This window comes from Pseudomonas sp. 8209 (assembly GCF_028682105.1).
Taxonomy (GTDB): domain Bacteria; phylum Pseudomonadota; class Gammaproteobacteria; order Pseudomonadales; family Pseudomonadaceae; genus Aquipseudomonas; species Aquipseudomonas palmensis.
Genome location: NZ_JANIAH010000007.1, coordinates 114,181 through 226,558, shown reverse-complemented (window position 1 = coordinate 226,558; position 112,378 = coordinate 114,181). Strand labels below are relative to the sequence as shown.

Sequence of the window (112,378 nt, the reverse complement as noted above, 5' to 3'; positions counted from 1 at the left end):
CTGGTTGAGCGGCTGTATCAATGGGGCGTGCGACGTATCTACGGCTACCCTGGCGATGGCATCAACGGCGTGTTCGGCGCGCTCGACCGGGCCCGGGGCAAGATCGAATTCATCCAGGCGCGGCACGAGGAAATGGCCGCGTTCATGGCCGCAGCCCATGCCAAGTTCACCGGCGAGCTGGGGGTATGCATCGCCACCTCCGGCCCCGGCGCCTCGCACCTGCTCACCGGCCTCTACGATGCGCGCATGGACCACATGCCGGTGCTCGCCATCGTCGGCCAGCAGGCCCGCACCGCGCTGGGCGGCCATTACCAGCAGGAACTGGACCTGTTGTCGATGTTCAAGGACGTGGCCGGCGCCTTCGTGCAGCAGGCCTCCGAACCCTCCCAGGTACGCCACCTGATCGACCGTGCCGTGCGCACGGCGGTGGGCGAGCGCCGCGTCACGGCGGTGATCCTGCCCAACGACCTGCAGGACCTGCCCTATAAAGAACCCGCCCGCGCCCACGGCACCCTGCATTCGGGCGTCGGCTACAGCAAGCCCAGGGTGGTGCCCTACGAGGCCGACCTGCAGCGCGCCGCCGACATCCTCAATGCGGGCAAGAAGGTCGCCGTGCTGGTTGGTGCGGGCGCGCTGAACGCCACCGACGAGGTCATCGCCGTGGCCGAAAAACTCGGCGCCGGCGTGGCCAAGGCGCTGCTGGGCAAGGCCGCCCTGCCCGACGAACTGCCCTGGGTCACCGGCGCCATCGGCCTGCTCGGCACCGAGCCCAGCTACAAGCTGATGCAGGAGTGCGACACCCTGCTGATGATCGGCTCGGGCTTCCCCTACGCCGAGTTTCTGCCCAAGGAGGGCCAGGCCCGCGCGGTGCAGATCGACATCCAGCCCGACATGCTCAGCCTGCGCTACCCGATGGAGGTCAACCTGGTGGGCGATGCGGCCGAAACCCTGAGCGCCCTGCTGCCGCTGCTCGACAGCAAGACCAGCCGCAGCTGGCGCAAGAAGGTCGAAGGCTGGCGCGCCCGCTGGGACAAGACCCTGGAAAAACGCGCACTGGTCAGCGCCAACCCGATCAACCCGCAGCGGGTGGTGCACGAGCTGTCCCCTCGGCTGCCCGACCAGGCCATCATCACCAGCGACTCGGGTTCGTGCGCCAACTGGTACGCCCGCGACCTGAAGATCCGCCGCGGCATGCAGTGCTCGCTGTCCGGCGGCCTGGCCTCGATGGGTGCGGCCGTGCCCTACGCCATCGCGGCCAAGTTCGCCCACCCCGAGCGCCCGGTGATCGCGCTGGTGGGCGACGGCGCCATGCAGATGAACAACATGGCCGAGCTGATCACCGTGGCCAAGTACTGGCGTCAGTGGCAGACCCCGAACTGGATCTGCGCGGTGTTCAACAACGAGGACCTCAACCAGGTCACCTGGGAGCAGCGGGTAATGGAGGGCGACCCCAAGTTCGAGGCGTCGCAGAACATTCCCGACGTGCCCTACCACCTGTTTGCCATCTCCATCGGGCTCAAGGGCATTTTCGTCGAGCGTGAAGATGACGTTGCCGCCGCCTGGGAGCAGGCCCTGGCCAGCGACTGCCCGGTGCTGATCGAGTTCAAGACCGACCCCAACGTGGCGCCCCTGCCGCCGCACATCACCGTGCAACAGGCGAAGAACTTCGCCACCACCCTGCTCAAGGGCGACCCCGACGAAGCCGGCGTGATCACCCAGACCGCCAAGCAGGTGCTCAGCGCGGTGCTGCCCAAGCGCAAGCGCTGATTGCATGCCCACGCCACTTCGCTGAGGCGGCGTGGGCGTGGGCAGTGTGCCTTCATCCAAACTGCATGATCCGGTGGCCGTTTCGGGCAATTTGCAAGCCTGACGCTGCCCATGCGCTGGCGACGCCGTTGATTCAACGAGGTTTTTCCAGCGGTGCAGGCTGGCATCGTTGATGCAACGACTACCGAGGCGAACACGCCACCGTACCCGCCACCGGAGATCACCATGAATGCCATTGAACTGCTCGAAGCCGATCACAAGCGCGTAAAGGCCCTGTTGGCAAAACTGAGCGCATCCACCGAGCGCGGCGTCAAGACGCGCACCCAGCTGCTTGCCGAACTGGAGATGGAAATCACCGTGCACACCGAGATCGAGGAGCAGATCCTCTACCCGGCGTTCAAGCAGGCCGGCGGCAAGGAACAGGACGTGATGTACTACGAGGCCAAGGAAGAGCACCGCACCGTCGACTCCCTGGTGCTGCCCGACCTCAAGACCACCGACCCGTCGACCCCGGAGTTCACCGGCCGCGTGAAGGTGGTGAAGGAGCTGCTCGAACACCATATCGAGGAAGAAGAGTCCGAGATGTTCCCGCAGGCCCGCAAGCTGCTGAAAAAGGCCGAACTCGAGGCCCTTGGCGAACAGATGCAGGCGTTCAAGGCCAACTACATGAAGGCCCTCAAGAATACCACCAGCCACTGACCCCTTCCCCAGGCCCGCCGCCGGGCGGGCCCGTCCCACCTTTGGTCGTGCCCTTGGCAGTCACCTGTCACTTGCCTTGAACTCTGCCGCCACGTCCATCGTCATCCGCCTGAGAGTCCGTAAAACAGTGCTTGGCAATCAGCGCAGTGTGCCCGGCGTTTATCCGAACGTAAGGGAGAACCACAATGAACGGGACTGATCAGTCGGCCCACGGCGACGCCTCGCAGTCGCCCCAGGGCACCCCGCAGGAACACCTGCACACCCTGGCCGAAGACGCCGGGGCATTGCTCGACGACGCCAGGGAACACGGCGCCAGACAGTACGAGCAGTATCGCGACCTGGCCGCCGAACAACTCGACTCGCTGGTCGAAGGCGCCCAGTCGGCAGCCTCGGCCCTTGAAGGCAAGGATTCCCTCGGGCTGGCCCAGTACATGGCGCAACTGGCCAGCGGGCTGGGCAATTTTGCCGACCAGGTCCGCGACAACAGCATCGAGGACCTGGTGCACAAGGGCGCGCAACTGGCCCGCGACAACCCCACGCTGTTCCTGGCCGGCAGCGTCGCCATCGGCTTTGGCCTGTCGCGCTTTCTGCGCGCCAGCAGCAGCCACCCGACCGCGTCGGGCACCCCCACGCAGGCCTACGGCGCCAGCGCGCCCTACCAGAGCTCGGTACCGCCGCTGCGCGACAACCCCGTGCCCGCCGACCCGCTGGGCCGCACCCTGGCCGATGGCCCCAACACCCAGGACAGCTTCAAGGGAGGTGTGTGATGGAACGCGACCCACTCGATACCCTGCCCCCCGCGCCACCGGGCGAGCACGACAACACCAGCATCGGCAGCCTGCTGCGCCAGCTCACCCGTGAAGTGCCCGAGCTGTTCACCAAGGAGCTGGCACTGGCCAAGGCCGAACTGCAACGCAGCCTGACCACCCTCAAGGCCGGTACAGCCGCCGTGGCCGGCGGCGCCATGGTGCTGCTGGCGGGCCTGATCATCCTGCTGATGGCGGCGGTGTACGGCCTGGCCTACGTGGTCGCGCCCTGGCTGGCGGCGCTGATCGTGGGCGCGGTGACCCTGGTCATCGGCTTCATGATGCTGCAGGCCGGCAAGAAGCAGTTCGACCCGTCCAACCTCACCCCTGACCGCACCCTGCATGCCCTGCAACAGGACAAGGACGCACTGAAGAGGAAAGTCTCATGAGCACCTCATTCGAAGCCGAATCGCACAAGAGCCCGGAAACCCTGGAGCAGGAGATCGACGCCAAACGCGCCAGCATCAGCCACCTGGTGGACTCGCTGGAACACCGCCTCACCCCCGGCCAGTTGATCGACCAGGGCATGGCGTACTTCAAGGGCAACGGCGGCGAGTTCTTCCAGAACCTGGGCACCACCCTGAAGCACAACCCGGTGCCCACCGTGCTCACCGGCGTGGGCCTGGCGTGGCTGGCGCTGAACCAGAACCGCCCCTTCTCACCCGGCTCGCCGACCTTTGGCGGCAGCGGCCTGGCCGACACGCTGGGCGACGCTGCCAGCGGCATCAAGGGCGCCATGGCCCAGGCCGGCGAGCACCTGCACCACGCCTCGGACGTGGCCCACGACAAGGCGCGCGACGCCGGCGACAGCCTGGGCAGCTCGGCCGACAAGGTGCGCCAGGCCGCGCACCACGCCAGCGACCGGGTGCAGGCCCAGGCCGCGCAGCTCAAGGGCCAGTTCGACCACCTGCTCAAGGACCAGCCGCTGGTGCTGGCCGCGATCGGCATCGCCCTCGGCGCGGCCCTGGGCGCGGCATTGCCCGGCACGCGCAAGGAGGACGAACTGATGGGCGAAACCCGCGATGCCCTGGCCGACAAGGTGACCCGCACCGGCAAGGCGCTGTACGCCGACGCCACCCAGGCCGTGCACAACGCCGACGCCAGCGCGCCGGCAGCTGCCGCGCAGGCCCCCCGCGAGGGGCCTGCCGACCTGTCCGACGGGCTGGGCTTCAGGCCCTGAGTGTCGCCCCGGCGCCCTGCGCGCCGGGGCGCGCCCCTCTGTGTTGCACCTACCTACGCGAAGCTGGAGAGACCATGAGAGCACTCACCTACCACGGCGCCCACGACGTCAGGGTCGATACCGTTACCGACCCCATTCTGGAAGAACCCGACGACCTGATCCTGCGGGTGACCGCCACCGCCATCTGCGGCTCGGACCTGCACCTGTACCGCGGCAAGATCCCGGCGGTCGAAGACGGCGATATCTTCGGTCACGAGTTCATGGGCGTGGTCGAGGAAGTCGGCACCGGGGTGACCGCGGTGCAGCCGGGCGATCGCGTGGTGATCCCGTTCGTGATTGCCTGCGGCAGCTGTTTCTTCTGCCAGCAGGACCTGTTCGCCGCGTGCGAGACCACCAATACCGGGCGCGGCGCGATCCTCAACAAGAAGCTCATCCCCTCTGGCGCAGCGCTGTTCGGCTACAGCCACCTGTACGGTGGCGTACCCGGCGGCCAGGCCGAGTACGTGCGCGTACCCAAGGCCAACACCGGTCCGTTCCGCGTGCCGGGCACGCTGAGCGACGAGAAGGTGCTGTTTCTGTCCGACATCCTGCCCACGGCCTTCCAGGCGGTGAAGAACACCGAGATCGGCCAGGGTTCGAGCCTCGCCATCTACGGCGCGGGGCCGGTCGGGCTGCTGTGCGCGGCGGTGGCGCGGATGCTCGGCGCCGAACGCATCTTCATGGTCGACCACCACCCCTACCGGCTGGCCTATGCGCAGCAGGCGTATGGCGTGATCCCGATCAATTTCGACGATGACGACGACCCGGCCGATACCATCATCCGCCAGACCCCGGGCATGCGCGGGGTAGATGGTGTGGTCGATGCGGTGGGCTTCGAGGCCAAGGGCAGCACCACCGAAACCGTGCTGGCCGCGCTCAAGCTCGAGGGCAGCAGCGGCAAGGCCTTGCGCCAGTGCATCGCGGCAGCCCGGCGCGGCGGTGTGGTCAGTGTGCCGGGGGTGTATTCGGGGTTCATCCACGGCTTCCTGTTCGGCGATGCGTTCGACAAGGGCCTGACCTTTCGCATGGGCCAGACCCACGTGCAGCGCTACCTGCCGGAACTGCTGGGCTACATCGAAACCGGCGCGCTCACGCCGGAAACCATCATCACCCACCGCCTGTCGCTGGAGCAGGCGGCCGAGGGCTACAGGATCTTCGACAAGAAGGAGCAGGAGTGCCGCAAGGTCATCCTCACGCCTGGCGACAGCAGCATCGAGTTGCCGATGGCCATCGTCGACGACGGCGTGGTGGCCTGAGCCCGTGACGCTGGCCGGCAGCCTCGCCGGTCAGCGTCGGGCGGGTTCAGTGGTGGGCGTGCAGCGCTTCGATCAGCTGCGCCTTGGTCATGCTCGAGCGCCCCTTGATGTCCTTGCTGCGCGCCTCCTTGAGCAGGCTTTGCTTGGTCTGGCTGGCCAACGAGGTGGTGGAGGTGCGCGCGTGGCCGGCGCGGGTGCTGGCGGCGCGTTTGGCCGAGTCGGAGGCAGCGGCGTGCTTTTCGCCGGCCGGGGTGCTGCGACCTGAGCCGCCCTTTTTCTCGCCCCCGCCAGATTGCTTGTTCACCGTGGCCCAGGCACGCGCCTCGGCCTCGGCTTTGGGCGTGCCTTTTTGCTCGTAGCTTTCTTCGATGTGCTGCGCCTTGCGTTTCTGCTCGGCGGTGTACTTGGCTTTGCTTCCCTGGGGCATGGTGCTCACCCTCGATCCGGTTGAATGCGGGCCCGTGTCACGGGCCATTCAGGGGGTTTGAGGGCGCGCGTGCGCCAGGGTGCGATTGGGTGGATGAATGGCAGAGGAGCGAAGACCACCGGCCTCTTCGCTGGCACGCCAGTGAACGAGCGCGAAGCGCTCGCCACCTGTCCTACTGGGTAGCCCCGGCCATCTGCCCCGCCGGCTCATCCGCCCCGCCGATCGGCGCCTTGAGCAACAGGAAGTACGCCAGCGCCGAGCACAGCGCCACCACCGCACTGATCATGAACGCGGTATTGAACGAGCCCGAATACTGGATGCTGAACCCGGTCACGATCGGCGCCACGGACCCTGCAATGTAGCCGCCAAAGTTCTGGATCGAACCAAACGAGGCCACCCGCGGGCTGTCGACGATGGTGTTGACGATCATCCACGCCGTGGCACTGGCCATGTTGATGCTGAACAGCGCCAGGCACAGCAGTATCACGCACCCGGTCAACCCGCTCACATACGACAGCGGCAAGGTGAACAGCGCCGCCAGCACCAGCCCGGTGATCACGCTGAACTTGCGGCTGGCCAGCACGCTCATGCCACGCCGTACCAGCAGGTCGCAGAACCGCCCCGCCACGATGGTGCCCACCGCGCCGAAACCATAGGCCAGCGATACCACCCACGCGGTGTCGTACAGGTTCAGCCCGTGCTCGCGCTCGAAGTAGCCCGGCAGCCAGGTCAGGTGCAGCCACAGCATGTAGATCACGCCCATGAAGCCCAGCACCGCGCCCCAGGTGCTGCGATGCTTGAACAGGTCGAGCCAGCCGGCAAAATACGACGCCTTGGGCGCCTGCACCGCGTCAGCCCGCGGCGCCGGCTGTTCGCTTGGCAGCGCCTGGCCCTGCGCCGCCAGTTCGGCCAGGTACCTGGCCTTGCTCTTGTAGAACGTCAACCAGCACAGCGCCAGCACGATGCCGATCACGCCGGTGATGATGAACATCCCGCGCCAGCCGAAGTTGACCATGAACAGCGTCAGCAACGGTGGCGCCAGGCACGGCCCCAGGCAGGTCGACGACCACACGATGCCGGTCGGCGTGCCCCGCTCGTTGGCGTCGAACCATTCCGACAGCGCCTTGGCCGCCGAGGGGAACATCGGCGCCTCGCCGATCCCCAGCAGCACCCGCAGGCCCATGAAGCCGCCAAAGCTGTTGACCAGCCCGCACAGCGACTGCGCCACCGACCAGGCCAGCAACGAGGCGCCCAGGGCGATCTTGCTGCCTAGGCGGTCGATGATCAGGCCCAGTGGCAACTGCGCAAAGGCATAGGCCACGGAGAAGGCCGACAGCAGGATGCCCATCTGCGAAGGGCTGATGAGCATGTCGCGCTGGATCGAGGTGTTGGCAATCGACAGCGCGCTGCGGTCCAGGTAGTTGACGATGCCGATCAACAGCAGAAACACGACGGTGATGCGTTGGTACTTCTTCAGTGCGTTCATCTGATGGCCTTTATTATTGTTGTTGCAGCGTCAAACGCCGAGGCGATCCTTCATCCACACGTCATCCCTGGAATACGCACGCCCGCTCAGGGCTGGCGTGCAGTCACTGCCACCTCCAGCAAGCCACGACGGCTCAGGCTTTCGATCAGCGCACGCAGGCCGAATGCCCATTGTGGCGCCTGGTCGCTGGTGGTCACGCGGTTGCATAGGCTGCCCAGCAGCGGGTTGCTGATGGTGACCACATCGCCCAGCTTGTGGGTGAAACCGCTGCCGGGCTGGTCACGGTCCTGCTTGGGCGCGAACAGGGTACCCAGAAACAGCACCAGGCCGTCGGGGTACTGGTGGTTCTCGTTGAGGGTCTGCTGCACCAGGTCGACCGGGTCGCGGCTGATCTGGCGCATCGAGCTGCGCCCCTGCAGCACGAAGCCATCCCGGCCTTCGACGCGCAGGTCGACTTCGGCGGCGCGCACGTCCTCCAGGCTGAAGGTCTCGTCGAACAGGCGCAGCAGCGGGCCGAGGGCGGTCGAGGCGTTGTTGTCCTTGGCCTTGGACAGCAGCAGCGCGCTGCGCCCCTCGAAGTCGCGCAGGTTCACGTCGTTGCCCAGCATGGCGCCGTGGATGGTGCCGTTGCTCGACACCGCCAGCACCACCTCGGGCTCGGGGTTGTTCCAGCTGGACTTGGGGTGCAGGCCGATATCGGCGCCGTGGCCGACCGCCGACAACGGCTGGGCCTTGGTGAACACTTCGGCGTCCGGGCCGATGCCCACTTCCAGGTACTGCGACCACATGCCCTGCTCCACCAGCAGCACGCGCAGTTCTTCGGCCTGGGCCGAGCCGGGCACGATACGCGACAGGTCGGCGCCGATGCGGCTGACCAGGGTGTCGCGAATCGCGTCGGCCTTGGCCGGGTCGCCCTTGGCCTGCTCTTCGACCACACGCTCCAGCAGACTGGCGGCGAAGGTCACGCCGGCGGCCTTGACCGCCTGCAGGTCGATGGGGGCCAGCAACCATGGCAGGCGCGCATCGCGCTGCTGCGGGTCGCTGTTGGCCAGCAGCGCGGGCAGCTCGATCAACGCCTCGCCCAGCGGCAGTGCGCGCAGATAGGCGGCCGGGTCGGGTTGTTCGAGCAGGGCCGAGACGGTGGCCACATGGGCACTGATGTCATGCACCGCGCCGGCCCTGACCAGCACCACGGCCGGGCCCTGCTCGGGCAGCCACACCCGCCCTACCCAGCTGCCGGTGGCGAACACGGCGAGATCGTTGCTCAGTGCGAGAGGCGCGTGCGCCTGGTTCTGGTTGGTCATGTGTGCACTCTTGTTGTGGTGGTCGGTCATTGCGGGAGCGGCGCCAGTTGCAACTGCGCAGCGGTCTGGTTCAGCGCATCGAGCACCGCCGGCGACAGGCCCAGGCCCTCGCGCAACGCCTGCTCGCGCAGTTTCAGCCCGGCCTGGCCCGGCAGGCGCACCGGGCGCTGCGGGTCGAGCGGACGGCTGGCCAGCACCAACTGGCCAAGGAAGCTGCTCTCGGCGGCAAAGGCCTCAAGCCCGCCGAAGAAGCGCGGGTCGATCACCACTGCGGTGGCCGAGGCGCCCCACTGCTGCGGCGCGTCCTTGCGCCCGTGCCCGGCCAGGCCCGAGGTCAGCGCCTCGACCAGCAGGGCCAGGGCAAAGCCCTTGTGCCCGAAGGCCTGCCCGCCCAATGGCAGCAGGCTGCCCTGGGGCGTGGTGAAGAAGTCGCGCGGGTCGTTGCTCGGCGTGCCGTCGTTACTCATCAGCACGGCGTGGGGCAAGGTGGTGCCGGCATCGCGGCACTGGCCCACCAGGCCCAGGGTGACGCTGGACATGCTCACATCCAGCAGGATCGGCTCGCCCTGGGTCGGGATACCCGCGGCAATCGGGTTGGGGGTGTAGATCGGGTCGATGCCGCCCTGGGCGCACACCAGCCCCACCGACGGGTCGGAGGAATACAGCAGGGCCACCAGGCCACGGTCGGTGTAGGGCTTGAGGTAGGCCGCCAGGCAGCCGATGTGCGAGGCACGGCGCACCACCGAGATGCCGATACCCTGCGCCTGGGCACCCTGCGCGGCGCATGCCAGGGCACGCTCCACGCAGTACGGCCCGAGCACGTAGTGGCCGTCGAACAGCGTGGCGATGCCGCTGCCCTGCAGGTGTTCGAGGTCGGCGGCACGTGCCTTGACCTCACCGCGCTGTACGCCACCGACATAGCGGCTGACCAGGTTCAGGCCGTGGGTGCGGTGCCCCAGCAGCTCGCCCTCGAGCAGCACGCGGGTCACCACCCGGGCCACCTCGGCGTCGGCCCCGGCACCCTCGAACAACTGTTCGACGAACCGGGTCAGCGTGGCCGTGTCGTAGCGCCGGGCTTCAGACATCGCTCAGGCCCTGGCGGCTGTACTGGCCATCGACCAGGCGCTGGATACCCAGCGGGTTGGCGTCCTTCAGGGCGTCCGGCAACAACGCGTCGGGCACGTTCTGGTAGCACACCGGGCGCAGGAAACGGTCGATGGCCAGGGTGCCGACCGAGGTGCCGCGGGCATCGGAGGTGGCCGGGTACGGGCCGCCGTGCACCATCGCGTCACACACCTCCACACCGGTGGGGTAGCCGTTGACCAGCACGCGGCCGACCTTGTCTTCGAGCACGCCGAACAGCTGGGCGAAGGCCGGCAGGTCGTCACCGTCGGCCAGCAGCGTGGCGGTGAGCTGGCCCCGCAGGGCGCTGACGGCGCGCAGCAGCTCGGCGTCGTCGGCCACCTGGATCACGATGGTGCAGGGGCCGAACACCTCTTCCTGCAGCAGTTCGTCGTGTTCCAGCAGCAGGCTGACATCGGCGCCGAACAGCTGCGGCTGGGCCTGGTTGCCGGCTTGTGCCTGGCCGCTCAGGTGCTGGATGCCGGGGTGCGCCAGCAGTGCCTGCAGGCCCTTGCCATAGCTGGCCAGGGTGCCGGCGTTGAGCATGGTCTGCGGCGCCTGTTCGGCCAGGTGGCCGCCCAGTTGCTCGATGAAGGTGGTGAAGGCCGGCGAGCGGATGCCCAGCACCAGGCCCGGGTTGGTACAGAACTGGCCACAGCCCTGCACCACCGAGGCGGCCAGTTCCCTGGCCATCTGCGCACCACGGCTGGCCAGTGCCTGCGGCAGCGCCAGTACCGGGTTGATGCTCGACATCTCGGCAAATACCGGGATCGGCTGCGGCCGCGCCGCCGCCATGTCGCAAAGGGCACGGCCACCCTTGAGCGAACCGGTGAAGCCCACGGCCTGGATGCCGGGGTGCTTGACCAGCGCCTCGCCCACACCGCCACCGAAGATCATGTTGAACACGCCGGCCGGCATGCCGGTTTTGTCGGCCGCACGCAGCAGCGCTTCAGCCACGCGCTCGGCAGTGGCCATGTGGCCACTGTGGGCCTTGAACACCACCGGGCAACCGGCTGCCAGCGCTGCGGCGGTGTCGCCGCCAGCGGTGGAGAATGCCAGCGGGAAGTTGCTGGCGCCGAACACCGCCACCGGGCCCACGCCGATGCGGTACTGGCGCAGGTCCGGACGTGGCAGCGGCGTGCGCTCGGGCAGCGCCTGGTCGATGCGCGCACCGTAGAAGTCGCCACGGCGCAGCACCTTGGCGAACAGGCGCATCTGGCCGCTGGTGCGACCGCGCTCCCCCTGGATGCGTGCGCTTGGCAGCGCGGTTTCGCGGCAGGTCAGCGCCACGAAGTCCTCGCCCAGGGCGTCGAGTTCATCGGCAATGGCGTCGAGAAATTCGGCCCGGCGCACGGCCGGCAGGCTGCGAAACAACGGGAAGGCCGCGCTGGCACCGGCAACGGCGCTGTCGACTTCGCTCAGGGTGGCCTGGTGGAAACCGCCCGGCAGGCGTTCGCCGGTGTGGGCGTCGACGCTGTAGACCAGGGTGTCGCCCAGGGCGCTGCGCTGGCCTGCGATGAAGTTGTGTCCGGAAAAGCTCATGTGCATTTCGCCTCTGTAAGGGTGCGGAAAGGTCAATCAGGTCACGGCGCCGATCTGCCACGGCACGAACTCGTTCTGCCCGTAGCCGTGTTGCTCGCTCTTGCTGCGCTGGCCCGATGCGATGCGCAGCATCTGTTCGAAGATGTAGGCGCCGCGTTCTTCAATGCTGGTGGAACCGTCGGCAATGCCGCCGCAGTTCACGTCCATGTCTTCTTCCTGGTGCTCGAACACCCGGTTGTTGGTGGCCAGCTTGATCGACGGCGCCGGGGCGCAGCCGTAGGCCGAACCGCGACCGGTGGTGAAGGCGATCAGGTTGGCGCCGCCGGCGACCTGGCCGGTGGCCGACACCGGGTCGTAGCCGGGGGTGTCCATGAACACCAGCCCCTTGGCGCGCACGGCCTCGGCATACTGGTACACGTCCACCAGGTTGCTGGAGCCGGCCTTGGCCACGGCGCCCAGGGATTTTTCGAGAATGGTGGTGAGGCCACCGGCCTTGTTGCCGGCCGAGGGGTTGTTGTTGAGCTCGGCGTTCATGCGCTGGCAGTAGTCTTCCCACCAGTGGATGCGCGCGATCAGCTTCTCGCCCACTTCGCGGCTGACCGCACGGCGCGTCAGCAGGTGCTCGGCGCCGTAGATTTCAGGGGTTTCGGACAGGATCGCGGTGCCGCCCGCAGCCACCAGGCGGTCTACCGCATTGCCCAGCGCGGGGTTGGCGGTGATGCCCGAATAGCCGTCGGAACCGCCGCATTGCAGGCCCACGATCAGGTGCCGGGCGCTGACCGGCTCGCGGCGCACCTGGTTGGCGTCGGCCAGCAGCGCCTTGACCTGCTCGATACCGGCGGCGATGGTCTTGGAGGTGCCGCCAATGCCCTGGATGGTGAACGCGCGCAACTGGGCGCCGGCGGTCAGCCCCTGGGTCTGCATCAGGCTTTCGATCTGGTTGGTCTCGCAGCCCAGGCCGATGATCAGCACGGCGGCGAAGTTGGGGTGCACGGCATAGCCGCCCAGGGTGCGGCGCAGCAGGCCCAGGGCTTCGCCGCTGGGGTCGACCGCGCAACCGGCACCGTGGCTCAGGGCCACCACGCCATCGACGTTGGGGTAGTCGGCCAGCGCCTCGGGGTGGATATCTCGGCGAAAATGGTCGGCCACGGCACGGGCAACGGTCGCCGAGCAGTTCACCGAGGTCAGGATGCCCACGTAGTTGCGGGTGGCCACTCGCCCGTCGGCACGCACGATGCCTTCGAAGAAGGCTTCCCTGGCCGGCACGCTGTGGGCGTCTTCGCCAAAGGCGTAGTCACGGGCGAAGTCGCCCATCTCCACGTTGTGCACATGCACGTGTTCGCCGGCCTCGATGGGCTGCGAGGCAAAGCCGATGATCTGGCCATAGCGGCGCAGCGCCTCGCCCTGCTCCACGCGCTGGCTGGCCACCTTGTGTCCCGAAGGGATCGACTGGCGCACGGTGACCGCCTCGGCGTCCAGATGCAGGCCCTCGGGCAGCACCTGGCGGGCAATCAGCACGTTGTCCAGCGGGTTGAGGCGGATGACCGCAGGGTCTTCGCTGCTGCGGGTTCTGGCAATCAGGTGCATGGGACCTCTCAGGGCGCTACGGCAAGCTTCTTGTTATGGCATCACGCCCGTCTTGTGCGGGCGAATCTGCACCAACTGTAAGGAGCCGGCCGGCGTATTCCCAATGAGATGATCCGATCACGCGATAACCCTGGGTTATCGAAGTGCGAATTCTTGTTTCATTTATAGATCGTTTTATGACCCTCGGCCTGACGGCGCTGGCGGGCGAAGTCCAGCAGGATATCGGCGAACACCTGCGCCGAGCCGGTCAGCGGCTGGTCCTTGCGGGTGATGATGCCGTACTCCAGCGGTGCCAGGTGCAGCGGGGTCTGCAGCTCGCGAAACTGACCGCTGGCCAGCTGCGCCGCCACCATCGAGCGCGGCAGCATGGCGATCATCGGCCCCGACTGCAGCAGTTGCAGGAACATCGGCATCGAGATGGTATCCACGCTGTCGGCGGGGGTGGCGATGTTGGCAGCGCGAAACGCCCGCTCCAGGCGGTCGCGGATCGGCGTGCCGACCGGGTACAGCACCCACGGCCAGTCGCCCAGGGCCTCCAGCGGCGTGACCTCGAGCTGGTTGAGCGGGTGGCTGCTGTTGACCACCAGGCAGAAGGGCTCGGGCTCCAGTGCCTGAAAGTCGAACAACTGGGCGAAACGCGGTTCGGTGAAGCGCCCGATCATCAGGTCGAGCTTGTTCTGTTCGAGCATCGCCAGCAGGTAGTCGCTGGACTGCTCCACCACTTCTATCGACAGCAGCGGGCTGCGCGCCTTGATCGCGGCAATGGCCTGGGGCAGCACCACCGAGGTGGCGGCGAAGATGCCGCCCACCTTGATGAAGCCGTGGCCGCCCTTGCGCAGGCGATTGACCTGGTCGACGAAGGTGTGCGAGTCGGCCAGCGCGTTCTGCGCATAGCGCACCACGTACTCGCCCAGCTCGGTGGGCGGCATGCTGCGCGGCAGGCGTTCGAACAGGGCAAAGCCGAACTGCTCCTCGAGGTCGCGCAGCATCTTGCTCAGGGCTGGCTGGCTGAGGTTCATGCGCGAGGCGGTGGCGTGCATGTTGCGCGTGCGCGCCAGGGTGTCGATCAGCACCAGGTGCTTGAAGCGCACCCAGTTGCAGAAGCTGGAATGGGTAATGTCCGAGGGCATCGGCTCAGTGCCTCCTGAAGGTGGCGGCGCAGGTCATGTCATTGCGCCCGCAGGTAATGCAGCAGGGTGTTCAGCGCCACCGAGCGTGGGCGCGAACGCAGGGTCAGCAGGCCCAGGTTGACCATGCTGATGGGCAGCTCCACCGGCAGGATGGCGACCATGCCATAGCGCGCATAATGCTCGGCCACGTCGTTGGGCACCACCGCGATCATGTCGGAGGCTTCGAGCATGGCGGTGGTGGCCAGGATCGAGGCGGTCTCGACGATGTCCAGCGACTGCACCATGCCGCCGGCCTGCAGCGCGCTTTCCACGCGCCGGCGCATGGGGCTGCCGAGCGGGTGCAGGATCCAGGTGAGGCTCACCAGGTCGGCCAGTTGCAGCGCCGCAGCGCCGGCCAGCGGGTGCCCTGCCCTGGCGATCACGCGCATCTGCTCGCCGATGTCGAACAGCTCGATGTCCAGGTCCTGGCTGTCACCCTGGTCGGGCAGGCGCCCGAGCACCACGTCGAAGTCGCCGCGCAGCAGCGCCGGCAGCAAGGTGTCGCTGGTGCCCACCTCGATGCTGATGCGCACCTTGGGGTGGTCGCGCTTGTAGGCCAGCACCGCGCCGGTCAGCAGGCGCGGCACCGGGCCCATCACCGTGCCCACCCGCACCAGGCCCATGGCACCGCGGGCCAGTTCGGCGATCTGCGCCTGGGCGTGCTCGAACTCGTGCAGCGCGCCCTGGGCATAGCGGATCATCACCTCGCCATACAGAGTGGGCTGCATGCCCCGGGGCAGGCGCTCGAACAGGCGTACGCCCAGGCGCTCCTCCAACTGCTGCAACAGCAGGCTCGCCGCCGGTTGGGTGGTGTGCATGGCCGCTGCGGCACGGCGCAGGTTGCCGAACTCGCCCAGGGCGTTGAGCAAGGTGATCTGGCGGCTGGAAATTTTCAGCGCGCCGAGGCTGCGTGGCAGCAGCGGATCGGCTTCAGGGCTCGCAGACATATCGAATTCGGTATCCCTGGTTAGGAAACCGCGATTATGCACGTATCGCTCGGCAACCTACAGTCGGGTCTCCAAGTGGTCACCGAGAACAAGAGCCCGCCATGAGCATTCGAATTACCCACCTGAGCGTTCGCGATATCCGTTTCCCTACCTCGCTGTCGCTCGACGGCTCCGACGCGATGAACAGCGCACCGGACTATTCGGCGTCCTACGTGGTGCTGCACACCGACAGCCCCCTGGAAGGCCACGGCCTGACCTTCACCATCGGCCGCGGCAACGAGATCTGCGTGGCCGCGATCCAGTCGCTGGCACCGATGGTGGTGGGCCTGACCCTGGAAGAGATCACCGCCGACATGGGCGCCTTCTGGCACAACTTCACCGTGGGCGACAGCCAGCTGCGCTGGCTGGGCCCGGAAAAAGGCGTGATCCACCTCGCCACCGCCGCCATCATCAATGCCGTGTGGGACCTGTGGGCCAAGCACGAAGAAAAACCGGTGTGGAAGCTGCTGGCCGACATGAGCCCCGAGCAGCTGGTGCGCTGCCTGGACTTCAGCTACGTCACCGACGTGATCACCCCCGAGGAAGCCATCGCCCTGCTGCGCCGCAATGCGCCGGGCAAGGCCGAGCGCGAGGCGCAGATGCTGCGCGAAGGCTACCCGGGCTACACCACCGCACCGGGCTGGCTGGGCTACAGCGAAGAGAAGATGCGCCAGCTGACCCGCGAGGCCGTGGCCGATGGCTGGACCCACGTGAAGCAGAAGATCGGCGCCAACCTGGAAGACGACATTCGCCGCGCCGGTATCCTGCGTGACGAGCTGGGCTGGGAACGCACCCTGATGATGGACGCCAACCAGGTGTGGGGCGTGGACGAATCGATCGAGAACATGCGCCGCCTGGCCGCCTTCGCACCGCTGTGGATCGAGGAGCCGACCAGCCCCGACGACATCCTCGGCCATGCCACCATTCGCCAGCGCATCGCGCCGATCGGCGTGGCCACCGGCGAGCACTGCCACAACCGGGTGATGTTCAAGCAGATGTTCCAGGCCGGTGCGCTGGACTTCTGCCAGCTCGACGCGGCGCGCCTGGGCGGGCTGAACGAGGTGCTGATCGTGCTGCTGATGGCGGCCAAGTACGACGTGCCGGTGTGCCCGCATGGCGGGGGTGTGGGTTTGTGCGAATACGTGCAGAATATCGCGCTGTTCGACTACATCGGCGTTTCGGCCTCGCTGCACAACCGCGTGCTGGAATACGTCGACCACCTGCACGAGCACTTCATCGACCCGGTGGTGATCCGCCGCGGCCGCTACATGCCACCGCTGCGCCCCGGCTACAGCATCGAGATGCACGCCGACACCCTGGAGCGCTACCAGTACCCGAACGGCCCGGTGTGGCTGGACATCGCCCGCACCTGATCGACACCCAAGCCCGCCGCCGCGCCCTGCGCGTCGGCGGGCCGCACCATCAATACCGGGGTTAACAATAATGACAATCCTCAATACCGCGACAGCGGCGGCCGCGCCCGCCGTGCCTGCCGAACAACGCCTGAACAGCCTGCTGCTGCGCAAACTGCTGCCGCTGCTGGTCATCGTCTACGTGATGAGCTTTCTGGACCGCACCAACATTGCCCTGGCCAAGGCCAGCATGGGCATCGACCTGGGGCTGTCGGCCGCTGCCTACGGCCTGGGCGCCGGGCTGTTCTTTCTGACCTACGCGCTGGCCGAGGTGCCGAGCAACCTGATCATGCACCGGGTGGGCGCACGTTTCTGGATCACCCGCATCATGATCACCTGGGGCCTGCTGTCGGCGGGCATGGCGTTCGTGCAGGGCGAGACCTCGTTCTACATCATGCGCCTGCTGCTGGGCGTGGCCGAGGCCGGGCTGTTCCCGGGGGTGATGCTGTACCTGACCTACTGGTTCGACCGCGAACAGCGGGCACGCGCCACCGGTTACTTTTTGCTGGGCGTGTGCCTGGCCAACATCCTCAGCGGGCCGCTGGGCGGTGCGTTGCTGCAGATGGACGGCTTGCTGGGCTGGCATGGCTGGCAGTGGCTGTTCGTGATCGAAGGCCTGCCGGCGGTGGCGCTGGCGTATGTGGTGTGGAAGAAACTGCCTGACGGGCCGGCCTCGGCCAAATGGCTGTCGGAGGCCGACAAGCGCGATATCGAGCAGCGCCTGAGCGCCGAAAAAGCCGCCGCACCGCCACAGACCCGCCTGAGCCAGATGTTTCGCGACAAGCAGATCTGGCTGGCGATCGCGGTGTACTTCGTGCACCAGATCACCATCTACACGGTGATCTTCTTTCTGCCGGGCATCATCGGCACCTATGGCAACCTGTCGCCGTTCCAGATCGGCCTGCTGACCTCGGTACCGTGGATTGCCGCCGCCATTGGCGCCGCGACCTTCCCGCGCCTGGCCACCACCCCCACCCGCTGCCGGATGATCATGTTCTTCGGCTTGCTGACCATGGCGGCGGGGCTGGTGATTGCCTCGTTCTCCAACTCGTTCATCGGGCTGGTGGGCTTTTCGCTGACGGCGCTGATGCTGTTCGTGGTGCAGTCGATCATCTTCGTGTTCCCGTCCAGCCGCCTGAGCGGCAGTGCACTGGCGGCGGGGCTGGCGTTCGTGACCATGTGCGGGCTGTTCGGCGGGTTCGTCGGGCCGTCGGTGATGGGGTTGATCGAGCAGACCACCGGTAGCACGCGCAACGGGCTGTGGGTGATCGCCGGCCTGCTGGTGCTGGCGGCGCTGATCAGCACGCGGTTGCGTCAGGGGCAGGAGGAGAAGGTTAAGGCCTGATCGGGTATCGGTAACGCGCTCATTCGCCGGCAAGGCCGGCTCCTACGGGTTGTGCATCTGCATGTAGGAGCCGGCCTTGCCGGCGAATGGCGTTCATATCATTCCGAATGATAGTTACCTTCGCCCCATTCGATTCGTTGTTAATAGTTACAAATCGCAGAATCCGCCCACTCTCAATACATTGGCGGATCTATCCATGGAACACTCACTCAAACCCTTGCGCTATCCCCTTGCTGCCCTGGCACTGGTGGTGATGAGTGCCTGTGGTCGTACCCCGGAGGCCCCGCAAGCGCCCGGTGCGCCGAAAGTCACGGTGGCCAAGGTGCTGGAGCAGCCCATCAACGAATGGGACGAGTTCACCGGCCGCCTCGAAGCCCCCGAAACCGTCGAAGTACGCCCGCGCGTTTCCGGCCAGATCGACCAGGTAGCCTTCACCGAAGGTGCCCAGGTCAAGAAAGGCGACCTGCTGTTCCAGATCGATCCGCGCCCGTTCCAGGCTCAGGTACGCCAACTTGAAGCCCAACTGCAACAAGCCCGCGCCACCGCCACCCGCAGCCAGACCGAAGCCCAGCGCGGCGAGCGCCTGCGCAGCAGCAATGCGATTTCCGCCGAACTCGCCGAGTCGCGCACCAGTGCCGCCGCCGAAGCCCGCGCCGGGGTGGCCGCGATCCAGGCGCAACTGGACCTGGCCAGGCTGAACCTGAGCTTCACCCGCGTGACCGCGCCCATCAGCGGCCGTGTCAGCCGCGCCGAGTTCACCGCCGGCAACATCGTCACCGCCGATGTCACCGCGCTCACCAGCGTGGTGTCCACCGACAAGGTCTACGCCTACTTCGACGCCGACGAGCGCGTGTACCTCAAGTACACCCAGCTGGCCCGCGACGGCCAGCGCGGCCAGAGCACCCCGGTGTACCTGGGCCTGTCCAACGAAACCGGCAACCCGCACCTGGGCCAGATGAACTTCGTCGACAACCAGGTCAACCCCAAGACCGGCACCATTCGCGGTCGCGCGGTGTTCGACAACAGCGACGGCCAGTTCACCCCCGGGCTGTACGCGCGCCTGAAACTGGTCGGCAGCGCCACCTATTCGGCCGTGCTGATCAACGACGAGGCCGTGGGCACCGACCTGGGCAAGAAGTTCGTGCTGGTGATGGACAAGGACAACAAGGCCGATTACCGCGCCGTGGAGCTGGGCCCCAAACTCGAAGGCCTGCGTATCGTGCGCAGCGGCCTGAGCAAGGAAGACCGCATCGTGGTCAAGGGCCTGCAGCGTGTACGCCCTGGCTCGCCGGTCAGCCCTGAAGAAACCCCGATGGCCAGCGACACCACCCTCGCCGCCCTCGCCCAGCAACGCCAGGCCCTGGAAGCCAGCACCCCGAGCAAGCCGGTCACGGTCAAGCTCGCCAGTGCCGCGGCACCACGCGGTTAAGGGACCAGACCGATGAATTTTTCCCAGTTCTTCATTACCCGGCCGATCTTCGCCGCCGTGCTGTCGCTGCTGATCCTGATCGCCGGCAGCATCTCGCTGTTCCAGCTGCCGATCAGCGAATACCCCGAGGTGGTACCGCCCACCGTGGTGGTGCGCGCCAACTTCCCCGGTGCCAACCCCAAGGTGATCGGCGAAACCGTGGCCGCGCCGCTCGAGCAGGCCATCACCGGTGTCGAGAACATGCTGTACATGTCCTCGCAGTCCACCGCCGACGGCAAGATCACCCTGACCATCACCTTCGCCCTGGGCACCGACCTGGACAACGCGCAGGTGCAGGTGCAGAACCGTGTGACCCGCACCCAGCCCAAGCTGCCCGAGGAAGTCACGCGTATCGGTATCACCGTCGACAAGGCCTCGCCCGACCTGACCATGGTGGTGCACCTGACCTCGCCGGACAACCGCTACGACATGCTCTACCTGTCCAACTACGCGATCCTCAACATCAAGGACGAGCTGGCTCGCCTGGGTGGCGTGGGTGACGTGCAGCTGTTCGGCATGGGCGACTACTCGCTGCGCGTGTGGCTGGACCCGAACAAGACCGCCTCGCGCAACCTGACTGCCAGCGACGTGGTGGCTGCCATTCGCGAGCAGAACCGCCAGGTGGCCGCCGGCCAGCTCGGTTCGCCGCCCGCCCCCGGGGCCACCAGCTTCCAGCTGTCGGTCAACACCCAGGGCCGCCTGGTGAGCGAAGAGGAATTCGAGAACATCATCATCCGCTCTGGCGCCGACGGTGAGATCACCCGCCTCAAGGATATCGCCCGGGTGGAGCTGGGCTCCAGCCAGTACGCACTGCGTTCGCTGCTCAACAATCAGCCGGCGGTGGCGATCCCGATCTTCCAGCGCCCTGGCTCCAACGCCATCGAGATCTCCGACGAAGTACGCGCCAAGATGGCCGAGCTGAAGAAGGACTTCCCCGAGGGCATGGACTACAGCATCGTCTATGACCCCACCGTGTTCGTGCGCGGTTCGATCGAAGCGGTGGTGCACACCCTGTTCGAGGCGCTGATCCTGGTGGTGCTGGTGGTGATCCTGTTCCTGCAGACCTGGCGCGCCTCGATCATCCCGCTGGTGGCGGTACCGGTCTCGCTGATCGGCACCTTTGCGGTGATGCACCTGTTCGGCTTCTCGCTCAACGCGCTGTCGCTGTTCGGGCTGGTGCTGGCCATCGGTATCGTGGTGGACGACGCCATCGTGGTGGTGGAGAACGTGGAGCGCAACATCGAGCTGGGGCTCAACCCGCTGGAGGCGACCAAGCGCGCCATGAGCGAAGTGACCGGGCCGATCATCGCCACCGCGCTGGTGCTGTGCGCGGTGTTCATCCCGGCAGCGTTCATCTCCGGCCTGACCGGGCAGTTCTACAAGCAGTTCGCCTTGACCATCGCGATTTCCACGGTGATCTCGGCGTTCAACTCGCTGACCCTGTCGCCGGCGCTGGCTGCGGTGTTGCTCAAGGGCCATCACGCCCCCAAGGACCGCTTCTCGAAACTGCTCGACCGCCTGCTCGGCGGCTGGCTGTTCAAGCCGTTCAACCGCTTCTTCGAGCGTGCCAGCCATGGCTACGTGGGCACCGTGGGCCGCGTGATCCGCAGCAGCGGCATCGCCCTGTTCGTGTACGCCGGGCTGATGGTGCTGACCTGGATGGGCTTTGCCGCCACCCCGACCGGTTTCGTGCCCGCACAGGACAAGCAGTACCTGGTGGCCTTCGCGCAACTGCCGGATGCGGCCAGCCTTGACCGCACCGAATCGGTCATCAAGAAGATGAGCGAGTTCGCCCTCAAGCAACCGGGTGTGGCCGATTCCATCGCCTTCCCGGGCCTGTCGATCAACGGTTTCACCAACAGCCCCAACAGCGGCATCGTGTTCGTCGCACTCAAGTCGTTCGACCAGCGCAAGGACCCCAGCCAGTCGGCCGCGGCGATTGCCGCCACGTTGAACGCGCAGTACGCCGACATCCAGGAAGCCTACATCGCGATCTTCCCGCCACCGCCGGTTCAGGGGCTGGGTACCATCGGCGGTTTCCGCCTGCAGATCGAAGACCGTGGCAACCTGGGCTACGAGGCGCTGTACAAGGAAACCCAGAACATCATCGCCAAGAGCCACAACGTGCCGGAGCTAGCCGGGCTGTTCACCAGCTACCAGGTGAATGTGCCGCAGGTGGATGCCGCCATCGACCGTGAGAAGGCCAAGACCCACGGTGTGGCGATCAACGATATCTTCGACACCCTGCAGATCTACCTGGGCTCGCTGTATGCCAACGACTTCAACCGCTTTGGCCGTACCTACCAGGTCAACGTGCAGGCCGAGCAGCAGTTCCGCCTGGATGCAGAGCAGATCGGCCAGCTCAAGGTGCGCAACAACCAGGGCGAGATGATCCCGCTGGCGACCTTCATCAAGGTCAGCGACACCTCCGGGCCCGACCGCGTGATGCACTACAACGGCTTCATCACCGCCGAGATCAACGGTGGCGCAGCCCCCGGCTACAGCTCCGGCCAGGCCGAACAGGCCATGGCAAAACTGCTCAAGGAAGAGCTGCCCAACGGCATGACCTTCGAATGGACCGAGCTGACCTATCAGCAGATCCTGGCCGGCAACACCGCGCTGTTCGTGTTCCCGCTGTGCGTGCTGCTGGCGTTCCTGGTACTGGCTGCCCAGTACGAGAGCTGGAGCCTGCCGCTGGCGGTGATCCTGATCGTACCGATGACCCTGCTGTCGGCCATTACCGGGGTGATCCTGTCCGGTGGCGACAACAACATCTTCACCCAGATCGGCCTGATCGTACTGGTGGGGCTGGCGTGCAAGAACGCGATTCTTATCGTCGAGTTCGCCAAGGACAAGCAGGCCGAAGGGCTCGACCCGCTGGCTGCGGTGCTGGAAGCCTGCCGGCTGCGGCTGCGCCCGATCCTGATGACCTCGTTCGCCTTCATCATGGGTGTGGTGCCGCTGGTGTTCTCCTCCGGGGCCGGCGCCGAAATGCGCCATGCCATGGGTGTGGCGGTGTTCTCCGGGATGATCGGGGTGACGATTTTCGGCCTGTTGCTGACCCCGGTGTTCTTTGTGTTGATCCGTCGTTATGTAGAGCGCAGCGAGGCCCGCAAGGCGGCCCGCCAGTTGCAGCTGGAGAACCAGGCATGAACCACTTGAAACTGTGGGCACCGAGCCTGCTGGTACTGGCCCTGGCCGCCTGTGCGGTCGGCCCGGACTACCAGGCCCCGCACACCGACGCCGCGCACCTGGCGGCGGCCGATGCGCAGGAGGCCAAGGCGGCCTTCGACCGCACCCGCTTCGATGCGATCTGGTGGCGTCAGTTCGACGACCCGGTCCTCAACCAGCTGGTGAGCCAGTCGCTGGCCGACAACCGCGAGCTGCGCGTGGCGTTTGCGCGCCTGAAAGCGGCGCGGGCGATTCGTGACGATGTGAGCAACGATGCACTGCCCACCGTCACCAGCCGCGCCAGCAGCGACCTGGGCAAGGGTCAGATACCTGGCCAGACCGACCGCCGGGTCAACAGCGAGCGCTACGACCTGGGCCTGGACATGGCCTGGGAGCTTGACCTGTTCGGCCGCATTCAGCGCCAGCTGGAAGCCAGCGAGGCGCAGGAGGCCGCGGCCCAGGCCGACCTGCAACAATTGCAGGTGAGCCTGATTGCCGAGCTGGTTGATGCTTATGGACAACTGCGCGGTGCGCAGTTGCGCGAGAAGATAGCCCTGGCCAACCTCAAGACCCAGCAGGATTCGCGCGGCATTACCGAAACCCTGCGTGATGCAGGGGTTGGCAACGAACTGGACGTGGTGCGCGCCGATGCGCGCCTGGCGGCGGTAGAGGCCAGCGTGCCGCAGCTGCAGGCCGAGCAGGTGCGTGCGCGCAACCGCATCGCCACCTTGCTGGGGCAGCGGCCGGATGCGTTGAGTGTCGACCTGTCGCCGGCGCAGTTGCCGGCGATTGCCAAGGCCCTGCCGATTGGCGACCCGGGCGAACTGCTCAAGCGTCGCCCGGATGTGCGCAGTGCCGAGCGCCAGCTGGCGGCGGCCACGGCGAATGTTGGGGTGGCCACGGCCGACCTGTTCCCGCGGGTGAGCCTGAGCGGCTTCCTGGGCTTTACCGCAGGGCGTGGTTCGCAGTTGGGGTCGAGTGCGGCGCAGGCGTGGGCACTGGGCCCGAGCATCACCTGGGCGGCGTTCGACCTGGGCAGTGTGCGGGCGCGTCTGCGCGGCGCGAATGCCGAGGCCGAGGGTGCGTTGGCGACCTATGAGCAGCAGGTGCTGCTGGCGTTGGAAGAGTCGGAGAATGCGTTCAGCGATTACGCCAAGCGTCAGCAACGGCTGATGGCGCTGCTGCGCCAGAGCGAGGCGAGCCGCAAGGCCGCGGACCTGGCGTCGATTCGTTACCGTGAAGGTACGGTGGATTACCTGGTGCTGCTGGATGCCGAGCGTGAACGGCTCACTGCCGAGGACGCGCAGGCGTTGGGCGAGGTGGACCTGTATCGCGGGATCGTGGCGATCTACAAGGCACTCGGTGGTGGCTGGCAGACCGACAGCGTGGCTGCGGCGAACTGATTCAGAGCTCCTTTGGTTGGTTAGCACCGACCACTTTGCCCCGCCATTGGCGGGGCTTTTTTTTGTGGCCTGAACGCAGTTTGCCTGTCGCCGTACGGCAAATCGCGGGTCAAGCCCGCTCCCACAACGGCTACGGTGATCCTTGTGGGAGCGGGCTTGACCCGCGATTGGGCATAACTGTCAGTAGTAGGCGTTTTCTTTCTGCGAATGGTCGGTCACGTCACGCACGCCCTTGAGCTCCGGAATGCGTTCGAGCAAGGTGCGCTCGATGCCTTCGCGCAAGGTAACGTCGGCCTGGCCGCAACCCTGGCAACCACCGCCGAACTGCAGCACCGCAATACCGTCCTCGACCACTTCGATCAGGTTGACCTGACCGCCGTGGCTGGCCAGCCCCGGGTTGATCTCGGTTTGCAGGTAGTAGTTGATGCGCTCGTTGATCGGGCTGTCGGCATTGACCATCGGCACCTTGGCGTTCGGCGCCTTGATGGTCAGCTGGCCGCCCATGCGGTCGGTGGCGTAGTCCACCACCGCATCCTCCAGAAACGGGATGCTGACCGCATCCAGGTAGGCGGTGAAGGACTTGAGCCCCACCGCTTCGTCTTCCGGCTTTTCTTCACCTGGCTTGCAGTAGGCAATGCAGGTTTCGGCGTAGTTCGTACCCGGCTGGGTAATGAAAATGCGAATGCCAATGCCTGGGGTATTCTGCTTTTCCAGCAGATCGGCCAGGTAATCGTGCGCGGCGTCGGTAATCGTTATGGCGCTCATGTAAGTTCCTCACAGACTTGTGCGCAGTTTACGCCAACACGGCCGGCGAACAAAGTCCTAGTAATTCTGTCGGGAAAGTGCCACCGGCACCGCCGGGCCCAGGCGCGCCTCGAACCAGCCACTCATGCGCCGGTACAGGCCCTTTTCCAGCCAGCGGTAACTGGCCCACGACGCCCCGCCGATCAGCGGCACGCACAGCGCGAACACCAGGTAGGGGTTGAGCCCCAGACGCTCGCTGGCAAACCAGCCGCCGTACAGCACCAGCACATGGATCAAGTACACCGAATAGGAGCAGTCGCCCAGGGCCTTGAGCACCCGGTTGCCCTTGAAATACGGCTCCAGCGAGATGCACGCCAGCACGATCAGCGCGCTCGGCAGGCCCCAGTGCAGCAGGCGTGACGAGGCATCCAGGCGGTAGATCGCCACCGATGCGGCCGCCAGGGTCAGCAACGGCAGCCACAGCCCCTGGGCAATCCAGCCGCGTCGGTAGAGCACGCCGATGGCTACGCCCAGCAGGAACTCGTAGATGATGTTGTTGCTGTAGAACCGCCCCAGCACGCCCAGGCCGGTGAGCACCTCGCTGACCGCGAACAGCGCCAGCGCCACCAGCCACAGGTGATGGCGCTGGCGCACCAGGAACACCAATGAGAACAGCAGGTAGAAGAACATCTCGTAGTTCAGCGTCCAGCCCACGTTGAGCGTGGGGTACAGGCCGTAGCCGCCGGGGTTTTCCGCCGGAATGAACAGCAGCGACAGCAGCAGGTGCGACAGCTCCAGGGTCTGATGCGGCATCCACTGGCTGGCCACCACCAACAGCAGCGCCATCAGGCCGGTATAGAACCAGTAGGCCGGCACGATGCGCAGCACCCGGTTGAGCAGAAAGCGCCGGGGCGCCATGGGTTTGTCGCGGGTCGAGAGGTAGATCACCAGCCCGCTGATGACGAAGAAGATGTCCACCCCGACCGCACCGCGATCGGCCAGAAACTGCCCTACCGGGCCGCTGGCCTTGAAGTCGAAGAAGATCTGCATGAAGTGGTGACAGACCACCACCCAGGCGGCGAGCGCCCTCAATGCCTGAAGCGAAAACAGCATGTCGATTCCCGTCTCTCGTTACCCCACCCTGGCCCCGCACAAATCGGGACCGCTTGCGGGTGGGACTACGAAAGGCCGGGAAAGATCAGCCCGATCTGCCCGGCGGTTGCTTCAGAGGTTCTCGTAGCGGTTCATGTCGAGCACGCCGGCCTCCACCGGATCGGTCTGCTGGATGTAGCGGCTCAGGTCATGAAAGTACTGCCAGAACTGCGGGTGGCTGCGGCGCACGCCCCAGCGCATGACGATGCGCTCGAAGCGGGCCGGATCGTCCCGCGCCGCCTCCATGTCCTCGACCCACTCGGGCACGTCGCTGGCCGGAATGTTGAACATGAAGTTGGGGTAGCTGCTCATCACCCCCGGGTAGAGGGTCAGGGTGTCCAGCCCCGGCTGGTAGCGGTAGGCCTCGCCGAGCATGAACGCCACGTTGCTGTGGGCGCGGTTGCGCAGCAGGCTGTAGACCTTGCGCTGGCCGCCCTGCCCTTCGATGCGCAGCATGGTCGCCTCGGGCAGCTGGCCGATCACCTTGAGCCCGGCCGCCGGGCGCGAGGCCAGCCGGCTCAGGGCCTGCTCCACGTCACGGAACTCCTCGCTGCCGGGCAGCGAGCAGTACGCGCCCTGGCAGCGGTTGATCGGGTCGGGCGCGGCGTTCAGGCTGCCGGTGCGCTCCACCAGCTTGAGGCCGAAGTCGCGCTTGGGGTCGCGCGGGTCGAGCTTGAGGGCGGTCGGGGTCTTGCTGTCGATCGCCTCGTAGTCCAGCCACATCTTGACCTTGCCGCTGTTCTGGTACCAGTCGCCGAGGATGTCGCTGCGCTGCTTGGCCGGCATCAGGCGCAGGAAGTTGACCTCGGCCCCGTTGCGGATCAGGTCGAAGTACAGGCGCGTCTGCGCCTGGTGCGAGACGTTGCCGTACACGTCGAAATTCACCGCCAGCTGGTAATAGGTGCGCTCGAACAGCGGGTAGTCGAACAGCCACAGGGTCTTGGGCACATCACCGATCAGGCCCTTGCTCACCGAGGCGCTGTCGAAGTGGCGGAAGATGGTCAGCAAGGCATTGTCGTTGCCGGCCCACAGGCTCGACCAGCTCGGTGGCGGCAGGTCGGCATAGGCGTCGCGGCGCAGTTTTTCGTACTCGTTGCGCTTGTCGCGGTAGGCGTGCCACAGGGTCAGGATGCTGCCCACGTCGTCGATCTGACCGGGCATCGCCAACAGGGGCGTGGCCTTGCCGCGGTACTCGGCATCGGTGATGTAGCGGTCGTGTGCCGGCTCCTGGAACAGGGTCCAGAAGTTGTCGCGGATCACGTCGGTGGCGATCTGCCCACGGCATACCGGGCCGCGAATGAAGGTGCGCACGAAGTACTCGGCGTTATCGAGCATGAACTGGTAGCGCGCTATCGCCGGGATCGCCTCGAAGGTCTCGAACGGGTTGGCGCGGTGGCGCGGGCCGTAGCCAGGCAAGGCCGTGGCATGCCAGTCGCCGCTGTAGAACAGCTGCTTGACGCGCTTGAGCTTGTTCGGCCCCATCGGGTAGGTGATGTGGGTCTTGTGCACGATCACGCCCTGCACGGGCATCAGGCGGTAGTAGAAGTCGGTGCCGGGCGGATCGTTGGGGCGGCGTGTGGCGATCAGGTCGATCGGCTGGCCGCTGGGCGTGCGCGAGCGCACCCACTGGAAGAAGTGGCCCTGCTCGCCGCCGACAAAGTAGATGTGCGCCAGGAACAGGTGCTCGTACAGCCAGCGCCCCACCAGCGCCTCGGTGGACCCGGGGCGGTTGAGCAGCGCCTCCCATTCGGTGATCTGCGCGGCCTCGCTGGCACTTGGCTGGATCGGGTTGTACTCCACCGGCGCACCGGCGGCGAACCAGCGCTGCAGGGTCTGGTACTCGGCATCGGTAAGGCCGGTGACGGCCAGCGGCATGCCCTCCCTGGGGTGGGCGCCGGCGTAGGCGTCGAACTCGCCGGGCAGCGGGCACATGTTGTTGCGGTTGAGCCCCAGCACGATCTCCTCGGGCAGCTTGGCATTGGGGGTGAGCGGCGTGTTGTGGCCCAGCTCGAGCATGCGCGCCATCAGCGCGGCCTGGCTGCCCTGGCTGTCGAGCACCGAACTGAAGCCCTTGCGCTGCCAGGCCTCGACGCTGTGCGCGTCGTAGAAAAGCCGGGTCGGCGCGACCGCCGTACTGCGGTCGCCCTGATACACAGGCACCTTGGAGGCACCGCGCGCGGCGCCCTCGGCACTGCCCAGGTTCAGCTGGCAGGCCGCGTCGTTGCAGGCATGGCAGGCAACGCACTTCTCGGTGAAGATCGGTTGGATGTCCCGGGTATAGGAAATAGCCGGGCTTGTGACGGGGGCTTGTCCGAGCGCCGCGCCGCTGATGAGCAGTGCGAAGGCGCCGGCAAGTAAACGATGCACCATGTGCCGAATGTCCTGGGTATTGATAGCTTCACGATTCTACCGGTGGCGGCAGCGTGCCAACATGAATCAAATTCATGCAAACCGGCAACACGCCTAAAAACCGCGCAGGTTTGTTATTATTCCGCAACTTTTGTATTTGCCCGACCAGGTAGTCCTATGTCTGACCGCAGCGCCCGTTACCAAGCACTTCAGCAAGCCCTCAAAGAGCGCATACTGATCCTCGATGGCGGCATGGGTACTATGATCCAAAGCTACCGCCTGGAGGAACACGACTATCGTGGCACGCGCTTTGCCGACTGGCCTAGCGACGTCAAGGGTAACAACGACCTGCTGCTGCTTTCGCGCCCCGACGTGATCGCGGCCATCGAGAAAGCCTACCTGGATGCCGGCGCCGACATCCTCGAAACCAACACCTTCAACGCCACCCAGGTATCCCAGGCCGACTACGGCATGGAATCGCTGGTGTACGAACTCAATGTGGAAGGTGCGCGCATCGCCCGCCAGGTGGCCGATGCCAAGACCCTCGAAACCCCCGACAAGCCGCGCTTCGTCGCCGGGGTGCTGGGCCCCACCAGCCGGACCTGCTCGATCTCCCCGGATGTCAACGACCCCGGCTACCGCAACGTCACCTTCGACCTGCTGGTGGAAAACTACATCGAGGCCACCCGCGGCCTGATCGAGGGCGGCGCCGACCTGATCCTGATCGAGACCATCTTCGACACCCTCAATGCCAAGGCGGCGATCTTCGCCGTGCAGCAGGTGTTCGAGGACGACGGCATCGAGCTGCCGATCATGATCTCGGGCACCATCACCGACGCCTCGGGCCGTACCCTCTCGGGCCAGACCACCGAGGCGTTCTGGAACTCGGTGCGCCACGCCAACCCGATCTCGGTGGGCCTGAACTGCGCACTGGGCGCCAAGGACCTGCGCCCCTACCTCGAAGAGCTGTCGAACAAGGCCGGCACCCACGTTTCGGCGCACCCCAACGCCGGCCTGCCGAACGCCTTCGGCGAGTACGACGAGACCCCGGCCGAAACCGCCGCGGTGATCGAAGAGTTCGCCGCCAGTGGCTTTCTGAACATCATCGGCGGTTGCTGCGGCACCACCCCGGGGCATATCCAGGCCATCGCCGAGGCAGTGGCCAAGTACCCGCCACGGGCGATCCCCGAGATTCCCAGGGCCTGCCGCCTGTCGGGCCTGGAGCCGTTCACCATCGACCGCAGCTCGCTGTTCGTCAACGTCGGCGAACGCACCAACATCACAGGTTCCGCCCGCTTCGCGCGGCTGATCCGTGAAGAGAACTACACCGAGGCGCTGGAAGTGGCGCTGCAGCAGGTCGAGGCCGGCGCCCAGGTGATCGACATCAACATGGACGAAGGGATGCTCGATTCCCAGGCGGCCATGGTCAAGTTCCTCAACCTGATCGCCGGCGAACCCGACATCTCCCGGGTGCCGATCATGATCGACTCCTCCAAGTGGGAAGTGATCGAGGCCGGCCTCAAGTGCATCCAGGGCAAGGGCATCGTCAACTCGATCTCGATGAAGGAAGGTGTCGAGGCGTTCAAGCACCATGCCCGCCTGTGCAAGCGCTACGGCGCCGCCGTGGTGGTGATGGCCTTCGACGAGGTCGGCCAGGCCGATACCGCCGCCCGCAAGCGCGAGATCTGCAAGCGCAGCTACGACATCCTGGTCGATGAGGTGGGCTTCCCGCCCGAAGACATCATCTTCGACCCGAACATCTTCGCCGTGGCCACCGGCATCGAGGAACACAACAACTACGCGGTGGACTTCATCGAGGCCTGTGCCTACATCCGCGACCACCTGCCGTATGCACTGACCTCCGGCGGGGTATCCAACGTGTCGTTCTCGTTCCGTGGCAACAACCCGGTGCGCGAGGCGATCCACTCGGTGTTCCTCTACCACGCGATCCAGAACGGCCTGACCATGGGCATCGTCAACGCCGGCCAGCTGGAGATCTACGACGAGATCCCGGCGCTGCTGCGCGAGAAGGTCGAGGACGTGGTGCTCAACCGCACCCCCGACGGCACCGATGCGCTGCTGGCGATTGCCGACGACTACAAGGGCGGCGGCGCGGTCAAGGAGGTCGAGAACGAGGAGTGGCGTTCGCTGCCGGTGGACAAGCGCCTCGAGCACGCCCTGGTCAAAGGCATCACCGCGTTCATCGTCGAGGACACCGAGGAGTGCCGCCAGCAGTGCGCGCGCCCCATCGAGGTGATCGAGGGGCCGCTGATGAGCGGCATGAACGTGGTGGGCGACCTGTTCGGCGCAGGCAAGATGTTCCTGCCCCAGGTGGTCAAGTCGGCGCGGGTGATGAAGCAGGCGGTGGCTCACCTGATCCCGTTCATCGAACTGGAAAAAGGCGACAAGCCCGAGGCCAAGGGCAAGATCCTGATGGCCACGGTCAAGGGCGACGTGCACGATATCGGCAAGAACATCGTCGGCGTGGTGCTCGGCTGCAACGGCTACGACATCGTCGACCTGGGCGTGATGGTACCGGCCGAGAAGATCCTGCAGGTGGCGCGCGAGCAGAAGTGCGACATCATCGGCCTGTCGGGGCTGATCACCCCGTCGCTGGACGAAATGGTGCACGTGGCCCGCGAGATGCAGCGCCAGGACTTCCACCTGCCGCTGATGATCGGGGGGGCAACCACCTCCAAGGCGCATACCGCGGTGAAGATCGAGCCCAAGTACAGCAACGACGCGGTGGTCTACGTGACCGACGCCTCGCGTGCGGTGGGCGTGGCCACGCAGTTGCTGTCCAAAGAGCTCAAGCCGGCCTTCGTGCACAAGACCCGCGAGGACTACGTGGAGGTGCGCGAACGCACCGCCAACCGCAGCGCGCGCACCGAGCGCCTGAGCTATGCGCAGTCGATCGAGGCCAAGCCGAAATACGACTGGTCTGCCTACCAGCCGGTGGCACCAACCTTTACCGGTACCCGCGTGCTGGAGAACATCGACCTCAAGGTGCTGGCCGAGTACATCGACTGGACGCCGTTCTTCATCTCCTGGGACCTGGCTGGCAAGTACCCGCGCATCCTCAACGACGAGGTGGTGGGCGAAGCGGCCACCGCCCTGTTCGCCGATGCACAGGAAATGCTGGCCAAGCTGATCGACGAGAAGCTGATCAGTGCCCGCGCGGTGTTCGGCTTCTGGCCGGCCAACCAGGTGGCGCACGACGACATCGAGGTGTACGGCGATGACGGCCAGCCCCTGGCCCTGCTGCACCACCTGCGCCAGCAGACGATCAAGCCCGACAGCAAGCCCAATTTCTGCCTGGCCGACTTCGTGGCGCCCAAGGACAGCGGCATCACCGACTACGTGGGCGGCTTCATCACCACCGCCGGCATCGGCGCCGAGGAAGTGGCCAAGGCCTACCAGGACAAGGGCGACGACTACAGCTCGATCATGGTCAAGGCCCTGGCCGACCGCCTGGCCGAGGCCTGCGCCGAGTGGCTGCACGAGCAGGTGCGCAAGGAGTACTGGGGCTATGCCAAGGACGAGCACCTGGACAACGAGGCGCTGATCAAGGAGCAGTACGCGGGTATCCGCCCTGCCCCGGGCTACCCGGCGTGCCCGGACCACACCGAGAAGGAAACCCTGTTCCGCCTGCTCGACGGCACGGCGATCGGCGAGACCGGCCCGAGCGGCGTGTTCCTCACCGAGCACTTCGCGATGTTCCCGGCGGCGGCGGTCAGCGGCTGGTACTTTGCCCACCCGCAGGCGCAGTACTTTGCCGTGGGCAAGGTCGACAAGGATCAGGTCCAGAGCTACACCGCGCGCAAGGGGCAGGACCTGGCGGTAACCGAGCGCTGGCTGGCGCCCAACCTGGGGTACGACAACTAAGCGCTGGTGAGGTAAGGGTCTACACTGAGCTGAAGCCTTTTACAGGAGCAGATCATGGAAGACCCGGCCAAACACAAACCGCCGACCTTCTGGCAAATGCTGCACAGCGTGCTGGCTGCAGCCTTTGGCGTGCAGACCGGCAAGAACCGCGCCCGCGACTTCACCCACGGCAAGCCCGCGCACTTCATTGCGCTGGGCACGGCCTTCACGCTGGTGTTCATCCTGGTGCTGATAGGGCTGGTTCAGCTGGCGATGCACCTCACCGCCCGCTGAGGCGACCGCGTTGGCGCCTTCGCCGGCAACGCCGGCTCCTACAGGTCATGTGTGGCCCTGTGGGAGCCGGCCTTGCCGGCGAAAAGGCCGGTACAGCCTCAGGGCTCCAGCCCGATCCCGCGCAGTATCACACTGGTCACCGTCTGCAACGCCCGCTCGAACTGCGGTTCGCTCAGCGGCTGGTGCGCGTTGAGCAGGTTCACCTGGTGGCTGAAGTCGGCATAGTGCTGGGTCGAGGCCCAGATCATGTACAGCAGCCCCGAGGGCTCCACCGGCAGAATCCGCCCGTCCTCGACCCACTGGCGAATCTTGCCCTCCTTGAGCTTGGCCCATCCGTACAGGCTGTCATCCAGCGCCGCCCCCAGGTGCGGCGCACCGTGGATGATCTCGTTCGCCCACACCTTGGAGCCGTGCGGGCGGGTCCAGGAATGGTTCATCTTGGCGCGGATATAGGTGCTGAGCACGATGCGCGGGTCATCGTAGAGCTCGAAGCACAGGGCGTCCTGCTTCCACACTTCCAGCAAGCCGAACAGCACCGCCTGGTACAGCTCGGCCTTGGTGCTGAAGTAATAGTGCACGTTGCTGCGCGGCAGCGCGGCGGCCTCGGCGATGTCGGCCATGGCCGTGCCGGCAAAGCCCTTCTCGGCAAAGACCTTTTCTGCTGCCAGCAGGATGCTGTCGACATTGCGTTGGCGAATGCTGTGCTTGTGCGCGGCCATGGGCGGGTCCGTTGCGGATGACCCTGCAAGGCTACCACCGCCAGGGCGATTCGTGCCGCACGCTCAAAAAAGTTGTGCCGCGGGCGGTGTTTTTCAGCGCCGTGCGCTGTCCGATACTGCGCCTCACCGCATTACATCCCAAAGAAGAGGACGCACTCCATGACTATTCCCCTGCTCGGCCTGGGCACCTTCCGGCTCAAGGACCAGGTGGTCATCGACTCGGTCAGCCAGGCCCTCGAACTGGGCTATCGGGCCATCGACACCGCGCAGATCTACGGCAACGAGGCCGACGTCGGGCACGCCATCGCCGCCAGCGGCGTTGCACGCAACGAGCTGTTCCTGACCAGCAAGATCTGGACCGAGAACCTGGGCGCCGACAAGCTGATACCCAGCCTGAAAGAGAGCCTGCACAAGCTGGGCACCGACTATCTGGACCTGACCCTGATCCATTGGCCGTCGCCCAAGGGCGCCGTGCCGGTGGCCGAGTTCATGGGCGCCCTGCTCGAAGCGAAGCGCCAGGGCCTGACCCGCCAGATCGGCGTGTCCAACTTCACCATCGCCTTGCTGCGTCAGGCCATCGAGGTGGTGGGCGCCGAACAGATCGCCACCAACCAGATCGAGCTGCACCCCTACCTGCAGAACCGCACCCTGGTGGATTTCATGCACGAACAGGGCATCGCGGTGACCTCCTACATGACCCTGGGCTATGGCAAGGTGCTGCACGATCCGCTGATCCAGCAGATCGCCGAACGCCATGGCGCCACCCCGGCGCAGGTGGCCCTGGCCTGGGCGATGCAGCTGGGCTATGCGGTGATCCCCTCCTCGACCCGGCGTGAAAACCTGGCCAGCAACCTGAAGGCAGCGCAGCTGCGCCTGAGCGAACAGGACATGGCGCAGATTGCCGGCCTGGACAAGGGCGAGCGCCTGGTCGACCCCGAGTCGCTTGCACCCGCCTGGGACTGATCAACCGCGGTCGGTGCACACCTTGGCCAGTTTCAGGTACTGCACGGTGTGCTGCCGGCCGGCAGAGTCCACGTAGGTCATGTACGCCTTCACCACGTCGCAGACCTCGGTGGCCGGCTCGTCCAGTTGCACCACGCGCGCCACGTCCAGTGGCATGCCGTACTGATAGACCGTGGTCGTCTGGGCCTGGGCGGCACCGGCCAGCAACAGCGCCAGGGGCAGCAGCGTTCGCAGCGTCATGACAGTTCTCCCGTGAAATGGAAGGCACGCCCGGCACCGGCGCGCGCCGACCCTTTCAGTGTGGTGCCATGCCTGCCCTGGCGTCGCTTTCGCGGATCAACGGCATGCCCATCGCCTGCGCATAGCCGCTGGGGGCGAAGCGCCAGGTCACCAGCAGCATCAGCAGCACCGTCACGCTCAGCAGCAGCCAGGAGGCCTGGAAGTCGCCGCTGACGTCGCGCAACCAGCCGGTGACGTAAGGCACGATGCCGGTGATGATGAAGCCCACGCCCTGCACGAACGCCGCCAGCGCCCCCGCACTGGCGGGGGCCTTGAGGTGCTCGAGGGTCAGCGTGAGGCTGAGGCTGAAGCACGCGCCCAGGCCGAAGCCGATCAGGGCCACCCATAGCCCGGCGATTGCCGGGGCCAGCAGCAGGCCGACAAAGCCTGTCAGTTGCACGGTCAACGCCAGCCACAGGCCGGGGCGCCGATCCACCAGGCGACGCAGCAGCAAGGGCAGCCCGAGGGCGCCGGCCACCTGGAACACGGTCATCAGCCCCACCAGCTCGCCACCGCCCTGGGCACTGCCGCCGACCTGCTGGTAGTAGGCCGGCAGCCACGCCACCATGCTGGTGTAGCCGCCATTGATCAGCCCGAAATAGACCGCCAGCAGCCATGCCCGACGGCTGCCGAACAGGTGCCCGCTGGCACCTGCGCCGCCGACCGCCGCTTCGAGCTGCGGGCGCACCCAGGCCCATACCGCGAACGCCAGCAAGGCCGGCAACAGCCAGATGCCCAGGCCTGCCTGCCAGTGCGAGAACTGCTCGGCCACCCGCGGCCCGAGCACGGCGGCGGCCCCGCCGCCGCTCATCAGGGCTGCCGAATACACACCCATGGCCATGGCCAGGCGGTGAGGAAACCAGCGGTTGACCAGCCCCGGCATCAGCGCCTGAATGCAGGCCACCCCAAGCCCGGCCAATGCTGCGCTGGCGATCAGCGCAGCGGCGGAGTCGAGGGTCAGGCGCCAGGCGCAGGCCAGCGCGATGGCGGCCAGCCCGGCGAGCATCGCGCCCTGCTCGCTGACCCAGCGGCGCAACCAGGGTTGCAGCAAGGGCACCAGCCCCATGCACAGCACGGGCAAGGCGGTCAGCAGCGCGGCCTGCTGGTAGCCGATGCCGGTGCTCTGGCGGATGGCCTCCAGCAATGGGCCGATGCTGGTGAGGATGGGGCGCAGGTTCAGCGCCATCACCACCACCAGCAACAGCAGCAAGGTACTGCGAGCCTGCTCGCGCATCACCCCTGCACCTGCCGCCAGGCGGCGTACAGGCCCTGCTCGCCGGCTGGCTTCAGGGGTGCCAGGGGCAGCGACTGCTGCTGCGGCGGGCGTGCCATCTGCGCGTACACCGCTGCCGTCGACAGGCCATAGGGCTCGCCGTCTTCGTTGCTGTAGGCGAACCAGGCGCGCTCGATACCGCACAGGTGCATGGCGGCCAGGCACATCGGGCAGGGGTGGCCGGTGGCGTAGATTTCGCAGCCCTCCAGGCGCGGGCTGCCGAGCACCTGGCTGGCCAGGCGGATGGCCTGGAGTTCGGCGTGGGCGGTCGGGTCCTGGGTCAGGTGGATCTGGTTGACCGCCTCGGCGATCACCCGGCCCTGGTGCACCAGCACCGCCGCGAACGGGCGGCCGCCGGCCTGGATGTTCGCCCGGGCCAGCCCCAGCGCTTGCTGCATGAAATGTTCGTTGGCCATGGTCAGGCTCCTGTCAGGTTCAATGGGCATCGTGGGCCAGCAGCAACTCGACGATCCGCTGCTGGCCGCGTTCCCGGGCGTGCTGCAGGGGCGTCACGCCCTGGCGGTCGGCAAGGTTGACGTCGGCACCGGCGTCGATCAGCAGTTGCACGATGGCCTGGTGGCGCGGGCCGCCATCGCTGAGCAGGATGGCTTCCAGCAGCCCGGTCCAGCCCAGCGAGTTCACGTGGTCGGGTGCAACGCCGGCGGCCAGCAGGCGAGCGACCACCTCGACATGGCCGCGCTCGCATGCGGGGATCAGCGCCGTGCCGCCATAGCGGTTGGTGCTCTTGAGGTCCGCGCCATGGGCCAGGGTCATCTCCAGAATCTGCAACTGGCCTTCGGCGCCGGCCAGCAGATACGGGCTGTCGTGCATCCAGTTGCTGGCGTTGACGTCGGCGCCGGCGTCGATCAACCGGCGCGCCGCCGCCACATGCCCGCCGGCGGTGGCCAGCAGCAGCGGCGTATTGTTGCGCGAGTCGCGCTGATCGACGTCGGCGCCCTGGGCCAGCAAGGCGCCGACGCGGGTGGGGTTGCCGCTGGCGGCCGCTTCGAGCAAGGTGTCGGCCGCCCCGGCGGCCCCGGCGATGCCGAGGCTGGCGCACAGCCCGGCAACCCCGTACATCCAGTGTCTGAGCAATGACATGGCGCCTCCTTTGGTGCAATGAAGCGGGATTATCCGAGGCTTGGGGTGTAGCATGAAATTAATTGATTTCATGCATACCAGTGGGTAATCGAATGCTTGACCCCGTATTGCTGCGCAGCTTCGTGACCGTGGTGGAAACCGGCAATTTCACCCGCGCCGCCGAGCGCCTGCACCTGACCCAGTCGACCATCAGCCAGCAGATCATCCGTCTGGAGCAGCACCTGGGGGTGCGCCTGCTGGATCGCAGCCAGCGCCAGGTGTGGCCGACCGAAGACGGCGAACGCCTGCTGGGGTATGCCCGGCGCCTGCTGCGCCTGGACGAAGAGGCGCGCCAGGCGTTCAGCCCGGTGCAGGCGCAACGGGCGCTACGCCTGGGGGTGCCGGAAGACCTTGCCGGGGAAGTGCTGACCGAGCCATTGAGCCGGTTCATCGGCGAGCGCCCGCATGTGCGCCTGGAGGTCGAGAGCGGGCTGAGCAGCCCGCTGCTGCGCCTGTACCGTGATGGCGAGCTGGACCTGCTGCTGGTCAAGCAATGGGGCGCGGACCGCGACCGCCATGCCGGCTGGCACGAGCCGTTGTCGTGGGTGTGCAGTGCCGGGCAGACGCAGCTGGCCGACCCGGTGCCGCTGGTGGTGTTTCCGGTGGGGGCGCTGTACCGGCAGGAAATGATCAATGCGCTGGAAGCCCGTGGGCGCAGCTGGCGTATCAGCTATTCGAGCACCAGTCTGGCCAGCCTGGGGGCGGCGGTGAGTGCGGGGTTGGGCGTGAGCCTGATACCGACCCGCAGCGTGTTGCCGACCCATCGGGTGCTGGGTGAGGCGCAGGGGTTTACCCCGGTCCAGGGCCTGGAGCTGGCGTTGTACGGGCGCAAGGGGCTGGACGCCGATGGCCTGGCGCTGCGCGAGCTGCTGCAGACCCTGTGCGAGCAGCGCGCAGGGTGTCGAGGGGGCCAGCCCCCTACTCCCCCGCCACCCGCGCCCGGTAGCTCCCCGGGCTCTCCCCCGTCCATTTCTTGAACGCGCGATGAAACGCGCTGGGCTCCTGGAAGCCGGTCTGCTCGGCAATCTGCGCCACGCTCAACACACCATCGCGCAGACACTCGAACGCCAGTGCACGGCGCACCTCGTCCTTGATCTGCTGGTACGAACACCCCTCACGCTCCAACTGCCGGCGAAAACTGCTCGGGCTCAGGCCCTCGGCTGCCGCCATGCCCAGCAAGGTTGGCCACTGCCCGTACTGACGCCCGCGCAGATGCCGGTATACCCGCGCCGCCAATCCGTTCTGGTTGCGGTAGCGCACCACCAGCCACTGCGGCGCACTGCGCAGGAAGGTCTTGAGCGCACCCAGGTCCTGCACCACCGGCAAGCGCAGGTAGTGCGCCGAGAACTCGACCTGGGTGCGGCCACTGCCCAACTGCAGGTTCGGCCCCCACAGCAACGCGTCGTCCTCCAGCACCGCACGCCCGTCGCGCAGTTCGGTACGGTCGATGGCGATGCGCCGCCCCCCCAGCCAGCACAGCAGGCTGACCACCAGCACCAGGAAGGTCTCCTCTGCATATACCCGAGTCTGCGCATCGTCGAAATGCGACTCCAGGCTGATCACCGCACGCTGCCCACGCACCACCAGGCGCCCGCGCACGTCACGCAGGAACAGGCCGAAGTTGCTCAGGCACTGGCGCAAGGCCTTTTCCAGCGTCGGCTCCTGGATCAGCCCACGACAGATCAGGGCGAAACTGCCCAGCGGCATGCCGTGGCTGTCGAGGTTGAAGAATTCGTCGCCCAGGTCTTCAATGAGCAGCAGCCACAGCCGTGCGAACGCCCTGGCCGGCACCCGTGCATCGGGTGCGTCCACCACCGCCGGGTCGATGCCCGCCTGCACCAGCAACGCACTGGCGCGCGCCGGCTGTTGGCGCAGTGTGTGCAGCATGATGTGCACGAAGTACACCGCGACCGAATCGTTTTCCCGCATGACTGTTTCCGCTATGCAGCGTAAGAATATGGCAAAAAGTGCCAGCCTCGCTGGGCAGTTATGGCATAGGCCCAGGCGTGACCTTTGCCTAGACTCGAACCCATCCCGAGCGTGGCCCCGGGCGCCATTCTGGCAGAGCCAGGCAGCGCCCCGCCACGCTTTCGCACACTGGAGTCGCGTATGAACACCCCGAAAATCTATGTAGTGAGCGCCGTTCGCTCGGCCATCGGCACCTTCGGCGGCTCGCTCAAGGACCTGCCCCTGGCCGACCTGGCCACCCAGGTGACCCGCGCCGCCATCGAACGCTCCGGCATTGCCCCCGAACAGATCGGCCACATGGTCATGGGCAACGTGATCCCCACCGAGCCGCGTGACGCGTACCTGGGCCGCGTGGCCGCGATGAACGCCGGCGTACCCAAGGAAACCCCGGCATTCAACGTCAACCGCCTGTGCGGCTCGGGCCTGCAGGCCATCGTCTCGGCCGCGCAGAGCCTGCTGCTGGGCGAGGCCGAGGCGGTGATTGCCGCCGGCGCCGAATCCATGAGCCGCGGCCCGTACCTGCTGCCGCAGGCGCGCTGGGGCGCGCGCATGGGTGACCTGAAGGGTGTCGACTACATGCTGGGCATTCTGCAGGACCCGTTCGAAGGCTTTCACATGGGCATCACCGCCGAGAACGTGGCGGCGAAAAACGGCATCACCCGCCAGATGCAGGACGAGGTGGCCCTGACCAGCCAGCAGCGCGCCGCCCGCGCCATCGCCGAAGGCCGCTTCACCAGCCAGATCGTGCCCATCGAGATCCCGAGCCGCAAAGGTCCGGTACGTTTCGAGGTGGACGAGCATGTGCGTGGCGATGTGAGTGCCGAGCAACTGGCCGGCATGAAGCCTGCCTTCAAGAAGGACGGCACCGTCACCGCCGGCAACGCCAGCGGCCTCAACGACGGCGCCGGCGCCCTGGTGCTGGCCACCGGCGAAATGGTCGAGCGCCTGGGCTTGCGCCCGCTGGCGCGCCTGGTGGCCTATGCACATGCAGGCGTCGAGCCCGAGCTGATGGGCCTGGGCCCGGTGCCGGCCACGCGCAAGGTGCTGGAAAAGGCCGGCCTGAGCGTCGCCGACCTGGACGTGATCGAGTCCAACGAAGCCTTCGCTGCCCAGGCCTGCGCCGTGTCGCGGGAACTGGGCCTGGACCCCGAAAAGGTCAACCCCAACGGCTCGGGCATTTCCCTGGGCCACCCGGTGGGAGCCACCGGGGCCATCATCGCCACCAAGGCGATCCATGAGCTGCAACGTATCCAGGGCCGCTACGCGCTGGCCACCATGTGCATCGGCGGCGGTCAGGGTATCGCCGTCGTGTTCGAACGTGTTTGAGTCGGAGTTAACCGTGAGTATTGAAAACATCGCCGTGATCGGCGCCGGCACCATGGGCAACGGGATTGCCCAGGTGTGTGCAGTGGCCGGCTACCAGGTCACCCTGATCGACGTGTCCGAGGCCGCGCTGGAGCGTGGCCTGGCCACCCTGCGCAAGAACCTGGAGCGCCAGGTCAGCAAGCAGACCCTGCAGGCCGAACAGGCCGAGGCAGCCCTGACGCGCATCGCCACCAGCACCGACTACGCGCAGCTCAAGGGCGCGCAGCTGGTGATCGAGGCAGCCACCGAGAACCTCGCCCTGAAGGTGAAGATTCTGCAGCAGGTGGCCGCCAGCGTGGCCGACGACTGCGTCATCGCCACCAACACCTCGTCGCTGTCGATCACCCAGCTGGGCGCATCGGTGAGCCAGCCCGAACGTTTCATCGGCGTGCACTTCTTCAACCCGGTGCCGATGATGGCGCTGGTCGAGATCATTCGCGGCCTGCAGACCAGCGATGCCACCTACGCCAGCGCCATGGCCCTGACCGAGCGCGTGGGCAAGACCGCCATCAGTGCCGGCAACCGCCCGGGCTTCGTGGTCAACCGCATCCTGGTGCCGATGATCAACGAGGCAATCATGGTGCTGCAGGAAGGCCTGGCCAGCGCCGAGGACATCGACACCGGCATGCGCCTGGGCTGCAACCAGCCCATCGGCCCGCTGGCCCTGGCCGACCTGATCGGCCTGGACACGCTGCTGGCGATCATCGAGTCGTTCCACGACGGCTTCAACGACAGCAAGTACCGCCCCGCTGCCCTGCTCAAGGAAATGGTCGCCGCCGGCTACCTGGGGCGCAAGAGCGGCCGCGGCTTCTTCACCTACTGAGGTACGGGCATGCCGCAGACCTGCGCCGAACGTTGCGCCAACTTTGAAGAACGTCGGGACAAGGCACTCGAACTCTTTGCGGTCAAGGGGTTCGGCCAGGTCAGCATGCGTGAACTGGCCAGCCACCTGGGGCTGACGGCGGGCTCGCTGTATCACCACTTCCCGAGCAAGCAGCACCTGCTGTTCGACCTGATCGAAGAGCTGTTCGAGGAGTTGCTGGCCACCCTGCAGCCCCGTGGGCGCGGCAAGCCCGAGGCCACGGCGTTGAGCCGGGTGATAAAGGCACACTGGGCGCTGCATGCCGAGCGCCCGTTGCAGTTTCGCCTGGCCGAGCGTGACCTGTGCTGCCTGAGCGAGGAACAACAGGCACGCATCGCCCAGCTGCGCCGTGAATACGAAACCCGCCTGTTACAGTTGATCGCCCCTCACGCGGCCCTGCCGCCGCCAGCCCGGGAGGCGACCGGCCATGTCATCGCCACGCTGCTCAACAGCCTGCCCGGCTGGTTGCAGGCCTCACCGCTGGGGCAGCCACAACGCCTGGCGCTGATGGAAAACATGCTGCTGGGGGCGATAGAGCGCACCCTGCAGACCGGTGCGCTGGACGCTGCCGCTTGAACTCACGCCAACGTCAGGCCTATTTCAGGAGTTCCTGAATCTGGTCGCGCAGGCTGTCCAGGTCGAACGGCTTGGCCAGGATCGGTGCCTTGAACGCGATCGGGCTGCCCGACTCGCGGATCTCCGCCGGGTAGCCACTGATGAAGATCACCTTCAGGTCCGGGCGCAGCTTGACCGCAGGTTCGGCGATCTGTACCCCTGAAATGCCGCCCGGCAGGCGGAAGTCGGTCACGATAAGGTCCAGGTGCGGCTTGCTGGCCAGGATCTTGAATGCCTGCTCGCCATCTTCGGCCACCAGCACGTGATAGCCCTCGCCTTGAAGATAGTCCTTCAGGATCATGCGAATGACCGGTTCGTCTTCGACGACCAGTACTACATCTTGCGCATCTTCACTCATGCCAATGCCTTCAACTCGTATTTGATTCATGGGGGATCGCTATACGACCCCGGCCTCACGCAGAGGTTGCCTGCTGCGCGCCACTTTCTTGCGGGCTGCGTACCAGTGGCAGGCGCACGCTGAATGTCGCGCCCTGGCCCTCGGTACTGCTGACCGTGATGCTGCCGCCATGGGCCAGCACGATCTGTTCGGAAATATACAGGCCCAGCCCCAGGCCGGCACTGCTCTGGTTGGAGCATACCCGCTCGAACTGCTGGAAGATGCGCTGCTGGTTCTCGGCACTGATGCCGATGCCATGGTCGCGCACCTGCACGCAGGCCATGCCCTGTTCCTCGAACACGCGCACCTGCACCGGCGACTTGGCGCCATAGCGCAGGGCGTTGGTGAGCAGGTTGGCGATCACCTGCTCGATACGAAACTCGTCCCAGTAGCCGACCAGTTCGGCGCCGGCCTGCAGGCTGATGCTCGAGTCGACCGCAGCCGCCTGGGCGGCGAAGTTCTCGACCAGGCCGCTGACCAGCTGGCACAGGTCGAACGATGCGGGCCGGATCGACAGCTTGCCGGTACGGATGCGCGACACGTCGAGCATGTCTTCGATCAGCCGGATCAGGCTGTTGATCTGGCGCTCGTCACGCTCGACCATGGCGTGCATCTTGTCCAGGGTGAAGGCATCGGCGTTGTTGCGCGCCAGGTGCAGCTTGCGCAGCTGGGTCTCCAGTATCAGACCGTTGAGCGGTGTGCGCACCTCGTGGGAGACGATCGACATGAAGTCGTCGCGCATGCGTACGGCGTGCTCCAGCTCGCTGCGCGTGACCTGCAGCTGCGCCAGCAGCAGCTCCTGCTCCTGGCGGCTGCGCTCCAGGGCCTCCAGCTGCTGGCCGAGGGCCTTGCGCTGGCGGTACAGGTCGATGAACACCGCCACCTTGCTCTTCACCGCCTGGGTGTCCAGCGGCTTGTGCAGGAAGTCCACCGCGCCGCTCTCGTAGCCCTTGAAGGCGTAGTTCATCTCGCGCGCCGCAGCGCTCACGAACACGATGGGAATGTTCTTGGTCTTTTCCGTACCGCGCATCATCTCGGCCAGTTCGAAACCGTTCATCCCGGGCATCTGGACGTCGAGGATGGCCAGTGCGAACTCGTGCTCGAGCAACAGCGACAACGCATGGTCGGCCGATTGCGCCTGGTACACGTTGCGGTCCGGCCCCTTGATCAGCGCCTCGAGCGCCAGCAGGTTTTCCGGCAGGTCGTCGACGATCAGCAGGTTTGCTTGGATATGGCTTAGCATGCACGTGGTTCCAGCTTGGCGAGCAATTGCCCGATGCCATTCAATGGGAGTATGTGGTCGGGCCGGTGCAGCGCCAGCGCCGCCTCGGGCATGACCGCGACTTGCGCCTCATGCGGGTCCTGAATCAGGGTAGTACCGCCGTGCTCCTTGATGCGCGCCAGCCCGCGCGCTCCGTCTTCGTTGGCGCCGGTCAGCAACACGCCGACCAGGCCGTCGCCATAGGCATCGGCGGCCGACTCGAAGAGGATGTCGATCGAGGGGCGGGAAAAGTGCACGCGGTCCTCCTGGCTCAGGGACAGGCTGCGGTCACGCTCCACCGACAGGTGATAGCCGGGGCCGGCCACGTAGATCATCCCCGGCACCACGCTTTCCTTGTCGCGGGCCTCCTGCACGGGGCGCTGCAAGCGGCGGCTGAAGACTTCGGCCAGCTGGCTGTGGCGGTCGTCGGGCAGGTGCAGCACGCACAGCAGCGCAATGGCGTAGTCGGCGGGCAAGGCGGCAAACACCGTGAGCAGCGCCGACACGCCCCCGGCTGAAGCCCCCACCACGATCGCATCGGTGCCTTTCATGACTTTCGGTAGATCCGTTCTGGCTTGACCAGCGCGTCGAAGCGGTTGGCGTAAGCGGAAAAATCCAGGGTTTCCTTGCTGCCCAGCACCAGAAAGCCACGGTGGCACAGCGAGTCGTGAAACAGACCGAAGGCCCGGTCCTGCAGGGTCTTGTTGAAGTAGATGAGCACGTTGCGGCACGAGATCAGCTGGGTTTCGGAGAACACGCTGTCGGTGGCCAGGCTGTGGTCGGCGAAGGTCACGTTTTCGCGCAGGCTGCTGTCGATGATCGCGTTGCCATAGGCGGCAGTGTAGTAGTCGCTGAAGGCCCGGCGCCCGCCGGCCTTCTGGTAGTTCTCGGTGTACTCGCGCATGTTCTGCATCGAGTAGATGCCCTGCTTGGCCTTTTCCAGCGAGCTGGGGTTGATGTCGGTGGCGTAGATGATGGTGCGTTCGAGCAACCCTTCTTCGCGCAGCAGGATGGCCATGGAGTAGACCTCCTCGCCCGTGCTGCAGCCGGCAATCCAGATCTTGATCGAGGGCCAGGTCTTGAGGTGCGGCACCACCTCCTCGCGCAGCGCGAGGAAGTGACCGGGGTCGCGAAACATCTCGCTCACCGGGATGGTGAGGTACTGCAGCAACTGCATGAACACACTCGGGTCGTGCAGCACCCGTTCCTGCAGGGCCGACACCGTGGCACATTCGAACTGGCGCACGGCATGCAGCACCCGGCGCTTGATCGAAGCGCCGGAATAGTCGCGAAAGTCATAGCTGTACTTGAGGTAGATCGCCTCGATCAGCAGCCGGATTTCAATGTCGGTGTTACGTTCGATACTCAAATTCGCTCCAGTTGCGGCAGCCATACCCGAATCAGGGAGAACAGCCGGTCCAGCTCTATCGGCTTGGCCAGGTAGTCGTTGGCGCCGGCCTGCAGGCAGCGCTCCTGGTCATCCTTCATGGCCTTGGCGGTGACGGCGATGATCGGCAGCTTGCGCCAGCGCGGGTCCTTGCGAATGCGCCGGGTGGCTTCATAGCCGTCCATCTCCGGCATCATCACGTCCATCAGCACCAGGTCGATATCGCTGACCTGCTCGAGTTTTTCGATGGCCTCGCGGCCATTGCGACCGATCTCCACGATCGCGCCCTTGTGCTCCAGCGCACTGGTGAGGGCGAAGATGTTGCGCACGTCGTCGTCCACCAGCAGGATCTTGCGCCCCTCGAACACCTTGTCGCGGCTGCGCGCGGTCTTGAGCATGCGCTGACGTTCATGGGACAGCGTCGACTCGACTTTGTGCAGAAACAGCGTGACTTCATCCAGCAACCGCTCGGGTGAACGCGCGCCCTTGATGATGATCGAGCGCGAGTACTTGAGCAGGTCGGCCTCTTCGTCGCGGGTCAGGTTGCGCCCGGTGTAGACGATCACCGGCGGGAACGAGCGGATATCGTCGGCGGTCATGCGCTTGAGCAGCTCGTTGCCGAGCATGTCGGGCAGCTTGAGGTCGATGATCATGCAGTCGTAGATGTTCTCGCGCAGCAGCTCCAGGGCTTCCTGGGCCATGCCCACCGCGGTGATCTTGATGTCTTCGTCGCCGATCAGGCGGGCGATGCTTTCGCGCTGCAGGTCATCGTCTTCCACCAGCAGGATGTGCTTGAGCTTCTGGGTCAGCTTGGCTTCCAGGCGGCCGAACACGGCCTTGAGCTCCTCACGGCTGGTGGGCTTGACCGCATAGCCGATCGCGCCCATGTGCATGGCCGCCTCGACACGGTCCTCGACCGAGATGATGTGCACCGGTATGTGCCGGGTGGACGCCTGCTCCTTGAGCCGCTGCAGCACGGTAAGGCCGGAATGGTCGGGCAGGCGCATGTCCAGCAGGATGGCGTCGGGGATGTAGCTGGCCGCCAGTTCGAAGCCTTCGTCGGCGGCCTGGGCCACCAGGCAGCTGTAGCCCAGTTCGTGGGCCAGGTCGAAGAGGATGCGGGCAAAGTTGGGCTCGTCCTCGATCACCAGGATGCAGCGGTTGCTGAACGGTGCCAGGTGACGGTCGTCGGCGAAGCTGGCCGCCGGACGCGGGGCTTCGGCGGCCGGCAGCACGACGGGGGCCGCCACGGGCAACGGCGCGGCGGCGCGGGCCACCAGTGCCAGCGGCTGCGCCTCGACGCTCGGCTCGTACGACTCGGGCAGTATCAGGCTGAACACGCTGCCCTGGCCCAGTTGGCTTTCGACACGGATCTGGCCGCCCAGCAACTGCGCCAGGTCACGGGAAATCGACAGCCCCAGGCCCGTGCCTCCGTAGCGCCGGTTGGTAGTGCCGTCGGCCTGGTGGAAGGCTTCGAAGATGCTCTGCTGCTGGTCGTCGGCAATGCCGATGCCACTGTCGCGCACCGAGAACACGATGCCGGTGCCGGCCTGGTAGCCGATGGTCAGCGCCACCTGGCCGCGCTCGGTGAACTTCAGCGCGTTGGACAGCAGGTTCTTGAGGATCTGCTCCAGGCGCTGTCGATCGGTGAACAGGGTGGCCGGCACCTGCGGCTCTACGGTGACGCTGAAGGCCAGCTGCTTCTGCTGCGCCAGCGGCTCGAACAGGCTGCGCAGGCCTTCGGCCATGCGGCTGATGTGGGTGGTTTCGGCGCGTACATCGAGCTTGCCGGCCTCGACCTTGGCGATGTCGAGAATGTCGTTGATCAGGTTGAGCAGGTCGTTGCCGGCCGAATAGATCGACTCGGCGAACTTGACCTGCTCGGCGCTGAGGTTGTCCTGCGGGTTCTCGGCCAGCAGCTTGGCCAGGATCAGCGAGCTGTTGAGCGGGGTGCGCAGCTCGTGGGACATGTTGGCGAGGAATTCGGACTTGTACTTGCTCGAGCGCTGCAGTTCCTCTGCACGCTCCTGCAACTCGACCTGCACCCGGTTCAGCTCGCCGTTCTTGCGGTCCAGCGCATCGCGCTGCTCGGCCAGCGCGTCGGTACGCTCGGCCAGTTGCTCGTTGGTCTGCTCCAGCTCGGCCTGCTGCGTCTCCAGATGGGCCTGGGACTCCTTGAGCACCCGGGACTGTTCCTCGAGCTCTTCGTTGGCGGTCTTGAGCTCTTCCTGCTGCACCTGCAGCTCTTCGTTGAGCTGCTGGGTTTCGGCCAGCACTTCCTGCAGGCGCTGGCGATAGCGCGCACTCTCGATGGAGGTGCCCAGGTTGTCGGCCAACCGCTCGAGAAACTCGATGTCGCGGTCCTCCACTGCGCGCAGAAAGCCCAGCTCGACCACGCCATTGACCTGGCCGTCGTTGATCGCCGGAATCACCAGCACGTTGCGCGGGCAACCCTCGCCCAGCCCGGAGCTGACCTTGAAGTAGTCCTGCGGCACCTCGTCCAGGCGCATCAGGCGACGCTGCGCCACGGCCTGGGCAAGGATGCCCTCCTGGGCGCCGACGACCTGCTCCTGCCCCTGCTGCTCGCGGGAGAAGCCGTAGCTGGCCACGCGGCGCAGGCTGCCATGCTCGTCGCGCACGTACACGGCCGCCACCACGCTGCCCAGGTAATGGGCGAAGAACTGCAGGATGTTGTTGCCCAGCATCGGCAGGGTCAGTTGCCCCAGCACCTGCTCGGCCAGACGCGATTGCCCGGCGCGCTGCCAGGCCTGCTGTTCGAGGCGCTCGGCAGCGCGCTGCTGGGCCTCCAGGTTGGCCGCGTAGTTGCTGGACAGGTTGAGCAGGTCGCGGCGGCCGATGTAGGCCAGCAATGCGCTGAGCAGCACCACGAAGGCCAGGTAAAGGGAAATGGACCACTTCGTGGTGTTGCTGACCTGATCGTTGCGGGCAAGACGCAGCTGTTGCTCCATCGCGACGAAATCGTCGAACTCCTTGCGGATCTCGTCGGTCAGGCGCTTGCCCTGACCGAGCTTGATGGGCGTGCGGTAGTCGTCGTTGGCGCGGCGCAGGGCGATCATGTCCTTGCCGAAGTTGTTCCAGGCGGCCTGCAGGGCTTGCAGGCGGCTCAGGCGGTCGACCTGCTGCGGGTTGTCGGCCACCAGTTCCTTGAGCGTCTCGAGTTCGGCCTGTATGCGTGGCTTGGCCACTTCATAGGGGTCGAGGAACTGCTCGTCGCCAGTGAGCAGGAACCCGCGCATGCCGGTTTCCATGTCGATGGACAGCTTGACCGCCTCGTTGGCGTTGTTGATCACCCGGTCGGTGTGGGCGACCCACTGGATGACCGACAGCAGGTAGGCAATCACGGCGACGAAAACCACCGCACTGATCAGACCGACCCCCAGGGGCAGGCCGATGTTGCGGCTCAGCAGCTTGCGAAAGCTCTGCTGATCGGTCGAGGCTGGTTGACTCATTGGAAAGGCCCGAGCAAGTAGACGAACGAAAGAGTGTGACGGATTTTCGAGCAATTGTTCCAGTTTTCCGCCAGTTCAATGCCCGCAGCGTGGCGCCGTGCCCGTGTTGGCCGGGCATCGAGCCCGTATTTGAGCCAGTGCTGCGCCAAACGTTCCCTGTTTGGCCAGAGCCCGCTATGCTCACTGGCTGGTACGTTTGACGATCCAGGGAACTAAGCACCGCGTGCTGTTTACAGATAGTGTGTCACCCATTTTCACAGGATCCTGCCATGCCCGATAATCACCCTCTTCTGGTCGTCGAAGACGACACCATCGTGCGCATGCTGATGGTGGATGTGCTCGATGAACTGGGTTACCAGGTGGTGGAGGCCAAAGATGCCGAACAAGCGCTGCAAGTGCTGTGCGACCCGGACAAACCCCTTGCCCTGATGATGACCGATGTCGGCTTGCCCGACATGGACGGCAAGCAACTGGCGGGCAGGGCCCGCGAACTGCGGCCGCTGTTACCCATCCTGTTCGCCAGTGGCTATGCCGACAGCTTCGATGTGCCCGAGGGCATGCACATGATCGGCAAGCCGTTCAGCATCGACCAGCTGCGCGACAAGGTGACCTCGATTCTGGCCCTCTAGGCGCGCCAGCTCCCGCACCGCTGTACCTGCGGGAGCCGGCCTGCCGCCGAAGGGGCCGAAACGGGTGGCCCGGATTCTGGTTTAATACGCCTTTTTTGCCCAAAGGCCCGCCCTCCCCATGCACCCAACCGCCCTCCACGTACTGGTCATCGGCTATGTCTGGCCCGAACCCCGCTCTTCGGCCGCCGGCGGGCACATGATGCAGCTGCTGGAGTGTTTTCTGGAGCGCGGCTGGCACATCACCTTCAGCAGCCCCGCAGCCATCGGCGAACACAAGGCCGACCTCGCGAGCCTGGGCATCGCCGAGCAGGCCATCGAGCTGAACAACGCCAGTTTCGACCGTTTCATCGCCGACCTTGCCCCCGACGTGGTGCTGTTCGATCGCTTCATGATGGAGGAGCAGTTCGGCTGGCGCGTCGAGAAGCATTGCCCGGCGGCCCTGCGCGTGCTCGAGACCTCCGACCTGCAGAGCCTGCGCGATGCCCGTCATCAGTTGCTGCGCCGGCGCCTGGCCGAGGGCCTGGACAGCAACGACTTTCGCGCGCTGTTCAACACCTCGGGCCCCGACCTGTATCGCCAGATGGCCGGTGCCGACCTGGCCCAGCGCGAACTGGCGGCGATCTACCGCAGCGACCTGAGCCTGATGATCTCGGATGTCGAGATAGACCTGCTGGTCAATGGCTTCGGCGTGCCCGAGGCGTTGCTGCACTGGTGCCCGCTGATGCTGGCGCCGCCCACCGAAGCCTTCAGGCCGTTCGCGAAACGCGAGCACTTTCTCAGCATCGGCAACTTCCGCCACGCGCCGAACTGGGATGCGGTGCTGTGGATGAAGCACAGCCTGTGGCCGATGATCCGCCGTCGCCTGCCCAAGGCGCAGTTGCACATCTATGGTGCCTACACGCCGCCCAAGGCCACCGCGCTGCACAATGCTGCCGAAGGGTTTCACGTGATGAACTGGGCTGAGGACGCCCTGCAGGTGATGAGCGGCGCACGGGTGTGCCTGGCCCCGCTGCGCTTTGGCGCCGGCATCAAGGGCAAGCTGACCGATGCGATGCTGTGTGGCACGCCCAGCGTGACCACCCCGATTGGCGCCGAGGCCATGCACGGCGACCTGCCCTGGCCAGGCCTGGTGGCCGACACCGCCGAAGGGTTGGCCGATGCCGCGGCGCGGCTCTACAGCGAGCAACCGCGCTGGGAGCAGGCCCAGCGCGACGGGCGCCAGCTGCTGAGCGCCCGCTACGACAGGCGCTGGCACGGCCAGGCCCTGGTGCAGCGCATCGAACACACGCTGGCGCACCTGGATGAACAGCGCCTGTACAACTTCACCGGGGCCATGCTGCGCCACCATCACCACAAGAGCACCCAGTACATGGCCCAGTGGATCGAGGCCAAGAACCGGCCTAGCACCGGCGCAGCAGATACGTGTCCATGATCCAGCCCTTGCGCGCGCGGGCCTGCTCGCGCTGCGCCAGGATCTGCGCCTTGACCTGCATCAGCGGCCCCTCGATCAGCAGCTCGTCGGCAGTGCCCAGGTAGGCGCCCCAATAGATGTGCAGGTGCGGATCGTCCAGTTCGGCAAAGGCGCATTGCCCGTCCAGCATCACCACCACGTTGTCGATGCCTGACTCATCAGCCAGGCGTCGGCCTGGCAGGATATGCAGCGGCTCGCCGATACGGTTCAGTGCAATGCGGTGAGCGGCCGCCAGGGCCTGGACGCTGCTGATGCCGGGGATGACTTCAAGGCTGAACGCCGGCTGCGCCACCCGCTCCAGAATGCGCAGGGTGCTGTCGTAAAGCGTCGGCTCGCCCCACAGCAGGAACGCGCCGCATTGCCCCTCGGCAAGCTCGTCGTGCAGCAGACGCCCATACAGCGCAGCGCGCTGGCGGTGCCAGTCCTCCACGGCACCGACGTAGTCTGCAGCCGCCGCGTCGCGTTGCGGGTCTTCGACCTGCACCAGGCGATAGGGCCGGTTGACGTGGCGCTCCAGCAGCTCCTTGCGCAGGCGCAGCAGGTCGTCCTTGGCGGCGCCCTTGTCCAGCACGAAGAACACGTCGGCGCGGTTCAGGCTGTCGATGGCTTCGAGGGTGATCTGCCGGGGGTTGCCCGGGCCTATTCCAATCAGCAGCAGGTGTTTCATCGCAAGCTCTCCCAGGGGCGCGCGGCCATTGTCGGCCGGCCCGCGCCACTTGGCAAAGCCTGCGCCTACAGTACGGAGAAGTTGTAGCTGACGATCACCCGGGTCTCATCCATGTCGCGGGCGAATTTCTCGTAGTTGCTGCGGTAGGTGGAGTTGCGCAGGCGCACGCTGACGTCCTTGAAGGTGCCGCTCTGCACCTGGTACTTGAGTTCGCTGTCGCGCTCCCATTCCTTGCCCTGTGCCGGGCTGCCCGGCACCTTGACGTGATCGCCGCTGATGTAGCGGGTCAGGAAGCTCAGGCCTTCGAGCCCTACTGCCTTGAAGTCGTAGTCGTAGCGCACCTGCCAGGACCGCTCCTGGGCCGCAGCGAAGTCGTTGACCTGGGCGTAGTTGACCAGGTAGGGGTTGCTGCCATCGAGGTACGGCATGGCGTTCTCGCCGTACATGCGCTGCCAGCCGGCGCTGAGCTTGTGCCCGCCCAGGCTGTAGCCAAGCATGGCGCTGAAGGCACGGTGGTCGATGTCGCCGGCACGGGCACGACCGATGTCGTCGCTCTTGATCAGGCGCAGGTCGGCCGAGAGGCGGCCCACGCTCAAGGGCTGGCTGGCCACCAGCCCGAGGAAATGCTGGCGATAGATGTTTTCGAGCTTGGCCACCTGGTACTGCGCGCTCAGGCGCTCGTTGAAGCGGTACTCCAGCCCGGCCGTGTCGAAGTGGTCGGCGCGAGTGTCGCAGGCATAGCGCTTGTTCTTGCAGTGCACACGGATGTCTTGCTGGTCGGTCGAATCGCGGGCAGTGTACTTGTCGAGCCGCGCGGCGCTGAAGGTGAGGTTGTCGACCTCTCTGGACGTCAGCATCGCGCCATGGAACATGGTGGGCAACAGGCGCCCGTCGTTGTACTTGAGCAGCGGCATGTCCGGCAGCATGGCACCGTACTTCAATACGGTCTGCGAGTAACGCACCTTGCCGGCCACACCCAGTTTTGCGTACTGATCGGCCGAATGGCGCGGGTTGTGGCCGCTGGAAGGCAGCAGCCCGCTGTTGCTGTCGGCGGGGCTGGAATCGAGTTTGAAACCCAGCATGCCCAGCGCATCGATACCAAAGCCCACGGTGCCCTGGGTATACCCGGACTGCGCGTTGAGTATGAAACCCTGCGCCCACTCTTCACGTTTCGACGCGCCCTGGGAGGAGGCGGTGTGACCGTCACGAAAGTCACGATTGAAATACACATTGCGCGCCTCGATGTTGACACTGCTGTCTTGCAGGAAACCACTGGCCTGGGCCGAAACAGTAACGAAGGACAACAACGCGCCGACCACCGGGCGTTGGGCAATGAAGGGAGTTGGGGCACGCATGAAAAGCAGTATCCAGAACGAAGGGCAAGGTATCCATCAGCCCCGACGGGGCTGGGCAAGGGCCGCTGCACACAACTAGGCAGCGACCGCTTATTGTCTCCAAAGCGCTCTGGCACGGGCCATTGGACCATGGTCTAGAACAGATGCCGATGCGGTAATTAATTCTTTAGTGTGGCGAGCACTGTGCAATAAGAAAGTTCCGTAGTGTGTTGTCGTAAAAGTTTGATGTTTATCGCAGGGCGATTGACTACACTCTTTTTACTGTGTTGTTTGTTTTCTACCCGGTGACGCGGCATCAATAGCGGCCTCAAGCGGTTGCGCCGCGCACGGCCCTTACCGACCAACAGGAGAGATGACAGTGTCCAGACTTGCAGAGTTTCGTGCTGCCGAAAAAGCCCTTCAGGAACAGCTTGCTCAACTGGAGGCACTGAAAAAAGACGCCGGCCTCAAACGGGAAATCGAATTCGAGCAGAAACTTGTCAGCCTGATGAAAACCTATGACAAGGGCTTGCGCGACATCATCAATATTCTCGACCCGGCGGCCACTACGCGCCGGCCTGCCAGCGCGCCCAAACAACGCCGTGCGCGCGTGGTGAAAGTCTATGAAAACCCGCATACCGGCGAGCTGATCGAAACCAAGGGCGGCAATCATCACGGCCTCAAGGCATGGAAGCAGGAGTACGGCGCACAGACAGTCGACAGCTGGTTGCGCAAGTGAAACAGTACTTCACACTTTTTTCACATGTACTGGCTCAGGATGAAGACTGCTAAAGGATTAGCGCCCCATACGCCCGCTTCGGCGGGCTTCTAATTCTTGCGCCCCGTCAGGCCTGGCCGACGGGGCGCAAACCGTTTGCGCAATCGCTTCAGTTCCGTATCATTGCTCCCTGACTGTTTTGCTGGCGCGCCAAGCGCCGGCCCTATCTGCGGAGTGCCCATGAGCCTGCAAAACCTCGACACCCTCCCCGGCGTCACCGCGCAACCGGATGCCGCGACCCACAACTTCGTGTTCAACCACACCATGCTGCGGGTCAAGGACGTCGCCAAGTCCCTGGACTTCTACACCCGCGTTCTGGGCTTCAGCCTCGTGGAAAAACGCGACTTCCCGGAAGCCGAATTCAGCCTGTACTTCCTGGCGCTGGTGGACAAGGCGCAGATTCCGGCCGACCCGGCCAAGCGTACCGAGTGGATGAAGTCGATCCCGGGCATCCTCGAACTGACCCACAACCACGGCACCGAAAACGATCCCGCGTTCGCCTACCACAACGGCAACACCGACCCGCGCGGTTTCGGCCATATCTGCATTGCCGTACCGGACATCCGCGCGGCCTGCGAGCGCTTCGAACAGCTGGGCGTGAACTTCCAGAAGCGCCTGAGCGACGGGCGCATGAAGCACCTGGCCTTCATCAAGGACCCGGACGATTACTGGGTAGAGATCATCCAGCCGACCGAGTTCTGACAGCGGCCCCGGGGGCGCGCTCGTCGGCGCGCCGCCCCGGCGCACCTGGCTGTGGTATACCGGAGCTGATACCGGTTGAAGCCACCACAGCGAGGTAGCGCTCATGCACACCCTTGAATGTGTCCACCGCAACTACACGGTCACGGCAAACGTGGTTCCGCATGCCGGCATTCCCCTGCCGTTCGAAGTCGGATGCCGCATCACCTCCCCAGACAAGCACAGCACCCGGCGATTGTGTGCCCACGCGCCGCTGTTTCTGGCCGACCTGGAAAACGCCCAGCGCGCGTCGATTGCACTGGGCAAGTCGCTGGTCGACCAGCAACTGGACAAGGGCCGGTCGCTGTTCGAATAGGCCACGCAAAAGCCCTGACAGGCTGACCTGTCAGGGCTTTTGCGTTGTTGCACCGTCACGGGCCGGCAAGGCCGGCGATGCGCCTCAGGCCGGAGCGCTGGTACGGATCAGGTGGTCGAACGCTGCCAGCGATGCCTTGGCCCCCTCACCCACCGCGATCACGATCTGTTTGTAGGGCACCGTGGTCACGTCACCGGCGGCAAACACGCCCGGCACGCTGGTCTGGCCCCGCGCATCGACAATGATCTCGCCACGGGGCGACAGCTCGAGGGTGCCCTTGAGCCAATCGGTGTTGGGCAGCAGGCCGATCTGGACGAAGATCCCTTCCAGCGCGATGTCATGCTGCACGTCGCTGTTGCGGTCCTTGTAGCGCAGCCCGTTGACCTTCTGGCCGTCGCCCAGCACTTCGGTGGTCAAGGCGCTGGTGATCACGGTCACGTTGGCCAGGCTGTGCAGCTTGCGCTGCAGCACCGCGTCGGCACGCAACTGGCTGTCGAACTCGATCAGCGTGACATGGGCGACGATGCCGGCCAGGTCGATGGCCGCCTCCACACCGGAGTTGCCACCACCGATCACCGCCACACGCTTGCCCTTGAACAGCGGGCCGTCGCAGTGCGGGCAGTAGGCCACGCCACGGCTGCGGTACTCCTTTTCGCCCGGCACGTTCATCTCGCGCCAGCGTGCGCCGGTGGCCAGGATCACGGTCTTGGCCTTGAGCGTGGCACCGTTGGCCATGCGCACCTGGTGCAGCGCGCCGTCCTGGCCCGGCACCAGCGCATCGGCGCGCTGCAGGTTCATGATGTCGACGTCGTACTGCTTGACGTGCTCTTCCAGCGCCATGGCCAGCTTCGGCCCTTCGGTCTCCTGCACGGAGATGAAGTTCTCGATGGCCATGGTGTCCAGCACCTGCCCGCCGAAGCGCTCGGCAGCCACGCCGGTGCGAATGCCTTTGCGGGCCGCGTAGATCGCTGCTGCCGCGCCTGCCGGCCCACCACCGACCACCAGCACGTCGAAGGCGTCCTTGGCATTGAGTTTCTCGGCCTGGCGCTCGCTGGTGCCGGTGTCGAGCTTGGCGACGATCTCCTCCAGACCCATGCGGCCCTGGCCGAACACCTCGCCATTGAGGTAGACGCTGGGCACTGCCATCACCTGGCGTGCCTCGACTTCGGCCTGGAACAGCGCGCCGTCGATGGCCACATGGCGCACGCTGGGGTTGAGTACCGCCATCAGGTTCAGCGCCTGCACCACGTCCGGGCAGTTCTGGCACGACAGCGAGAAGTAGGTTTCGAAGTTGAACTCACCCTTGAGCCCGGCGACCTGTTCGATCAGCTCGGCGCTCGCCTTGGAGGGGTGGCCACCGACTTGCAGCAGCGCCAGCACCAGCGAGGTGAATTCGTGGCCCATGGGGATGCCGGCAAAGCGCAGGCTGATATCGCCCCCCGGACGATTGAGCGAGAACGACGGGCGACGAGCGTCGGCACCGTCCTCGCGCAAGGTAATCAGATCCGACAGGCTGGCGATTTCCCGCAGCAGGTCGTGCATTTCACGGGACTTCGCGCCGTCGTCGAGGGAGGCAACGATCTCGATCGGCTGGGTGACCCGCTCCAGGTAGGCTTTCAACTGAGTTTTAAGCGTGGCGTCCAACATACGGGCGATTCCTTTTCAAACGGTAGAAAAAACAACGCCCGGGCAGAGTCGCCCGGGCGTTTTGCGGGGCGGGACAGACTTCAGGTGCGGTGGCCCGCCCTCGGCTGGTTCACGGTCTTAGATCTTGCCGACCAGGTCCAGCGATGGCGCCAGGGTAGCTTCGCCTTCTTTCCACTTGGCCGGGCAGACTTCGCCTGGGTGGGCAGCGACGTACTGGGCAGCCTTGACCTTGCGCAGCAGCTCGCTGGCATCACGGCCTACACCGCCGTCGTTGAGTTCGACGATCTTGATCTGGCCTTCAGGGTTGATCACGAAGGTACCGCGGTCGGCCAGGCCGGCTTCTTCGATCAGCACGTCGAAGTTGCGCGAGATGACGTGGGTCGGGTCACCGATCAGCGGGTACTGGATCTTGCCGATGGTTTCCGAGGTGTCGTGCCAGGCTTTGTGGGTGAAGTGGGTGTCGGTCGACACACCGTAGATTTCCACGCCCAGCTTCTTGAATTCAGCGTAGTTGTCGGCCAGGTCGCCCAGTTCGGTCGGGCAGACGAAGGTGAAGTCGGCCGGGTAGAAGAACACCACGGACCACTTGCCCTTCAGGTCGGCTTCGGAAACAGGGACGAATTCGCCGTTGTGGTAGGCAGTAGCGTTGAACGGTTTGACCTGGCTGTTGATGATAGGCATCGGTGACTCTCCTCAGGGTTGAAAAACTTGATGGGAGAATCCTAACCATTCATCGCCGATAGCGCTCATTGGCAAAGCTGATGCTGGTGATTGGTTTTGGCTATAAAGCTCAGTACAGATAGACGATTTATGTTGATGCGATCGCGGGCCAAGCCCGCTCCCACAAAGACCGTTGCAATCGCTGTGGGAGGGGGCTGGACCCGCGCTGGAAGCACCGCTTAGCGCGTAGGCGTACGCAGGGTCACGAACTCCTCCGCGGCTGTCGGGTGCACACCGATGGTTTCGTCGAACTGCTGCTTGGTCGCCCCGGCCTTGAGCGCGATGCCCAGGCCCTGGATGATCTCGCCGGCATCCGGCCCGACCATGTGACAGCCCAGCACGCGGTCGGTGTCGGCATCGACCACCAGTTTCATCAGGGTCTTCTCCTGCACGTCGGTGAGGGTCAGCTTCATTGGCCGGAAGCGGCTTTCGAAGATCTGCACCTTGTGCCCCGCCTCCAGCGCCTGCTCCTCGGTCAGGCCCACGGTGCCGATCGGCGGCTGACTGAACACCGCCGTCGGGATGTTCCGGTAATCCACCGGGCGATACTGCTCCGGCTTGAACAGGCGCCGCGCCACGGCCATGCCTTCGGCCAGGGCCACCGGAGTGAGCTGCACGCGGCCGATCACATCGCCAATGGCCAGAATCGACGGCTCGTCGGTCTGGTACTGGTCATCGACCTGCACGTAGCCGCGCTTGTCCAGTTGCACTTCGGTGTTCTCAAGCCCCAGGTTGTCGAGCATGGGGCGCCGGCCGGTGGCGTAGAACACGCAGTCGGCAATCAGCTCGCGACCATCCTTGAGGGTCGCCTTGAGGCTGCCATCGGGCTGCTGGTCGATACGCTGGATGTCGCTGTTGAACTGCAGGTCGAGACCGCGTTTTTCCAGCTCTTCCTTCAAGTGCGTGCGCACTGCGCCATCGAAGCCGCGCAGGAACAGGTCGCCCCGGTAGAGCAAGCTGGTCTTGGCGCCCAGCCCCTGGAAGATTCCGGCGAACTCCACCGCGATGTAACCACCCCCCACCACCAGCACACGCTTGGGCAGGGTCTTGAGGTAGAACGCCTCGTTGGAACTGATGGCCAGCTCGCGCCCGGGGATGTCCGGAATCTGTGGCCAGCCGCCGGTGGCGATCAGGATGTTCTTCGCGCTGTAGCGCGTGCCGTCCACCTCGACCTCATGGGGACCGGTGAGGCGGCCGTGGCCTTCGAGCAGGGTCACGCCACTGTTGACCAGCAGGTTGCGGTAGATGCCGTTGAGCCGCTCGATTTCACGGTTCTTGTTGGCGATCAGCTGTGCCCAGTCGAACTGTGCATCTTCCAGCGACCAGCCGTAGCCTGTCGCCTGCTCGAAGTCATCGGCAAAGTGCGCGCCGTACACCAGCAGTTTTTTCGGCACGCAGCCGACGTTGACACACGTGCCGCCCAGGTAGCGGCTTTCGACCACCGCCACTTTTGCGCCGAAACCGGCAGCAAAACGTGCTGCACGCACACCGCCGGAACCGGCGCCAATCACGAACAGATCAAAATCGTAGGCCATATCAGTCTCCTTGGCAGGCCGCCAGCATACCGCCAGCCAGGCCCATAAACAAAAAAGCCACCCGAAGGTGGCTTTGTGACGCAACCGACCGAGTGAACTCAGTAGGCCTTGCCGGTCTTGTAGAAATTTTCGAAGCAGAAGTTGGTCGCGTCGATGTAACCCTCGGCGCCACCGCAGTCGAAACGCTTGCCCTTGAACTTGTAGGCAATCACGCAGCCGTCCTGGGCCTGCTTCATCAGGGCGTCGGTGATCTGGATTTCACCGCCCTTGCCCGGCTCGGTCTCTTCGATCAGCTTGAAGATGTCCGGGGTCATGATGTAGCGGCCGATGATCGCCAGGTTCGACGGGGCGTCTTCCGGCTTTGGCTTCTCGACCATGTTGCGTACACGGTACAGGTCGTCGCCGATCAGGTCGCCGGCGATCACACCGTACTTGCTGGTTTCCTGCGGGTCGACTTCCATGATCGCAACGATGGTGCAGCGGTACTGCTTGTACAGCTTGACCATCTGCTTGAGCACGCCGTCACCATCGAGGTTGACGCACAGGTCGTCGGCCAGCACCACGGCAAACGGCTCGTCACCGATCAGCGGGCGACCGGTCAGGATCGCGTGGCCCAGGCCTTTCATTTCGGTCTGGCGGGTGTAGGAGAACGAGCACTCGTCGAGCAGGCGACGAATACCGACCAGGTACTTTTCCTTGTCGGTGCCCTTGATCTGGTTTTCCAGCTCGTAGCTGATGTCGAAATGGTCTTCCAGAGCGCGCTTGCCGCGGCCGGTGACAATGGAGATTTCGTTCAACCCAGCGTCCAGCGCTTCTTCAACGCCGTACTGGATCAGTGGCTTGTTCACCACTGGCAGCATTTCCTTTGGCATGGCTTTGGTTGCTGGCAGGAAGCGGGTGCCGTAACCGGCTGCCGGGAACAAGCATTTCTTGATCATAAACGTCCTTAACAAGGGGCTGTGCAGTACGAAATTCGGCGCAGTCTAATCAGGCGGCGATGCGCTTACAATGCCCCCGTGGCCCGGCCGAATGAATGATAGAGAAAAACTCAGTGTAGATAGTTCCCGCAGGTTGCAAATAATCCGCGTATCCAGGCCCGCAGGCAGGCCTGGATACGCGGATGGGCGAGCGTTCTAGCCGCCTGTGCCCTGCCCGATCAGCACCCCATCGACCTTCTGGCCGTAGAGGTTGACGCCGTCATTGGCGTGGAACTTGAGCCGGGTTTTTTCCACCGAGCCTTCGACCAGGCGCGGGTCCTGAGGGCGCTCATGCGCGTTGATGAAGGCCGCCACGTCCCAGGCCTGCTGGTCGGTCAGCGTGCCTGGCTTGCCCAGCGGCATGTTGTGCTTGATGAACGAGGCCGCCGTGTTGATGCGGTGCATGCCGGCACCCCAGTTGTAGGAGTCCTTGCCCCACAGCGGTGGCATCACATAGTCCTTGGCCACCTTCTGGCCCTGGCCGCTGTCGCCGTGGCAGATGGCGCACTGCTGCTGATACACCTGGGCACCGCGCTTGATGTCATAGCCCTGCGCAGGCTTGTCGACCTCCGGGTAGCCACGCCCCGGTGTCTCGACGCCGATCGGTGCCTTGCTCGCCAGCCAGTAGGCATACACCGACAACGCCGTCATCTCGGGGCTGTCGGCCGCCGGCGGCTTGCCGTTCATGCTGAACTGGAAGCAGCCCTGGATACGCTCGGCAAAGGTGTTGACCTTGTCGTTTTTCTTGCGATAGGCAGGGTACATCGGGTAAGCCCCCCACAGCGGCGCCGAATGCGCCAGCCGCCCCTGATCCAGGTGGCAGTTGCTGCAGTTAAGGCCGTTGCCCACATACTCGGGGGCCAGGCGCTTGGTGTCGACGAACAGCGCATAGCCGTCGCGCACCATCTTGCCAAAGGCGTTGTCGGGCAACTCGCTTTCGGCGGGGGGCTTGAAGCTGGCCGGCGTGCTGGCCGGCGCCACCTTCAGTTGCGACTGGTCTTCCATGGCGATCGGGGCCGCCTGAACGCCGCCCATGAACAGGGTCAGGGTAGTGAGTAGCAAGCGATTCATTGAGCGGCCTCCTGGCTGGCGCGGGTGGCAAAGTATTCAGCCAGCGCCTTGACCTCGGTATCGGTCAGGGCTTTGGCGACACCGACCATCAACTGGTTAGGGTCGTTGCTGCGCCGGCCGTCGCGCCATGCGTCAAGTTGCCCGGCCAGGTAGCTGGCAGGCTGGTGGGCCAATGGCGGAAAGTGCTCGCCTACCCCCACACCACCCGGCCCGTGACATTGCACGCACCCGGGGATGCCTCGGCTCCAGTCGCCGTAAAGCGCCAGCGACTCGACCGGGTCGGTTGCCATCTGCTGGCGACGGGTATCAGGGGTGGGCGGTACCGGCATTGCCGCCAGCGTGGCGCTGATGGCGCTGATCTCGGCGTCGCTCAGGGCCTTGGCCAGCGGCTCCATGATCGGCTGCTTGCGGCTGCCGTCACGAAAGTCCTTGAGCTGTTTGCTCACATAGGCGGCCGGCAGGCCGGCCAGGCGTGGGAAGCCGGCGGCGGCCATGCCCAGGCCATCGGGGCCATGGCAGCTCATGCAGGCCATGGCAGAGGGGTTCTCCCCTCCCTGGGTGAATATCTTCTGGCCATCGGCGGCAGTGGCGGCTTGCATTGAAAGCAACAGCAGGCTGCCTATCAGGATTCGATCCAGTGGGATCATCACGGACTCCATTTTTCTTGTTATAAGCTTAGACTTATAAAATATAAGCCTACCGATACTAGGCCTATCCGGCCAGCGCTACAACGCGGGCAGGCACAGAAAAATGCAGGGACAACCACTGAATCGTTTAAACGCGGCTCACGCCGTCACTTGGAGATGCACACGCTCACAGCCGCTTTGACATCCCCCGGGCGCAGGGGAAAATTGCTCAACCGCTCATGCAACTTGACCGCGCTGCCACTCGAGCGCTCGCTGATCTCCAGCACTGCAGCCGGGGACTTGTCCGAGAGCTTCTGCGGAACCACAACGCGCAGGCCGCTACCCCGCTCCTCGATGGTCAGCGGGCCACGGCTATCAGCCAGTTTTTGCTGAACGCAGGTGGCAAACTCGCGTGGCGACTTGCCCGAGATCACGCTCATGGTCTCGGGGCTCTGTTCGATTTCGGCTACATTGGCACAACCGGTCAGCGCAACTGCCAGCGCTGGTACAACCCATTTCATCGGTACCCCTCCATAAAAAACCGTTGGACCATGGCCAGGCCGATTTGCTCCCTGGATTGGCAGTTTTATCTCTGGCCTTGGCACTCAGCCCCACAGTGTAACCCGACATCGTGCTATCGTTTTGATTTGCCAAAAGATCCCTTGCGGAGAGCGACATGAAATTCGTACACCAGCGCGAGCACCTCAATGAAGACGACATCGTCGTCATCCACTGCTCCCAGCGCTGCAATATCCGCCTGATGAACGATGCCAACTTCCGCAGCTTCAAGAATGGCGGCCGGCATACCTATCACGGCGGCGCCTTCGTCGACTTCCCGGCGAAGATCACCGTGCCCAGCGACGGCTTCTGGAACATCACCATCGACACCGTCGGCCCGCGTGCCCTGTCGGCCGTAAGCAAGCCGACCTTCACCCACACGATCAAGATCATCCGCCGTTCGTCGTCGAAGCTGAGATAACCCCATGAGCGAAAACATCAAGTACGTCATCAAGTACAACCTCGACGGCGAGCGTCGTTTCGACTTCGCCGTGCTCAGCAGCACGGCGCCACAGCAGGTCGAGGAAGCCTTGCGCAAACTGCACGGCGAAGACTTCAGCAAGATCACCGACATCAAGGTAAGCAAGGCGCTGTAACCCACGCCCACACAAGGAGCCCCGCGATGAGCCAATGGCCGGACCCACGTATCCTCGACCTGCTCGGTATCGAGTTGCCCATCATCCAGGCACCGATGGCGGGCGCCACGGGGTCGGCCATGGCCATCGCGGTCAGTAACGCCGGGGGGCTGGGCTCGCTGCCATGCGCGATGCTCACCCCCGAGCAGATACGCCAGGAGATCGCGACCTTCAGCCAGGCCAGTCGCGGCCCGCTCAACCTCAATTTCTTCTGCCATCGGCCACCCGCCACCGATGGCGAACGTGCAATCCGCTGGAAGCAGGCACTCAAGCCGTACTACGAAGAAGTGGGTGCCGACTTCGGCGCCACCACCCCGGTCTCCAATCGCGCGCCCTTCGACGAAGCGGGCTGTGCCTTGGTGGAAGACTGCAAGCCTGCAGTGGTGAGCTTTCACTTCGGCCTGCCCGCGCCCGAGCTGCTGGTGCGGGTCAAGGCCAGCGGGGCCAAGGTACTGTCCAGTGCCACCACGGTCGAGGAAGCACGCTGGCTCGAAGCCCATGGCTGCGACGCGATCATCGCCATGGGCTATGAAGCAGGTGGGCACCGCGGCATGTTCCTGAGCGATGACCTCACCACCCAGATCGGCACCCTGGCGCTGGTGCCCCAGGTGGCCGATGCAGTCAAGGTGCCGGTGATCGCGGCTGGCGGCATCGGCGATGCCCGCGGTGTTGTGGCGGCCTTCGCACTGGGCGCCTCGGCCGTTCAGGTGGGCACCGCCTACCTGTTCTGCCCCGAGGCCAAGGTGTCGGCCGCGCATCGCCAGGCACTGCACAGCGCACAGGCCAGCGATACCGCGCTCACCAACCTGTTTACCGGGCGCCCGGCACGCGGCATCAATACCCGCATCATGCGTGAGTTGGGCCCGATGAGCCCCCTGGCCCCTGCCTTCCCCCTGGCCGGCGGCGCCTTGATGCCCCTTCGCGCCATCAGCGAGCCGCAGGGCAACAGCGATTTCAGCAACCTGTGGGCCGGCCAGGCGCTGCGCCTTGGCCAAGCCCTGCCGGCAGCCGAACTGACGCGCCAACTGGCAGAAAAGGCGCTGGCATTGATGTCACGGTAAAACAGATCTTTCCGTTTGTCGGGCAATCGCTATATATTCCAATGCATAACGATTACCTCATGCACATGGAGCTGTTTGATGAGAATGCGCGCCCCTCGTTTTGCCCTGACCGCCGTATTCGGCATGCTGACCCTCAACAGCGCCTGGGCCGATGAAGTCCAGGTGGCCGTCGCGGCCAACTTCACCGCGCCCATCCAGGCTATTGCCAAGGATTTCGAAAAGGACACCGGCCACAAGCTGGTCGCCTCCTTCGGCGCTACCGGGCAGTTCTACGCGCAGATCAAGAATGGCGCGCCCTTCGAGGTGTTCCTGTCGGCCGACGACACCACCCCCGAAAAACTCGAGAACGAAGGCGAAACCGTCAAGGGCTCGCGCTTTACCTACGCCATCGGCACCCTCGCGCTGTGGTCGCCCAAAGCGGGCTATGTGGATGACAAGGGCGAAGTCCTGAAGAAAAACGACTACAAGCACCTGTCCATCGCCAACCCCAAGGCCGCGCCCTACGGCCTGGCCGCCACGCAGGTACTGGCCAAGCTGAACCTGGCCGAGACCACCAAGGGCAAGTTGGTCGAAGGCCAGAACATCACCCAGGCGTTCCAGTTCGTTTCCACCGGCAACGCCGAGCTGGGCTTCGTGGCCCTGTCGCAGATCTACAAGGACGGCAAGGTCAGCAACGGCTCGGCCTGGATCGTGCCAGCCGACCTGCACGACCCGATCAAACAGGACGCTGTGATTCTCAACAAGGGCAAGGACAACGCCGCCGCCAAGGCGCTGGTCGATTACCTCAAGGGCCCCAAGGCCGCTGAAGTGATCAAGTCGTACGGCTACGAACTCTGATGCCACTGGACGCCGGCGACCTGGGCGCCATCTGGCTGACGTTCAAGCTAGCGTCGCTGACTACCCTGATCCTGCTGCTGATCGGCACCCCGATCGCCTGGTGGCTGGCGCGCACGCGCTCCTGGCTGCGCGGGCCGATCGGGGCGATCGTGGCCCTGCCCCTGGTGTTGCCGCCCACGGTGATCGGCTTCTATCTGCTGATCGCCCTGGGCCCCCACGGCTGGCTTGGCCAGGCCACCCAGGCGCTGGGCCTGGGCACCGTGGTGTTCAGTTTCACAGGCCTGGTGATCGGGTCGGTGGTGTACTCGATGCCGTTCGTGGTGCAACCGCTGCAAAACGCGTTCAGCGCCATTGGCGAGCGCCCGCTGGAGGTGGCTGCCACCTTGCGCGCCAGCCCGTGGGACTGTTTTTTCAGCGTGGTGCTGCCCCTGGCCCTCCCTGGCTTCATTACCGCGAGCATCCTGGGCTTTGCCCACACCGTCGGCGAGTTCGGCGTGGTGCTGATGATCGGCGGCAATATTCCCGACAAGACCCGCGTGGTTTCCGTGCAGATCTTCGACCATGTCGAGGCCATGGAGTACATGCAGGCCCACTGGCTGGCCGGCGCCATGCTGGTGTTCTCGTTCCTGGTGCTGCTGGCGCTGTACGCCAGCCGCCGCGGCAAGCCGGCCTGGAGCTGACCGATGAGTGCATTGATCCAGGCCCGGTTGCAGGTGGCCTTCGACGATTTCCGGCTGGATGTCGACCTGCAACTGCCCGGGCGCGGTGTCAGCGCCCTGTTCGGCCATTCGGGCTCGGGCAAGACCACCTGCCTGCGCTGCTTGGCAGGCCTGGAGCGGGCCGACCAGGCCTACATCGAGGTCAATGGCGAGGTCTGGCAGGATTCCGCACGCCAGTACTTCATGCCGCCCCACCAGCGCCCCATCGGCTACGTGTTCCAGGAAGCCAGCCTGTTCCCCCACCTGAGCGTGAAGAACAACCTGATCTTCGGCTGGCGACGCATCGCCCAGCACCAGCGCCAGGTCGGCCTGGAGCACGCCTGCGAGCTGCTGGGCATCAGCCACCTGCTCGCGCGCAAGCCGGACACCCTGTCGGGCGGTGAACGACAGCGCGTGGGGATCGCCCGTGCGCTGCTCACCAGCCCCAAGGTGCTGCTGATGGACGAACCCCTGGCAGCCCTGGACGGCCCGCGCAAACGCGAGATCCTACCGTACCTGGAGCGCCTGCACGACCAGTTGCAGATCCCGCTGATCTACGTCAGCCATGCGCAGGACGAAGTGGCGCGCCTGGCCGATCACCTGGTGCTGCTCGAACAGGGCAAGGTGCAGGCCAGCGGGCCGATCAGCCAGACCCTGGCCCGCCTGGACCTGCCGCTGGCCCTGCAGGAGGACGCCGGGGTGGTCATCGAGGGCGAGGTGGACGCCCACGACGCGGCCTACCAGTTGCTGGACCTGAAACTGCCGGGCAGCGACCTCAGGTTGCGCCTCACCCACGAGGCGCTGGCCCCGGGGGCGCGCCTGCGGGTCAAGGTCCAGGCACGCGACGTGAGCCTGAGCCTGGCCGACGACAGCCGTTCGAGCATTCTCAACCGCCTGCCGGTGCGCGTGTGCGCGTTGCGCGCCGGTGACAACCCGGCGCAGATGCTGGTGAGCCTGGACGCCGATGGCACAGCCCTGCTGGCGCGGGTGACGCGCTACTCGAGCGACCAGCTGGGGCTGCACGAAGGCCAGCAGTTGTGGGCGCAGATAAAATCGGTGGCATTGCTGGGCTAACTTGCGCGAACGGCTGCTGTCCATCGTCAGAGCCCCTACGCGAGCGCCCAGCATGAGTGTCGACCTGCCCCCTTTGCCCAGTGGCCTGCATTACGTGGATGACAGCCGCCCCGGTTTCCATCGGCGCCTGCTGCGCAAGCACTTCGCCTATTTCGACGCGCACGGCCAGCGCATCACCGCACCGGATACCCTGGCCCGCATCAAGGCGCTGGCCATACCGCCGGCCTATACCGATGTATGGATCTGCGCCGACCCGCGCGGCCACCTGCAAGCCACCGGACGCGACGCACGTGGTCGCAAGCAGTACCGCTATCACCCCGACTGGCGCGAACTGCGCGACAGCCACAAGTACGACCGCATGCTGGCCTTCGCCAAACGCCTGCCGAGGCTGCGCAAGCAACTCGACGAACACCTGGCGCGGCCCGGCCTGGACCGCGAAAAGGTCATGGCACTGGTGGTCAGCCTGCTCGACAACACGCTGATCCGCGTGGGCAACCGTCAGTATGCCCGCGACAACCGCTCCTACGGGCTGACCACGCTGCGCACTCGCCATGTGCAGGTCGAAGGCAGCGCGATACGGTTTCGCTTTCGCGGCAAGAGCGGCATCGAGCACCAGGTGACCCTCAAGGACCGTCGCCTGGCACGCATCGTCAAACGCTGCCTGGAATTGCCGGGCCAGGACCTGTTCCAGTGGCAGGACGAGTTGGGGCAATGTCACACCGTCGGTTCGGCAGACGTGAACGCCTACCTGCAGCAATTGACCGGTGCCGACTTCACCGCCAAGGACTATCGCACCTGGGCCGGCAGCGCGCTGGCGCTGGAGTTGCTGCGCGAGCTGCAATGGCAACCGGAAACCGAAGCGCGCCGACAGATCGTGGCCATGCTCAAGCAGGTGGCGTCGCGACTGGGCAATACCCCCGCCGTATGCCGGCGCAGCTATGTGCACCCGGCGCTGCTGGAGCGCTTCGTGCTGGGCGAGCTCCACGCGCTGCCCCGGCCACGGGCGCGCCAGCGCATGGAGCTGGCCGAGGTGGCCCTGGCACGTTTTCTCATGACATTGAATACATGAGATACGAATGAAAATCATTAACTAGCACATTAAATAACCCTACTTTTTAAACGCCGCCGTTCCATAGAAAAAAGACATATCCCCCATCAGGCAGAGAAATTTCCCATATGCGTTGAAGCCCCCTATGCTTGCGTCCATGGGCGATACCGGTTGTGCGTAATTGCCCATCTGCCCAATCGGAACCTGTGACTAAAGACCTCAACAGAATCTTGTGCTCGGGGAATTAATTTCCATCGAATGCGTCTTTAATGAAGGGAAAGACGGCTGTGCCACCGCGCACACCCGGCCTGTGCAGCTACCGCCTGCAAGGCATTCAAAGTTACCAAGGAGAAGTACATGCTGATACTCACCCGCAAAGTTGGCGAAAGCATCGTCATCAATGATGACATCAAGGTCACCATTCTAGGGGTCAAGGGGATGCAAGTGAGGATCGGCATCGATGCACCCAAAGATGTCCAGGTGCACCGTGAAGAGATTTACAAGCGCATTCAAGCCGGCAGCCCGGCGCCGGAGAAGGGGGATGATCATCAGTAACCAGGGCTAATCGAGTCGCACGGATGCGCTTGGTCCCGGCAACACGGTTCACTGAAGCTCTGGCGTATCCCGCCCGGCCTCCGCCACACCGATGAATGCCCTGACCCTGGCCACCATGCTGGCAGTATCGAACGGCTTGTCGAACACTGCAGAAAACAGGTCAGGTATGGCTTTGCCGATACTTGCCTGGGCCCCGCTCATGAGAATGACCGGTAGGTCCGCAAACTGCGCATTGCTGCGAATCGCTTTGGCCAACTCCTCGCCATTCATTATCGGCATCATGTAGTCGGTGATGACCAGGTCGATTCGCACCTTCTCCAGCACGTCCAGGGCCGTCTTGCCATTGGGCGCCTTCTCGACCTTGTAGCCGGCGTCCTCCAGGGCATACCCCAGGATATCGGCGATCACATACTCGTCGTCCACGACCAGAATCGTGCTCATGGCTGCCAGCCCAGGGCTTTCATGCCCCTTGCGCCGATGAAGCGGTGCCCGACATCACCGCGCTCGCCTGAACGAACGCCTTGTCGAGCTCGATGCCTGTCGAACGGATGACCAGCTCCAGCAGGGCCGGATCGTATTCACTGTCGCGCACCTTGAGGATCGACAGCAAGCGTTTGAGCTCGGCGTCCAGCTCGACGAAACGCATCAGGAACAGGTTGTCGACGATCGACGACAGCTCCGACGCGGGTGCGTTGATTTCAGAGCCGAACAGGTCGCGCATCTCCCAGGTCGCCAACACCGTCACATCCTCGGCACGCAGCTCGCCCATCAGCGCACGGAAGAACTCGTTGAGCCGCCCCTGGTTGGTGGCGAGCCGGGCAAACGCGCCCAGGCTGTCGATCAGCACCCGTTTGATGCGGTGCTTGCGTACATGGCTGAGCAAACGGGCGCCCACGCCATCGAGCAACCCTTCGGTAGTGGGCTGCCAGGCCAGGTGCACCGCCCCGCTTTTCTCCAGTGCCGGCAGATCGATACCGATGGCCCTGGCCTTGATGCGCAAGCGCTGCGGGGTCTCGTAGAAGCCGAAATGCAGGCCCGGCTCGGCCACTGTGGCACCGGCCAGAAAACTCAGGCCCAGGGACGTCTTGCCAATGCCCGACGGCCCCATCGCCAGCGAGACCGAAGCGCTGGGAAAGCCCCCGCCCAGCAAGCCATCGAGACTGGCCAGGCCCGTGCCGACGCGGGTCAACACCTCGCTGCCCGGGCTGGAGGGGTGGCTGTAGAGTGCTTCGAGGCGCGGATACACCTTCAGCCCCTGCTCGGTGATCTCGCATTCGTGTACCCCGGACAGCGCCCCGCTGCCGCGGGTCTTGCGCAACTGGATGCGTCGCACCGAACGTGCGCCGTACAGGTCCTCGCCCAGCTCGATGACGCCATCGACCATGGTGTGTTCCGGGCTGCCGTCATCCAGGCGCGAACTGGTAAGCAGCAGCAAGGTGCAGCCGGCAAACGCGGCATGGCCTTGCAGCTCTGAAATGAACTTCTTGGTGTCGAGCACGTTTTCGGCGCGTGAACGTGCATTGAGCAGGCCGTCGACAATCAGCAGGGAGGCGCCCTGGCGGCCGATTTCACCGCGCAGCAGCTTGACCACCGCCTCCAGCCCCTCGCTTTCGAGGGTATCGAAGGCACTGACGAACTGCAGCTGGTTGCCCACCAGCGCAGGGTCGAAAAAGCTCAGGGTGGACAGGTACTGGAACAGACGCTCATGGGACTCGCTCAGCAGCGTCGCCACCAGCACCCGCCCGCCCGTGGCCACATGGTTGAACGCCAACTGGTTGGCCAGGATGGTCTTGCCCGAGCCCGGGCGACCCTGGACGATATAGGACGAGCCGGCCACAAGGCCGCCCTTGAGCAGGTCGTCCAGACCTTCGATGCCTGTAGCAAGACGCTTGAGCTGCTCCACGATAGGTTCACTCGCTTTGAAGGTTGTCGGGCTGGGGTGGCTGCCATGCCGGCAGGCACAGGGTCATGCAGGTGCCGCGACCGCTTTCGCTCTCGACCCTGATGCAACCGTTGCTCTGCTTGGCAAAACCGTAGGCCTGGCTCAACCCCAGGCCGGTTCCCTTGCCAAAACTCTTGGTGGTGAAAAACGGTTCGAAGATGCGCGGCAACACCGCAGCATCGATACCACGTCCGGGGTCGCGCACGCTGATGAGCACATGATCGCCAACCAGCCCGTCCCACTCCCCCTGCAGCACCTGGTTGCGTGCAACCAGTTCGATGCGCCCCTCGGCATCCATGGCGTCACGGGCGTTGAAGATCAGGTTGAGCAGCACCATCTGCAACTGGCCGCTGTCCACCTCGATATCCGATACCTCGCCCTGGATATCCACCAGCAATTCGATGCCCTTGGGCAGCGCCTGGGACAGCAACGCCTGGCTCGCCCGGACCAACTGCGCCACATCGACCCGGCTTGTGCTCTGCACCTTGCGCCGGGCAAACCCGAGCAACTGCTGGGTCACCTGGCTGCCGCGTTCGCCGGCATCGACGATATGCTGCAACAGGCGCTCGGTACGCTGCGGGTCGCGAGAGGTCATGGCCAGCTTGGCCGAGCCGATGATGATCGTGAGCAGATTGTTGAAATCGTGGGCCATGCCCCCGGTAAGCTGGCCGAGGGCTTCCAGCTTCTGCGACTGGAACAGCTGCGCACGCATGGCGTCCAACTGTAATGCGGCTTCCCGACGATCGGTGATGTCGCGGGTGATTTTCGCCAGCCCGACCACCTCGCCCTGCTCGTCCCGAATCACATCCAGTGCCGCCAGGGCCCAGAACTGCGTGCCGTCCTTGCGCATGCGCCAGCCTTCGTCCTGTGCCCCGCCGGTGCTCAGCGCACGATTGAGCAACCAGCCAGGCCGGCCTTCGGCGCAATCCTGCGGCGTGAAGAACATCGAGAAGTGCCGACCGATGACCTCGTCGGCGTTGTAGCCCTTGATGCGCTGGGCCCCCAGGTTCCACGAAACCACATGGCCCTCGAGGTCGAGCATATAGATGGCGTAGTCCGCAACGGTCTGCACCAACTGCTCATAGCGGCTGGCGTGCATGGTTTGAAGGTCAGAGCGCTGGGAAGAATCCATGGCAAACCCGCAGGCACCGCAGTGAGGACAATGAGAAGGTAGACAACCGGGTGCCTCTGCAATTCCGTAATTTCGAAACAGTCGTATCGACCTGCAGGACGTGAACGATAAATCACTGGCGGAACAGTGGCGCAGTGATTGCCCGGTGTCAACGGGTGCTCAGCTATCCGGGCAGTGCCCGGGGAAATCGTTCCGGGCCGGGGGGCAACTTGTTATAGTCCACAGGTGCAAGCGCAACCGGGGGAAGGACGTTGACCACAGATGCAAGGATGAAAGGCATTCACGATGACCTGGAGCACACCGCCGCTGATCTGGAGCAGATCGCGCGCGAAATGGCCGGGCATGCGCGCTACCTGCAGCACTCGGCCCACCCGCAGGATGCCCTGGAAGTGCAGCGCAGCATCAATGGGCTGCAGGCATCGATCGACCAGTTGCGCAGCGTGGCCGACCGCATCGAACCCTAGCCCCGGAGACGCCCATGCTGCCAGAGCGCCCACAGGGCCAACGCGGGCCGCTGACTACCCTCGTCTACAAGCGCCGGGGCCGCGTCGGGTTGTTTTTCGTCGCCGCCCTGTCGGTGCTGGCGGGCATGACCGACGCCATCGGCTTTCTCGCCACCGGCGATTTCGTTTCTTTCATGAGCGGCAACACCACGCGCATGGCCGTCGCCCTGGGCGATGCGCACTGGGCACTGGTGGCCCGCCTGGCCCTGCTGATCGGCGCCTTCATTGCCGGCAACGCGCTGGGGGTGATCATCGCCCGCCTGAGCGCCAAGCGAGCATGGCCGCTGCTCGCCCTGTCGGCGGCACTGCTGCTGGGGGCAGGCCTGTGGGGCGCGCAGGCGCAGTTGCCGGCGCTGCTGGGCGCGATCATCGCCATGGGCATGCTCAATGCGGCGGTCGAAGAGGTGAACGGGCTGCCCATCGGGCTGACCTATGTAACCGGCGCCCTGTCGCGCTTTGGCCGCGGCCTGGGCCGCTGGCTGATGGGGGAGCGGCGTCCGGGCTGGCGCGTGCAACTGGTGCCGTGGTCCGGCATGTTCGGCGGCGCAGTGCTGGGCGGGCTGCTGGAGCACCGCTACGGCCTGGCGGCGCTGATGGCCTGCGGTGGCTTCGCCTTGGCGCTGGCCATCGTGTCACTGCTGATTCCCCGCCGCTGGCTGCGGCGTTACATGGCAAAGTAGCGGGTGCGCGAGTTGACTCGAATATAACGATGAGTTATAAAGCCGCCTTGATCCGGAAGGTAAAGTGTCGCACACACCCTGTGCCTGACCTTGCAGCCGGATGATCCGTGCGAGTGTGGTGGAATTGGTATACACAGCAGACTTAAAATCTGCCGGCGTGAGCCTTGCGGGTTCGAGTCCCGCCACTCGCACCATCTTCTGAAAAGCGCCCCTTGGGGCGCTTTTCTGCTTTCTGCGTCCTGCGTTCTCCCTCGCCTTGCCCCTGCCCCTGCGTCCATCTCCCTGCAGCAAAATCTGCAGGGATGAATTGACTTGTACAAATTTCCCTCTAACCTGCAAATATCTTGTACAAATAACAACTCATGTACAACTAAATGACCACAATGGTCATGGGTGCAGGCAATGTCCGAGTATCTCAAACGCTTTGCAGAGCGATTCTGCGCGATCGACGCGCACAACCTGGGTGTGCTGCGCGAGTTGTACAGCGACGATGTCCAGTTCCGCGACCCGCTGCATCAGATCCACGGCATGGCCGCGCTGCAGGATTATTTCGCTCAGCTGTACGCCAACGTCGATCAGGTGCGCTTCGAGTTCCACGGTTATGACCAGGTCAACGACGGGAAGGGCTACCTGCGCTGGACCCTGCACTACCGGCATGCGCGCCTGAACGGTGGGCGCCCGGTTCAGGTACAGGGTTGCTCGCACCTGATGTGGCGCGACAAGGTCTACCTGCACCATGACTACTTCGACGCCGGGGCGCTGCTGTACGAGCACCTGCCGGTGATGGGCAGCGTGATCGGTTGGCTCAAGCGGAGGCTGGCATGAGACGCATCTGGCTGACCGGCGCCAGCAGCGGCATTGGTGCGGCACTGGCCCCCCTGCTGCTGGCCCAGGGGCATCGCCTGGCGGTCAGCGCGCGCAATGTCCAGCCCTTGCAGGCATTGGCGCAGCGCTACCCCGACCAGGTACTGGTGGTACCGGGCGACCTTCGCGAGGGTGACCAGGTGCGCGCGATCGCCCAGCAGATCGCCCAGGCCTGGGGTGGCCTGGACCAGGTGATACTCAACGCTGGCACCTGTGAGTACCTGGACAGCGAAGCCTTCGAAGCCGCCATGGTCGAGCGCGTGGTGGCTTCCAACCTGTTCAGTGCCAGCCACTGCGTGGAGGCTGCCCTGCCCCTGCTGCGCCAGGGCCGACAGCCGCACCTGGTGGCCGTGGCCAGCGCCGTGACCTTTCTGGCGCTGCCCCGCGCCGGTGCCTATGGCGCCTCCAAGGCCGCGGTGCGCTACCTGTTCGAATCGCTGCGCATCGACCTGGCCCGCGAAGGCATTGCCGTGACGCTGGTCAGCCCGGGCTTCGTCGACACCCCGCTGACCCGGCGCAACGACTTCCCCATGCCGCTGTGCTGGCCCGCCGAAAAGGCCGCACGCCATATTGCCCGGCGCCTGCACAAGCGCCCGTACACCATTGCCTTTCCGCTCCTGTTCATCGCCGGCCTGCGCCTGGTCGCGCTGCTGCCGGTGAGCCTGCAACTGGCACTGGGCAAGCACCTGTCACGGCCACTGCGTCAGGAACCCCACCCATGAAGATAGCCATCATCGGCAGCGGTATCGCCGGGCTTACCTGCGCCCACCTGCTGCAGCGCCAGCACGCCATCACGCTGTACGAGTCCAGTGACCGGATTGGCGGGCACACCCATACCGTCGACGTGCAGCTTGGCGAGCGACACTACGCGGTGGATACCGGGTTCATCGTGTTCAACGACTGGACCTACCCCAACTTCATCCGCCTGCTCGATCAGCTGGGCATCGCCTCGCGCCCTACCGAAATGAGCTTTTCGGTCCACGACCCGCAGACCGCCCACGAGTACAACGGCAACACCCTCAACAGCCTCTTTGCGCAGCGCCGCAACCTGTTGTCGCCGCCCTTCTGGGGCATGCTCTACGACATCCTGCGCTTCAATCGCCAGGCCCTGAACGACCTGGAGCAGCAGCGAGTCAACGACACCCTTTCATTGGGCGACTACCTGTACATGAACGGCTACGGCGAGCGCTTCATCGACCACTACATCGTGCCGATGGGGGCCGCCATCTGGTCGATGCCGCTGGCGCAGATGCTGGGCTTCCCGCTGCAGTTTTTCGTGCGTTTCTTCAAGCACCACGGGCTGCTGTCGGTCAACGACCGCCCGCAATGGCGGGTAGTGGAAGGTGGCTCGCGCAGTTACCTGGCCCCGCTGTGCGCACCGTTTGCCGAACGCATTCGCCTCAACTGCCCTGTACTGGGCGTGACCCGCGATGCCGACGGTGTCAGCCTGTTCAGCCGAGCAGGCATGGAGCGTTACGACAAGGTGGTGTTCGCCTGCCACAGCGACCAAGCGCTGCTGATGCTGCATGATCCCAGCCAGGCCGAGCGCGAGATTCTTGGCGCGCTGCACTATGCCGACAACGACGTGGTCCTGCACACCGACACCCGCCTGCTGCCGCGTCGCCCCTTGGCCTGGGCCAGCTGGAACTACCGCCTCGGCGGCTCGCAGTCCCAGCCGGCCGCCGTCACCTACAACATGAACATTCTGCAGGGCATCGATGCCCCGCAGACCTTCTGCGTGAGCCTCAACCAGACCGGCGCCATCGACCCCGGCAAGGTCCTTGGCCGCTACACCTATGCCCACCCGCAGTTCAGCCTTGCCGGGGTACGGGCCCAGGCGCGTCACGCCGAACTGTGCGGTGCCCGACACAGCTACTACTGCGGCGCGTACTGGGGCAACGGCTTTCATGAAGACGGCGTGGTCAGCGCGCTGCGCGTGGCCGCCCAATTTGGTGAGCAGTTGTGAACAGCGCTCTCTACCAGGGCTGGGTCAGCCACCGCCGCCCCGCCAGGGGGGATTTCGGCTTTGCCTACCGCATCGGCCTGCTGTACCTGGACCTGGACGAGCAGGCGCAGCTGCCAGCGCTGTCGAGGCTGGCCGGCAGGGGCCGGTGGAGCGCCTTTGCCTTCGACGAGCGGGACTATCTGCCAGCCGCCACTCACCAGGGCACGCCCCTCAAGAGCGCCGTGCTGGACCTGCTCGAACAGGTGCTGCACCACCGCCCCCAAGGGCCGGTGTGCGTACTGACCCAACCCCGCAGTTGGGGCCTGGCCTTCAACCCGGTGAGCTTTTTCTACTGTTTTGAAGGTGACGGGCGTCTGGCTGCGATTCTCTGCGAGGTCACCAACACGCCCTGGCGCGAACGCTTTCACTACGTGTTGCCCGCCGACGGCCCGGGGCCGTGGAACTTCAGCGTGGCCAAGGCGTTTCATGTGTCGCCGTTCCTGCCCGCCGACCTGGAATACCGCATGCACTTCTGCACACCTGCAGCACGTATCCGTGTGCGCATGGAGGACTGGCAGGCACACACCCGGGTGTTCAGCGCCGTGCTGAACCTGGCGCGCATCGACCTGGACCGACGCAGCCTGCACCGGCACCTGCTGAGCTTCCCGTGGATGACCGCCAAGACCCTGCTGGCCATCCATTGGCAGGCGTTGCGCCTGCTGCTCAAGCGTCATCGCCTGTTCGACCACTTCGCCGCCCGGGGCACCTGGCGGCGAGCCAAACCGATCAATGCACCCGACAGCGCAAAGGACACCCCCCATGAAGAGCCCTGAGGCAATCCCGGCAAAACGCTTCGCGTCCGCCGGCAACGGCATCGGCGTGATGCTGCTGCGGCGCGCTGTGCTGCGCCAGCTCGAACGCCTGCGCCACGGCGCACTGGTGGTCATCGAAGCCAATGTGGTGCACCACTTCGGCAACGCCGGCGCGAGCCTGCAAGGGCATGTCCAGGTAGTGGACGACGCACTATGGGGCCTGGTGGCCAGCAACGGCTCGATTGGCGCAGGCGAAGCCTACGTCCACGGCTACTGGACCAGCCCGGACCTCACCGCCGTGGTCCGCGTGCTGGTGGCGAACCTGGAGGTACTCGACGGCCTGGAAGGCGGGCTGGCACGCCTGGGGCGCCCGCTGCTGCATGGCCTGCACTGGCTCAACCGCAATACCCGGCGCGGCGCCAGACGCAACATCGCCGCCCATTACGACCTGGGCAACGAACTGTTCGAGCGCCTGCTGGACCCGAGCATGATGTACTCGGCGGCCATGTTTCAGGGGGCCGACGATACCCTGGAACAGGCCCAGCACTACAAGTTGCAGCGCATCTGCCAGAAGCTCGCCCTCACCCGCGACGATCACCTGCTGGAGATCGGCACCGGCTGGGGCGGCCTGGCCATTTACGCGGCACGCCACCACGGCTGCCGGGTAACCACCACCACGGTGTCGGCCGAACAGTTCGCCTATGCCCGTCGGCGCATCGACGAAGCCGGCCTGCAGGACCGCATCACCCTGCTGCTGGAGGATTACCGCGACCTGCAGGGCCAGTACGACAAGCTGGTATCCATCGAGATGATCGAAGCTGTCGGCCATCGCTACCTCAGCAGCTACTTCAGGCAATGCGCGCGGCTGCTCAAGCCCGATGGCCTGATGCTGCTGCAGAGCATCACCATCCGCGAACAGCGCTACGCACAGGCGTGCCGCTCGGTCGACTTCATCCAGCGCTACATCTTTCCGGGCGGCGCCCTGCCTTCGGTAGGGGTGATGCTGCAGGTGATGGGCCGCGACACCGATCTGAACCTGCACCACATGGAAGAATTCGGCCTGCACTATGCGCGCACCCTGCGTTGCTGGCACCAGAACCTGCAGCAGGCGCGCCAGCCGTTGCAGGCGTTGGGTTATGACGACACGTTCTACCGCTTGTGGGAGTTCTACCTGTGCTACTGCGAGGGGGGCTTTCTGGAGCGTGCCATCGGCACCGCCCAGCTGTTGCTGGCCAAGGCCGGCGCACGGCCCGCACCGCTGCTGGGGCAACCAGGCTGAACCGGCGGACAGCGCATTGGGCACCGGTGCTGGGCAATGCGCTGCTGTTTCAGCTTGGCTGGTTCGCCTGCGTGCTGGGTGCTCGCCACCCCGCCTTGCTGGCAGTGGCAGTGGCCTGCCTGGTGACGCACCTGAGCTGCCTGGCCAGGCCCGGCGAGGTACGCCTGATCGTCGCCGTCAGCCTGTGCGGCTGGCTGACCGACAGCCTGCTGCTGGCGCTCGGGGTGTTCGAGTTTGGCGGTCATCGCTGGCTGCCGCCGTTCTGGCTGCTGTTGCTGTGGCCGGTGTTCGCCTGCACCTTGCGCCACAGCCTGCACTGGACCGCCAACCCCTGGTGGCGGGCCAGCCTGCTGGGGGCGGTGGGCGGCCCGTTGTCCTACTGGGGCGGTGTGCAGCTTGCCGGTGCCGGGCTGCCATTGGGCACCTGGCCGAGCCTGCTGGTGCTTGCCGCCGTGTGGGCCTTGCTGCTGCCGGTGCTGCACCGTCTCGGCCGGCCTACTGCACCTGCTTGCGAAAGAACAAGGTGACCTGCCCGACTTCGATGCCGAACTTGGTCATGTAGGAGCGGTTGGCCAGGGTGTTATCGTCCAGCAGGTACATCCAGTCGTCGAAGCGGATGGCCCAGGTCTTGCCGTCCACCGGTACGTCGAGCACGTACTGCCAGCGCAAGGCGAAACCGGCGTTCTGCCCGCGCGCCTCTTCCACCACATCCCCGGCCGTGCCGCGCCAACGTCCCGGGCCGTCCGGGCGAATGGTCCAGGTGCGTTGCTGCCGGGTGCCGTCGCTGTAGGTGAAGTGCTCGTTCAGCACCACGTTATCGCCTTCGCTGCGCCCTTCGATCAGCACGTGAAAACGCTTGATGACCTCGCCGGAACGCTTCTGCACGATGCCCCAGCCGTCGACGCGGCCGTTGAAGTACTGGCGCAGGTCGAACGCCGGTGACTGGTTGCGGTAAGCCTCGACATCGACATTGCCGCAGCCGGCCAGCAGCAGGAACACCAACAGGTACCAGGCTTTCATGGGGAAGCTCCAAGGAGTTGCCGACGCAAGTCGGGGTAGCGGCTGCGAGGGTCCAGCCAGATGGCGAAGAACGCACGGGCGAATGCCTGGTCACGCACTTCGTGCTGCAGGCGCTCCCCCACATAGAAGCGACAGCCAAGCCCGGGAACGTACACGCCCGTGATGCGCATACCCGCCTCGACATCCACGAACGCCTGCTGCATCTGCGCCTGCCACTGGTCCCGTTGCGCTGCCGTCAGCGGGGTGGCAGACAGACGCTGGATCTCCTCGAGGCTGACCTTGACCAACCGCTCGCGACTGACCGCGCGCCGGTAGGTGATCTCGAGGGCGAAGCCATCGCCCTCGTTCAAGCGTGCACCGGGGGCCCACAATCGCGCCGTATAGATATCCAGGCCCCAGGTCCTGAATTCAGCACTGCCTACCAGAAGCGCATCCGGCAGGTCGGCCCGCCACCCCGCCTGGGCGTAACCGCAGGCCAGCACACCGATCAGCAACAGCAGCCTGCACAGCGCGATGGGTGGCGGTCGCATGCGGTACTCCCTGGCAGGCCCTTGGGCGGGGGGTTGCGGCGATACTTGCACATGGAAAATTTTATGTACAAGTTAATTGCCGTATCTGTACACGCTAGCACAGCCTGCAGAAGTCACTGCTTGACGAACACTACCCACGACGGCGAGGAGTCGATGATCTGCTCCTTGAACTCGATCTGGACCTGCCCTGCCCCGAACAGGCTGATGTCCTTCAGGCCCAGGCCACCCTGAACCACCACCCGTGCATCCTGTGGAAGCCGCGACAAGGCTGCCACCAGCTCGCCAACGGTCTTGTACTGCGCCATATCAACCTCACTGTGCAAAAGCCAATCGGCCATCTTCGCCGAGGCCCGCGAAGCCTCGCAAGGGCGCACCACGTTTTTAAATGGCGCGACGGGAAACCAAACCTTCAGCGCGCGGTCTGAACAGCACCAAAAAATCATCTTGCAGATCAAGTACCTGAGGTTCACATCATGCGTTTCACCCTGCCTACCCTCGCCCTGGGTATCCTGCTGCCCCTGACTGCCGTTGCCGGCGACGGCACCACCGCCATCGGTGGCGGGCTGGGCGGCGCACTGGGCAATGTCGTTGGCCAGCAGATCGGCGGCAGCACCGGCGCCGCCATCGGTGCCGGGCTGGGTGGCGCTGCAGGTAGCGCGGCTGGTGCGCGCAAGGGCAACCGCACCCAAGCCGCCGTGGGCGGTGGCCTGGGGTCGGCTGGCGGCTCACTGATCGGCAATGCGCTGGGCGGCTCCACCGGTTCGACCGTCGGCGCCGGCCTGGGCGGCGCGGCCGGGGGCGCGGTGGGCAATCATCTGGCAGATGACAACAGGCACAGCGCCAGCAAGCACAAGCGCAAGCACCGCCACCGTTAAGTCGCCTGCCACTACGCAAACGTCCGGCCATGTGCCGGACGTTTGCGTTTTGCATTGCAGCACAGTTGCAGTCAAACCACGCTGTACCACAGCACAAATGCCGCCATTGCGATGCCCTGCACGATCAGCAACACCCGAGCACCATCAGGCCGGAACGCCAACAGCCAATAGGCAAACACCAGTGGCAGGCACAGCAGGTTGGTCAGTGCCAGCGCGAAGATCGCCAGCACCGGGCCCAGCGAGGGGAACATGCTGGCCGGGCTCAACAGGCAGTACAGGGAAGCACAGAGACCAACCGCCGCAATGATGACTGCACAGACAACGCAGAAACGACGCGCGACGTCGCGCTCATCCAGCTCCCCAACCATGCGGCACTCCCTTTACCCGATCCGATCGCACGGATCCTACCACTTTTGCTCCCTCGCGCCGGTGCCTGCAACTGTCGATCAATCGCCGCGATGGGCGAGCGCCTGCAGCACCTGGTTCACCTTGAGGCTGGCGGTCTCCATGCTGTCCAGCGAGGCCACCACCGCGCTCCAGTCCTTGTGCTGCGCCTGGTGCAGCGCATGGCTGGCCGATTCATGGCAGATACGGTGAGGGTCGTCGAGCTGGGCGAATGCCCGGTCGTGCTGGTAGATCTGCTGGGTTTCCGGCATCAGGTACCACTTGCCCAGGCGGCAATGCTTGTGGTCCGACAGCTCAAGGTTCGGGTCCTGATTGAACAGGCGCAGGTACACCATCAGCTTGAACAACAGGTGGTCGAGCTTGACCGCCTCGCAGAACGAACTGAGCGCCATGTTCTCGATCAGGGTGGTCATGTGGTCCCCCATCACCACCATTTCGTCCAGGGTCTGCGCCGAGGTCGACACGTCGCCAGCCAGGCGCGTGGCTTCATTGGAGAGGTTGCCGATCGAGTTGCTCGCCGCCGTGGTATCGACATTGATGGCGTCCACCAGCACGCTGATGTCCTGGGTGGCCTGGTGGGTGCGCTGGGCCAGGGCCCGTACCTCGTCGGCCACCACCGCAAACCCGCGCCCCTGCTCACCGGCCCGCGCCGCCTCGATGGCGGCGTTGAGTGCCAGCAGGTTGGTCTGGTCTGAAATGGCCTTGATCAAGCCCACGATGCTGCTGATTTCGCTGACCCGCGCCTGCAGGTGGGTCACGCTCTCGACACTGCTCACGCCTTGACCGGCCATGTGCGTGAGCGAGGTGGAGAACGACGAAAGCAGTTCGGACGTCTCGCTGAACACGCCGCTGTTGGCCTTGAGGTGGTCGACCTCCCCGCGCAGGGTTTCGGCCTGGCTGACCACCCCATCACGGGTCTGCTTCATCGACTCGTCGAACATGCCCATCTTGCTGTGCAGATCACATTGGTAACGGCTGTAGGCATTGAGCTCGGCCTGCTCACCCTGGGTTTGCGCCAGCAAATCGGTCAGTTGCTGGTTTTCCTGCTGGAGCGCCAGATTCTGCTGCTTCAGCTCCTGCAACTCACGCGCCTGTGCGTTGACCTGTTCTCGCCACTTTCCACCAAACATTGCCACAACTCCCCGGCACGCAACGCCTATCGATATGTGCCTCGATTTTAAAGGCGCAGCAGGGAGGTAACATTGACATCAATCAGCCATCATGCATGAATTGGCCCCTTGCGCACTGCCCAGAGCGTCTACATCGCGTTTTTCGCGTCCTTGAAAATGCCCATGGCCATGGCACAGTGCGTGGACTGCAGTGTTTTCTCTTCGTTGTCGCAGGTAGCTGTATGGACAAACTCACAACCTTTCGAATGGGCCTCACCCTGGCTGCCGTACTGGGCCTGATGCCCCTGACGCTGCTGTTCATTGCCGGGTGCATCGGTTTTTTCTTCCCGATGTTGGTCATCAGTGAGCAACCGCTGTTCGCGATACCCATAGCCATGGGCCTGATGTCGATTTCGTTGTTCGGCCTCTGGTCGTGCTGGAAGATCTACCTGCTGTCGATGGCTGAAATACCGGTGGTACCCAACCGCCGCCTGCTGATCTGCGGCGTGGCAGTCACGCTGATATGGGGCGGCGTGCTGGCCGGCTTCACTCACAAGTTCCCGCAGCTCGTGTACATCTTCATGATGCCCGGCCTGCTGTCGGCCGCCCTGTTGTGGCATACGCTGCGGCGGGAACGGCAGGCGGGGTGACGCGCCCCTTCATCCCCCCTTGGTCATCGGCTTAGCGCTGGTCAGCCTCCAGCGACCTATCGGGCCTGCGCCGCTCGAGGGCGACCGCAAGCCCCGCCAGCAGAATGGCCAGCGCGTAGGCAAAAAGACCAAGGTTGACGCCCAGGATCATCTTCTCCGAACCGTCTGTGAGTACCATCGAGCCGCCGTAGCCATCGCGCAGCCAGTACGCCATCAGGAACCCGCCGGTGACGAACAGGGTCAGCAGGCTCGCCAGCCTCAGGTTATCGCGCCCCCACACCAGCCAGACGCTGTACGCACCAATGGCGGTATTGGTGAAGAGCTGCCAGGTTTCATGCAGGCGCGCGTGTGGCTCCCAGGCCTGATTGAAGACGTGGGTATCATTGATTTCGAGGATCGGTACCACGACGGCGTAAAACACGATACCAACGGTGACCATCAACTTCGCTATCATCGCAAACTTCCTTGTTCAGACCATGACGGGACTATTCGGCACTGTAGCGCCAAGTTGCGTATATCGCGACTTTTATGGATTCAGTGTCCCTGAAGTACACTTCGCGGCATCAAATCGACAAGGCAAGACCATGAGCCTATCCATCAGGCAAGCCCTGGCAGAAGACATCCACCACCTGACAGGCATTGACGCTGTTGCACGCAACGATGAACGCCGCCGCGAGCAGCTTGCGCAGGCCATCCGCGCACGTGAGTGCTGGATTGCCTGCAAAGCGAACGACGCCGCCACCCCCTTGGGTTATGGTTGCCTGGACCGAAGCTTTTTCGGTGAGTACTTCATTCCCCTGGTGGTCGTTTCAGATGCATCCAGGCGCACCGGTGTCGGCCGCCAGCTGATGACACACCTGGAGCGAGTCGCCTCGGCGCAGAAGGTGTTCACATCCACCAACACCTCCAACCTGCCGATGCGCCAACTCCTGGCACAGCTGGGCTATCAACACAGCGGGACAATCGAAAACCTCGACCCGGGCGACCCGGAACTGGTGTTCGTGAAGTTCATGCGTTGAGCGGGCTTGTCGCCAGGCTTCTACAGAACAGAAAAGGATTTCATCGATGGCATTTTCCCCGACAGAACGTACTGCCCTGCTGGCGCTCAAGGGCGTAGGCCCCACCGTCATCTCCCGGCTCGAGCAGATGGGCATCGATTCCCTGGCCGAGCTGGGCAGATCGGATGTCACTGACATCCTTGCCCAGGCATCTGCCGCATTGGGCTCGACCTGCTGGAAGAACAGCCCCCAGGCCAGGGCCGCCATTACCGCAGCCGTGGACCTGGCCAGAGGGCTGGCCGACGGTGAGCCCGCGCGCTAGCGAACTCCCCATCGATGGCGGCACCGCCCCGGCGCAGCACTGGCATCGCCCGGGCGAATCTTTCAAAACGAGACTCAGCGCAGGGTAATGAAAACCCTCACCCTGTAGTCTGCAGCGCTAATGCAACAATGATGCAACTACCAGGACCCGTGACCATGAAGTGCAAGTACCTGTTGCCCCTGGTGCTGCTGGCCGGCTGCACCACCCAGCCCAATCATCAGCCCAATCATCAAGGCATCGACTGGGGCCAGGGCACTTGCCCGGCCCCAGACCCGCAGAGCATCTCGCCCAACCACCAACTGGTGATCGAAGATGGCAAGACGCTCAAGTGCCAACTGCGCCCCTACGTGTCGAACATGGCATGCCAGGGCATCGTCGACAGCCAGAATGAAGGCGTCATCTGCCAGGACAACGTGGGCAACCAGATCATCTTTCTGTTCGACGACAAGGGCGTGCTGAGCCTGCATCGAAGCCTGAGATCACGCTAAGCCACCCGGTGCAATGGAACCGCAAATGACCGTATGGAACGCCCTGGGCGCCGCCCTGCTTGTCCTGGCCAGCAGCCACGCTGCGGCTGCCGAAAACGCCAATCCGTTCGACAAGGCGCTGATGTACACCACGTTCGTGCCGAGCATCCTGGTGGCGGGCACCACCGCGCTGACCTTCAATGCGCCCGATCTGTTCAAGTCGGCCAGAAGCGATGCGCTGGCCTTCGTTGGCTCGGATGGCCAGATACGCGGCGCACAGTTCGAGCAGGCGTCTCGGCATTATCGTGCGACCGCCCGGCCACCTTTGATGACAGATCGGCAGCTGGCTCAGGCGATCACCGCCACCTACTGACCAGGCGAGGGTTCAGGCACCGGACTCAGGATCGCTCGCAGGCACGTCGCGCGTCGCCTTTCTCTCATCGCCCTGCTCGCGCAATGGCGAGCCCGCATGCGGGTGGTCGTCGCGACTGTGGTTTCCTGCCTCGGGATGCTCGCTCAGTACCGAGTTGCCGGCCTCCACATCGGTCATGTCTTCTTCGACCGCCGCTTCGTCGTCAGGCGGCAGTGGCACCTCTGGCGCCTCGCGCCTTGGATCGTGACCGGTTTCGTTGTCGGTGGTGCGCGTAACGCCCTGCTGTGACCTGTTGCCAGGTGCGTTCTCGTCGATGTCCATGGTGCTTCTCCAGGCTGCTGCACGGGATGCCCGCGCATAAGCGTGAGAAGCCTCGCAGGGTGTGGGAGTGCCGGGCACTGGACGAACGGTGCGCACAAGCGCAGGGCACCGGCACCCCCACCGCGCAGTACGGGCTAGAGTTCAGCGCTCGATCGAATGGAGTCAATGAGATGCAGGTACAAGGACGATGTGACGCTGCTTTTGAACCGGTCCGCCAAGCCTTCGCCGCCATCCTGGATGAGCCCCACGAGCGCGGTGGCGGTGTCTGCATACAGGTCGGCGGCAAGACCGTCGTAGACATCTGGGGCGGCGTGAAGGATGCGCACGGCCATGCACCCTGGCAGCGCGATACCCTGGTCAACGCCTATTGCACCATCAAGCCGATCACCGCTGTGGCGGTACTCATGCTGGTGGAACGGGGCCGACTGGGTCTGGATGATCCCGTGGCCAAACACTGGCCTGAATTCGTTCGACACGGCAAAGAACGAATCACCCTTCGCCAGGTGTTGAGCCATACCAGCGGCTTGCCTGCGCTGCGCCTGCCGGATCGCACGCCCCACATGTACGACTGGAACCACATGGCCCAGGTGACAGCAGACGAACAGCCGTGGTGGTCGCCAGGCACACAGGTGGGGTACGGCGCGACCACCTATGGCTGGATCATCGGTGAGCTGATCCGCCGCGTGGACGGTCGCGACGCCGGGGTTTTCATACACCAGGAGATCCTCGAACCCCATGCGCTGGATGTGTTCCTGGGCGTGCCTGCCGATCAGTTCAAGCGTATCGCTCACTTCGAGCATGCGCCCGGCCGAGTGGGTGACCGGTTCGCACAGGACCTGCGCACCCTCATCCTCAATGAGCCTGCGCATGTGGCGACCCTGGCATTCACCAACCCCAGCCTTTCACCCACCCGTACGGGTAATCCGCGCTGGTGGGGCTACCACCAGCCGGGCGTCTGCAGCCATGGCAACGCCCATGGCCTGGCGGGCTTCTACAGTGCCCTGCTGCAAGGCAAGTTGTTGGGGCCACAACTGTTGAAGGCGTTCGGCACAGAGCAAAGTGCAGGGTTCGACCAGACCCTGCGGCGCCCCATGCGCTATGGCCTGGGTTGCATGATGGAACATGCCGCCGACCCTGACGCGTCCTATTGCATGGGGCCGCAGGCATTCGGTCATGTTGGGCTGGGCGGGCCGGTGGCGTTCGCAGACCCAGACCGGGAGATGAGCTTTGGTTTCGTGACCACCACCATGGGCAGCCATGTGCTGATGGACCCTCGCGCCAGAACGCTTGCGGCACTTGCCTTCGCAGCGGTTGAGTGACGCATCGTGCCAGCGCTTACCGGGCGCTGGCGTTTCAGTCCTGATCGGCCAGTTCGCAGACGCCATTCGCACGATTCTTGCCGGTGTACGACACATCCGGCGAGCCGTCGGGCCTGATGGTGAGCGACACGGTTATCCCGCTGCCCTTGGCTTCGAAATAGTTGTCGTTGAATTTCTTCAACGTGGCCTCTTTGCCATTGATATAGATCGGCCCGCCTTCATCGGCGTGAACCTCGATGTTGCCTGGGCAGGTGGCGTTAAGCAGCGGGATGTCCGCATGGGCAATGCCGGCAGCGCTCACCAGCAAGGCGCCCAACAGTAGCTGTTTCATTGAATTGTCTCCTGAGTCGGCCAGGTGCCGAAACATCAGCAATAGCTCACTTCAACGGTGCACGCCACCCTGGTGCAGGGGCGGATGAATCGAATGCGCTACCACAGCGATGGATTCAAGATGAAAAGAGCCCCTCTCGGTCAACCAGCAAAGTGGCTGCAAGCAAAATGCCACCAAGTGCAAGAATGTTCGGAGCTGTTTTAAAATGCGCACTTTGTCATTTCAAAGGAATGAACTAGTGGTAAGTCACAATGCCGTCGCGTGCCCACACTGTCACGGGCAAAATGTTCAACTGCTGTCCGTTATCCATGCCGCAGGCACCTCCCGCATCAAAACCACTCATCAAGTGCAATCCGGAGTAGGGCCAAGTGTTACGGTCGAGACGACGGGTAAACATCAGACTGACCTGGCCGCCAGCGTCTCTCCCCCACCAGGCAAACGCTTGCTGGGGCCCGTCATACTTACGATCGTGGGCTCCATCATCCTGTATGACGGCCTTAAACTCATGAACACCTGGTGGGGAGTCGATTGGACCAGGTTCTTCATTGGCGTTGCGTTCATTGCAATCGGCGTGATCGGTTTTGTTCGTCATTGGCGGTTCAACGTCGCGCAATACGACAAGTTGGAAGTCTGGCGCCGTAGTTGGCTGTGTCATGCTTGCGGGACCCGATTTCAGCCCTCATAACGTGTGAGGTCACTGTCCCGACGCATACTTGAGCCCGTCTAGCGCGGGCTTTTTTTGAGCCATTTTTTTGCATGAGCATAATTTAAGGGCCGCCAGCTTCTGGTTGTACTCGTCGAGGCTCATGCCGCAGGCGCTGTCACTGTAGTTATTGGCCAGGTTCAGCTTTTGCTGGGTGATCCGGTCGGCGATGGTGGCGGCATCGGTCTGCTCATCACGCACCTGGACGTTGAAATAATGGTGAGTTGCCGGTATTGGTGAACATCAAGTCATCCGCAAGGCAAATCATGCAGCTAACGTTCCGACATCTCAGCGATGTTTCAACCGATGACATCATGGCGCTTAACAACAATCCAGATGTCTTACGCCAGATGCCCTTGGGCCGCCCCGACTTTGACGAAAAAAAATGCAAGGCATGGGTCGCTCAAAAAGAGGCCCAATGGGTCCTTAACGGATATGGGCCCTGGGCCTTCTTCGTCGAGAATGAATTTGCCGGTTGGGGTGGGCTACAGAAAGAGGGCGACGACGCCGATCTTGCCTTGGTGCTCCATCCACACTACTGGGGATTGGGAAAGGTAATTTTCAATGAAATCGTACGGCGCGCTGTTCAGGAGTTGAGGCTGGAGTCGATTACCCTACTGCTTCCACCAACCAGAGTTCGAATCAAAGGTGTACTGCGCCTAGGGTTTCGCCCTGACGGAGAAGTTGATATCGACGGTACGTACTTCAGGCGCTATCGGCTCCTTGTCGGTCCAAGCGCACAGCACCCGTAACCCTTCAACTCGCATCCAGAGGAGCAAGCGCGCCGCCTGTAAAGCCTGATGCGAGCTTCTAATAGATCGAGCTTAATCCAGCACTCCATTTATCACTTCGTAGATGATGCCAGTGGCAATAGCAACGAGAATCAAGTCTGTGCCAGCTTGTTGCCACTCATAGCCATCGTAGCGCGGTAGATGGCCGATAAGTCTTGCGTCGAGCTTTTTCGCGATGCCAGGAGGGAGCGGTTTTCCTCGTGCCAAGTTCTTCTGGATGCCAGGCGGTAGTGCTGGACTTGGGGCCCAATAATTGCGGTAACTGTTCAGAACGTTCAGGACGCTGCCACGATCAATGTTCGGGCCGTGGTCCCAGTCATTTTGCCCTGAACGCGTTCCCTTCGCCCCGCTCCCCTGGTTGCCGTGGCCTTGAGCATTGTGAGCGTTACCCTTTCCGTTGCCTTGCCCTTTTCCATTACCGGGGTCAGCGCATGCGCCGACCGAGCCTGTAACTAAAACAAGGCTTGATAGCACTGAGATCAACGTTTTCGATTTGAGCATGGCCGTACTCTCAGAAAGGGGATAGCCCCTCCAATGTAGACGACGCTGGATGAAAAGATTCACTCACCCCCATGCCGCATCCGGCCACGGAGGGCCACCAGAGTCACCATCTGCCTGCCAGGTAGAACATGCCTCCTGCAAACACAGTCAAGATGATGCCGTCCAGTACATCGCCAAATGCGGCGTTATCTGAGCGCCATGCTTCGAGCTGTGCGGCCAGAAAGAAGACCGCGATGAACAAGACGACGCCCGCGATGCGCCGCTGAACCTTGAACCTGGCTTTGTCGGTTCCGAACCACAGCATTCACGCCTCCTTCAGTCATCCATCCATAACCGCACGATAACTTGCGTAGGCGCTCAGGTCACAAAGGGCGGCGCATGCCGCCGCGAAGCATTACGTCTTGCCCCACTTGAATGCGCTCCCGCATTGACCCTGTTCCGACCGGTTGATGTTGATATTTGGGCCTCACTACACGGTGCAGGTGCTCGATGAAGATCGACCCGCGACCTTCGCCGAATTTATCAAGGCCGGGGACTACGGCCTGATGGAAAGCTTCACTGCGCACAAGCGCACCCTGAACCAGTTCAGGCGCTACACCGGTCGAGCAGAGGGTTTGTCGATCAGCTTCGAGCCTCACTTGCTCGGCTCCAAGATTGAGTTCGACCAGGACAGCAGCAGCCTGACTATCCGCAACCTGCCAACGCAACTTACTGATCAACTGAAGCGCCGCGCGGCCTGCCCCTTCGGCGCCGCCCGCCAGTGCCTCAGCGCTTGTCATGGAGCTCGGGAGGCCAAGCGCTCATGAACCACATCATTCCGGGAATCATCACGTAGATCCAGTGCTTGCCAGGGTAAACGCAGATGCCGACAGTCCAGATGACGAGCAACGTACCGCCCGCTCGCCGACGCCGCCGCGGCGTGAACCATTCCTGAAATACCTTATGCTTTTCCCGCAGTTTCACTACCACTCTCCCTGTTTGGTAAGCGGCGAAGCATAACACCAGCAGCGCTGCCCGCCAGCGCCTTCCCCCCATACGAAAACGCCGCCTGATGAGGCGGCGCTGACTGTAACGGACGTTACCAGGTCTTTGGCTCTGACTTTTTGTACGAGCCACCAGTCATGCACTTCTCGACCAGGGAAAGGGGAAATCACCAAGCGTGTTTATCGCCGAGTCGGCGAAGTGGTCAGCCCGACCAAGTAGAGGGCTGATGCGGAAACGATGCCTCAAGATGCGGAAACGATCAGGTTTTCTTTCGCCCAAAGAAAAACCCCGCAGACGTTAATCTGCGGGGCTTTCAATAATGGAGGCCGAGGTCGGAATCGAACCGGCGTAGACGGATTTGCAATCCGGAGCATAACCACTTTGCTACTCGGCCTCAAATGACTGAACCCTCTGAAGCAGCTCAATCACGTACAAACTGTAGAGATTTGCATCTCATTGAAAACGTTGAGATTTTTATTTCTCGTCGCTTTCGATGGACGCCATTATGTCCGCATTCTGGAGGGCTTGCAACCCCCTGATTTAAAAAAGATTTGGGGTGGGTTTTCGCCAACGGGGTCATGCGGCGGCAGGCTCTCCTGCCCCGCGGCTGACTTCGAACACGCCCACCAGCTTCTGCAGCTTGTTCGCATTCAAGCGCACGGTCTCGGCACTGGTGTGCAGCACTGTCACGGTGTGGCGCATTTCCAGTGACGCCTGATCGACCTCCTTGATGGTGCGCCCGTACTCGAGGCTGCGCTGGTTGAGCTGCTGGATGATGCCGAACATGTTCTCCACGGCCCGGTGCAATTGCACGTTCTCGGACGAGGCCTGCTCGGCCAGGCGCAGGCTGTCATCCACGTCCTGCACGCCGCTCTGCATGAAGCCCACGGCCTGCTGCGTCTCGCTGTGCAAACCGTCGACCATCGTACGGATATCGTCGGCCGCCCGTGCCGTGCGCGCCGCCAGGCTGCGCACCTCGTCGGCCACCACCGCAAAGCCGCGACCATGCTCGCCGGCACGCGCCGCCTCGATGGCGGCATTGAGCGCCAGCAGGTTGGTCTGGCTGGTGATGTCGCTGATCAGCCCGGTGATGTTGCCGATCTCGGCCATGCGGCTGTCCAGCAACCTGACACTGGACGATGAACGCTGCACCACATCGCGTATCGACTGGGTGCCCGCCTGCACGGTCAGGAACTGCTCCCGCGCCCGGCTGACCACCTCGTCCATGGCCTGCTTCATCTGCTCGGCGCCGGCCGAGGCCTGCTGAATCTCGCCCAGTTGCTCCTCCACGATCACCATCATGCGGTGCACGGCATCGGCCACCTCCTCGGAGGTGAGGCTGGCGGCCTGGCTGCGCCCCAGCATCATCTGGTTGGTGGTGCCCACGCTGTGGCTGGCCTTGATCACCTGCCCCACCACCGCGTCCAGATGGTCGATGAAGCTGTTGATCCAGCGCCCCATGTCGCCGGTCTCGTCATTGGCCATGCGCGTGGTGTCCAGGCGCTGGCGCAGGTTGCCCTCGCCTTCGGCGATGGCCCTGATCACGCCGGTCATCTCGCTCAGGCGCGCGGCGAGGCGCCGCGGCCCCAGCACGCTGAACACCAGCGCGGCCAGCAGCAGGCTCACGCCCTCGCACGCATCGATCAGGCCCTGGTCGAGGCCGCTGTAGTGCTGCACCAGGTAGTTGCTGACGAACAGGCCGAGCATCGTCGCCAGGTACGGCTTCATCAGGCCGTAGCTCAGCGAGCGCCGCCGGTACACCTCCTCCAGGTCGGCTTCGCACATCATGCCCCAGCGGTCCGGCGAACCGGGCAACTGAAAGGTCACACCCTTGCCCACCACGGGAATGTGGCGGTAGTCCGAGTAGCCGGGGTAGCTCACGAACAGGTTGGCGCCGGTGCGGATGGTTTCGCGCACGCCAGGGTGCAATTGCCCGGTGGCCGGGTCGGTGAAGCGCAGCTCAAGCTCGGTGTGGCGCTGCACCTGCACGGTCTTCCACGGGGTGTGCACGCCGCTCTTGAGGTTCTCGCCGTGGCTGAAGGTGCCGTCCTCGAAGCGCGAGCGCGACAAGGCCACCCCCGGCTGCAGGCCGGGGTCGAAACGCGACTGCACCATGAACAGGTAGTTGTCCCCGGACTCGGCAAAGATATGCCCGGCCTCGCGCTGGATCAGGTCGCCCAGTACGTCGTTGGGCACCCGTGCGCACAGGCAGCCCACCACCTGGCGGTCGACCTTGATCGGCTGGTAGAACATCAGCGTCACTTCATCATGAAAGCTGGAGGTCGACGGGCCGATCGCCAGGGTCAGCGGGTCGCTGTAGGGCCCATGCAGAAACGGCGCCTTCAGCCCCTCGGCCAGCGGCCGTGGGTCGATGCGCGGGCGCGTGCCCTGGCCGCGCCAGGTCGAGGCAAGCACCTCGCCCGCCGCATCCACCACGAACAACTCGGAAAAGTCTTCGGCCTGGGCCAGCTTCTGCTGCAATACCTGCCCATCGAGGCTGCGGATGTCGCTGCCGGCACTGGCGGCCAGCTCCGCCAGGTGCTCCCACTGCTCCTGGGCCCAGCCCTGCAGCAACTTGACGCGGGTTTGCGCAATGGCTTCGAAGGTCTGCCCGATCACCGGGTACGCCGATCGGTTGAGGCGGCAGGCCCAGCCCATGGCCAGTTTGCCGGTCCTGCCAAACCATGGCAGCCAGCGCTTTTCTGCGGCGGACAGTTGCATGCAATTGTTCGATAGCGACATTTACATCTCCCGATACGACATTCCTTTGTCCATTCGGCAGGCAACTACCAGGCCAACGCAAAAAACCACCTTGAAAACCGACGCGCAAGCCAGCCAGATAGCACTCTGCCAGCCCCTTCCATGCCCCCTGCGAACCCACCTTTTCTGCGCCCCGAAACGGCGCATGAACGCGCTTGTGTGCACCGCAGGAGTGCGCAGATGAAATGTCCTACAATCCTTGCCTTTGCTGCTCAAGCGGCCGCTCGCCACGCCGATAACCCGACCAGACGAAACAACAATTAAACGGCGTCAGCGGAGCGGATATGAACATCAAACAGAAACTCACGTGGGGCTTCGCGACCATCGCCTGCGTACCGATACTGGTCGTCGCTACGCTGGTGATACTCAACATCCGCCTGGAAGCGCGGGACAACTTCGTCGACGGCAGCGACCGCGAGATTCGACAGGTGGCCAATGCCATGCAGTTGTTCTTCGACGGCATCAGCCAGAACATCGAATTTCTCAGCAAGCTGCCCATGCTGCAGAACACCGACGCCAGCCTGAAGAAGTACATTTCGCCCGACGCCCCCACGCTGCCGATGGGGCCGCAGGACAAACCGGTGTTCGACTACTTTGCCCGCCTCGGCGCCAGCCACCCGGCCTATGGCTACATCTCCATCGGCACCACCGAGGGCGGCTACATCTCATGGCCCGAAGACCCCAGCCTGGCCAACTACGATCCGCGCCAGCGCCCCTGGTTCAAGATGGCCCAGGCCAACCCGGGCAAGACCCTGCGTACCGCCGCCTACTACTGGGCCAACGACGACGCGGTACTGGTCAGCACCGTGCGCAGCCTGCCCAACGCGCTGGGCGCCAACGGCGGCGTGGTGAGCGTGGATGTGTCGCTCAAGCAACTGACCGAGATCATCAAGCAGCTCAAGCTGGGTGAAACCGGCTACGTGATGCTGCTGGAGCAGAGCGGCAACATCCTGGTCGACCCCAAGCAGCCGGCGCACAACTTCAAACAGCTCGACAGCCTCGGCCAGGGCTATGCGCAACTGGCCAAGACTACCCAGGGGCTGGTGGAGATCGAGCTTGACGGTGAGCGCTACATGGCCAACGTGTGGCCTTCCGAGCAACTGGGCTGGCGCTTCATCGGCCTGGTCAAGCAGAGTGAAGTGATGGCCTCGGCCACCCGCCTCACCTGGCTGATCGTCGGCATTGCCGCCGCGCTTGGGCTGCTGTTCGCCTTCGTCGGTGCCAGCTTTGCCAAGGTCATCGTGCGCCCGATCAACGACGTGTCCCACGGCCTGGAAGGCATCGCCCAGGGCGAAGGCGACCTGACCCGCAACCTGCATGTGCGCGGCAACGACGAAACGGCCCAGCTCTCGGGCTGGTTCAACCAGTTCCTGGGGGCGATCCGCAGCCTGATCCAGCACATCATGCACGCCGCCGATGGCATCCTGACCAACTCCCACAGCGCCACCAGCGTGTCCAACGAAATGGCCGACGCCGCCAGTCGCCAGCGCGAGGCCGTGGACATGGTGTCGACCGCCTTCCATGAAATGGTCGCCACCGCCAACGAGGTCGCGCGTTCGTGCAGCCAGGCCGCCGAGTCGGCCGACAACGGCCAGCGCCAGGCTTCCGAGGGCCAGCAGCAGATCGACGCCGCCGTGGGCAGCGTCGACCAGCTCAGCCAGGAAATCGCCCAGTCGGCGCAATCCATGCAGCAGCTGGAGCGCGACAGCAACGCCATCCAGTCGATCCTCAGCACCATCCGCTCGATTGCCGAACAGACCAACCTGCTGGCCCTGAACGCGGCCATCGAGGCGGCGCGGGCCGGCGAGCAGGGTCGCGGCTTTGCCGTGGTGGCCGACGAAGTGCGTGCGCTGGCCAAGCGCACGGCCGACTCCACCGCCGAGATCGACGGCATGCTCGCCAACCTGGCCCGCGGCACCAGCCAGGTCGCAGCACAGATGAACACCAGCCTGAGCCTGTCGCAGGACTCGGTCAGCCGCATCGGCGAGGCACGCACCCGCTTTGGCCAGATCCGCGAGTCGGTGGACATGATCCGCGACATGAACACCCAGATCGCCACCGCCGCCGAAGAGCAGCACCAGGTGGCCGAAAGCATCAACCAACACATCAGCCAGATCCACGGCGATGCGCAGCGGGTGGCGCAACTGGCCAGTGAAGCCAAGAGCGATGCGTTCAACCTGACCCAGCTGTCCAACGAAATGAACACGCTGGTACGGCGCTTCAAAACCTGAAAAAAAGGCGCTGCACGATTTATTTTGCAGCGCCTCTGTCACTTTTTGTTTCTCGTGCGGCAACAGGGTTACTGAGAACCATTCACATCAGGAACCTGACCCCATGTCCGTTGCCGCCCCTACGCCCCGCCCTCACCTGCTGGCGCTTGCGATTGCCTGCGCCGGTATCGCCACGCCGCTGCTGGCCGCCGATGAACAGGCTGTGCCCCAAGCCCGGCTGAACCTGCCGCAAACCGACGTCAACGCCACCCGCATCGCCGACGGCAGCGCCGAAGCCGGCTACCTCACCGACTCGCTGAAGAACGTCGGCGCCCTGGGCGGCATGGCCCTCAAGGACACGCCCTATTCGATCAGCGTGGTGTCCAGCGAGCTGATCCGCAACACCCAGGCCACCTCCACCGACGACATCTTCAAGCTCAGCCCCTTCACCCAGTTCACCTCGCCCTCGGGCGCCGGCTATGCCAGTTCGGTGGCGATCCGCGGTTTCAACGACCTGGGCAATCTCAACATCGCCAACGACGGCCTGCGTTTCAGCAATGGCTCCGACAGCGGCAACTTCGTCGAGGAGATGGAGCGCCTGGAGATCGTCACCGGCCTCAGCGGCTTCCTGTATGGCCCCGGCAGCCCGGGCGGGCTGGTCAACTACGTGCTCAAGCGCCCCACCTACGAGCGCTACAACAGCGTGACCCTGGGCAACGCCGGCGGCGAGAACGCCTATGTGCACGGCGACTTCGGCGGCCCGATCGACGATCAGGGCGTGCTGGCCTACCGCGTCAACGTGCTGGCCCAGGACGGCGAGACCGCCATCGACCTGCAGAACCGCCGTCGCAAGATGGTCAGCCTGGCGCTGGACTGGAACGTCAGCGACGACCTGCTGGTGCAGTTCGACGCCTCGTACAAGAAAAACCAGACCCACGGCCTGACCAGCTACTGGTACTTCGCCGACCAGCGCCTGCGCCCCGACGCCGATCAGTTGGACAACGACAAGCTCTACAGCCAGCGCTGGGCGTTCTCCGACAGCGAGCACGAGCGCGTCGGCAGCCGCTTCAACTGGCGCCTGAACGAGGTGTTCAGCCTGCGCGGCGCGGTGGCCCACGACCGCAACCGCACCCAGTACGCCTACACCGGCCCCACCGTGACCTCGCCCGGGGTCTACAGCCAACCGCTGTACGCCTTCGCCCCGGTCGAGCGCGAGGAAACCTCGGCCTACCTGTTCGCCGACGCGGCCTTCGACACCGCCAGCATCGGCCACAAGGTCACCTTCGGCTATCAGGGCAACGTGGCGCGGGTACGCGACTACACCGACTACATTCCCTTCCCGGGCCCGCAGTACCAGCCGGTGGGCGGCAACGGCTCGATCCCGCTGGATGAAACCCCGCAGTACGCCAAGCCCGACTACTCCATCGGCCACGGCGACCAGCGCCTGTCCTCGCGCACCCAGGCCGACAACCTGCTGCTGGGCGATGTGATCACCTTCAACGGACAATGGTCGACCATCCTCGGGGTCACCCGCACCCGCATCAAGACCTTCAGCGACAACTTCGTGTGGGCCGAATCGCTCGGCACCCCGAGCCAGATCGACAACTACAACCAGAGCAAGACCTCGCCCAACGTCTCGCTGATCTACAAGCCGCTGCCCTGGCTGACCACCTACGCCACCTACATCGAAGGCCTGCAGGCCGGCGGCATCGCGCCCAACACCGCACTCAACGCCGGCCAGGCCATGGCCCCGGCCATCAGCGAGCAGTACGAGGTGGGGGTCAAGGCCGAAGTGGGCGAAGCCCTGCTGACCCTGGCACTGTTCAACATCGACAAGCCCAATGGCTACACCAACCAGCAGCAGATCTACGTGCAGGACGGACGCCAGGAGAACAACGGCCTGGAGTTCGGCATCACCGGCAAGGTCACCCCGCAGCTGACCCTGGTCAGCGGCCTGACCCTGCTCGACCCCCAGGTGAAGAAGGCGGCCAACGCCAGCATCGAGGGCAACAAGCCGGTGGGCGTGGCCAGCCAGCTGGCCAAGGTGTACGCCGAATACGACCTGAACGGCGTGCCCGGATTCGCCGTGACCGGCGGCGCCTATTACACCGGCAAGCAGTACGTGGATGAGGCCAACCACTACAGCCTGCCGTCGTTCACCACCTTCGATGCCGGTGCGCGTTATCGCCTGCCGCTGGCGGACAACGCCCTGACCCTGCGCGCCAACGTCAGCAACCTGACCAACAAGGCGTACTGGCTGAGCGACCACTTCCTGGGCGCGCCGCGTACCCTGACGTTCTCGGCACAGCTGGAGTTCTGAGCCCCTTCGCCGGCATTGCCGGCTCCTGCACGGGCGCACGCAGCCTGCAGGAGCCGGCGTTGCTGGCCAAATGCCCACCTCGCGCCGCGCAAATCCCTGAGCGCCGCCAAAATCAGTACCAAAGAACCATTGCCGTTCGCATCCGGCCCTGATATTGAGTGTGCCGCTTTGCGCACCCGCGCCTTTCGTTTCCTCTTGCCCACCCCGCTGGCTTCATCCCCACGCGATCCGAGATGCCGACATGATTGAAAACTCCGATGTAATGTATCGCCTGCTGGTACAGAGCGTGATCGATTACGCGATCTACATGCTGACCCCGGAGGGTGTGGTCAGCAACTGGAACGCCGGGGCGCAGCGGGCCAAGGGGTATACCGGCGAAGAGATCATCGGCGAGCATTTCTCGGTGTTCTACAGCGCCGAGGAGCGCGCCACGCAGTTGCCGCAGAAAAACCTGCAGACCGCCCGCGACCAGGGCCGCTTCGAGGCCGAGGGCTGGCGCCTGCGCAAGGACGGCAGTGCGTTCTGGGCGCACGTGGTGATCGACGCGGTGCATGACGACGACGGCCACCTGGTCGGCTTTGCCAAGGTTACCCGCGACTGCACCGAACAGCGCCGCGCCCTGCTCGAACAACGTGAACAGGAGCGTCACTTCCGCCTGCTGGTACAAGGCGTGAACGACTACGCCATCTACATGCTCGACCCGCTGGGCCATGTGATCAACTGGAACGCCGGCGCCGAGCGGGCCAAGGGCTACACCCACGACGAGATCGTCGGCCAGCATTTCTCGGTGTTCTACACCCCGGCGGACCGCGCCGCCGGCCTGCCCGCCCAGTGCCTGGACGCCGCACGCCAGACCGGCCGCTTCGAGGCCCAGGGCCTGCGCCAGCGCAAGGACGGCTCGCACTTCTGGACCAACGTGGTGATCGAAGCCATCCACGACGACGATGGCCAGCTGCTGGGGTTTGCCAAGATCACCCGCGACATCACCGAGCGCCGCCAGTACGAACTCGACCTGCTGGCAGCCAAGGAGCTGGCCGAGGCGCAGAGCGAGAAAATGGCCGCGCTGTCGCAGTTTCTCGACTCGGTGATCAGCAACATCCCGTCCAGCGTGATGGTGCTGGACGTGGCCTCGCGCCAGATCCTGCTGGCCAACCCGCAGGCCGAGAAGCTGTTCTCCAGCCAGCAGTGCGCCCTGGTCGGCAGTACCCCGCAGCAGAGCCTGGTGCCGGTGATGGCCGGCTACCTCGAACACCTCACCGAGCATTGCCTGAACCACAACGGCCTGCACCTGACCGAAGACCACCTCGACACCCCGCTGGGCCGACGCACCCTGCGCTCACGCACCCTGCTCAGCCGCAACCCGCAGGTGGGTGCGGGCCACTATGTGCTGCAGATCGCCGACGACGTCACCGACGAGATCGCCGCGCACGCGCAGATTCACCACATGGCGCACCACGACGAACTCACCGGCCTGCCCAACCGCACGCTGTTCCACAACTGCCTGGAAGAGGCGCTGGCCGATGGGCAGGCGCGCCAGCACATGACTGCGGCGCTGTGTCTGGACCTGGACAATTTCAAGAACATCAACGATGCCCTGGGGCATGCCTTCGGCGACCGCCTGCTGCGTGCTTTGGGCCAGCGCCTGCGCAGCGTGCTGCGCGACCAGGACACCCTGGCGCGCCTGGGCGGTGACGAGTTCGCCGTGGTGCTGCCGCACCTGGCGCGCCTCGAGGATGCCCAGCGCACCGCCACGCGCCTGATCGAGGCAGTGGCGCCGGCGTTCCTGATCGACGGCCACAGTTTCTCGGTGGGCCTGAGCGTGGGTATCGCCATCGCGCCGGTCGACCACCACAAGGCCGACCAGTTGCTGCGCTACGCCGACATGGCGCTGTACGAGGCCAAGCGCAACGGGCGCAACCGCTACGAGCTGTTCCACCCCGAGCTCGACGAAGCCGCGCGGCGCCGTCGCATCATGGAAACCGACCTGCGCACCGCGCTGCACCTGGGCCAGCTGCACATGCACTACCAGCCGATCATCGGCAACGACGGGCAGATCACCGGCTACGAGGCGCTGATGCGCTGGCAGCACCCGGTCAAGGGGCAGGTCATGCCGATGGACTTCATCCCGATTGCCGAAGAGACCGGGCTGATCCACGAGGTGGGTACGCGGGCGCTGAACCTGGCCTGCCAGGAGGCCGCCAGCTGGGCCACCGAGCAATCGGTGGCGGTCAACCTGTCGCCGGTACAGTTCAAGAACAGCGACCTGGTGGAAGTGGTGCAGCTTGCGCTGACCGACGCCAGGCTCGACCCGTCGCGCCTGGAACTGGAGATCACCGAATCGGTGCTGCTGGAGAACAGCGACGGCAACCTGCGTACCCTGCAGGCGCTCAAGGACATGGGCGTGCGTATTGCCCTGGACGACTTCGGTACCGGCTACTCCTCGCTGGGCTACCTGCGTTCGTTCCCGTTCGACCGGATCAAGATCGACAAGTCGTTCGTGCACGACATGGGCGAAAGCCGCGAGGCGATGTCGATCATCCGCGCCATTACCGGCATGAGCAGCAGCCTGCTGATCAACACCACCGCCGAGGGGGTGGAGACCGAGGCGCAGTTCAAGCAGTTGCAGGCCGAGGGTTGCTCGCATTTTCAGGGGTATCTGTTCGGGCATCCGCAGCCGGCTGACAAGCGCCAGAAGGGAGGCCGGTAGATCAGCGAGCGCGCAGGCCGTTTCGCCGGCAAGGCCGGCTCCTACACGACAGGTGCGGGAGCCGGCCCTGCCGCCACCTGATCGTACAGCCGCCGCAGCCGCTGCACCGCCGCCTCGATCTCGCCCACCTTGACCCCGCCGTACCCCAGCACCAGCAGGTTGTCGTCATCGGCGTCGGGCTCCACGCTGTAGCCGCCGCGCAGCACCAGCCCATGTGCCGGGGCCTGCGCCAGCATCTTGCGCGCCGTGCCCGGGGCACCGATGCGTACCGCCAGGTGCAATCCCGCCTGCCCCGCCGAGTACCCGATCAGCGCCCCGAAGGCCTCGTCCAGGCACTGCTGCAGGCAACTGCGGCGCTGGGCGTACTCGGCGCGCATCTTGCGGATGTGCCGGGCAAAATGCCCTTCCTGGATGAAGTCGGCCATCGCCGCCTGAATCGACAGGTACCCTGGCCGGTACAGCTGGATCAGGCCCTTGCCGAAGGCCTCGGCCAGCCCCTCGGGCACCACCAGGTAACTCAGGCGCAGCCCCGGGAACATCACCTTGCTGAAGGTGCCCAGATAGATCACCCGCTCTTCGCCACCGAGCCCCTGCAGCGACGGCATCGGCTCGATGTCGTACCGGAACTCGCTGTCGTAGTCATCCTCCACCACCCACAGGTTGTTGGCCTGGGCATACGCCAGCCAGTCACGCCGGCGCTGCAGCGACATGATGTTGCCGGTGGGGTACTGGTGCGACGGCGTGACGAACGCCAGCCGCGGCGCAGCAGCCGGCACTGCCGAGGGCAGGCAGGCGCCCTGCGCATCGATCGCCAGCGGCGCGCAGTGCAGCCCCGCCGCCGAAAACACCACCGGCGCCCCCCAGTGGCAGGGGCTCTCGACCCACACGGTGTCCCCCGGGTCGCCCAGCAGCTTGGCCACCAGGTCCAGCGACTGGTGGGTGCCCTGGGTCACGATCACCTGCGCCGGGCTGCAACGGACTGCGCGGGCTGCATACAGGTAGGCACTGAGCGCCTCGCACAGCGGGCGGTAGCCGCCCTGATCCACGTAGCCGGCCAGGTGCGCCTGGCGCTTGCTCAGGTAGCGGTTGTGCAGGCGCTTCCAGATATGAAACGGAAACAGGTCGGCGTCCGATACGCCGCCCACGAAGGCGCCCTCGGCCCGCGCCACCGCGCCGAAACGCGCGTTGATCGCCTTGCCCCGGGCCGACAGCGGCGCCTGGTCGGGCGTATCGGGGGCCGGCACGCCGGTTTTCACCTGGGGCAAGGTGTCGGCCACGAAGGTGCCGCTGCCGGGCCGGGCGTACAGGTAGCCTTCATCGAGCAGACGGTCGTAGGCCAGCGACACGGTCAGGCGCGAGACCAGCAACTGCTCGGCCAGCGCCCGGGTGGAGGGCAACTTGTGGTTGACCGGCAGGCGCCGCTGCAGGATCGCCGCCTGGATCGCCTGGTACAACTGGCGCTGCAGGGTCACGCCGCCGTCGCGGTCCAGCGTGCCGACCAGCAGGTCGTGGAGAAGCGATGCCATCGGGTGCCTCACTGCAGGGGCGGGATCGGAACCGCGAGCATACAAGTGGCCTTAACAACTGATCAACTCTGGATATAACCGATATAGCCAAACAGGCCTATGTTCGAACCAGTGCTGGCCTGACACCCCAGCTTTCCCGGCAATCGACAGAGTGATGTTCAGTGACCCTTCACACACCCCCTGCCTTCGACGCATTGCTGGTCGCAGCTCCGCCCAAGGTTTCGGCCGAACAGGCGCAGGCCGTGGCAGCGCAGTACTTCGGCCTGCACGGCGCGTGCCGCCTGCTCACCGGCGAGCGTGACCTCAACTTCCAGATCACCTGCGCCGACGGCGCCCAGTACCTGCTCAAGGTCTCCAACGCGGCCGAAGACCCGCAGGTGGCCGACTTCCAGAACCAGGCGCTGCTGCACATCCAGCACTGCGACCCGACCCTGGCGGTGCAGCGCATCTACCCCAACACCAGCGGCAGCTACCAGATCCCGCTGATGTTCGATGGCCAGCCGCTGCTGGTGCGGCTGTTCTCGTTCGTCGACGGGATCTGCCTGCACCGCGTCGAACACCCCGAGGTGGCGCTGCGCAGCAGCCTGGGCGAGCACCTGGCCCGCCTGGGGCTGGCCCTGCGCGGCTTCTTCCACCCCGGCGCCGGGCACGAGCTGCTGTGGGACCTCAAGCACGCCTCGCGGCTGAGCGACAAGATCGGCCTGATACAGGACCCTGAAGAGCGCCAGCTGGCCCAGCACTTTCTGGACAACTTCGAGCGCCACGCACAACCGCACCTCAAGGGCCTGCGCGCACAGGTGATCCACAACGACCTGAACCCGCACAACGTTATCGTCGATGCCAGCCAGCCGCACCCGGTGCGCAACATCCTCGATTTCGGCGACATGGTGCATGCGCCGCTGGTCAACGACCTGGCCGTGGGCGCCGCCTATCAACTGGGCAGCCAGGGCGACCCGCTGGAACACGCTGCACCGTTCATCCGCGCCTACCACCGCATCGCGCCGCTGGAGCCGCTGGAACAGGAACTGCTGGTGGACCTGATCGCCACCCGCCTGGTGCTGACCGTGACCATCACCAACTGGCGCGCTGCGCTGTACCCGGAAAACCGCACCTACATCCTGCGCAACGCGCCGTCTGCCTGGCGTGGCCTGAAGGCCCTGGCTGACGTGCCGCGCGAGGTCGCGCAGCAACAGATTCGTCGTATCTGCTCCGAGGAGACGCTGTAAATGACCATGATCAATGGCTTCACCGCCGAAGATGCCGCACGCCTTAGCGAAACCGAACGTGCCCTGATCGAGCGCCGTGCGCGCGTGCTGGGCCCGGCCTACCGCCTGTTCTACGAACACCCGCTGCACCTGGTCAAGGGTGAAGGCGTGTGGCTGTACGACGCCGACGGCAAGCGTTACCTGGATGCCTACAACAACGTGGCCTCCATCGGCCACTGCCACCCCAAGGTGGTCGAGGCGCTGTACGAGCAGGCCAAGGTGCTCAACACCCACACCCGCTACCTGCATGAAGGCATCCTCGACTATGCCGAGAAACTGCTGGCCACCTTCCCGCCCGAGCTGGACCAGGTGATGTTCACCTGCACCGGCAGCGAGGCCAACGACCTGGCCCTGCGCATCGCCCGTCAGTACACCGGCGGTACCGGCCTGATCGTGACCCAGCTGGCCTACCACGGCGTGACCGACCAGATCGCCGCCGCCTCGCCTTCGCTGGGTGCGGGCGTGCCGGTGGGTGACTTCGTGCGTACCGTGCGGGCTCCCGACGCCTACCGCCTGGGCGCCGAGAACGTGGCACAGATCTTCGCCGACGACGTGCGCGCCGCCATCGCCGACCTGCGCCGCTGCGGGATCAAGCCGGCAGCACTGCTGCTCGACGGCATCTTCGCCAGCGATGGCGTGCTGTCCGACCCGGCCGGCTTCCTGCAACAGGCGGTGGCCGTGGCCCGCGAAGAGGGCCTGCTGTACATCGCCGACGAGGTGCAATCGGGCTTTGGCCGTACCGGCTCGCACATGTGGGGCTACCAGCGCCATGGCGTGCAGCCCGACATCGTCACCATGGGCAAACCCATGGGCAACGGCCAGCCGATTGCCGGGGCGGTGTTCCGCGGCGAGGTGCTCGATGCGTTCGGTCGCACCGCCCGCTACTTCAACACCTTCGGCGGCAACCCGGTGTCATGTGCAGCAGCCAACGCGGTGCTCGACGTGATCCAGGGCGAAGGCCTGATGGCCAACTGCGCGGCGGTGGGCGAATACTTCAAGGCGGGTCTGCAAGGGCTTGCCGAGCGCTACCCGCTGATTGGCGACGTGCGCGGGGCCGGGCTGTTCGTGGGGGTCGAGCTGGTGACCGATCGTGCCAGCAAGGCGCCGGCCACCGAGGCAACGGCACGGGTGGTGAACGGCATGCGTGAACGTGGCGTGCTGATCAGTTCGGCGGGGCCGGCGGCCAACATCCTCAAGATCAGGCCGCAGTTGATCTTCCAGCGCGAGCATGCCGATCTGTTCGTGCAGACGCTGGAGGCAGTGCTGAAGTCGCTGAACTGACAGCGAGAGGCATTGACGGTTGTGCCCCTTTCGCCAGCAAGGCTGGCTCCTACAACGATTGGTGCAGGAGCCAGCCTTGCTGGCGAAGGGGTTCACTCACTTGGTCTTGGCAACCCAGGCATTGAAGCGCTGCTCGAGGTCTTCGCCGTTGTTGACCCAGAACTCGCTGTCCATCGGGATGGCCTGTGCCAGGTTGTCCGGCGCGGTGTTCAACTGCGCCGCCAGTGCAGGATCAAGCAGCCCGGCGGTATGCAGGTTGGTCGACCCATAGCCCAGCTTGGTGGTGTGGATCTTCTGGTTTTCCGGGCGCAGCGAAAACGCGATGAAGTCCTCGGCCAGGGCCTTGTTCTTGCTGCCCTTGGGGATCGCCCACGAGTCGATGGCGTAGATGCTGCCATTCCATACCGTGTGCACATTGGCGCCGGCCGCCTGTGCGGCGAACACCCGGCCGTTGAACGCGGTGCTCATCACCACGTCGCCGCTGGCCAGGAACTGCATCGGCTGCGCACCGGCCTCCCACCACTGGATGTCGGGCTTGATCTGGTCCAGCTTGCGGAATGCACGCTCCACCCCTTCCGGCGTCGACAACACCTTGTACACGTCGGCATACGGCACGCCATCGGCCATCAGTGCCGCTTCCAGGGTGTACTTGGCGCCCTTGCGCAGGCTGCGCTTGCCCGGAAACTTCTTGGTGTCCCAGAAATCGCTCCAGCCGGTAGGCGCCTGCTTGAGCTTGTCGCCGTTGTAGGCCAGCGCCATCGACCATACCAGCAGGCCGCCGCCGCAGTCCGACAGGGTGCCGGGCACAAAATCCGCTTCCTTGCCGATACGGTTGAGGTCCAGATGTTCGAACAGGCCCTCCTCGCAGCCACGGATCAGTTCGGCGCTCTCGACCTGCACCACGTCCCAGTTCACGCTGTTGGTGTCGACCATGACCTTGATCCGGCCCATTTCGCCGTTGTATTCACCCGCTACCACCTTGCTGTGGCTGGCGGCGGCAAAGGGGGCGTAGAAGGCCTCGGTCTGTACATCCTTGCTGGCACCGCCAAACGAAATCACGGTGATTTCGGCAGCAAGGGCGTTGGCGGCAAAAGCACTGAGCAACACGGCGGCAATGGTGGTTTTTTTCATGTCTACCTCTGTAATTTATTGGTTTTGGCAGAGTTGATACACGCTGGGCGTCCTTTCGGGTGGTCGCACTTCAGCTTCGGTAATCCACCTGATCACCACTGATCAGGCGCAAGGCGGCGGTCCAGGCCAACAGGTGAAGTTGCTGATCGAATTCGGCGTCGGACTGCTGCGCGGTCAGCTCGCAGACTGCTTCGTCCGGCAGGCGCAGCGGCGGGTTGCCCGCCAGTGCCTGTACCTGCGCCTGGCAGGCACGCTCCAGGAAGTAGATCTGGTTGAAGGCTTCGGCAATGCAGCGCCCGGCGGCCAGCAGGCCATGGTTGCGCAGGATCATCGCCATGTGCGGGCCCAGGTCCCTGACCAGGCGCTCGCCTTCGGCCGGGTTCAGCGCAATGCCCTCGTAGTCGTGGTAACCCAGGCGGCGATAGAACTTCAGCGCATGCTGGGTGATCGGCAGCAGCCCCTGCTCCTGGGCCGACACGGCCATGCCGGCAGCGGTATGGGTGTGAACCACACAGGCCAGGTCCGGACGTGCGGCGTGGATCGCCGAATGGATGTTGAAGCCGGCACGGTTGACGCTGCCGGCGTCATAGCCAGGGTCGATGGTGTTGCCGTGGTGGTCGATCTTGATCAGGTCCGAGGCGCGCATTTCATGAAACAGCACGCCGTAGCGGTTGATCAGGAAATGCCCCGGCTCGCCGGGGACACGGGCCGAGATGTGCGTGTCGATCAGATCGGTCATGCGAAAGTGGGCCAGCAGCCGGTACAGCGCTGCCAGGTCGCAACGGGTCTGCCACTCTTCGGGCGAAACCTGCTGCGCGTCGATCCGCGGGGTGTTGGGGTGCATCGCGCCTCCTTGTTCATGGTATGTTTCGGGCACTTGGCCCGCCGGCATGCAGGGATGTTGCAGCAGCCCCCGGCGGCCCACCATGCACAGAACGCGCTGGTTGTGCCGGCCCTGTTATGGTGTTTTCACCAGTACACCCACCGCCACACCCTCGCCTGACGGATGTTTTCTATGATGTTGTTGGATGCCAGTTCGTCGCAGTCGCTGGTCAACCAGATCGTTGCGGGCATCACCCTCGCGATCAACGAACAGCGCTTGCGCCCGGGCACCAAGCTGCCCTCCATCCGCAAGTTCGCGCAAACCCACAAGGTCAGCCATTTCACCGCCGTCGAGGCCTATGACCGGCTGGTGGCCCTGGGTTACCTGACGGCGGTGCGCAATGCCGGCTTCTATGTACGCAGCGCCCCCGACACCCCCGCCCCGCCGCCGATGCCCAGTGCCAGCGACGATGCCTTCGACTTCGACGCCTACCTGCTGCTGCAGAAGGTGTTCCAGCCGCTGGGCATGGACCTGCGCCCGGGCATCGGCCTGCTGCCCGAGCCCTGGAGCGACGATGACGGGGTGCAACGCAGCCTGCGCGCCCTGAGCCGTCGCGACCCGAGCGAGTTCACCGGCTACGGCCATGCCAAGGGGTGCGCCAACCTGCGCGCCCGGCTGGTGGAGAAACTGCTCGATACCCGGGTCAACGCCCACCCCGAGCAGATTCTGCTGACCAGCGGCGCCAGCCATGCGCTGGACCTGCTGGTGCGCTACCTGGTGCACCGCGGCGACAGCGTGCTGGTGGACGAACCGGGCTACCACAACCTGTTCCTCAACCTGCGCCTGCAGGGGGCCCGCCTGCTGGGGGTGCCACGCACCCGCGACGGCATCGACCTGGACGTGCTCGAGGCGCAGATCCGCGAACACCGGCCCAAGGTGTTCTTCACCAACACGCGCCTGCAATGCCCCACCGGCACCAGCCTGACACTGGCGGTGGCCCACCGTCTGCTGCAACTGGCGGAAAAGTACGACTTCCTGATCGTGGAGAACGACATCTACGCCGACCTCGACCCGTCCGACCAGCAGGCGCTGGCAGGCATGGACCAGCTGGCGCGGGTGATCTACGTGGCCAGCTTCTCCAAGAGCATCGCGCCGTCGCTGCGGGTGGGGTTCGTTGCCGCGCACCGCGACCTGATCGACGAACTGGTGCCACTGAAGATGGCCAGCGGCCTGACCACCTCGGCAATTGCCGAGGAACTGGCACTGGAGGTGCTGCTGCAGGGGCGCCACCGCAAGCACGTCAAGCAGTTGCAGGCCAACCTGGCCCTGGCCCATGAACAGGTGGCGCGCAAGCTCGAGGCGGTGGGCATGGAGATCTTCGTCAAGCCCCATGCGGGGTTGTTCCTGTGGGCCCGTCACCCCCAGGTCGAAGACGCCACGGCACTGGCCATGGACGCGCGCGAACACAAGATTCTGCTCGCGCCCGGGCAACTGTTCATGCCCGATGCACGGGTGGTGCCGTGGCTGCGCTTCAATGTGGCGCACGCGCAGGATGAGCGGATCTACCGGCTGTTGGAGCAGGCCGCGCACTGACCGGATTCGACTCGCCTCTTCGCCAGTAGGCGCCGGCCTTGCCGGCGAAGCGGCCCGCCCGGGCGACACCCCCGCAGGTCCGGAGAATCAGGCATGACACGCAGAGGAATGCCGGTGGGCACGCCCGGTGCCCGCGCGGACAATGCGCCGCCTCTACCGTCATTGCTTTTGCGAGGTTCCCCCATGTACACCGCCATCGGCTACGCCGCCCAGTCGGCCACCACGCCCCTCGCCCCCATGACCTTCCAGCGCCGCAGCCCACGCCCCGACGACGTGGCCATCGAGATTCTCTACTGCGGCGTGTGCCACTCCGATATCCACCAGGCCCGCAACGAATGGGGCATCGCCGTGTACCCGCTGATGCCCGGCCACGAAATCGTGGGCAAGGTCACTGCCGTGGGCGCCAGCGTCAGCCGCTATCAGGTGGGTGACCTGGTGGGTGTGGGCTGCATGGTCGACTCCTGCCGCCACTGCCAGGCCTGCGCCGCCAACCTGGAACAGTACTGCCTCGAAGGCCCGACCATGACCTACGCCACCCCCGACCGGGTCGACGGCAGCAACACCATGGGCGGCTATTCCAGCAGTATCGTGGTCGACCAGCATTTCGTGGTGCGCATCCCGGCCGGCATGGACCTGGCCAGCGCCGCGCCGATCCTCTGCGCCGGCATCACCACCTATTCGCCGCTCAAGCACCACGGGGTCAAGGCCGGGCACAAGGTCGGCATCCTCGGCATGGGCGGCCTGGGTCACATGGGCATCAAGCTGGCCAAGGCCATGGGCGCCGAAGTCACCCTGTTCACCCGTTCGGCCAGCAAGGCCGAGGAAGCCCGCCGCCAGGGCGCCGACCATGTGGTGGTGTCCACCGATGCCGCGCAGATGGCCGCCGTGGCCGGGCACTTCGACTTTCTGCTCGACACCATCCCGGTGCAGCACGACCTCAACCCCTACCTGGAAACCCTGAAGTTCGACGGCGTGCACATCCTGGTGGGCCTGATCGAACCGGTGGAGCCGCCCCTGCACGCCGCCAACCTGGTGCTCAAGCGCCGCGTACTGGCCGGCTCGCTGATCGGCGGCATCGCCGAAACCCAGGAGGTGCTGGACTTCTGCGCCGAGCACGGCATTTGCTGCGACATCGAGATGCTCGACATCCAGCACATCAACGAGGCCTACAGCCGCATGATCGCCGGCGACGTGAAGTACCGCTTCGTGATCGACATGGCCTCGCTCAAGGCCTGAGCCCCCGCCTCACAGGTTGAAACGCCCCAGCAGGTGGTGCTGTTGCCCCACCTGCTCCACCATCACCGCACACTGGCGCACCTGCACCTGGGTGCCTGCGGCCACTTCATGACTGATGTCGCGAATGGTCGTGGTGTTGCGGTTGATCTCTTCGCTGGTGGCGCTCTGCTGCTCGGCCGCGGTGGCGATCTGGGTGTTCATGTCGTTGATGCGGGTGATCGCCTGGCGAATGCGCACGAGCATGTCGTTGGCCGCGCCCGCCTCCTCGGCGGTCTTGCCGGCGCTGTCGCGGTTGTGCTGCATGCGCGACTCGGCGTGGCGCACCCCGGCCTGCAGCTGGTCGATCATCTGGCGGATCTCCTGGGTCGACTGCTGGGTGCGCGAGGCCAGCGTGCGCACCTCGTCGGCCACCACCGCGAAACCTCGCCCCGTCTCGCCGGCACGTGCAGCCTCGATGGCGGCATTGAGCGCCAGCAGGTTGGTCTGCTCGGCAATGCTGGTAATCACCGCCAGGATCGACTCGATGTTGTCGCTGAGGCGCGACAGGTCATTGATTGCATGGCCGGTGTCGTCCATTTCGCTGGCCAGTTGCCGGATCGCCGCGGTCGAGCGTCGCACCACGTCCTCGCCGCCGTGTGCTTCCTCGTCGGCAATCACAGCGGCCTGCGCCGCTGCCTGGGCGTTGCGCGCGACGTCTTCGGCGGTGGAGGCCATCTCCTGCATGGCCGTGGCCAGTTGGTCCAGCTCCTGCAACTGGCGCTGCAGGCGTTCATCGGTCCGGGTGGCTTCGGCCGACGTCAGGTGGGTGCTCTCGCGCACCTGGTTGGAGGTGCTCATCACCTGATGGATCAGGTTCTGCAGGTTGCCCAGAAAGCCGTTGAACTCGCGCGACACCAGCGCCACCTCGTCATTGCCGCCGTCGGGCAGGCGCCGCGTCAAGTCGCCGTCGCCCTGGTTGACCTCATGGAACGAGCGGTGCAGCAGGTCCAGCGGCTTGAGCAGGCGCCCGAGCAGCAGGCCCAGCACCACGAGGCTCACCAGCACGCCGAGCAGCGTGGCCAGCACTGCACGCCAGGTCAGGCTGTCGGCCTCGGCCATCACGATGCGCTGGTCGAGCACCACGCCGATCAGCCAGTCCATGCCCTCCAGGTAGGTCAGCGGGGTGAAGGACACCAGTGAATCGTGATCGCCGGTTCTAACCGTCTGCAGCTGGCTGTCCAGCGCCGGGTGCTGGCCATCGAACAGGCTGCTGTAGGGCTTGCCGTTGTACTGGCTGTCGGGGTGGGAAATGATCGTGCCGTTGCGGCTGAGCAGAAAGGCATGGCCGGCGCCGTTGAAGTCCAGGGTATTGATGGCATCGGCCACGCTCTTGAGGCGGATATCGCCGCCCAGCACGCCGGCGAAGGTAGCGCCATCGTAGAGGCGCGTGACCGCCGAAATCAGCGTTTCGCCAGTGGCCGAGTCGATGTAGGGCTCGGTGAGCACCGCCTTGTCGGCGCCCTTGGCGACGGCATACCAGGGCCGTGTGCGCCCGTCCCAGCTCGCATCGGGGCGCCAGCTGGGCGTGTTGGTGAGGGGTTTGCCGTCACGTTGCAAGGCGCCGAATATCAGGATGAACTCGTCCTTGAGCATCGGGCTGTCGATGATGCGCTGGGTGTTTTCAGGGCTGTAGCGGCTGTCGATGGCCTGCGCCACCAGGCCCATGAGCTTGAGCTTGGCGTTCAGCCAGTTCTCGATCTGCCGGGCCAGGGCACCGCTGGACTCGGCGATGCCGGCAGACACTTGCTTGTGCAGGGCGTCGCGCACCTGGCTGACCTGCGCGACCGACAGCAATCCGGTGGTAATGAACAGCAATGTGGCGGCCGCCAGGCCAGCCTTGTGAACGATCTTCATGCCTGCACTCCGTGCCGAATCGAGCAAACGGGCATGCTAGGCAGGCGTACTGGCACACTGCAATCAACGTTGCGATGATTGCCCGGTGCCGTAATGGGGATTGTTTACCGGCATCACGGCCACTGCTTGTAGGACGAACCCGGCGCACGGCATCCGCGCCGCGGGCAGGCAAAAAAAAACCAGGGCCGTTTGCGGCCCTGGTCTTTTTCGTCATGGTGCCTGTCAGCCCTTGAGCTGCCTGGCCGCACGCACGTGCATGAACACGCCCATCAGTGCCACGATGGCCGCCGCCGCACCGGTGGAGAACACCAGTGCCTGGTAGTCCGGCACAAAGGCCATGGTCACCAGGCACCCGATGATGAACACGATCACCAGGTAGGTCAGCCACGGGAACAGCCACATCTTCAGGCGGATTTCCTTGCCCTCGGCTTCCAGCTTGCGGCGCATCTTCAGTTGCGAGAACGCGATCACCAGGTACACCAGCAAGGCGATCATGCCGGTGGTGTTCATCAGCACGTCCAGCACGTCTTTCGGGCGCAGGGTGTCGCTGAAGTTGATCAGGGCGACGAACACCGCTACCGAGCACGAACCGATGATGGCGAACACCGGCACACCGGTACCGGCGCGGGTGATCTTGAAGAACGACGGTGCATCACCGCGGGTCGACAGCGAGAACAGCATGCGCGAGGCAGTGTAGTGCGCCGAGATCAGGCAGCTGCTCACCGAGGTCAGCACCACGAAGTTCATCACGAACTCAGCGCCCGGAATGCCCAGCAGTTCCAGGGTACGACGGTACGAACCGTAGCCCGACTGGCCCATCAGCGGGTCGTTCCACGGCACCAGGGCCACGATCAGGAAGATCGAACCCACATAGAACAGGCACACACGCCACACCACCGAGTTGGTGGCCTTGACGATCTGCTCGGACGGGTTCTTCGACTCGGCGGCCGCGATGGTCACGATTTCGGCGCCCAGGAAGGCGAACATCACCCCCAGCATGGCCACCACCACTGCCTCCACCCCATTGGGCATGAAGCCCTGGGCCGTGAGGTTGCTGATGCCGTGGACCTCACCGGTGGGCCACAGGTTGGCCACGGCCAGCCCGCACACCACAAGGAAGCATATGATCGCCACCACCTTTATCAGCGCGAACCAGAATTCGAACTCCCCGTAGTGCTTGACGTTGAAGAAGTTGACGTTGATCAGCACCAGGGTAGTGGCCAGCACGAACACGTTGACGCTGATGGAGGGGAACCAGCCGTGCAGGATCTTGCCCGCCACGTAGGCTTCCCAGGCCATCAGGATGACCCAGAACCACCAGTACAACCAGCCGATGGTGAAGCCTGCCCAGCGCCCGATGGCGCGCTCGGCGTAGGTGGAGAACGAGCCGGTGTCTGGCGAGGAGGTGGCCATTTCACCCAGCATGCGCATGATCAGCACCACCAGGATGCCGCCGGCCAGGTACGCCAGGATGGCGGCCGGCCCGGCGCTGTGGATCACACTCCCCGAGCCCACGAACAGCGCACCGCCGATCACCCCGGCGATGGACATCATGGTCAGGTGGCGCGATTTGAGCGAAGCGCTAAGCTTGCTCTCGGGCTCCACCTTGGAGGATGTGGAAGTCGATGTAGCGTCCATCAGTTGTCTACCCCTTGTTTTTCTTTTTCCAGCGAACACGCAAGACCGGCGAATGCCGGGCTTCATTGCTCGTCAGTGTCTGATTGTGTACGGGATGGATCGCAAACCCGGCGGGCATCCATGGCCTTGAAGGTCGGCAATCGTGCTGTGCACGCCCGGGGGCTTGCCCCTGGCGGTAGTGATCGGGCCTCTCAACATGCTTTAGCTGGCGAATACAGACCCCTAATGTAAAAATGTACGACACAGAGAGCCATGCACAGCGCCGTGAAATATGCACTGCACTGTACAGGCCGCCAATGCAGTACACCCCCGTTCCCTGCAGGCGCCAGGCGTTACGCACCCTGAAGGCACAGCCCCAACATGCTTGAATTACGACCCGACTCCGCCCCCCCGCTCGTCAACCAGATCATCAACGGGTTGCGTGAGTTGATCGAGAACCAGACCCTCAAACCCGGTGCCAAGGTACCGTCCATCCGCGCCTTCGCCGCCACCTACTCGGTCAGCACCTTCACCGTGGTCGAAGCCTACGACCGGCTGGTGGCCCAGGGCCTGCTGGTCAGCCGCGGCAATGCCGGCTTCTTCGTCAACCGCTCGGTCAACGAGCGCATCGAAAGCCAGGCCAGCGACGCCGAGCCGGGCAAGCCGGAGTTCAACTCCGAGTGGTACCTGCAGAACATCTTCGAAAACCGTCAGCTGGCCTTCAAGCCCGGCTGTGGCTGGCTGCCCAACGAGTGGATGTTCGAGGACGGCCTGCGCCGCGGGCTGCGCCAGGTGGCCGGCAGCGTGATGGAACTGAGCGGTTACGGCGACCCCATGGGCCTGCTCGAGCTGCGCACCCTCACCGCGCAGAACCTGGAACAGGACCAGCGCATCGTGGCCAACCCCAACCAGCTGATGCTCACCCACGGCGCCAGCCAGGCGCTGGACCTGGCGGTGCGCACCCTGGTGCGCCCAGGCGATGTGGTGCTGGTGGACGACCCGGGCTACCCCAACCTGATGAGCATCCTGCGCTTTCAGGGCGCCACCCTGATCGGCGTGCCGCGCACCCCGGCCGGGTACGACCTGGAGCATCTCGAGCGGCTGCTGGCCCACCACCGGCCCACGGTGTTCTTCACCCAGCCGCACCTGCACAGCCCCACCTGCTCGCGCACCCCGCTGGCGCAACTGCACCGCCTGCTGCAACTGTCGGCGCAACACGGCTTTCGCCTGGTGGAGAACAACCTGTACGCCGACATGGTGGCCGAACCGCAACCGTGCCTGAGCAGCCTGGACCACCTGCAGCAGGTGGTGTACGTGGGCAGCTATTCCAAGAGCATCTCGCCGAACGTGCGGGTGGGCTACATGCTGGCCAACCCCGAACTGATCCAGAAGCTGCTGCAACTGAAGATGCGCTCGGGCCTGACCACCTCACAGGTGATGGAGCGCGTGGTGTATGCGGCCATCACCGACGGGCGCTGGCGCAAGCACCTCAAGCGCCTGCGCCAGCGCCTGGCCGAGGCGCAGCAGGAGGTCAGCCGTCGCCTGAACCGCCTGGGCTTCGAGATTTTCGTCGAGTCCGACGAGGGCATGTACCTGTGGACCCGCCACCCGCAGATCGCCAACAGCGCAGCGCTGGTGGACGACGCCCTGGAGCGCGGCATCATGATCGGCCCCGGCCAGTTGTTCATGGTCGACGCCCAGGCCACCGGCTGGATGCGCTTCAACGTGGCGTTCAGCACCGACCCGGCCTTGTGGCAGCAACTGGAAAAGCTGTTCGCCCGTCACGCCGCCTGAACCTGCGCAATTTTGTTCAATACGCCGCCCCCGGCCCCGCCACACACTTCCTGGACCCACATCCATAGAAGTGAAGGTTACATGGAGCAGTTCCTGATCATTGCAGCAGCGCACTTTCTG

106 protein-coding genes, 2 tRNA genes and 6 pseudogenes (2 of these 114 running past the window's edge) are annotated in these 112,378 nt (G+C 64.8%); 59 read left to right on the top strand and 55 right to left on the bottom strand.

Annotated elements, in window-relative coordinates; genetic code table 11:
• The 6 genes from NP552_RS17380 to NP552_RS17355 form a co-directional block, all read left to right on the top strand.
• Positions 1–1,767 carry the 3' portion of a thiamine pyrophosphate-requiring protein gene (locus tag NP552_RS17380; RefSeq protein ID WP_274096953.1) on the top strand. Its footprint begins 24 nt before the window's first position, so the window shows 1,767 of its 1,791 coding nt (coding positions 25–1,791); its start codon lies beyond the left edge, outside the window; the stop codon is at positions 1,765–1,767.
• A gap of 225 nt (positions 1,768–1,992) precedes the next feature.
• Positions 1,993–2,466, top strand: coding sequence for a hemerythrin domain-containing protein (locus NP552_RS17375; RefSeq protein ID WP_043864060.1), 474 nt, complete (start codon positions 1,993–1,995; stop codon positions 2,464–2,466).
• Positions 2,467–2,651: 185 nt separating this feature from the next.
• On the top strand, positions 2,652–3,233 hold the full coding sequence (locus NP552_RS17370; RefSeq protein ID WP_123753133.1) for a hypothetical protein: 582 nt from the start codon (positions 2,652–2,654) through the stop codon (positions 3,231–3,233).
• Positions 3,233–3,661, top strand: coding sequence for a phage holin family protein (locus NP552_RS17365; protein WP_078481157.1), 429 nt, complete (start codon positions 3,233–3,235; stop codon positions 3,659–3,661). The genes NP552_RS17370 and NP552_RS17365 overlap by 1 nt, the downstream gene beginning before the upstream one ends.
• Positions 3,658–4,452, top strand: coding sequence for a DUF3618 domain-containing protein (locus NP552_RS17360; protein ID WP_254999913.1), 795 nt, complete (start codon positions 3,658–3,660; stop codon positions 4,450–4,452). The genes NP552_RS17365 and NP552_RS17360 overlap by 4 nt, the downstream gene beginning before the upstream one ends.
• A 74-nt stretch (positions 4,453–4,526) precedes the next feature.
• The gene (locus NP552_RS17355) at positions 4,527–5,747 is read left to right on the top strand and encodes a zinc-dependent alcohol dehydrogenase (protein ID WP_116053687.1); all 1,221 of its coding nucleotides are present in this window, start codon (positions 4,527–4,529) and stop codon (positions 5,745–5,747) included.
• A gap of 46 nt (positions 5,748–5,793) precedes the next feature.
• Here the strand turns inward: NP552_RS17355 and NP552_RS17350 are convergent, their stop codons facing one another.
• The 8 genes from NP552_RS17350 to NP552_RS17315 all read right to left on the bottom strand — a co-directional run bounded on the left by NP552_RS17350 (position 5,794) and on the right by NP552_RS17315 (position 15,331).
• Positions 5,794–6,174 (bottom strand): hypothetical protein, encoded by a 381-nt coding sequence (locus tag NP552_RS17350; RefSeq protein WP_043864065.1) that lies wholly within the window; start codon positions 6,172–6,174, stop codon positions 5,794–5,796.
• 172 nt (positions 6,175–6,346) lie between these two features.
• Complete coding sequence (locus NP552_RS17345) at positions 6,347–7,660, bottom strand: MFS transporter (RefSeq protein WP_054914329.1); 1,314 nt, start codon at positions 7,658–7,660, stop codon at positions 6,347–6,349.
• Positions 7,661–7,746: 86 nt separating this feature from the next.
• The gene (locus NP552_RS17340; protein WP_123753253.1) at positions 7,747–8,964 is read right to left on the bottom strand and encodes a fumarylacetoacetate hydrolase family protein; all 1,218 of its coding nucleotides are present in this window, start codon (positions 8,962–8,964) and stop codon (positions 7,747–7,749) included.
• A 26-nt stretch (positions 8,965–8,990) separates the two neighbouring features.
• Positions 8,991–10,049 carry an Ldh family oxidoreductase gene (locus NP552_RS17335; protein ID WP_274096952.1) on the bottom strand — a complete coding sequence of 353 codons (1,059 nt, stop codon included), beginning with the start codon at positions 10,047–10,049 and terminating at the stop codon, positions 8,991–8,993.
• On the bottom strand, positions 10,042–11,628 hold the full coding sequence (locus NP552_RS17330; protein ID WP_443201039.1) for an aldehyde dehydrogenase (NADP(+)): 1,587 nt from the start codon (positions 11,626–11,628) through the stop codon (positions 10,042–10,044). The genes NP552_RS17335 and NP552_RS17330 overlap by 8 nt, the downstream gene beginning before the upstream one ends.
• 36 nt (positions 11,629–11,664) lie before the next feature.
• Positions 11,665–13,215, bottom strand: a complete 1,551-nt coding sequence (locus tag NP552_RS17325; RefSeq protein ID WP_210014113.1) for a UxaA family hydrolase — start codon at positions 13,213–13,215, stop codon at positions 11,665–11,667.
• 158 nt (positions 13,216–13,373) lie between these two features.
• Complete coding sequence (locus NP552_RS17320) at positions 13,374–14,345, bottom strand: LysR family transcriptional regulator (protein ID WP_054914326.1); 972 nt, start codon at positions 14,343–14,345, stop codon at positions 13,374–13,376.
• 38 nt (positions 14,346–14,383) lie between these two features.
• Positions 14,384–15,331, bottom strand: coding sequence for a LysR substrate-binding domain-containing protein (locus NP552_RS17315; protein WP_054914325.1), 948 nt, complete (start codon positions 15,329–15,331; stop codon positions 14,384–14,386).
• A gap of 101 nt (positions 15,332–15,432) precedes the next feature.
• On the opposite strand from NP552_RS17315, the gene NP552_RS17310 reads away from it, so the two are divergent.
• The 5 genes from NP552_RS17310 (at position 15,433) to NP552_RS17290 (ending at position 24,169) form a co-directional block, all read left to right on the top strand.
• Positions 15,433–16,743, top strand: coding sequence for an L-fuconate dehydratase (locus tag NP552_RS17310; RefSeq protein WP_043864071.1), 1,311 nt, complete (start codon positions 15,433–15,435; stop codon positions 16,741–16,743).
• Positions 16,744–16,813: 70 nt separating this feature from the next.
• On the top strand, positions 16,814–18,127 hold the full coding sequence (locus NP552_RS17305; protein ID WP_058540344.1) for an MFS transporter: 1,314 nt from the start codon (positions 16,814–16,816) through the stop codon (positions 18,125–18,127).
• Between the two features lie 196 nt (positions 18,128–18,323).
• Positions 18,324–19,556 carry a multidrug efflux RND transporter periplasmic adaptor subunit MexE gene (mexE, locus tag NP552_RS17300; RefSeq protein WP_043864073.1) on the top strand — a complete coding sequence of 411 codons (1,233 nt, stop codon included), beginning with the start codon at positions 18,324–18,326 and terminating at the stop codon, positions 19,554–19,556.
• A gap of 12 nt (positions 19,557–19,568) precedes the next feature.
• Complete coding sequence (locus tag NP552_RS17295) at positions 19,569–22,748, top strand: efflux RND transporter permease subunit (RefSeq protein ID WP_054914324.1); 3,180 nt, start codon at positions 19,569–19,571, stop codon at positions 22,746–22,748.
• A complete protein-coding gene (locus tag NP552_RS17290; protein ID WP_043864075.1) occupies positions 22,745–24,169 on the top strand; it encodes an efflux transporter outer membrane subunit in 1,425 nt (474 codons plus the stop codon). The genes NP552_RS17295 and NP552_RS17290 overlap by 4 nt, the downstream gene beginning before the upstream one ends.
• A gap of 180 nt (positions 24,170–24,349) precedes the next feature.
• On the opposite strand, the gene nfuA is transcribed toward NP552_RS17290, so the two are convergent.
• The 3 genes from nfuA to NP552_RS17275 all read right to left on the bottom strand — a co-directional run bounded on the left by nfuA (position 24,350) and on the right by NP552_RS17275 (position 28,435).
• A complete protein-coding gene (nfuA, locus tag NP552_RS17285) occupies positions 24,350–24,934 on the bottom strand; it encodes a Fe-S biogenesis protein NfuA (RefSeq protein WP_058540345.1) in 585 nt (194 codons plus the stop codon).
• A 57-nt stretch (positions 24,935–24,991) separates the two neighbouring features.
• Complete coding sequence (locus NP552_RS17280) at positions 24,992–26,026, bottom strand: acyltransferase family protein (RefSeq protein WP_058540346.1); 1,035 nt, start codon at positions 26,024–26,026, stop codon at positions 24,992–24,994.
• Positions 26,027–26,137: 111 nt separating this feature from the next.
• Positions 26,138–28,435 (bottom strand): fatty acid cis/trans isomerase, encoded by a 2,298-nt coding sequence (locus NP552_RS17275; RefSeq protein WP_054914322.1) that lies wholly within the window; start codon positions 28,433–28,435, stop codon positions 26,138–26,140.
• A 156-nt stretch (positions 28,436–28,591) separates the two neighbouring features.
• On the opposite strand from NP552_RS17275, the gene metH reads away from it, so the two are divergent.
• Both metH and NP552_RS17265 read left to right on the top strand, forming a co-directional pair.
• The gene (gene metH / locus NP552_RS17270; protein ID WP_058540347.1) at positions 28,592–32,299 is read left to right on the top strand and encodes a methionine synthase; all 3,708 of its coding nucleotides are present in this window, start codon (positions 28,592–28,594) and stop codon (positions 32,297–32,299) included.
• Positions 32,300–32,353: 54 nt separating this feature from the next.
• Positions 32,354–32,572, top strand: a complete 219-nt coding sequence (locus tag NP552_RS17265) for a DUF2970 domain-containing protein (RefSeq protein ID WP_100632581.1) — start codon at positions 32,354–32,356, stop codon at positions 32,570–32,572.
• A gap of 98 nt (positions 32,573–32,670) precedes the next feature.
• Here NP552_RS17265 and NP552_RS17260 read toward each other — a convergent pair whose 3' ends face one another.
• The gene (locus NP552_RS17260) at positions 32,671–33,291 is read right to left on the bottom strand and encodes a TetR/AcrR family transcriptional regulator (protein WP_043864081.1); all 621 of its coding nucleotides are present in this window, start codon (positions 33,289–33,291) and stop codon (positions 32,671–32,673) included.
• Between the two features lie 159 nt (positions 33,292–33,450).
• Here NP552_RS17260 and dkgB point away from each other — a divergent pair, with 159 nt between their 5' ends.
• Positions 33,451–34,254 carry a 2,5-didehydrogluconate reductase DkgB gene (gene dkgB / locus NP552_RS17255; protein ID WP_043864082.1) on the top strand — a complete coding sequence of 268 codons (804 nt, stop codon included), beginning with the start codon at positions 33,451–33,453 and terminating at the stop codon, positions 34,252–34,254.
• Here dkgB and NP552_RS17250 read toward each other — a convergent pair whose 3' ends face one another.
• Genes NP552_RS17250 through NP552_RS17235 form a run of 4 tightly spaced genes read right to left on the bottom strand, consistent with a single transcriptional unit; the run spans position 34,255 to position 36,907 of the window.
• On the bottom strand, positions 34,255–34,494 hold the full coding sequence (locus NP552_RS17250; RefSeq protein WP_078481167.1) for a DUF2790 domain-containing protein: 240 nt from the start codon (positions 34,492–34,494) through the stop codon (positions 34,255–34,257).
• Between the two features lie 55 nt (positions 34,495–34,549).
• Entirely contained in the window at positions 34,550–35,767 is a 1,218-nt protein-coding gene (locus NP552_RS17245; protein ID WP_210014112.1) for a cyanate transporter, read from the bottom strand.
• Positions 35,767–36,222, bottom strand: a complete 456-nt coding sequence (locus NP552_RS17240; protein ID WP_054914318.1) for a nucleoside deaminase — start codon at positions 36,220–36,222, stop codon at positions 35,767–35,769. The genes NP552_RS17245 and NP552_RS17240 overlap by 1 nt, the downstream gene beginning before the upstream one ends.
• Before the next feature lie 19 nt (positions 36,223–36,241).
• Complete coding sequence (locus NP552_RS17235; protein ID WP_080922938.1) at positions 36,242–36,907, bottom strand: ankyrin repeat domain-containing protein; 666 nt, start codon at positions 36,905–36,907, stop codon at positions 36,242–36,244.
• A 92-nt stretch (positions 36,908–36,999) separates the two neighbouring features.
• Here NP552_RS17235 and NP552_RS17230 point away from each other — a divergent pair, with 92 nt between their 5' ends.
• On the top strand, positions 37,000–37,923 hold the full coding sequence (locus NP552_RS17230) for a LysR substrate-binding domain-containing protein (protein WP_078481171.1): 924 nt from the start codon (positions 37,000–37,002) through the stop codon (positions 37,921–37,923).
• Here the strand turns inward: NP552_RS17230 and NP552_RS17225 are convergent.
• Positions 37,865–38,875 carry an AraC family transcriptional regulator gene (locus NP552_RS17225; protein ID WP_058540352.1) on the bottom strand — a complete coding sequence of 337 codons (1,011 nt, stop codon included), beginning with the start codon at positions 38,873–38,875 and terminating at the stop codon, positions 37,865–37,867. The two genes, NP552_RS17230 and NP552_RS17225, sit on opposite strands and share 59 nt — an antisense overlap.
• A gap of 180 nt (positions 38,876–39,055) precedes the next feature.
• On the opposite strand from NP552_RS17225, the gene NP552_RS17220 reads away from it, so the two are divergent.
• Genes NP552_RS17220 through NP552_RS17210 form a run of 3 tightly spaced genes read left to right on the top strand, consistent with a single transcriptional unit; the run spans position 39,056 to position 41,717 of the window.
• Positions 39,056–40,240 (top strand): acetyl-CoA C-acyltransferase family protein, encoded by a 1,185-nt coding sequence (locus NP552_RS17220; RefSeq protein WP_274096950.1) that lies wholly within the window; start codon positions 39,056–39,058, stop codon positions 40,238–40,240.
• 13 nt (positions 40,241–40,253) lie between these two features.
• The gene (locus NP552_RS17215; protein WP_043861758.1) at positions 40,254–41,102 is read left to right on the top strand and encodes a 3-hydroxybutyryl-CoA dehydrogenase; all 849 of its coding nucleotides are present in this window, start codon (positions 40,254–40,256) and stop codon (positions 41,100–41,102) included.
• Between the two features lie 9 nt (positions 41,103–41,111).
• A complete protein-coding gene (locus NP552_RS17210) occupies positions 41,112–41,717 on the top strand; it encodes a TetR/AcrR family transcriptional regulator (protein ID WP_043861757.1) in 606 nt (201 codons plus the stop codon).
• Positions 41,718–41,736: 19 nt separating this feature from the next.
• Here the strand turns inward: NP552_RS17210 and NP552_RS17205 are convergent, their stop codons facing one another.
• From NP552_RS17205 to NP552_RS17185, 5 genes are read right to left on the bottom strand one after another with little or no spacing between them, the layout of a single operon-like run.
• Entirely contained in the window at positions 41,737–42,114 is a 378-nt protein-coding gene (locus tag NP552_RS17205) for a response regulator (protein WP_043861756.1), read from the bottom strand.
• A 55-nt stretch (positions 42,115–42,169) separates the two neighbouring features.
• On the bottom strand, positions 42,170–43,396 hold the full coding sequence (locus NP552_RS17200; RefSeq protein ID WP_043861755.1) for a hybrid sensor histidine kinase/response regulator: 1,227 nt from the start codon (positions 43,394–43,396) through the stop codon (positions 42,170–42,172).
• Entirely contained in the window at positions 43,390–43,965 is a 576-nt protein-coding gene (locus tag NP552_RS17195; RefSeq protein WP_043861754.1) for a chemotaxis protein CheB, read from the bottom strand. The genes NP552_RS17200 and NP552_RS17195 overlap by 7 nt, the downstream gene beginning before the upstream one ends.
• Positions 43,962–44,783 carry a CheR family methyltransferase gene (locus tag NP552_RS17190; protein WP_043861753.1) on the bottom strand — a complete coding sequence of 274 codons (822 nt, stop codon included), beginning with the start codon at positions 44,781–44,783 and terminating at the stop codon, positions 43,962–43,964. Before NP552_RS17190 ends, NP552_RS17195 begins: the two co-directional genes overlap by 4 nt.
• Positions 44,780–48,271, bottom strand: coding sequence for a response regulator (locus tag NP552_RS17185; RefSeq protein ID WP_054914314.1), 3,492 nt, complete (start codon positions 48,269–48,271; stop codon positions 44,780–44,782). Before NP552_RS17185 ends, NP552_RS17190 begins: the two co-directional genes overlap by 4 nt.
• A gap of 269 nt (positions 48,272–48,540) precedes the next feature.
• On the opposite strand from NP552_RS17185, the gene NP552_RS17180 reads away from it, so the two are divergent.
• Positions 48,541–48,900, top strand: coding sequence for a response regulator (locus NP552_RS17180; RefSeq protein ID WP_100632579.1), 360 nt, complete (start codon positions 48,541–48,543; stop codon positions 48,898–48,900).
• A 118-nt stretch (positions 48,901–49,018) separates the two neighbouring features.
• Positions 49,019–50,332 (top strand): glycosyltransferase, encoded by a 1,314-nt coding sequence (locus tag NP552_RS17175; protein ID WP_100632578.1) that lies wholly within the window; start codon positions 49,019–49,021, stop codon positions 50,330–50,332.
• Here the strand turns inward: NP552_RS17175 and cobF are convergent.
• The gene (gene cobF, locus NP552_RS17170; RefSeq protein WP_100632577.1) at positions 50,301–51,038 is read right to left on the bottom strand and encodes a precorrin-6A synthase (deacetylating); all 738 of its coding nucleotides are present in this window, start codon (positions 51,036–51,038) and stop codon (positions 50,301–50,303) included. The genes NP552_RS17175 and cobF overlap by 32 nt on opposite strands.
• A 65-nt stretch (positions 51,039–51,103) precedes the next feature.
• Positions 51,104–52,393 carry an OprD family porin gene (locus tag NP552_RS17165; protein WP_054914311.1) on the bottom strand — a complete coding sequence of 430 codons (1,290 nt, stop codon included), beginning with the start codon at positions 52,391–52,393 and terminating at the stop codon, positions 51,104–51,106.
• A 358-nt stretch (positions 52,394–52,751) separates the two neighbouring features.
• Here NP552_RS17165 and NP552_RS17160 point away from each other — a divergent pair, with 358 nt between their 5' ends.
• The 3 genes from NP552_RS17160 to NP552_RS17150 all read left to right on the top strand — a co-directional run bounded on the left by NP552_RS17160 (position 52,752) and on the right by NP552_RS17150 (position 54,204).
• Positions 52,752–53,111 (top strand): histone-like nucleoid-structuring protein, MvaT/MvaU family, encoded by a 360-nt coding sequence (locus NP552_RS17160; protein WP_043861747.1) that lies wholly within the window; start codon positions 52,752–52,754, stop codon positions 53,109–53,111.
• A 219-nt stretch (positions 53,112–53,330) separates the two neighbouring features.
• A complete protein-coding gene (gene gloA, locus NP552_RS17155) occupies positions 53,331–53,852 on the top strand; it encodes a lactoylglutathione lyase (RefSeq protein ID WP_043861746.1) in 522 nt (173 codons plus the stop codon).
• Positions 53,853–53,955: 103 nt separating this feature from the next.
• On the top strand, positions 53,956–54,204 hold the full coding sequence (locus NP552_RS17150) for a hypothetical protein (protein WP_054914310.1): 249 nt from the start codon (positions 53,956–53,958) through the stop codon (positions 54,202–54,204).
• Between the two features lie 84 nt (positions 54,205–54,288).
• Here the strand turns inward: NP552_RS17150 and ahpF are convergent, their stop codons facing one another.
• The 7 genes from ahpF to NP552_RS17115 form a co-directional block, all read right to left on the bottom strand.
• Positions 54,289–55,851, bottom strand: coding sequence for an alkyl hydroperoxide reductase subunit F (gene ahpF / locus NP552_RS17145; protein WP_054914309.1), 1,563 nt, complete (start codon positions 55,849–55,851; stop codon positions 54,289–54,291).
• Positions 55,852–55,968: 117 nt separating this feature from the next.
• A complete protein-coding gene (ahpC, locus tag NP552_RS17140) occupies positions 55,969–56,532 on the bottom strand; it encodes an alkyl hydroperoxide reductase subunit C (protein WP_043861743.1) in 564 nt (187 codons plus the stop codon).
• A 218-nt stretch (positions 56,533–56,750) separates the two neighbouring features.
• Complete coding sequence (gene gorA / locus NP552_RS17135) at positions 56,751–58,106, bottom strand: glutathione-disulfide reductase (RefSeq protein WP_100632576.1); 1,356 nt, start codon at positions 58,104–58,106, stop codon at positions 56,751–56,753.
• Positions 58,107–58,204: 98 nt separating this feature from the next.
• A complete protein-coding gene (galU, locus tag NP552_RS17130; protein WP_043861741.1) occupies positions 58,205–59,044 on the bottom strand; it encodes a UTP--glucose-1-phosphate uridylyltransferase GalU in 840 nt (279 codons plus the stop codon).
• A 195-nt stretch (positions 59,045–59,239) separates the two neighbouring features.
• Positions 59,240–60,088: a c-type cytochrome gene (locus tag NP552_RS17125; protein ID WP_370409331.1), complete on the bottom strand. Its 849-nt coding sequence runs from the start codon at positions 60,086–60,088 to the stop codon at positions 59,240–59,242.
• A 62-nt stretch (positions 60,089–60,150) separates the two neighbouring features.
• Positions 60,151–60,801: a c-type cytochrome gene (locus NP552_RS17120; RefSeq protein WP_100632575.1), complete on the bottom strand. Its 651-nt coding sequence runs from the start codon at positions 60,799–60,801 to the stop codon at positions 60,151–60,153.
• Between the two features lie 146 nt (positions 60,802–60,947).
• Complete coding sequence (locus NP552_RS17115) at positions 60,948–61,301, bottom strand: hypothetical protein (protein ID WP_043861738.1); 354 nt, start codon at positions 61,299–61,301, stop codon at positions 60,948–60,950.
• 155 nt (positions 61,302–61,456) lie between these two features.
• On the opposite strand from NP552_RS17115, the gene NP552_RS17110 reads away from it, so the two are divergent.
• The 8 genes from NP552_RS17110 to csrA all read left to right on the top strand — a co-directional run bounded on the left by NP552_RS17110 (position 61,457) and on the right by csrA (position 67,246).
• Complete coding sequence (locus NP552_RS17110; RefSeq protein WP_043861737.1) at positions 61,457–61,759, top strand: DUF1883 domain-containing protein; 303 nt, start codon at positions 61,457–61,459, stop codon at positions 61,757–61,759.
• A gap of 4 nt (positions 61,760–61,763) precedes the next feature.
• Entirely contained in the window at positions 61,764–61,934 is a 171-nt protein-coding gene (locus NP552_RS17105) for a hypothetical protein (RefSeq protein WP_088514404.1), read from the top strand.
• A 26-nt stretch (positions 61,935–61,960) separates the two neighbouring features.
• Positions 61,961–63,034, top strand: a complete 1,074-nt coding sequence (locus NP552_RS17100) for an NAD(P)H-dependent flavin oxidoreductase (protein WP_274096949.1) — start codon at positions 61,961–61,963, stop codon at positions 63,032–63,034.
• A 78-nt stretch (positions 63,035–63,112) separates the two neighbouring features.
• Positions 63,113–63,871, top strand: coding sequence for a molybdate ABC transporter substrate-binding protein (modA, locus tag NP552_RS17095; RefSeq protein ID WP_274096948.1), 759 nt, complete (start codon positions 63,113–63,115; stop codon positions 63,869–63,871).
• A complete protein-coding gene (gene modB, locus NP552_RS17090; protein ID WP_274096947.1) occupies positions 63,871–64,551 on the top strand; it encodes a molybdate ABC transporter permease subunit in 681 nt (226 codons plus the stop codon). The genes modA and modB overlap by 1 nt, the downstream gene beginning before the upstream one ends.
• A gap of 3 nt (positions 64,552–64,554) precedes the next feature.
• Entirely contained in the window at positions 64,555–65,643 is a 1,089-nt protein-coding gene (gene modC, locus NP552_RS17085) for a molybdenum ABC transporter ATP-binding protein (protein ID WP_078481840.1), read from the top strand.
• A gap of 52 nt (positions 65,644–65,695) precedes the next feature.
• A complete protein-coding gene (locus tag NP552_RS17080) occupies positions 65,696–66,712 on the top strand; it encodes a DNA topoisomerase IB (protein WP_274096946.1) in 1,017 nt (338 codons plus the stop codon).
• Between the two features lie 336 nt (positions 66,713–67,048).
• The gene (gene csrA, locus NP552_RS17075; RefSeq protein WP_043861731.1) at positions 67,049–67,246 is read left to right on the top strand and encodes a carbon storage regulator CsrA; all 198 of its coding nucleotides are present in this window, start codon (positions 67,049–67,051) and stop codon (positions 67,244–67,246) included.
• 48 nt (positions 67,247–67,294) lie between these two features.
• Here the strand turns inward: csrA and NP552_RS17070 are convergent, their stop codons facing one another.
• The 3 genes from NP552_RS17070 to NP552_RS17060 are packed head-to-tail and all read right to left on the bottom strand — an operon-like array spanning position 67,295 to position 70,320.
• A complete protein-coding gene (locus tag NP552_RS17070; protein ID WP_054914301.1) occupies positions 67,295–67,687 on the bottom strand; it encodes a response regulator in 393 nt (130 codons plus the stop codon).
• A 19-nt stretch (positions 67,688–67,706) separates the two neighbouring features.
• Positions 67,707–69,152 carry an ATPase domain-containing protein gene (locus NP552_RS17065; protein WP_043861729.1) on the bottom strand — a complete coding sequence of 482 codons (1,446 nt, stop codon included), beginning with the start codon at positions 69,150–69,152 and terminating at the stop codon, positions 67,707–67,709.
• Positions 69,153–69,156: 4 nt separating this feature from the next.
• The gene (locus tag NP552_RS17060) at positions 69,157–70,320 is read right to left on the bottom strand and encodes a two-component system sensor histidine kinase NtrB (RefSeq protein WP_054914300.1); all 1,164 of its coding nucleotides are present in this window, start codon (positions 70,318–70,320) and stop codon (positions 69,157–69,159) included.
• A 269-nt stretch (positions 70,321–70,589) separates the two neighbouring features.
• On the opposite strand from NP552_RS17060, the gene NP552_RS17055 reads away from it, so the two are divergent.
• From NP552_RS17055 to NP552_RS17015, 9 genes are all read left to right on the top strand, one after another.
• On the top strand, positions 70,590–70,784 hold the full coding sequence (locus NP552_RS17055; RefSeq protein WP_043861727.1) for a hypothetical protein: 195 nt from the start codon (positions 70,590–70,592) through the stop codon (positions 70,782–70,784).
• Between the two features lie 14 nt (positions 70,785–70,798).
• Complete coding sequence (locus tag NP552_RS17050; RefSeq protein WP_043861726.1) at positions 70,799–71,503, top strand: YoaK family protein; 705 nt, start codon at positions 70,799–70,801, stop codon at positions 71,501–71,503.
• Positions 71,504–71,612: 109 nt separating this feature from the next.
• Positions 71,613–71,697, top strand: a tRNA-Leu gene (locus NP552_RS17045).
• Positions 71,698–71,905: 208 nt separating this feature from the next.
• Positions 71,906–72,328, top strand: a complete 423-nt coding sequence (locus NP552_RS17040) for a nuclear transport factor 2 family protein (RefSeq protein ID WP_116053648.1) — start codon at positions 71,906–71,908, stop codon at positions 72,326–72,328.
• Complete coding sequence (locus NP552_RS17035) at positions 72,325–73,089, top strand: SDR family NAD(P)-dependent oxidoreductase (RefSeq protein WP_043861724.1); 765 nt, start codon at positions 72,325–72,327, stop codon at positions 73,087–73,089. The genes NP552_RS17040 and NP552_RS17035 overlap by 4 nt, the downstream gene beginning before the upstream one ends.
• On the top strand, positions 73,086–74,333 hold the full coding sequence (locus tag NP552_RS17030; RefSeq protein WP_196932824.1) for an NAD(P)/FAD-dependent oxidoreductase: 1,248 nt from the start codon (positions 73,086–73,088) through the stop codon (positions 74,331–74,333). The genes NP552_RS17035 and NP552_RS17030 overlap by 4 nt, the downstream gene beginning before the upstream one ends.
• Positions 74,330–75,145: a DUF1365 domain-containing protein gene (locus NP552_RS17025; protein ID WP_229590219.1), complete on the top strand. Its 816-nt coding sequence runs from the start codon at positions 74,330–74,332 to the stop codon at positions 75,143–75,145. Before NP552_RS17030 ends, NP552_RS17025 begins: the two co-directional genes overlap by 4 nt.
• The gene (locus NP552_RS17020) at positions 75,132–76,403 is read left to right on the top strand and encodes an SAM-dependent methyltransferase (protein ID WP_058540366.1); all 1,272 of its coding nucleotides are present in this window, start codon (positions 75,132–75,134) and stop codon (positions 76,401–76,403) included. Before NP552_RS17025 ends, NP552_RS17020 begins: the two co-directional genes overlap by 14 nt.
• A gap of 26 nt (positions 76,404–76,429) precedes the next feature.
• Positions 76,430–76,930: a DUF2878 domain-containing protein gene (locus tag NP552_RS17015; RefSeq protein ID WP_058540367.1), complete on the top strand. Its 501-nt coding sequence runs from the start codon at positions 76,430–76,432 to the stop codon at positions 76,928–76,930.
• On the opposite strand, the gene NP552_RS17010 is transcribed toward NP552_RS17015, so the two are convergent.
• The 3 genes from NP552_RS17010 to NP552_RS17000 all read right to left on the bottom strand — a co-directional run bounded on the left by NP552_RS17010 (position 76,899) and on the right by NP552_RS17000 (position 78,258).
• Positions 76,899–77,423, bottom strand: coding sequence for a DUF3833 domain-containing protein (locus NP552_RS17010; RefSeq protein WP_043861719.1), 525 nt, complete (start codon positions 77,421–77,423; stop codon positions 76,899–76,901). The two genes, NP552_RS17015 and NP552_RS17010, sit on opposite strands and share 32 nt — an antisense overlap.
• Positions 77,420–77,953, bottom strand: a complete 534-nt coding sequence (locus tag NP552_RS17005; RefSeq protein WP_078481844.1) for a chalcone isomerase family protein — start codon at positions 77,951–77,953, stop codon at positions 77,420–77,422. Before NP552_RS17005 ends, NP552_RS17010 begins: the two co-directional genes overlap by 4 nt.
• 113 nt (positions 77,954–78,066) lie before the next feature.
• Positions 78,067–78,258 (bottom strand): hypothetical protein, encoded by a 192-nt coding sequence (locus tag NP552_RS17000; protein WP_043861717.1) that lies wholly within the window; start codon positions 78,256–78,258, stop codon positions 78,067–78,069.
• 168 nt (positions 78,259–78,426) lie between these two features.
• On the opposite strand from NP552_RS17000, the gene NP552_RS16995 reads away from it, so the two are divergent.
• The gene (locus NP552_RS16995; protein WP_043861716.1) at positions 78,427–78,828 is read left to right on the top strand and encodes a glycine zipper domain-containing protein; all 402 of its coding nucleotides are present in this window, start codon (positions 78,427–78,429) and stop codon (positions 78,826–78,828) included.
• A gap of 71 nt (positions 78,829–78,899) precedes the next feature.
• Here NP552_RS16995 and NP552_RS16990 read toward each other — a convergent pair whose 3' ends face one another.
• The 3 genes and pseudogenes from NP552_RS16990 to NP552_RS26120 all read right to left on the bottom strand — a co-directional run.
• Positions 78,900–79,196 (bottom strand): hypothetical protein, encoded by a 297-nt coding sequence (locus NP552_RS16990; RefSeq protein WP_043861715.1) that lies wholly within the window; start codon positions 79,194–79,196, stop codon positions 78,900–78,902.
• Positions 79,197–79,274: 78 nt separating this feature from the next.
• On the bottom strand, positions 79,275–79,625 hold the full coding sequence (locus NP552_RS16985) for a CZB domain-containing protein (protein WP_256213296.1): 351 nt from the start codon (positions 79,623–79,625) through the stop codon (positions 79,275–79,277).
• A 45-nt stretch (positions 79,626–79,670) separates the two neighbouring features.
• Positions 79,671–79,946 (bottom strand): annotated as a pseudogene (locus NP552_RS26120) (methyl-accepting chemotaxis protein); the annotation flags it as partial.
• Between the two features lie 638 nt (positions 79,947–80,584).
• On the opposite strand from NP552_RS26120, the gene NP552_RS16975 reads away from it, so the two are divergent.
• Complete coding sequence (locus tag NP552_RS16975) at positions 80,585–80,992, top strand: hypothetical protein (protein ID WP_043861714.1); 408 nt, start codon at positions 80,585–80,587, stop codon at positions 80,990–80,992.
• A gap of 31 nt (positions 80,993–81,023) precedes the next feature.
• On the opposite strand, the gene NP552_RS16970 is transcribed toward NP552_RS16975, so the two are convergent.
• Entirely contained in the window at positions 81,024–81,446 is a 423-nt protein-coding gene (locus tag NP552_RS16970) for a hypothetical protein (protein ID WP_058540370.1), read from the bottom strand.
• A 130-nt stretch (positions 81,447–81,576) separates the two neighbouring features.
• On the opposite strand from NP552_RS16970, the gene NP552_RS16965 reads away from it, so the two are divergent.
• The 4 genes from NP552_RS16965 (at position 81,577) to NP552_RS16950 (ending at position 83,152) form a co-directional block, all read left to right on the top strand.
• Positions 81,577–82,011, top strand: a complete 435-nt coding sequence (locus NP552_RS16965) for a GNAT family N-acetyltransferase (protein WP_058540371.1) — start codon at positions 81,577–81,579, stop codon at positions 82,009–82,011.
• 46 nt (positions 82,012–82,057) lie between these two features.
• Positions 82,058–82,312 carry a hypothetical protein gene (locus NP552_RS16960; RefSeq protein WP_058540372.1) on the top strand — a complete coding sequence of 85 codons (255 nt, stop codon included), beginning with the start codon at positions 82,058–82,060 and terminating at the stop codon, positions 82,310–82,312.
• A gap of 155 nt (positions 82,313–82,467) precedes the next feature.
• A complete protein-coding gene (locus NP552_RS16955) occupies positions 82,468–82,800 on the top strand; it encodes a hypothetical protein (RefSeq protein WP_043861710.1) in 333 nt (110 codons plus the stop codon).
• Between the two features lie 25 nt (positions 82,801–82,825).
• Positions 82,826–83,152: a DUF2388 domain-containing protein gene (locus NP552_RS16950; RefSeq protein ID WP_043861709.1), complete on the top strand. Its 327-nt coding sequence runs from the start codon at positions 82,826–82,828 to the stop codon at positions 83,150–83,152.
• 129 nt (positions 83,153–83,281) lie between these two features.
• On the opposite strand, the pseudogene NP552_RS25940 reads toward NP552_RS16950, so the two are convergent.
• Positions 83,282–83,473, bottom strand: a pseudogene (locus NP552_RS25940) (hypothetical protein); the annotation flags it as partial.
• 170 nt (positions 83,474–83,643) lie between these two features.
• Between NP552_RS25940 and NP552_RS16940 the strand changes: the two are divergent.
• A complete protein-coding gene (locus tag NP552_RS16940; RefSeq protein WP_058540374.1) occupies positions 83,644–84,792 on the top strand; it encodes a serine hydrolase domain-containing protein in 1,149 nt (382 codons plus the stop codon).
• Between the two features lie 34 nt (positions 84,793–84,826).
• On the opposite strand, the gene NP552_RS16935 is transcribed toward NP552_RS16940, so the two are convergent.
• From NP552_RS16935 to NP552_RS16925, 3 genes are all read right to left on the bottom strand, one after another.
• Positions 84,827–85,123 (bottom strand): hypothetical protein, encoded by a 297-nt coding sequence (locus NP552_RS16935; protein ID WP_043861706.1) that lies wholly within the window; start codon positions 85,121–85,123, stop codon positions 84,827–84,829.
• A gap of 235 nt (positions 85,124–85,358) precedes the next feature.
• Positions 85,359–85,715 (bottom strand): hypothetical protein, encoded by a 357-nt coding sequence (locus NP552_RS16930; RefSeq protein ID WP_153002434.1) that lies wholly within the window; start codon positions 85,713–85,715, stop codon positions 85,359–85,361.
• 102 nt (positions 85,716–85,817) lie between these two features.
• Positions 85,818–86,027, bottom strand: a complete 210-nt coding sequence (locus tag NP552_RS16925; protein WP_274096944.1) for a hypothetical protein — start codon at positions 86,025–86,027, stop codon at positions 85,818–85,820.
• 65 nt (positions 86,028–86,092) lie between these two features.
• On the opposite strand from NP552_RS16925, the gene NP552_RS16920 reads away from it, so the two are divergent.
• A complete protein-coding gene (locus tag NP552_RS16920) occupies positions 86,093–86,578 on the top strand; it encodes a GNAT family N-acetyltransferase (protein WP_043861704.1) in 486 nt (161 codons plus the stop codon).
• A gap of 72 nt (positions 86,579–86,650) precedes the next feature.
• Here NP552_RS16920 and NP552_RS16915 read toward each other — a convergent pair whose 3' ends face one another.
• Both NP552_RS16915 and NP552_RS16910 read right to left on the bottom strand, forming a co-directional pair.
• Positions 86,651–87,118 (bottom strand): anti-virulence regulator CigR family protein, encoded by a 468-nt coding sequence (locus NP552_RS16915; protein WP_081315104.1) that lies wholly within the window; start codon positions 87,116–87,118, stop codon positions 86,651–86,653.
• Between the two features lie 103 nt (positions 87,119–87,221).
• Positions 87,222–87,422: a hypothetical protein gene (locus tag NP552_RS16910; protein ID WP_043861703.1), complete on the bottom strand. Its 201-nt coding sequence runs from the start codon at positions 87,420–87,422 to the stop codon at positions 87,222–87,224.
• A 175-nt stretch (positions 87,423–87,597) separates the two neighbouring features.
• Between NP552_RS16910 and NP552_RS16905 the strand changes: the two are divergent.
• Positions 87,598–87,924 (top strand): annotated as a pseudogene (locus NP552_RS16905) (nucleoid-associated protein); the annotation flags it as partial.
• Positions 87,925–88,422: 498 nt separating this feature from the next.
• Here the strand turns inward: NP552_RS16905 and NP552_RS16900 are convergent.
• Both NP552_RS16900 and NP552_RS26115 read right to left on the bottom strand, forming a co-directional pair.
• Positions 88,423–88,496, bottom strand: a tRNA-Cys gene (locus NP552_RS16900).
• Between the two features lie 182 nt (positions 88,497–88,678).
• Entirely contained in the window at positions 88,679–89,329 is a 651-nt protein-coding gene (locus NP552_RS26115; RefSeq protein ID WP_443201040.1) for a methyl-accepting chemotaxis protein, read from the bottom strand.
• 1,817 nt (positions 89,330–91,146) lie between these two features.
• Here NP552_RS26115 and NP552_RS26110 point away from each other — a divergent pair.
• The 4 genes and pseudogenes from NP552_RS26110 to NP552_RS16880 all read left to right on the top strand — a co-directional run.
• Positions 91,147–92,235: pseudogene (locus tag NP552_RS26110) on the top strand (cache domain-containing sensor histidine kinase); the annotation flags it as partial.
• Positions 92,236–92,265: 30 nt separating this feature from the next.
• Positions 92,266–93,093: a methyl-accepting chemotaxis protein gene (locus NP552_RS26105; RefSeq protein WP_370409200.1), complete on the top strand. Its 828-nt coding sequence runs from the start codon at positions 92,266–92,268 to the stop codon at positions 93,091–93,093.
• A gap of 208 nt (positions 93,094–93,301) precedes the next feature.
• Positions 93,302–95,392 (top strand): annotated as a pseudogene (locus NP552_RS16885) (TonB-dependent receptor); the annotation flags it as partial.
• Positions 95,393–95,633: 241 nt separating this feature from the next.
• Positions 95,634–98,099 (top strand): sensor domain-containing protein, encoded by a 2,466-nt coding sequence (locus NP552_RS16880; protein WP_058540378.1) that lies wholly within the window; start codon positions 95,634–95,636, stop codon positions 98,097–98,099.
• A gap of 41 nt (positions 98,100–98,140) precedes the next feature.
• Here the strand turns inward: NP552_RS16880 and pdxR are convergent, their stop codons facing one another.
• Positions 98,141–99,625, bottom strand: a complete 1,485-nt coding sequence (gene pdxR / locus NP552_RS16875; protein WP_058540379.1) for a MocR-like pyridoxine biosynthesis transcription factor PdxR — start codon at positions 99,623–99,625, stop codon at positions 98,141–98,143.
• 161 nt (positions 99,626–99,786) lie between these two features.
• Here pdxR and NP552_RS16870 point away from each other — a divergent pair, with 161 nt between their 5' ends.
• Together NP552_RS16870 and NP552_RS16865 are read left to right on the top strand one after the other, a co-directional pair.
• Positions 99,787–100,851: a phosphotransferase gene (locus NP552_RS16870; protein WP_058540380.1), complete on the top strand. Its 1,065-nt coding sequence runs from the start codon at positions 99,787–99,789 to the stop codon at positions 100,849–100,851.
• Positions 100,852–102,171 (top strand): aspartate aminotransferase family protein, encoded by a 1,320-nt coding sequence (locus NP552_RS16865; protein ID WP_043861696.1) that lies wholly within the window; start codon positions 100,852–100,854, stop codon positions 102,169–102,171.
• 96 nt (positions 102,172–102,267) lie between these two features.
• Here NP552_RS16865 and NP552_RS16860 read toward each other — a convergent pair whose 3' ends face one another.
• Both NP552_RS16860 and NP552_RS16855 read right to left on the bottom strand, forming a co-directional pair.
• Entirely contained in the window at positions 102,268–103,302 is a 1,035-nt protein-coding gene (locus tag NP552_RS16860; protein ID WP_058540381.1) for an ABC transporter substrate-binding protein, read from the bottom strand.
• Positions 103,303–103,372: 70 nt separating this feature from the next.
• Positions 103,373–104,146, bottom strand: a complete 774-nt coding sequence (locus NP552_RS16855) for a class II aldolase/adducin family protein (protein WP_043861694.1) — start codon at positions 104,144–104,146, stop codon at positions 103,373–103,375.
• Between the two features lie 171 nt (positions 104,147–104,317).
• Here NP552_RS16855 and NP552_RS16850 point away from each other — a divergent pair, with 171 nt between their 5' ends.
• Positions 104,318–105,718 carry an aminotransferase-like domain-containing protein gene (locus NP552_RS16850; RefSeq protein ID WP_043861693.1) on the top strand — a complete coding sequence of 467 codons (1,401 nt, stop codon included), beginning with the start codon at positions 104,318–104,320 and terminating at the stop codon, positions 105,716–105,718.
• A 183-nt stretch (positions 105,719–105,901) separates the two neighbouring features.
• Complete coding sequence (locus tag NP552_RS16845) at positions 105,902–106,954, top strand: NAD(P)-dependent alcohol dehydrogenase (RefSeq protein WP_043861692.1); 1,053 nt, start codon at positions 105,902–105,904, stop codon at positions 106,952–106,954.
• A gap of 9 nt (positions 106,955–106,963) precedes the next feature.
• Here the strand turns inward: NP552_RS16845 and NP552_RS26100 are convergent, their stop codons facing one another.
• The 3 genes and pseudogenes from NP552_RS26100 to NP552_RS16835 form a co-directional block, all read right to left on the bottom strand.
• Positions 106,964–107,791: a methyl-accepting chemotaxis protein gene (locus NP552_RS26100; RefSeq protein ID WP_373874884.1), complete on the bottom strand. Its 828-nt coding sequence runs from the start codon at positions 107,789–107,791 to the stop codon at positions 106,964–106,966.
• 30 nt (positions 107,792–107,821) lie between these two features.
• Positions 107,822–108,847 (bottom strand): annotated as a pseudogene (locus NP552_RS26095) (HAMP domain-containing protein); the annotation flags it as partial.
• A 222-nt stretch (positions 108,848–109,069) separates the two neighbouring features.
• Complete coding sequence (locus NP552_RS16835; protein ID WP_274096941.1) at positions 109,070–110,485, bottom strand: amino acid permease; 1,416 nt, start codon at positions 110,483–110,485, stop codon at positions 109,070–109,072.
• A 360-nt stretch (positions 110,486–110,845) separates the two neighbouring features.
• On the opposite strand from NP552_RS16835, the gene NP552_RS16830 reads away from it, so the two are divergent.
• Entirely contained in the window at positions 110,846–112,258 is a 1,413-nt protein-coding gene (locus NP552_RS16830; RefSeq protein ID WP_100632507.1) for an aminotransferase-like domain-containing protein, read from the top strand.
• A gap of 81 nt (positions 112,259–112,339) precedes the next feature.
• Positions 112,340–112,378, top strand: the beginning of a protein-coding gene (locus NP552_RS16825; RefSeq protein ID WP_274096940.1) for a LysE family translocator. 597 nt of this gene lie beyond the right edge of the window; the window shows 39 of its 636 coding nt (coding positions 1–39); it begins with the start codon at positions 112,340–112,342; its stop codon lies off the right edge, out of view.

Coding starts and splice junctions, on each gene's coding strand:
- NP552_RS17375 (WP_043864060.1), top strand. CDS start 1,993: ATGAATGCCATTGAACTGCTCGAAGCCGATCACAAGCGCGTAAAGGCC.
- NP552_RS17370 (WP_123753133.1), top strand. CDS start 2,652: ATGAACGGGACTGATCAGTCGGCCCACGGCGACGCCTCGCAGTCGCCC.
- NP552_RS17365 (WP_078481157.1), top strand. CDS start 3,233: ATGGAACGCGACCCACTCGATACCCTGCCCCCCGCGCCACCGGGCGAG.
- NP552_RS17360 (WP_254999913.1), top strand. CDS start 3,658: ATGAGCACCTCATTCGAAGCCGAATCGCACAAGAGCCCGGAAACCCTG.
- NP552_RS17355 (WP_116053687.1), top strand. CDS start 4,527: ATGAGAGCACTCACCTACCACGGCGCCCACGACGTCAGGGTCGATACC.
- NP552_RS17350 (WP_043864065.1), bottom strand. CDS start 6,174: ATGCCCCAGGGAAGCAAAGCCAAGTACACCGCCGAGCAGAAACGCAAG.
- NP552_RS17345 (WP_054914329.1), bottom strand. CDS start 7,660: ATGAACGCACTGAAGAAGTACCAACGCATCACCGTCGTGTTTCTGCTG.
- NP552_RS17340 (WP_123753253.1), bottom strand. CDS start 8,964: ATGACCAACCAGAACCAGGCGCACGCGCCTCTCGCACTGAGCAACGAT.
- NP552_RS17335 (WP_274096952.1), bottom strand. CDS start 10,049: ATGTCTGAAGCCCGGCGCTACGACACGGCCACGCTGACCCGGTTCGTC.
- NP552_RS17330 (WP_443201039.1), bottom strand. CDS start 11,628: ATGAGCTTTTCCGGACACAACTTCATCGCAGGCCAGCGCAGCGCCCTG.
- NP552_RS17325 (WP_210014113.1), bottom strand. CDS start 13,215: ATGCACCTGATTGCCAGAACCCGCAGCAGCGAAGACCCTGCGGTCATC.
- NP552_RS17320 (WP_054914326.1), bottom strand. CDS start 14,345: ATGCCCTCGGACATTACCCATTCCAGCTTCTGCAACTGGGTGCGCTTC.
- NP552_RS17315 (WP_054914325.1), bottom strand. CDS start 15,331: ATGTCTGCGAGCCCTGAAGCCGATCCGCTGCTGCCACGCAGCCTCGGC.
- NP552_RS17310 (WP_043864071.1), top strand. CDS start 15,433: ATGAGCATTCGAATTACCCACCTGAGCGTTCGCGATATCCGTTTCCCT.
- NP552_RS17305 (WP_058540344.1), top strand. CDS start 16,814: ATGACAATCCTCAATACCGCGACAGCGGCGGCCGCGCCCGCCGTGCCT.
- mexE (WP_043864073.1), top strand. CDS start 18,324: ATGGAACACTCACTCAAACCCTTGCGCTATCCCCTTGCTGCCCTGGCA.
- NP552_RS17295 (WP_054914324.1), top strand. CDS start 19,569: ATGAATTTTTCCCAGTTCTTCATTACCCGGCCGATCTTCGCCGCCGTG.
- NP552_RS17290 (WP_043864075.1), top strand. CDS start 22,745: ATGAACCACTTGAAACTGTGGGCACCGAGCCTGCTGGTACTGGCCCTG.
- nfuA (WP_058540345.1), bottom strand. CDS start 24,934: ATGAGCGCCATAACGATTACCGACGCCGCGCACGATTACCTGGCCGAT.
- NP552_RS17280 (WP_058540346.1), bottom strand. CDS start 26,026: ATGCTGTTTTCGCTTCAGGCATTGAGGGCGCTCGCCGCCTGGGTGGTG.
- NP552_RS17275 (WP_054914322.1), bottom strand. CDS start 28,435: ATGGTGCATCGTTTACTTGCCGGCGCCTTCGCACTGCTCATCAGCGGC.
- metH (WP_058540347.1), top strand. CDS start 28,592: ATGTCTGACCGCAGCGCCCGTTACCAAGCACTTCAGCAAGCCCTCAAA.
- NP552_RS17265 (WP_100632581.1), top strand. CDS start 32,354: ATGGAAGACCCGGCCAAACACAAACCGCCGACCTTCTGGCAAATGCTG.
- NP552_RS17260 (WP_043864081.1), bottom strand. CDS start 33,291: ATGGCCGCGCACAAGCACAGCATTCGCCAACGCAATGTCGACAGCATC.
- dkgB (WP_043864082.1), top strand. CDS start 33,451: ATGACTATTCCCCTGCTCGGCCTGGGCACCTTCCGGCTCAAGGACCAG.
- NP552_RS17250 (WP_078481167.1), bottom strand. CDS start 34,494: ATGACGCTGCGAACGCTGCTGCCCCTGGCGCTGTTGCTGGCCGGTGCC.
- NP552_RS17245 (WP_210014112.1), bottom strand. CDS start 35,767: ATGCGCGAGCAGGCTCGCAGTACCTTGCTGCTGTTGCTGGTGGTGGTG.
- NP552_RS17240 (WP_054914318.1), bottom strand. CDS start 36,222: ATGGCCAACGAACATTTCATGCAGCAAGCGCTGGGGCTGGCCCGGGCG.
- NP552_RS17235 (WP_080922938.1), bottom strand. CDS start 36,907: ATGTCATTGCTCAGACACTGGATGTACGGGGTTGCCGGGCTGTGCGCC.
- NP552_RS17230 (WP_078481171.1), top strand. CDS start 37,000: ATGCTTGACCCCGTATTGCTGCGCAGCTTCGTGACCGTGGTGGAAACC.
- NP552_RS17225 (WP_058540352.1), bottom strand. CDS start 38,875: ATGCGGGAAAACGATTCGGTCGCGGTGTACTTCGTGCACATCATGCTG.
- NP552_RS17220 (WP_274096950.1), top strand. CDS start 39,056: ATGAACACCCCGAAAATCTATGTAGTGAGCGCCGTTCGCTCGGCCATC.
- NP552_RS17210 (WP_043861757.1), top strand. CDS start 41,112: ATGCCGCAGACCTGCGCCGAACGTTGCGCCAACTTTGAAGAACGTCGG.
- NP552_RS17205 (WP_043861756.1), bottom strand. CDS start 42,114: ATGAGTGAAGATGCGCAAGATGTAGTACTGGTCGTCGAAGACGAACCG.
- NP552_RS17200 (WP_043861755.1), bottom strand. CDS start 43,396: ATGCTAAGCCATATCCAAGCAAACCTGCTGATCGTCGACGACCTGCCG.
- NP552_RS17195 (WP_043861754.1), bottom strand. CDS start 43,965: ATGAAAGGCACCGATGCGATCGTGGTGGGGGCTTCAGCCGGGGGCGTG.
- NP552_RS17185 (WP_054914314.1), bottom strand. CDS start 48,271: ATGAGTCAACCAGCCTCGACCGATCAGCAGAGCTTTCGCAAGCTGCTG.
- NP552_RS17180 (WP_100632579.1), top strand. CDS start 48,541: ATGCCCGATAATCACCCTCTTCTGGTCGTCGAAGACGACACCATCGTG.
- NP552_RS17175 (WP_100632578.1), top strand. CDS start 49,019: ATGCACCCAACCGCCCTCCACGTACTGGTCATCGGCTATGTCTGGCCC.
- cobF (WP_100632577.1), bottom strand. CDS start 51,038: ATGAAACACCTGCTGCTGATTGGAATAGGCCCGGGCAACCCCCGGCAG.
- NP552_RS17165 (WP_054914311.1), bottom strand. CDS start 52,393: ATGCGTGCCCCAACTCCCTTCATTGCCCAACGCCCGGTGGTCGGCGCG.
- gloA (WP_043861746.1), top strand. CDS start 53,331: ATGAGCCTGCAAAACCTCGACACCCTCCCCGGCGTCACCGCGCAACCG.
- NP552_RS17150 (WP_054914310.1), top strand. CDS start 53,956: ATGCACACCCTTGAATGTGTCCACCGCAACTACACGGTCACGGCAAAC.
- ahpF (WP_054914309.1), bottom strand. CDS start 55,851: ATGTTGGACGCCACGCTTAAAACTCAGTTGAAAGCCTACCTGGAGCGG.
- ahpC (WP_043861743.1), bottom strand. CDS start 56,532: ATGCCTATCATCAACAGCCAGGTCAAACCGTTCAACGCTACTGCCTAC.
- gorA (WP_100632576.1), bottom strand. CDS start 58,106: ATGGCCTACGATTTTGATCTGTTCGTGATTGGCGCCGGTTCCGGCGGT.
- galU (WP_043861741.1), bottom strand. CDS start 59,044: ATGATCAAGAAATGCTTGTTCCCGGCAGCCGGTTACGGCACCCGCTTC.
- NP552_RS17125 (WP_370409331.1), bottom strand. CDS start 60,088: ATGGAAGACCAGTCGCAACTGAAGGTGGCGCCGGCCAGCACGCCGGCC.
- NP552_RS17120 (WP_100632575.1), bottom strand. CDS start 60,801: ATGATCCCACTGGATCGAATCCTGATAGGCAGCCTGCTGTTGCTTTCA.
- NP552_RS17115 (WP_043861738.1), bottom strand. CDS start 61,301: ATGAAATGGGTTGTACCAGCGCTGGCAGTTGCGCTGACCGGTTGTGCC.
- NP552_RS17110 (WP_043861737.1), top strand. CDS start 61,457: ATGAAATTCGTACACCAGCGCGAGCACCTCAATGAAGACGACATCGTC.
- NP552_RS17105 (WP_088514404.1), top strand. CDS start 61,764: ATGAGCGAAAACATCAAGTACGTCATCAAGTACAACCTCGACGGCGAG.
- NP552_RS17100 (WP_274096949.1), top strand. CDS start 61,961: ATGAGCCAATGGCCGGACCCACGTATCCTCGACCTGCTCGGTATCGAG.
- modA (WP_274096948.1), top strand. CDS start 63,113: ATGAGAATGCGCGCCCCTCGTTTTGCCCTGACCGCCGTATTCGGCATG.
- modB (WP_274096947.1), top strand. CDS start 63,871: ATGCCACTGGACGCCGGCGACCTGGGCGCCATCTGGCTGACGTTCAAG.
- modC (WP_078481840.1), top strand. CDS start 64,555: ATGAGTGCATTGATCCAGGCCCGGTTGCAGGTGGCCTTCGACGATTTC.
- NP552_RS17080 (WP_274096946.1), top strand. CDS start 65,696: ATGAGTGTCGACCTGCCCCCTTTGCCCAGTGGCCTGCATTACGTGGAT.
- csrA (WP_043861731.1), top strand. CDS start 67,049: ATGCTGATACTCACCCGCAAAGTTGGCGAAAGCATCGTCATCAATGAT.
- NP552_RS17070 (WP_054914301.1), bottom strand. CDS start 67,687: ATGAGCACGATTCTGGTCGTGGACGACGAGTATGTGATCGCCGATATC.
- NP552_RS17060 (WP_054914300.1), bottom strand. CDS start 70,320: ATGGATTCTTCCCAGCGCTCTGACCTTCAAACCATGCACGCCAGCCGC.
- NP552_RS17055 (WP_043861727.1), top strand. CDS start 70,590: ATGAAAGGCATTCACGATGACCTGGAGCACACCGCCGCTGATCTGGAG.
- NP552_RS17050 (WP_043861726.1), top strand. CDS start 70,799: ATGCTGCCAGAGCGCCCACAGGGCCAACGCGGGCCGCTGACTACCCTC.
- NP552_RS17040 (WP_116053648.1), top strand. CDS start 71,906: ATGTCCGAGTATCTCAAACGCTTTGCAGAGCGATTCTGCGCGATCGAC.
- NP552_RS17035 (WP_043861724.1), top strand. CDS start 72,325: ATGAGACGCATCTGGCTGACCGGCGCCAGCAGCGGCATTGGTGCGGCA.
- NP552_RS17030 (WP_196932824.1), top strand. CDS start 73,086: ATGAAGATAGCCATCATCGGCAGCGGTATCGCCGGGCTTACCTGCGCC.
- NP552_RS17020 (WP_058540366.1), top strand. CDS start 75,132: ATGAAGAGCCCTGAGGCAATCCCGGCAAAACGCTTCGCGTCCGCCGGC.
- NP552_RS17010 (WP_043861719.1), bottom strand. CDS start 77,423: ATGAAAGCCTGGTACCTGTTGGTGTTCCTGCTGCTGGCCGGCTGCGGC.
- NP552_RS17005 (WP_078481844.1), bottom strand. CDS start 77,953: ATGCGACCGCCACCCATCGCGCTGTGCAGGCTGCTGTTGCTGATCGGT.
- NP552_RS17000 (WP_043861717.1), bottom strand. CDS start 78,258: ATGGCGCAGTACAAGACCGTTGGCGAGCTGGTGGCAGCCTTGTCGCGG.
- NP552_RS16995 (WP_043861716.1), top strand. CDS start 78,427: ATGCGTTTCACCCTGCCTACCCTCGCCCTGGGTATCCTGCTGCCCCTG.
- NP552_RS16990 (WP_043861715.1), bottom strand. CDS start 79,196: ATGGTTGGGGAGCTGGATGAGCGCGACGTCGCGCGTCGTTTCTGCGTT.
- NP552_RS16985 (WP_256213296.1), bottom strand. CDS start 79,625: ATGGCGCTCAGTTCGTTCTGCGAGGCGGTCAAGCTCGACCACCTGTTG.
- NP552_RS16975 (WP_043861714.1), top strand. CDS start 80,585: ATGGACAAACTCACAACCTTTCGAATGGGCCTCACCCTGGCTGCCGTA.
- NP552_RS16970 (WP_058540370.1), bottom strand. CDS start 81,446: ATGATAGCGAAGTTGATGGTCACCGTTGGTATCGTGTTTTACGCCGTC.
- NP552_RS16965 (WP_058540371.1), top strand. CDS start 81,577: ATGAGCCTATCCATCAGGCAAGCCCTGGCAGAAGACATCCACCACCTG.
- NP552_RS16960 (WP_058540372.1), top strand. CDS start 82,058: ATGGCATTTTCCCCGACAGAACGTACTGCCCTGCTGGCGCTCAAGGGC.
- NP552_RS16955 (WP_043861710.1), top strand. CDS start 82,468: ATGAAGTGCAAGTACCTGTTGCCCCTGGTGCTGCTGGCCGGCTGCACC.
- NP552_RS16950 (WP_043861709.1), top strand. CDS start 82,826: ATGACCGTATGGAACGCCCTGGGCGCCGCCCTGCTTGTCCTGGCCAGC.
- NP552_RS16940 (WP_058540374.1), top strand. CDS start 83,644: ATGCAGGTACAAGGACGATGTGACGCTGCTTTTGAACCGGTCCGCCAA.
- NP552_RS16935 (WP_043861706.1), bottom strand. CDS start 85,123: ATGAAACAGCTACTGTTGGGCGCCTTGCTGGTGAGCGCTGCCGGCATT.
- NP552_RS16930 (WP_153002434.1), bottom strand. CDS start 85,715: ATGACGAACAAAACCGATCACGCCGATTGCAATGAACGCAACGCCAAT.
- NP552_RS16920 (WP_043861704.1), top strand. CDS start 86,093: ATGCAGCTAACGTTCCGACATCTCAGCGATGTTTCAACCGATGACATC.
- NP552_RS16915 (WP_081315104.1), bottom strand. CDS start 87,118: ATGCTCAAATCGAAAACGTTGATCTCAGTGCTATCAAGCCTTGTTTTA.
- NP552_RS16910 (WP_043861703.1), bottom strand. CDS start 87,422: ATGCTGTGGTTCGGAACCGACAAAGCCAGGTTCAAGGTTCAGCGGCGC.
- NP552_RS26115 (WP_443201040.1), bottom strand. CDS start 89,329: ATGGACGAGGTGGTCAGCCGGGCGCGGGAGCAGTTCCTGACCGTGCAG.
- NP552_RS26105 (WP_370409200.1), top strand. CDS start 92,266: ATGCACGCCGCCGATGGCATCCTGACCAACTCCCACAGCGCCACCAGC.
- NP552_RS16880 (WP_058540378.1), top strand. CDS start 95,634: ATGATTGAAAACTCCGATGTAATGTATCGCCTGCTGGTACAGAGCGTG.
- pdxR (WP_058540379.1), bottom strand. CDS start 99,625: ATGGCATCGCTTCTCCACGACCTGCTGGTCGGCACGCTGGACCGCGAC.
- NP552_RS16865 (WP_043861696.1), top strand. CDS start 100,852: ATGACCATGATCAATGGCTTCACCGCCGAAGATGCCGCACGCCTTAGC.
- NP552_RS16860 (WP_058540381.1), bottom strand. CDS start 103,302: ATGAAAAAAACCACCATTGCCGCCGTGTTGCTCAGTGCTTTTGCCGCC.
- NP552_RS16855 (WP_043861694.1), bottom strand. CDS start 104,146: ATGCACCCCAACACCCCGCGGATCGACGCGCAGCAGGTTTCGCCCGAA.
- NP552_RS16850 (WP_043861693.1), top strand. CDS start 104,318: ATGATGTTGTTGGATGCCAGTTCGTCGCAGTCGCTGGTCAACCAGATC.
- NP552_RS16845 (WP_043861692.1), top strand. CDS start 105,902: ATGTACACCGCCATCGGCTACGCCGCCCAGTCGGCCACCACGCCCCTC.
- NP552_RS26100 (WP_373874884.1), bottom strand. CDS start 107,791: ATGAGCACCTCCAACCAGGTGCGCGAGAGCACCCACCTGACGTCGGCC.
- NP552_RS16835 (WP_274096941.1), bottom strand. CDS start 110,485: ATGGACGCTACATCGACTTCCACATCCTCCAAGGTGGAGCCCGAGAGC.
- NP552_RS16830 (WP_100632507.1), top strand. CDS start 110,846: ATGCTTGAATTACGACCCGACTCCGCCCCCCCGCTCGTCAACCAGATC.